General features: G+C 44.6%; 96 protein-coding genes and 1 pseudogene (2 of these 97 cut by a window edge). 17 read left to right on the forward strand and 80 right to left on the reverse strand.

Translation table 11 applies throughout. The features are described from left to right. Positions 1-3,232 carry the 5' portion of a helicase-exonuclease AddAB subunit AddB gene (gene addB / locus PAENI_RS28795; RefSeq protein ID WP_149647617.1) on the reverse strand. It extends 281 nt beyond the left edge of the window, so only the first 3,232 of its 3,513 coding nucleotides appear in the window; the start codon lies at positions 3,230-3,232; its stop codon lies off the left edge, out of view. A gap of 293 nt (positions 3,233-3,525) precedes the next feature. Further along, the gene (locus tag PAENI_RS28800; protein WP_188114731.1) at positions 3,526-4,326 is read right to left on the reverse strand and encodes a MerR family transcriptional regulator; all 801 of its coding nucleotides are present in this window, start codon (positions 4,324-4,326) and stop codon (positions 3,526-3,528) included. A 245-nt stretch (positions 4,327-4,571) separates the two neighbouring features. Between PAENI_RS28800 and PAENI_RS28805 the strand changes: the two genes are divergently transcribed. After that, positions 4,572-5,246 (forward strand): DUF4097 family beta strand repeat-containing protein, encoded by a 675-nt coding sequence (locus PAENI_RS28805; protein ID WP_149647619.1) that lies wholly within the window; start codon positions 4,572-4,574, stop codon positions 5,244-5,246. Between the two features lie 54 nt (positions 5,247-5,300). Here PAENI_RS28805 and PAENI_RS32810 read toward each other — a convergent pair. Together PAENI_RS32810 and PAENI_RS28815 are read right to left on the reverse strand one after the other, a co-directional pair. Beyond that, positions 5,301-5,428 (reverse strand): annotated as a pseudogene (locus PAENI_RS32810) (alcohol dehydrogenase catalytic domain-containing protein); the annotation flags it as partial. A gap of 289 nt (positions 5,429-5,717) precedes the next feature. Beyond that, entirely contained in the window at positions 5,718-7,142 is a 1,425-nt protein-coding gene (locus PAENI_RS28815) for a class I SAM-dependent rRNA methyltransferase (RefSeq protein WP_149647620.1), read from the reverse strand. Positions 7,143-7,241: 99 nt separating this feature from the next. On the opposite strand from PAENI_RS28815, the gene PAENI_RS28820 reads away from it, so the two are divergent. Then, complete coding sequence (locus tag PAENI_RS28820; RefSeq protein WP_149647621.1) at positions 7,242-8,228, forward strand: Na/Pi cotransporter family protein; 987 nt, start codon at positions 7,242-7,244, stop codon at positions 8,226-8,228. Between the two features lie 52 nt (positions 8,229-8,280). Here the strand turns inward: PAENI_RS28820 and PAENI_RS28825 are convergent, their stop codons facing one another. The 4 genes from PAENI_RS28825 to PAENI_RS28840 form a co-directional block, all read right to left on the reverse strand. Continuing rightward, complete coding sequence (locus PAENI_RS28825) at positions 8,281-9,111, reverse strand: energy-coupling factor transporter transmembrane component T family protein (RefSeq protein ID WP_188114732.1); 831 nt, start codon at positions 9,109-9,111, stop codon at positions 8,281-8,283. Continuing rightward, positions 9,108-10,814, reverse strand: a complete 1,707-nt coding sequence (locus PAENI_RS28830; RefSeq protein WP_149647622.1) for an ABC transporter ATP-binding protein — start codon at positions 10,812-10,814, stop codon at positions 9,108-9,110. Before PAENI_RS28830 ends, PAENI_RS28825 begins: the two co-directional genes overlap by 4 nt. 110 nt (positions 10,815-10,924) lie before the next feature. After that, positions 10,925-11,485 (reverse strand): ECF-type riboflavin transporter substrate-binding protein, encoded by a 561-nt coding sequence (locus PAENI_RS28835; RefSeq protein ID WP_042190972.1) that lies wholly within the window; start codon positions 11,483-11,485, stop codon positions 10,925-10,927. A gap of 158 nt (positions 11,486-11,643) precedes the next feature. Next, on the reverse strand, positions 11,644-13,854 hold the full coding sequence (locus tag PAENI_RS28840) for a hypothetical protein (RefSeq protein WP_262495770.1): 2,211 nt from the start codon (positions 13,852-13,854) through the stop codon (positions 11,644-11,646). A 229-nt stretch (positions 13,855-14,083) separates the two neighbouring features. On the opposite strand from PAENI_RS28840, the gene PAENI_RS28845 reads away from it, so the two are divergent. Both PAENI_RS28845 and PAENI_RS28850 read left to right on the forward strand, forming a co-directional pair. After that, on the forward strand, positions 14,084-14,818 hold the full coding sequence (locus PAENI_RS28845; protein WP_149647624.1) for an AzlC family ABC transporter permease: 735 nt from the start codon (positions 14,084-14,086) through the stop codon (positions 14,816-14,818). Further along, the gene (locus PAENI_RS28850; protein ID WP_149647625.1) at positions 14,809-15,135 is read left to right on the forward strand and encodes an AzlD domain-containing protein; all 327 of its coding nucleotides are present in this window, start codon (positions 14,809-14,811) and stop codon (positions 15,133-15,135) included. Before PAENI_RS28845 ends, PAENI_RS28850 begins: the two co-directional genes overlap by 10 nt. Before the next feature lie 539 nt (positions 15,136-15,674). Here PAENI_RS28850 and mtaB read toward each other — a convergent pair. The 11 genes from mtaB to PAENI_RS28905 all read right to left on the reverse strand — a co-directional run bounded on the left by mtaB (position 15,675) and on the right by PAENI_RS28905 (position 25,426). Beyond that, positions 15,675-17,018, reverse strand: coding sequence for a tRNA (N(6)-L-threonylcarbamoyladenosine(37)-C(2))-methylthiotransferase MtaB (gene mtaB / locus PAENI_RS28855; protein ID WP_149647626.1), 1,344 nt, complete (start codon positions 17,016-17,018; stop codon positions 15,675-15,677). A gap of 3 nt (positions 17,019-17,021) precedes the next feature. Continuing rightward, positions 17,022-17,786 (reverse strand): RsmE family RNA methyltransferase, encoded by a 765-nt coding sequence (locus PAENI_RS28860; protein WP_042190982.1) that lies wholly within the window; start codon positions 17,784-17,786, stop codon positions 17,022-17,024. A gap of 278 nt (positions 17,787-18,064) precedes the next feature. Beyond that, positions 18,065-18,748 (reverse strand): site-2 protease family protein, encoded by a 684-nt coding sequence (locus PAENI_RS28865; protein WP_076284800.1) that lies wholly within the window; start codon positions 18,746-18,748, stop codon positions 18,065-18,067. A gap of 2 nt (positions 18,749-18,750) precedes the next feature. Further along, the gene (gene prmA / locus PAENI_RS28870) at positions 18,751-19,806 is read right to left on the reverse strand and encodes a 50S ribosomal protein L11 methyltransferase (protein ID WP_076284801.1); all 1,056 of its coding nucleotides are present in this window, start codon (positions 19,804-19,806) and stop codon (positions 18,751-18,753) included. Between the two features lie 190 nt (positions 19,807-19,996). Further along, positions 19,997-20,575: a DNA-3-methyladenine glycosylase I gene (locus PAENI_RS28875; RefSeq protein ID WP_149647680.1), complete on the reverse strand. Its 579-nt coding sequence runs from the start codon at positions 20,573-20,575 to the stop codon at positions 19,997-19,999. Between the two features lie 134 nt (positions 20,576-20,709). Further along, positions 20,710-22,386, reverse strand: a complete 1,677-nt coding sequence (locus PAENI_RS28880; protein WP_149647627.1) for a DUF4179 domain-containing protein — start codon at positions 22,384-22,386, stop codon at positions 20,710-20,712. Next, positions 22,346-22,906: an RNA polymerase sigma factor gene (locus PAENI_RS28885; RefSeq protein WP_076299677.1), complete on the reverse strand. Its 561-nt coding sequence runs from the start codon at positions 22,904-22,906 to the stop codon at positions 22,346-22,348. The genes PAENI_RS28880 and PAENI_RS28885 overlap by 41 nt, the downstream gene beginning before the upstream one ends. A 197-nt stretch (positions 22,907-23,103) precedes the next feature. Continuing rightward, entirely contained in the window at positions 23,104-24,015 is a 912-nt protein-coding gene (locus PAENI_RS28890) for a methyl-accepting chemotaxis protein (RefSeq protein ID WP_149647628.1), read from the reverse strand. 364 nt (positions 24,016-24,379) lie between these two features. Next, positions 24,380-24,754, reverse strand: coding sequence for a hypothetical protein (locus tag PAENI_RS28895; RefSeq protein WP_149647629.1), 375 nt, complete (start codon positions 24,752-24,754; stop codon positions 24,380-24,382). A 93-nt stretch (positions 24,755-24,847) separates the two neighbouring features. Next, the gene (locus tag PAENI_RS28900; RefSeq protein ID WP_042130382.1) at positions 24,848-25,027 is read right to left on the reverse strand and encodes a YfhD family protein; all 180 of its coding nucleotides are present in this window, start codon (positions 25,025-25,027) and stop codon (positions 24,848-24,850) included. A 39-nt stretch (positions 25,028-25,066) separates the two neighbouring features. Then, on the reverse strand, positions 25,067-25,426 hold the full coding sequence (locus PAENI_RS28905; protein ID WP_149647630.1) for a hypothetical protein: 360 nt from the start codon (positions 25,424-25,426) through the stop codon (positions 25,067-25,069). 284 nt (positions 25,427-25,710) lie between these two features. Here PAENI_RS28905 and PAENI_RS28910 point away from each other — a divergent pair, with 284 nt between their 5' ends. Continuing rightward, positions 25,711-30,192, forward strand: a complete 4,482-nt coding sequence (locus PAENI_RS28910; RefSeq protein ID WP_149647631.1) for a S8 family serine peptidase — start codon at positions 25,711-25,713, stop codon at positions 30,190-30,192. A 316-nt stretch (positions 30,193-30,508) separates the two neighbouring features. Here the strand turns inward: PAENI_RS28910 and dnaJ are convergent, their stop codons facing one another. The 16 genes from dnaJ to gpr form a co-directional block, all read right to left on the reverse strand. Beyond that, a complete protein-coding gene (gene dnaJ, locus PAENI_RS28915; protein ID WP_042130386.1) occupies positions 30,509-31,630 on the reverse strand; it encodes a molecular chaperone DnaJ in 1,122 nt (373 codons plus the stop codon). 258 nt (positions 31,631-31,888) lie between these two features. Next, the gene (gene dnaK / locus PAENI_RS28920) at positions 31,889-33,736 is read right to left on the reverse strand and encodes a molecular chaperone DnaK (protein WP_042190999.1); all 1,848 of its coding nucleotides are present in this window, start codon (positions 33,734-33,736) and stop codon (positions 31,889-31,891) included. A 114-nt stretch (positions 33,737-33,850) separates the two neighbouring features. Beyond that, positions 33,851-34,432, reverse strand: a complete 582-nt coding sequence (grpE, locus tag PAENI_RS28925) for a nucleotide exchange factor GrpE (RefSeq protein ID WP_149647632.1) — start codon at positions 34,430-34,432, stop codon at positions 33,851-33,853. Positions 34,433-34,494: 62 nt separating this feature from the next. Next, the gene (gene hrcA / locus PAENI_RS28930; RefSeq protein WP_042191003.1) at positions 34,495-35,526 is read right to left on the reverse strand and encodes a heat-inducible transcriptional repressor HrcA; all 1,032 of its coding nucleotides are present in this window, start codon (positions 35,524-35,526) and stop codon (positions 34,495-34,497) included. 104 nt (positions 35,527-35,630) lie between these two features. Continuing rightward, positions 35,631-36,122 carry an N-acetyltransferase gene (locus tag PAENI_RS28935; protein WP_042194380.1) on the reverse strand — a complete coding sequence of 164 codons (492 nt, stop codon included), beginning with the start codon at positions 36,120-36,122 and terminating at the stop codon, positions 35,631-35,633. 93 nt (positions 36,123-36,215) lie between these two features. After that, the gene (hemW, locus tag PAENI_RS28940; RefSeq protein WP_076299681.1) at positions 36,216-37,388 is read right to left on the reverse strand and encodes a radical SAM family heme chaperone HemW; all 1,173 of its coding nucleotides are present in this window, start codon (positions 37,386-37,388) and stop codon (positions 36,216-36,218) included. A gap of 212 nt (positions 37,389-37,600) precedes the next feature. Next, entirely contained in the window at positions 37,601-39,850 is a 2,250-nt protein-coding gene (locus PAENI_RS28945; protein WP_149647633.1) for an FAD-dependent oxidoreductase, read from the reverse strand. Positions 39,851-39,869: 19 nt separating this feature from the next. Then, the gene (locus PAENI_RS28950) at positions 39,870-40,697 is read right to left on the reverse strand and encodes a carbohydrate ABC transporter permease (RefSeq protein WP_076284811.1); all 828 of its coding nucleotides are present in this window, start codon (positions 40,695-40,697) and stop codon (positions 39,870-39,872) included. Between the two features lie 63 nt (positions 40,698-40,760). Next, positions 40,761-41,645 carry a carbohydrate ABC transporter permease gene (locus PAENI_RS28955; RefSeq protein ID WP_231573337.1) on the reverse strand — a complete coding sequence of 295 codons (885 nt, stop codon included), beginning with the start codon at positions 41,643-41,645 and terminating at the stop codon, positions 40,761-40,763. Positions 41,646-41,736: 91 nt separating this feature from the next. After that, the gene (locus PAENI_RS28960) at positions 41,737-43,041 is read right to left on the reverse strand and encodes an ABC transporter substrate-binding protein (RefSeq protein WP_149647634.1); all 1,305 of its coding nucleotides are present in this window, start codon (positions 43,039-43,041) and stop codon (positions 41,737-41,739) included. 95 nt (positions 43,042-43,136) lie between these two features. Next, positions 43,137-43,904 (reverse strand): response regulator transcription factor, encoded by a 768-nt coding sequence (locus tag PAENI_RS28965; protein ID WP_149647635.1) that lies wholly within the window; start codon positions 43,902-43,904, stop codon positions 43,137-43,139. Further along, the gene (locus PAENI_RS28970; protein ID WP_262495771.1) at positions 43,889-45,694 is read right to left on the reverse strand and encodes a cache domain-containing sensor histidine kinase; all 1,806 of its coding nucleotides are present in this window, start codon (positions 45,692-45,694) and stop codon (positions 43,889-43,891) included. Before PAENI_RS28970 ends, PAENI_RS28965 begins: the two co-directional genes overlap by 16 nt. 108 nt (positions 45,695-45,802) lie before the next feature. Then, entirely contained in the window at positions 45,803-47,617 is a 1,815-nt protein-coding gene (gene lepA, locus PAENI_RS28975; RefSeq protein WP_036677511.1) for a translation elongation factor 4, read from the reverse strand. A 134-nt stretch (positions 47,618-47,751) separates the two neighbouring features. Further along, complete coding sequence (locus PAENI_RS28980) at positions 47,752-48,237, reverse strand: hypothetical protein (protein ID WP_149647636.1); 486 nt, start codon at positions 48,235-48,237, stop codon at positions 47,752-47,754. A 63-nt stretch (positions 48,238-48,300) separates the two neighbouring features. After that, positions 48,301-49,674 carry a stage II sporulation protein P gene (locus PAENI_RS28985; protein WP_149647637.1) on the reverse strand — a complete coding sequence of 458 codons (1,374 nt, stop codon included), beginning with the start codon at positions 49,672-49,674 and terminating at the stop codon, positions 48,301-48,303. A gap of 156 nt (positions 49,675-49,830) precedes the next feature. Further along, positions 49,831-50,832: a GPR endopeptidase gene (gpr, locus tag PAENI_RS28990; protein WP_042191024.1), complete on the reverse strand. Its 1,002-nt coding sequence runs from the start codon at positions 50,830-50,832 to the stop codon at positions 49,831-49,833. Positions 50,833-51,142: 310 nt separating this feature from the next. Here gpr and rpsT point away from each other — a divergent pair, with 310 nt between their 5' ends. Beyond that, a complete protein-coding gene (gene rpsT / locus PAENI_RS28995) occupies positions 51,143-51,415 on the forward strand; it encodes a 30S ribosomal protein S20 (protein ID WP_042130412.1) in 273 nt (90 codons plus the stop codon). Positions 51,416-51,664: 249 nt separating this feature from the next. On the opposite strand, the gene holA is transcribed toward rpsT, so the two are convergent. The 5 genes from holA to PAENI_RS29020 all read right to left on the reverse strand — a co-directional run bounded on the left by holA (position 51,665) and on the right by PAENI_RS29020 (position 56,249). Next, entirely contained in the window at positions 51,665-52,684 is a 1,020-nt protein-coding gene (gene holA, locus PAENI_RS29000) for a DNA polymerase III subunit delta (RefSeq protein WP_042191027.1), read from the reverse strand. A 278-nt stretch (positions 52,685-52,962) separates the two neighbouring features. Beyond that, the gene (locus PAENI_RS29005; protein WP_149647638.1) at positions 52,963-54,204 is read right to left on the reverse strand and encodes an anti-sigma factor family protein; all 1,242 of its coding nucleotides are present in this window, start codon (positions 54,202-54,204) and stop codon (positions 52,963-52,965) included. Further along, positions 54,201-54,749 carry an RNA polymerase sigma factor gene (locus PAENI_RS29010; protein ID WP_036677530.1) on the reverse strand — a complete coding sequence of 183 codons (549 nt, stop codon included), beginning with the start codon at positions 54,747-54,749 and terminating at the stop codon, positions 54,201-54,203. Before PAENI_RS29010 ends, PAENI_RS29005 begins: the two co-directional genes overlap by 4 nt. A gap of 385 nt (positions 54,750-55,134) precedes the next feature. Next, a complete protein-coding gene (locus PAENI_RS29015) occupies positions 55,135-55,371 on the reverse strand; it encodes a hypothetical protein (RefSeq protein WP_042191032.1) in 237 nt (78 codons plus the stop codon). 236 nt (positions 55,372-55,607) lie between these two features. Next, on the reverse strand, positions 55,608-56,249 hold the full coding sequence (locus PAENI_RS29020; RefSeq protein WP_042130419.1) for a bifunctional 2-keto-4-hydroxyglutarate aldolase/2-keto-3-deoxy-6-phosphogluconate aldolase: 642 nt from the start codon (positions 56,247-56,249) through the stop codon (positions 55,608-55,610). 345 nt (positions 56,250-56,594) lie between these two features. On the opposite strand from PAENI_RS29020, the gene PAENI_RS29025 reads away from it, so the two are divergent. Continuing rightward, entirely contained in the window at positions 56,595-57,545 is a 951-nt protein-coding gene (locus PAENI_RS29025; RefSeq protein ID WP_149647639.1) for a sugar kinase, read from the forward strand. A gap of 88 nt (positions 57,546-57,633) precedes the next feature. Here PAENI_RS29025 and PAENI_RS29030 read toward each other — a convergent pair whose 3' ends face one another. From PAENI_RS29030 to PAENI_RS29055, 6 genes are all read right to left on the reverse strand, one after another. Further along, a complete protein-coding gene (locus tag PAENI_RS29030) occupies positions 57,634-58,650 on the reverse strand; it encodes a LacI family DNA-binding transcriptional regulator (protein ID WP_149647640.1) in 1,017 nt (338 codons plus the stop codon). A 73-nt stretch (positions 58,651-58,723) separates the two neighbouring features. Then, the gene (locus tag PAENI_RS29035; RefSeq protein ID WP_149647641.1) at positions 58,724-59,842 is read right to left on the reverse strand and encodes a hypothetical protein; all 1,119 of its coding nucleotides are present in this window, start codon (positions 59,840-59,842) and stop codon (positions 58,724-58,726) included. Then, the gene (locus PAENI_RS29040) at positions 59,839-60,378 is read right to left on the reverse strand and encodes an RNA polymerase sigma factor (RefSeq protein ID WP_149647642.1); all 540 of its coding nucleotides are present in this window, start codon (positions 60,376-60,378) and stop codon (positions 59,839-59,841) included. Before PAENI_RS29040 ends, PAENI_RS29035 begins: the two co-directional genes overlap by 4 nt. Before the next feature lie 364 nt (positions 60,379-60,742). Beyond that, a complete protein-coding gene (locus tag PAENI_RS29045) occupies positions 60,743-63,421 on the reverse strand; it encodes a ComEC/Rec2 family competence protein (RefSeq protein WP_149647643.1) in 2,679 nt (892 codons plus the stop codon). Between the two features lie 117 nt (positions 63,422-63,538). Beyond that, positions 63,539-64,057 carry a deoxycytidylate deaminase gene (locus PAENI_RS29050; protein ID WP_042191041.1) on the reverse strand — a complete coding sequence of 173 codons (519 nt, stop codon included), beginning with the start codon at positions 64,055-64,057 and terminating at the stop codon, positions 63,539-63,541. Positions 64,058-64,172: 115 nt separating this feature from the next. Continuing rightward, positions 64,173-64,811: a ComEA family DNA-binding protein gene (locus PAENI_RS29055; RefSeq protein WP_149647644.1), complete on the reverse strand. Its 639-nt coding sequence runs from the start codon at positions 64,809-64,811 to the stop codon at positions 64,173-64,175. Positions 64,812-64,997: 186 nt separating this feature from the next. Here PAENI_RS29055 and comER point away from each other — a divergent pair, with 186 nt between their 5' ends. After that, entirely contained in the window at positions 64,998-65,849 is an 852-nt protein-coding gene (comER, locus tag PAENI_RS29060; protein WP_076284823.1) for a late competence protein ComER, read from the forward strand. Between the two features lie 59 nt (positions 65,850-65,908). On the opposite strand, the gene leuS is transcribed toward comER, so the two are convergent. The 6 genes from leuS to PAENI_RS29090 form a co-directional block, all read right to left on the reverse strand. Continuing rightward, on the reverse strand, positions 65,909-68,359 hold the full coding sequence (gene leuS / locus PAENI_RS29065) for a leucine--tRNA ligase (protein WP_149647645.1): 2,451 nt from the start codon (positions 68,357-68,359) through the stop codon (positions 65,909-65,911). A 517-nt stretch (positions 68,360-68,876) separates the two neighbouring features. Continuing rightward, on the reverse strand, positions 68,877-69,944 hold the full coding sequence (locus PAENI_RS29070; RefSeq protein ID WP_042191048.1) for an AI-2E family transporter: 1,068 nt from the start codon (positions 69,942-69,944) through the stop codon (positions 68,877-68,879). A 233-nt stretch (positions 69,945-70,177) separates the two neighbouring features. Beyond that, on the reverse strand, positions 70,178-70,387 hold the full coding sequence (locus tag PAENI_RS29075; protein ID WP_036677557.1) for a hypothetical protein: 210 nt from the start codon (positions 70,385-70,387) through the stop codon (positions 70,178-70,180). Between the two features lie 14 nt (positions 70,388-70,401). Further along, complete coding sequence (locus tag PAENI_RS29080; RefSeq protein WP_042191050.1) at positions 70,402-70,923, reverse strand: PRC-barrel domain-containing protein; 522 nt, start codon at positions 70,921-70,923, stop codon at positions 70,402-70,404. A gap of 99 nt (positions 70,924-71,022) precedes the next feature. Then, complete coding sequence (locus PAENI_RS29085) at positions 71,023-72,168, reverse strand: cysteine desulfurase family protein (RefSeq protein ID WP_149647646.1); 1,146 nt, start codon at positions 72,166-72,168, stop codon at positions 71,023-71,025. A 230-nt stretch (positions 72,169-72,398) separates the two neighbouring features. Then, positions 72,399-72,848 (reverse strand): 2-thiouracil desulfurase family protein, encoded by a 450-nt coding sequence (locus PAENI_RS29090; RefSeq protein ID WP_149647682.1) that lies wholly within the window; start codon positions 72,846-72,848, stop codon positions 72,399-72,401. A 125-nt stretch (positions 72,849-72,973) separates the two neighbouring features. On the opposite strand from PAENI_RS29090, the gene PAENI_RS29095 reads away from it, so the two are divergent. Continuing rightward, positions 72,974-73,648, forward strand: a complete 675-nt coding sequence (locus PAENI_RS29095) for an SOS response-associated peptidase (RefSeq protein WP_076299696.1) — start codon at positions 72,974-72,976, stop codon at positions 73,646-73,648. Between the two features lie 76 nt (positions 73,649-73,724). Here the strand turns inward: PAENI_RS29095 and PAENI_RS29100 are convergent, their stop codons facing one another. From PAENI_RS29100 to PAENI_RS29110, 3 genes are all read right to left on the reverse strand, one after another. After that, complete coding sequence (locus tag PAENI_RS29100; RefSeq protein ID WP_149647647.1) at positions 73,725-74,822, reverse strand: glycosyltransferase family 4 protein; 1,098 nt, start codon at positions 74,820-74,822, stop codon at positions 73,725-73,727. Positions 74,823-74,847: 25 nt separating this feature from the next. Continuing rightward, positions 74,848-76,056, reverse strand: a complete 1,209-nt coding sequence (locus PAENI_RS29105; protein WP_149647648.1) for a glycosyltransferase family 2 protein — start codon at positions 76,054-76,056, stop codon at positions 74,848-74,850. 157 nt (positions 76,057-76,213) lie between these two features. Next, the gene (locus PAENI_RS29110) at positions 76,214-76,588 is read right to left on the reverse strand and encodes a hypothetical protein (RefSeq protein WP_042191060.1); all 375 of its coding nucleotides are present in this window, start codon (positions 76,586-76,588) and stop codon (positions 76,214-76,216) included. Positions 76,589-76,787: 199 nt separating this feature from the next. Here PAENI_RS29110 and PAENI_RS29115 point away from each other — a divergent pair, with 199 nt between their 5' ends. Beyond that, complete coding sequence (locus PAENI_RS29115; protein ID WP_042191062.1) at positions 76,788-77,153, forward strand: hypothetical protein; 366 nt, start codon at positions 76,788-76,790, stop codon at positions 77,151-77,153. 33 nt (positions 77,154-77,186) lie between these two features. Continuing rightward, entirely contained in the window at positions 77,187-78,404 is a 1,218-nt protein-coding gene (locus PAENI_RS29120) for a sialidase family protein (protein ID WP_149647649.1), read from the forward strand. Between the two features lie 223 nt (positions 78,405-78,627). Here the strand turns inward: PAENI_RS29120 and cymR are convergent, their stop codons facing one another. Next, positions 78,628-79,047, reverse strand: a complete 420-nt coding sequence (cymR, locus tag PAENI_RS29125; protein WP_042191066.1) for a cysteine metabolism transcriptional regulator CymR — start codon at positions 79,045-79,047, stop codon at positions 78,628-78,630. 292 nt (positions 79,048-79,339) lie between these two features. On the opposite strand from cymR, the gene mnmA reads away from it, so the two are divergent. Beyond that, a complete protein-coding gene (mnmA, locus tag PAENI_RS29130) occupies positions 79,340-80,461 on the forward strand; it encodes a tRNA 2-thiouridine(34) synthase MnmA (protein WP_149647683.1) in 1,122 nt (373 codons plus the stop codon). Between the two features lie 410 nt (positions 80,462-80,871). On the opposite strand, the gene PAENI_RS29135 is transcribed toward mnmA, so the two are convergent. The 16 genes from PAENI_RS29135 to PAENI_RS32095 all read right to left on the reverse strand — a co-directional run bounded on the left by PAENI_RS29135 (position 80,872) and on the right by PAENI_RS32095 (position 98,961). Beyond that, complete coding sequence (locus PAENI_RS29135) at positions 80,872-82,719, reverse strand: oligopeptide ABC transporter substrate-binding protein (RefSeq protein ID WP_149647650.1); 1,848 nt, start codon at positions 82,717-82,719, stop codon at positions 80,872-80,874. Between the two features lie 19 nt (positions 82,720-82,738). Then, positions 82,739-83,644, reverse strand: coding sequence for an ABC transporter permease (locus PAENI_RS29140; RefSeq protein WP_149647651.1), 906 nt, complete (start codon positions 83,642-83,644; stop codon positions 82,739-82,741). Between the two features lie 27 nt (positions 83,645-83,671). Continuing rightward, positions 83,672-84,634 carry an oligopeptide ABC transporter permease gene (gene opp4B / locus PAENI_RS29145; protein ID WP_149647652.1) on the reverse strand — a complete coding sequence of 321 codons (963 nt, stop codon included), beginning with the start codon at positions 84,632-84,634 and terminating at the stop codon, positions 83,672-83,674. A 4-nt stretch (positions 84,635-84,638) separates the two neighbouring features. Beyond that, a complete protein-coding gene (locus PAENI_RS29150; protein ID WP_076284832.1) occupies positions 84,639-85,574 on the reverse strand; it encodes an ABC transporter ATP-binding protein in 936 nt (311 codons plus the stop codon). After that, positions 85,561-86,577: an ABC transporter ATP-binding protein gene (locus tag PAENI_RS29155; RefSeq protein WP_076284833.1), complete on the reverse strand. Its 1,017-nt coding sequence runs from the start codon at positions 86,575-86,577 to the stop codon at positions 85,561-85,563. The genes PAENI_RS29150 and PAENI_RS29155 overlap by 14 nt, the downstream gene beginning before the upstream one ends. Positions 86,578-86,952: 375 nt before the next feature. Continuing rightward, entirely contained in the window at positions 86,953-88,257 is a 1,305-nt protein-coding gene (locus tag PAENI_RS29160; RefSeq protein ID WP_149647653.1) for a replication-associated recombination protein A, read from the reverse strand. 244 nt (positions 88,258-88,501) lie between these two features. Beyond that, a complete protein-coding gene (locus tag PAENI_RS29165; protein WP_042191081.1) occupies positions 88,502-88,783 on the reverse strand; it encodes a CD3324 family protein in 282 nt (93 codons plus the stop codon). Positions 88,784-89,178: 395 nt separating this feature from the next. Beyond that, positions 89,179-91,362, reverse strand: coding sequence for a HelD family protein (locus tag PAENI_RS29170; protein ID WP_149647654.1), 2,184 nt, complete (start codon positions 91,360-91,362; stop codon positions 89,179-89,181). A gap of 130 nt (positions 91,363-91,492) precedes the next feature. Next, positions 91,493-92,791, reverse strand: a complete 1,299-nt coding sequence (locus PAENI_RS29175) for an NCS2 family permease (RefSeq protein WP_042191085.1) — start codon at positions 92,789-92,791, stop codon at positions 91,493-91,495. Between the two features lie 239 nt (positions 92,792-93,030). Further along, entirely contained in the window at positions 93,031-93,786 is a 756-nt protein-coding gene (locus PAENI_RS29180) for a tRNA threonylcarbamoyladenosine dehydratase (RefSeq protein ID WP_042191088.1), read from the reverse strand. Positions 93,787-93,850: 64 nt separating this feature from the next. Beyond that, positions 93,851-95,629 carry an aspartate--tRNA ligase gene (gene aspS, locus PAENI_RS29185; protein WP_149647655.1) on the reverse strand — a complete coding sequence of 593 codons (1,779 nt, stop codon included), beginning with the start codon at positions 95,627-95,629 and terminating at the stop codon, positions 93,851-93,853. An 81-nt stretch (positions 95,630-95,710) separates the two neighbouring features. Further along, positions 95,711-96,964: a histidine--tRNA ligase gene (gene hisS, locus PAENI_RS29190; RefSeq protein WP_149647656.1), complete on the reverse strand. Its 1,254-nt coding sequence runs from the start codon at positions 96,962-96,964 to the stop codon at positions 95,711-95,713. A gap of 197 nt (positions 96,965-97,161) precedes the next feature. Beyond that, entirely contained in the window at positions 97,162-97,287 is a 126-nt protein-coding gene (locus PAENI_RS32815; protein WP_256990000.1) for a hypothetical protein, read from the reverse strand. Between the two features lie 366 nt (positions 97,288-97,653). Further along, entirely contained in the window at positions 97,654-98,103 is a 450-nt protein-coding gene (locus tag PAENI_RS29195; protein ID WP_042191093.1) for a hypothetical protein, read from the reverse strand. 44 nt (positions 98,104-98,147) lie between these two features. Further along, positions 98,148-98,657: a type 1 glutamine amidotransferase domain-containing protein gene (locus tag PAENI_RS29200; RefSeq protein WP_149647657.1), complete on the reverse strand. Its 510-nt coding sequence runs from the start codon at positions 98,655-98,657 to the stop codon at positions 98,148-98,150. Between the two features lie 148 nt (positions 98,658-98,805). Continuing rightward, the gene (locus tag PAENI_RS32095) at positions 98,806-98,961 is read right to left on the reverse strand and encodes a hypothetical protein (RefSeq protein ID WP_179085778.1); all 156 of its coding nucleotides are present in this window, start codon (positions 98,959-98,961) and stop codon (positions 98,806-98,808) included. Positions 98,962-99,243: 282 nt separating this feature from the next. Here PAENI_RS32095 and PAENI_RS29205 point away from each other — a divergent pair, with 282 nt between their 5' ends. The 3 genes from PAENI_RS29205 (at position 99,244) to PAENI_RS29215 (ending at position 102,654) form a co-directional block, all read left to right on the forward strand. Further along, positions 99,244-99,936 (forward strand): response regulator transcription factor, encoded by a 693-nt coding sequence (locus PAENI_RS29205; protein ID WP_149647658.1) that lies wholly within the window; start codon positions 99,244-99,246, stop codon positions 99,934-99,936. 2 nt (positions 99,937-99,938) lie between these two features. Continuing rightward, the gene (locus PAENI_RS29210) at positions 99,939-101,402 is read left to right on the forward strand and encodes a sensor histidine kinase (RefSeq protein WP_188114733.1); all 1,464 of its coding nucleotides are present in this window, start codon (positions 99,939-99,941) and stop codon (positions 101,400-101,402) included. A 130-nt stretch (positions 101,403-101,532) separates the two neighbouring features. Further along, entirely contained in the window at positions 101,533-102,654 is a 1,122-nt protein-coding gene (locus PAENI_RS29215; RefSeq protein ID WP_149647660.1) for a TolB family protein, read from the forward strand. 164 nt (positions 102,655-102,818) lie between these two features. Here the strand turns inward: PAENI_RS29215 and dtd are convergent, their stop codons facing one another. After that, on the reverse strand, positions 102,819-103,262 hold the full coding sequence (gene dtd / locus PAENI_RS29220) for a D-aminoacyl-tRNA deacylase (RefSeq protein WP_149647661.1): 444 nt from the start codon (positions 103,260-103,262) through the stop codon (positions 102,819-102,821). A 21-nt stretch (positions 103,263-103,283) separates the two neighbouring features. After that, entirely contained in the window at positions 103,284-105,464 is a 2,181-nt protein-coding gene (locus tag PAENI_RS29225; RefSeq protein ID WP_149647662.1) for a RelA/SpoT family protein, read from the reverse strand. Between the two features lie 306 nt (positions 105,465-105,770). On the opposite strand from PAENI_RS29225, the gene uraA reads away from it, so the two are divergent. Then, complete coding sequence (uraA, locus tag PAENI_RS29230) at positions 105,771-107,084, forward strand: uracil permease (protein WP_042191101.1); 1,314 nt, start codon at positions 105,771-105,773, stop codon at positions 107,082-107,084. A gap of 208 nt (positions 107,085-107,292) precedes the next feature. Here uraA and PAENI_RS29235 read toward each other — a convergent pair whose 3' ends face one another. From PAENI_RS29235 to PAENI_RS29260, 6 genes are all read right to left on the reverse strand, one after another. Beyond that, positions 107,293-107,811 carry an adenine phosphoribosyltransferase gene (locus PAENI_RS29235; RefSeq protein ID WP_042191103.1) on the reverse strand — a complete coding sequence of 173 codons (519 nt, stop codon included), beginning with the start codon at positions 107,809-107,811 and terminating at the stop codon, positions 107,293-107,295. A gap of 224 nt (positions 107,812-108,035) precedes the next feature. Next, complete coding sequence (gene recJ / locus PAENI_RS29240; protein ID WP_188114734.1) at positions 108,036-110,438, reverse strand: single-stranded-DNA-specific exonuclease RecJ; 2,403 nt, start codon at positions 110,436-110,438, stop codon at positions 108,036-108,038. A 29-nt stretch (positions 110,439-110,467) separates the two neighbouring features. Beyond that, positions 110,468-111,418 (reverse strand): cation diffusion facilitator family transporter, encoded by a 951-nt coding sequence (locus tag PAENI_RS29245; RefSeq protein ID WP_149647663.1) that lies wholly within the window; start codon positions 111,416-111,418, stop codon positions 110,468-110,470. A 165-nt stretch (positions 111,419-111,583) separates the two neighbouring features. After that, the gene (secF, locus tag PAENI_RS29250; protein WP_076284843.1) at positions 111,584-112,483 is read right to left on the reverse strand and encodes a protein translocase subunit SecF; all 900 of its coding nucleotides are present in this window, start codon (positions 112,481-112,483) and stop codon (positions 111,584-111,586) included. Then, positions 112,473-113,723, reverse strand: coding sequence for a protein translocase subunit SecD (secD, locus tag PAENI_RS29255; protein ID WP_042191112.1), 1,251 nt, complete (start codon positions 113,721-113,723; stop codon positions 112,473-112,475). Before secD ends, secF begins: the two co-directional genes overlap by 11 nt. Before the next feature lie 227 nt (positions 113,724-113,950). Next, on the reverse strand, positions 113,951-114,202 hold the full coding sequence (locus PAENI_RS29260; RefSeq protein ID WP_042191115.1) for a post-transcriptional regulator: 252 nt from the start codon (positions 114,200-114,202) through the stop codon (positions 113,951-113,953). A 196-nt stretch (positions 114,203-114,398) separates the two neighbouring features. On the opposite strand from PAENI_RS29260, the gene spoVB reads away from it, so the two are divergent. Continuing rightward, a protein-coding gene (gene spoVB / locus PAENI_RS29265) for a stage V sporulation protein B (RefSeq protein ID WP_149647664.1) crosses the window boundary here: on the forward strand, positions 114,399-115,343 show its 5' portion. Its footprint extends 651 nt past the window's final position; 945 of the gene's 1,596 nt are visible here — the first part of the coding sequence; its start codon is at positions 114,399-114,401; its stop codon lies off the right edge, out of view.

Consider the following 115,343-nt stretch of genomic DNA (forward strand, 5'->3'; position numbering starts at 1 on the left):
TGCCATCAGCTTTTACTGCTACAGGCACGATAGAAGAATACCCTTTGTCTAAAGTCGTATCCATCAGGGATACTACCTCGCGGTCTGCTGTAAGTAGTCCTTTCATCTTGAAGCGTTTCAGCAATTCTTGTTCTGCCTGTTCCTTGTTCATCCCGTTAGATGAGGTTAACAGTGGGTCATGTACGTGGAAATACAGTGTCCCTGCTGGAAGCGCCGGTTGCCCGAGCCATTGCTCCGAATACGTAAGCAGCACATCCAGATAGGTCAGCATCTGTAGTGATAATCCATAGTACACTTCATGCAGTTTGAGATCTTTTTGAGACGATTTATAATCAATCACTCGCAGAAGAATTCCATTCTCTCCACGGGCCATGTCTACACGGTCAATCCGCCCAACAACCTCCATCACACAGCCATTCGGCAGCGTAATTCTTAAAGGAGGCAACTCCTTATCCGGACCAAAATCCAGCTCCAGCCCTACCGGCTCAAAGCTGCCTCGGCGGGCATGCTCGCCCAGAATTACAGAAGCACGTCCAACAATATTTTTTAGCTTGCGTGAGATGTATCCGTAACGTTTAGAGCTCATCAGAATTTCACCCTGCAGCATCGGCGATAAACGTTCTACCGTCTCACTTGCCTCACGCCGACATTCCTCTGGAGACAAGCTTCCCCAGCCGCGGCCCTCTTCTTTCAGTCTTACCGCCATATCACTTAATGCAGCATGGAACAGTTGTCCAATATCAGGTGCTTGCAGCTTATATAGCTGGCGTTCCTTCAGTCTAAGTCCGTAAGATGCAAAATGGGAGAAGGAGCAAGCAACAAACTTCTCCATCCGGGACACACTGCCTCGCAGTGTCGATCCACCGTACAATCTAAGGCTTGTTCCACGCTTTAGCTTCGTTCCCACGTTACGGTAGAACAATGAACTGAGCAGACGTTTCAATTCGAGACTACGATTATCATCAGCAGCGAACCAGTTATACACATCCCACCATAATTCAGGTATCTCCGTCCCCTGACGCCACTGGCGTAGCTGCATAATCAATGCACGAAGACTTTGTTCTGGATGACCAATGTAACCGAGGTGAATGGAATCTCTGACTTCTTCTGGTAGTCCTGCAGGGGGAAGTGCTGCCAAGCTGTGCTCATGAACCCTTGGGAACATTCTATGCAAATGACGGATTACCTCAGAGGGAAGGAGCGCCTTACCCTCATCATCAGCAGTGGCGTAGCTAATCCAGAGCTTTCGACTTCCTGTCGTTAGCGCATTATAGATCAAAAACCGCTCGTCCAGCAGTTTACGAGAAGCACCAGGAGCAAGCTCCATACCGGCGTTCTCAAGCATAGAACGTTCGCCTTCCGAGAGAATTCCATCTTCCTTAAACTGCGCAGGCACAACACCTTCATTAAATCCAAGCAAAAAAGCGTATTTAACTCCCGTTGGTCGAGTCCGATCCATGTTACCAACCAGTACTTGATCGAGCGCGGGAGGAACAAGTCCCATCTTAAGCTCAGCAAGTCCTGTCTCTAGGACTCCGGTGAACACATCAAATTCAAGTCTCTCGTTGCCCATCATCTCGACGATCTGATCTAGCAGATCAAGCACTGCACCCCACAGCTGACTATGTTCTCTAGCCTTCTCGGGTTGCCCCTTCTCCATAGCACCGACACTAAGTTTCTCCAGCTTTCGGGCAACATCCGTCTCATCAAGCAGCTTGTACACTGCGGTACATAGTTCAAGGCCGCTTCTACTCTTCTGTATCCGTTTCTCAAAAGCAAATAGAGGACCAGTTATACTAGCACGGCATCGCTCCATTGTAGCAAGCAGTTCTTCATCCATCTGTCTGCCGCCTTCCAGCGACAAGCTAGGGATCCCTTTCCATGAACGGCCATCCGTCCAGCGATACCCTTGAATCCCACAAGCCAGCACATAATTCTCTAAGGCGTCCATATCCTCACGCGTAATACTACCGTCCAGCGGTAGCAAAAGCTCTGTCTTTACACAGCGGAATACATCCTCGAAGCGCCAGCGTCGACGCACCACATCCAATGCGGAACGTACAAACTCTACCAATGGATGGTGCAGCTCATTTACCTTCTGATCCAGAAAAAAAGGTACTCCGTAATCTTGGAACAACGGTTTAATCAGTTGCTCGTAATCTCCAATATTACGCATCAATACGGCCATTTCACCATATTTTGCACCTTCATCTCGCGCCAGTCTGATCATTTCACGCAGTGCTCCCTCAACCTCTGCTCTGTGAGAAACTGCTGCGCCTATAGATATCGCTTCATTTGCCAGTTCATCTGCACCCATCCAGACCTTTCGGCGGTCATATCCCCTTTCGAGATGAGCAAGAACAGGACTTTCTTCAAAACGCGGAAGAACCGCTGGCTCCAGAAGCTCGTCCCACACATCAATGCCTAGCTCTTCAGCTATTCCACGCAGTTTAATGTAAGTAACCGCAGTTGGGTGAAACAATTCAAGCTCATTCAACTGATCTCCATAGGGATACGAACGATCAAGTGTAAGGGACACGGTCAGCTTCGATGCTTGCTGCATCAATTCACGAAGCACTACGAATTCCTGCGGGGTAAAGCCGTGGAACCCATCAACCCAAATCTCCGCCCCGCGAATGTAAGAGGAATCAGGAATATGCTCAGCTAATTCCGCTAAACGATCCTCTTCGTCGATATAGAGGCGTGACATTTCCTTCTCTAAATCGCTGAATACCAACTGTAAATCATCCAGCTTGCCTTCAAGAATAGGACTTCTTGCAATAGCGCCTCGCATTGCGGATAACTGCTCCTCTAAATCAGAGGAAGCCAAGCAGCAACGCTTCATCTCCGTATGCAGTTGATTCAACCGTTCCACAAAACCCGGTCTGTCAGCAGAGGCACCGAACAATTTCAATTCCTCTTTACGGCGACTGATGATTTTGTAAATCAACATCTTTTTACCTTCTTCACTGATAGGCAAACTAGCGCTGCCTCCAGTTTCCTGTTTCACTCGATAGGCAAGCCGAGAAAAGCTCAGTGTCTGCGCCCGAATACTCCCCTTCACATTCCCTACGGTCAGAAGCCCCCGTTCTGCTCCAAAGGAACCTTGTTCCGGTACAAGAATAATGATTGGCGCGCCAAGAGGCTCCTTCTCTAATGAAGATGAGATAGACTCCCATATTTTTGTTGTCTTGCCACTACCAGAGCGGCCTAGTAAAAAGGTTACCGACATAAATGATAGACTCCTTCCGTAGCGGAGAAAATGTATATGATACAAGGTGAAATACTCACCGTTTGATAATGTTCAAATGAAAAAGTTCAGCCGTTCCTCGTCCCCTCAGTATAGCATAGCTGCACATATCAGAACATGCGTTTGCTAGTATTTTCTAATGATTTACAATAAAAAAGCTACGAAGTAAACAGCAACTATCGTATTTTGGTGACTTGCTGTTTAGTATTTCTAGTTTGTTAAGCAAGAAACATGATTCCTTAATAAAAAAAAGCCGCTAAATTAGCGACTTTCAATCAAACATTTTTCTTTTCCTTCTTAATGAACAGTTGTATCTGATAATCCCACTGCAATATTCCAGTCACAATAATGTTATGAAGAACAAAATCTGGACACACATCGTATTCCGTCTTTGCCCTTTCAAGTAAATTTTGTAATACAGCATTCTTATTCTCTTCGGTACAAATTGCACACAGATAGTCCCCTTCTGGTAGCACAGTCAGCCCCTCTAAAGACGGATATTTCAAGCAAACAGCAAATAATCGTGTTATTCCTTCAGTCGTGAACATTCCTGCCATATCTTCAAACAGAAATTGTGAATGCAGAGACGTTTCAATTTGTTGATAGAAATGTCTGTGATAGTCCCATAAATTCTTAAGTGTGGGGCTTTCCATTTTATTCGAAAGCATAATTACCCTTTCCTCTATGTGTCTGACAAAGTAATTTTCACTTTGACTATAACCGTCTTGGAACTTATTTTCATAATGTAGATAGGCACGTTTAATTTTCGATTTTGCATACTGCAGACGAGCAATTTTATCGTCTGCTCTTTTTTCTGCTTGTTTTAGAAATGCAATTACTTTAGAGAGATCATTCTGCTGCAAAATATCTTTAATATCCATTAAAGTAAGATCCATTGCTTTGAGCAGTTCAATGGTTTGCAGCTTTACGAGCTCCTGCTCGGAATAGTATCGATATCCCGACAATTCATCTTTATGGCATGGCTTGACTAATCCAATACGATCATAGTGCCGCAAGGTCTCAGTGGTCATGTCTACGATCTCTGCTGCTTGCTTAATTGTAAAATAGTTGTTCATATCTACCCTCTTGACCTTTTTGTAACACAAAAGTTTATGATGATTAAAACATATGCGACTCATAAACGCAACGAAATACAAAATGAATTTATTACCAGAGAGAAAGGCAAACATGAAGAACTAAATCATGTATTACTCTAATGCTTTGTTGCATATCGGAATTTGTCTGTATAGCAGCTTAGGATTGGCATTCGTAGGACTGGCTATATTAAAAACAAAATGATTTAACGAAGGAGCATTTTACAATGAAAAGTACTGCAAAAAAATTACTAACTACTATAGGCATATTGGTGACACTATTGATATCATTAGCAGGATGTTCCTCCGACTCCACTTCCATGGAGGAAAAAAATTACATCATACCTGCCCAAAAGATTGATACCTTAACAATTGATGTAAAGGACAAAAAAATAAATATCCTCCAATCTAAAGATGAACAAATTCATATTGTTTACTATGAAAGTGAGAAAGATTTTTACAAGATTGATCTATCTGACGATAAAGAACTGTCAATGGTAAGTGACAGTAATAAGGAATGGAACGACTATATCGGAGGAAAAGGCTCGCAAGTAACCAGAACTATTCAGGTATCGATACCTGATGCAACTTTGAAAAATTTGACTTTAAAAACATCAAATGAAAGTATTGTATTACCGACAATCGTGTTTTTAGGGACAGTGGAAGTAAACATAAATAACGGAAATATCCAACTGGACAAATTGAATGTAGGGACGGCTATAACCCTTGAAACAAAAAACGGAAATATTAGCGGTTCAATTCTAGGGTCATATGATGATTTCGCGATCTTAAGCAAGGTAAAGAAAGGAGATAGCAATTTGCCTGCCAATAAAGAGAATGGTTCGAAAAAATTATCTGCTTATACAAATAACGGCGATATTACCTTACAATTTTCTGAGTAGCCAGTAGTTAAATATTGGATCGTATGAAGTCAGATACAATATTGAAAGGGATAACCCCTGTTTCACTTTTGAAACTTCTGGTCCTACCTCTTCGACTATTCCACCGGCCTATGACCGATAAAATATCCCTCTTGTAATGGAAAATCACCTTGATAAAGTTGTTGATCCGACCCGTAAATCGATTATCTTATGATGTACCCGAGGCCCAAAATTAAGCTTGATCGTGACTTCCATCAAAATAAAGTATAAGCCGCATTACAGCGGCTTATACTTTCTGGATTACATTCGGATTCAGGAGTCGCTATTCATGAATTTCGTGCTGTTTTGGCAACCTTTCGGACTAAGCGGACATACCTTGTTAATCCCGAATCCTACTCTTCTTAGAACATAGCAAAAAATCCGTAAAAAGAGGCCTCGATCGAAGACTCCTTTTACGGATTAAAATCCATTACCTATATATGAACAGCCAGCTTATTTCTTACTCCGCACTTCAAAAATCGCAAACTTCAGATAATGTCCTTCGTTAACGCCTAGAATCTGCGGATGGTCTTTGCCTGCGGCACGCCATTCCACAAGTCTCAATACTTTACCTGCATCTTTAGCTGCGTCGGCAATCGTCTCAAGGAATAGATCCGGCTGCATGTGGTAAGAACAACTTGCAGTAACCAAATATCCGCCTTCGTTCACCAGCTTCATGCCGTGTAGATTGATATCCTTGTAACCACGGCAAGCACCTGCTACTGCACTTTTAGTTTTCGCAAACGCTGGAGGGTCTAGGATAACTACATCCCAAGTTTTACCTCCACCTGCTGTCATCGGCTTGGAGGTATCCGTTTTGATTGTTTTGCCTCCGGATTTAGCATTTGTAGACGCTACTGTTGATTCCGTTCCGCTTGCAATCGTCGCCCGCTCCGAACGTTCCTCCAGACCTTTTACCTGATTGCGCAGGTAGGCAAACGCATCATCCACTACAAATTCCACACGATCACTAAAGCCATTCAGCTCCACATTGACCTTGGCACTCTCTATGGCATGAGCGGAAACGTCAAGGCAGGTTACTTTTTTCGCGCCATACTTGCAAGCATGCAGAGTGAAGCTGCCAGTGTGCGAGAAACATTCCAGCACAGTAGCACCATCCCAATAAGGGAAGGTTACGTGTTTACCACTCTTGTTTACCGGCAAAGTTTGTAATGAGCCATCTTCTGCTTCGATTTCTTGCAGCGTAATGCCACTTCGTCCTCCCCAGCCCTTCATGAGTGGGGCAATGGATGCTCTATTCTCACGCTGATCAAAGAAGTAGCCTGTCTTTTGGCCCTCTTCGATATCTACTACCAGCTTAAGGCCATTCTCACTTACGGTAACATGACGCGGGCATTCCCCGTACAGCACACCTGTAGTCTGCTCCATCCCTTCCAGTTCGCGCACGCTAACATCACTGCGTTCATAAATACCACGCGGTGCCATAACCTGTAAAAGTGCTTCAACAATCTCTGTACGGCGCTTGTCCATTCCGAGTGTAAGGAGTTGTACAACCAGAATATCCCCGAACCGATCCACAATAAGCCCTGGCAAAAAGTCCGCCTCACCATAAACCAAACGATATGCATCTGCCCCAGGGAGGAAACGTTCTCTATGTTGCAGACAATTCGTAAACCGTTCTACGAAAAAAGCTGTATCCATGATCGCCAGTGATCCCTGCGATACAATTCTTACCCGGATTTGCGATGCTGGGTTGTAATAGCCCACGGCCAAAAACCGACCTTGATGATTTAGGACATCTACTAATCCCCCTGCTTCTGGGTTTCCTTCAACTGATGCAACTTCACCTGCGTAGACCCATGGATGGCCCTGTTCTAATCTTTTTTTGCGATTGCGTTCTAAAATAACCGATGCCAATGACTTCAACTCCCTGTTTCTCTAAAGATGATTTTATACATGTCCTACACGTTACTTTCATATATTGGTGTACAACCCTCGTCCAAAGGAGTATGCCCAATGTTCCGTGATCTGCTTTTCCCTATTATATATGGTCTTGTCATTTTTCTGGCTGGCATGAAGCTAATGGAAACAGCGTTGTCCAAGCTCGCAGGCCCTCTGATGACTAGAAGCCTTAATAAGGCTACCTCTACACCAATCAAAGGAATGATTGCAAGTAGCTTGCTGTCGGCCCTGCTTCAGAGCAGCACGGCTGTAACTGTGCTCACGATCGGTATGGTGAATGCCGGCCTGCTCACCTATGCTCGTACACTAGGCATTATCTTAGGTAGCAACATCGGCACTACTTTGACCACAGAACTGATCGGACTTCAGATCAATTCCATGGCCTCCCCATTGCTGGCTGCCTCGCTGAGTCTGTGGGCAGCTGCGGTTATAGCAGGCGAGTTACCACATACGTCACGGGCGGTAGCACTGTGCCGGAAAATATCAGAGCCGCTGCAATTCATCAGCCTGGCTGTATCAGGATTCGCCCTAGTCTTATGGGGAATCGCAGTCATGCAATCCATCGGCGGAACTCTTCAAGAGAGTGGCCTATTCCTCTGGTTCCTGAATCATGCCGCCACAAGTGCCCTATGGGGACTCGCCGCAGGTGCCTGCTTAACTGCCCTGTTACATAGCAGCGCAGCAGTTATAGCCATGGCCATGGGTATTGCCGCCTCGGGTGCCATGCCGCCAGAGCTCGGCATAGCCATCGTGCTCGGTGCTAATGTCGGTACCTGCGTCACGGCAGTCATTGCTTCCATCGGCGGCTCATCTTCCGGCGTCTTCGTCGCTTGGTCGCATGTTGCGCTCAATGTAGGCGGTGCGCTACTGTTCCTACCTCTAATCGGTCCCCTACAAGCAACTGCTGCATGGATTGGCGGAGGAGCCGCCTCACAAATCGCCCATGCACAGACTATTTTTAATGTAGTATGCTCGCTAATCGCACTGCCATTATGTTACCTGCCTGTATGGTCAAGACTGGAGAAACGTCTTCAATCGTAACAATATACTGTAACGCCTGATCCCAAACTTTCCACAACTGTACTATTATACTTCAATCGAAAATATTATAAAACCGCGATCCATCGTAAAAAGTGATTACCGTCGAAGATATTGCGATCAGAGCGAATAAGATTAAAGCAATATAGTCATTTCTTGAGAACGGACGACTGCTGTACCAAGTCCGTTTTCTATTAGTTCCGAAGCCACGTAACTCCATAGCCGTACTAATATTCTCAATTCGCTCAATGCTAGTCAGAATCAAGGGCATTAGAATCGAAATGATATTTTTAAGCCGCTTAGGCAGCTTTTCTTTTCGAGAGATGTCTATTCCCCGTGCCTGAGCAAAGAACGATATATTCTCATAATCTCTTTGGATATCCGGAATGTACCGCAGCGCAAGCGATACAGAATATGCAATTTTATAATTCACACCAATCCGGTTTAAAGATGCTGCGAATTCACTAGGATTTGTCGTTAGAAGGAACAACAGTGCCATAGGAATGACTACTGCATACTTAAGGGCAATATTTAATTGATAGAATAGCTGCTCATATGTAACGGTATACCGACCTACAAGATGAACAATATCATGACGTGAACCGTAAACCTTTACACCTTCCAAAGGAGAAAAAATAAAGATAGCTATATGATTAAGCACAAAGAAGATCAGGATAAAATATAGCACGAAAGCATAATCCTGAAATTGAACTTTAGAGACTCTAAAGGCAATCAAACTAAATAATAGCATCACTATTAAACATCTTGTATCATATGTAATCATCCCTGTCACAGACCACACTATAAATAAAATCAGCTTAGTAGCGCCTGTAAGACGGTGAATAGGTGAATCTTGCTTCGTAAAAGTTAACATTGTGGCCTTCATCCGCCCCGGCTCCTCCTGTCGTATGCAATAAATCTTCTTACGAACTCTTCTGGCTGATCCAATTGGACCCTCATAGCCAATGTAAATAGTGAGGTCTCTTTCAAATTAGCATTCCTCACTACTTCTATATTGGTTAATACTCGCTCAGGACTATCATCAGCAAGCTTAACACCATCAGACAACACTACAGCTCTATCGGCATACTCCAGCATAAGATGCATATCATGTGTAATCATAATGACCGTCATTCCCTGTTCCCGAAGCGTCAAAAGAAATTCCATCATTTCGTTGTAGTGCCTATAATCCTGTGCTGCAGTCGGCTCATCTAATATGATCACTTCCGGCTCCAGGATCATAATAGAAGCAATAGTCACACGTTTCTTCTGTCCGTAGCTGAGCGCAGAGATAGGCCAGCTACGAAAAGCGTATAGACCGCATATTTTCAAAACATGATGCACTCGCTCACGAATAATCTCCTCAGACACCCCTCGTAATTTAAGGCCTAGCGCAACCTCATCATATAAAAGCGTCTTAGAAATCATATGATTAGGATTCTGCATCACGAAACCGATCCGCTCTGCCCGCTCCTTAATCGTATCCTTGGCAATATCCCTTCCGTTCATCAATATCGAACCGGAAGTGGGCTTATAAAAGCCACAGATAAGCTTAGATACCGTGGATTTCCCAGCACCATTTCTCCCAGCTATACAGACCATTTCTCCTTTATGAATAAGAAGGTTAAGTTTATGAAGTACTGGTCTGCTCTTCTCATAACCGAATGAAACATCATGTAACTCAAGGATAGGTAGACTCTCACGTTTATCCTGCTGCGAATTATTATTATCATACCAGTACTCAAGCTTGCTGGAGCAAGAGTCCAGCCGAATTTCATCTATATGCTGTGGATTCATATCTGATGCAATCGTACATCCTGCATACTTTAAAGCCGTTAAATAGAGAGGTTCCCGAATGCCTACTTCTGAAAGTAAGCGAGTGCTTAATAGCTCAGCGGCTGGCATATCCGCCGCAATGCGTCCGTCATGGATCACAATAATGCGATCCAACGTACGGTGAAGTACTTCCTCGAGCCTGTGCTCGATAATAATAACCGTTTTACCGGTCTCTTTTTGCACTCGGTCAATAAGCTCAATCGCTTTTGTGCCGGTATATGGATCTAAGTTTGCCAAAGGCTCATCAAACAACAGGATGTCCACATCACCAACCAGAACACCAGCTAAGGTCGTTTTTTGCTTCTGACCGCCTGACAATTCCTGAGGTGACGCTCCCAAATATTCGTGGATATCCACGGCTGTTGCCGCAGCCACTACCTTTTCTATCATTTCGGCCTGTTGAACCGCGTGATTCTCCAGACTGAAGGCGATGTCCTCTCCAACCGTTAATCCAACAAATTGTCCGTCCGGGTCCTGCAATACAGTCCCTACCTGATCCGACAATGCTGCAATACTAAGTTCTTTCAGCTCCAGACCCATAATTCTCAATGACCCAGACATTTCACCTTTATAGGCAAAAGGGATGAGTCCGTTTATACAATGAGCCAGTGTACTTTTTCCAGAACCAGAGGGTCCCACAATAAGTACCTTCTCCCCTTCGGCAATCGTTAAGTTGATATCTGTGAGTGTAGGCTCCTGCTGTGCTCGATATTGAAAACTAAAATCCTTAAATTCAATCACTGCTTTTTTCATCCTTGACCTTCCTCTTAGCTTCGTTTGAAGAATTTCACTTCCATTATATGTTTTACAGCCATAAAAAAGCCGGTGATCTCCACCGGCTTTTGGTTTGGATTATATGCTACTCAGGCTTCTCTGGTCAAGCTGCCTTGCTTCGTTCTTGTCTTTGCATATGCAATTGCGAGTAGTGAGCCAATCACTGCTACAGTGACTATATTGGATGCTCCGGCGATAAGTCCTTGTGTGAATACTTTATTCGCTGGTTCTGCATAGATTAGAATATCCAGTACAGGAGCTACTAAGAACCAGGCGATTGCGTTTGCTACAATCTGGGCCAGATTAAAACGGATCAGTTCCTTTCGTCCGAACTCCCCGTCATGAATCCCAATTCTAGCCACAAGCAGACCAACAACGAGCCCAACAATTCCAGAAGCGATCACCCAACTGAACCAAGGGGAACCATAAAAAATCGCATCCTTCAGTGTATGTCCGATCAGGCCAATGAGTAATCCGGCAAACGGACCGTACAACAGTGCGAACAATGCCAGTAAAGCGTATGTAGTCTCAATGTTAGTGTTTGGAATTCCGGATGGAATCGAACCGAACCTGCCCAAAATAACGAATAAAGCAGAACCGATACCAATCGCAACAATCGTCTTAATCGATAATACCTTTTGTTTTGCCATATTTTCATCTCCCCCAACGCTTCTTTTTTATTTTATGTAATTATACATCGGAATAGTCGGAATTAATATAGATTAAAATAAAAAAATCTGCAAAGCAACATTAATGTTGGCTTTGCAGACCCAGACCACTTATAGAGTTATTATATGATTTGCTTTATCTATTTCACAGTAACGGTTACCGTCACTGTCTTGGTGCCAATCTTTCCTTTAATGGATGCCGTTCCTTTGCTCACAGCTACAATCTGACCGCTAGCAGATACTCTAGCTACAGAAGGCTTAGAGCTAGTCCACGCCGCACTTCCAGTAACAATAGCGGTCTTCCCCGTATCATACTGCGCAATCACAACCGCATTCTGAACAGCTCCCGGAGCCATCTTCAGTCTATTTTCGTTGACAGTCAACTTCAATAGCTTAGGAACTACATTAATTTTGACACTAGCAGCGAGCCCTTGGTAAGAACCTGATAACGTCGCAGTTCCTTCTGTTATGGCTTTAACAGATGTACTTTTAACCGTGGCAACTGCTTCATTCGAGGACTCCCAATTCATGCTGCTAGAGATATTCCCCGTCTTACCATTAGAGTAGTAAGCCGTTACCTTTATGGATTTAGAACCTTTAATATTCAATTCAATCGCATTCGGTTCTACAACAATTTTAGTAACCTTTTGTTCAATAGTAACTGGGATACTAATAGTCTTATTAGCGTAGGTTCCCTTTAAAGTGGCAGAACCCTTCACCAGTCCTTTGATTACCTTGCCGGAAGAGGTTGTCTTGATAATTGCATTCGTACCGGTAATCTCCCATTCCATAGTACCTGTAGCATCGAGTTCATTCCCATTTTCCATCACAGCTTTGACTTCAGGAACAGCCTTCTCTTCACCAGTAACAATCACAACGTTTTCCTCTGGTCCGAGCAAAATATGAACCTTATCTTTAACTGTAACACTCACTACAACACTTTTTTCCCGGATAGCCGCTTTGGAGGAGGTAGGATTCTCCGATTTGATTTTGCCGACAATATTAACAGTACCAGCCTTTTCAGCAACGAGCTTGCCTTCTTTGATGGTGGCGATCTCATCGTTGGCAGAAGTCCACTCGATTTCTTGACTGAGATCCAGCTTCGTTCCATCTAGCTTGGTTCCGTTGACCTTTGGCAAACTAACGGAATCCTCTGTGTACATGTCCAGTTCCTTTTTATCAGCTTCCAACTCAGTAATCGTAGGATATACCGTCAACTTAAAGCTTTTACTAATCCCTCTGTACTCTGCTTTAATAACCGATGTTCCCACTGCTTTTGCGGTGATCGCTGCAGCATCAGTACCCGCAGCAACCGTCGCCGCGAGTTGGTTGTCCGAACTCCATACTGCACTACTGGATACATTCGGAGTGGAATTCGCAGCATCTCGAACTTCTGCTTTAACGTTCAAGCTCTCACCCATAAACAAGAATTGATCGCCTGATGGAGTAAGCAATAACGCCTCGTAAGGAGCACGTACATATACATCCACAGTTTGTGTAATCCCCAGATAAGATACTGTAATTACAGCTTTTCCTGCGGACAGTACTTTGATTTCTCCCTTGTCTACAGTAGCGACACTTGTATTAGAAGAAGACCATTCCGCTTTCTCTGAAATATCATTTGCGGTCGTCTTTGTAGTCTCTTTGGTAAACGCAGCTACTTTCACCGGATTATCGCCAACGAGCATTTCAATTTCCTTAATTACGATGCCCTTATCATTTTTAAGCTCAATTTCAGAATAAGGCAATTTGACTACAGCTTTAAAGGTTGCTGTTAGATCCTTGTATTTGGCAGTAATGGTTGAGGTACCTTCACCCGCCAGTGTGATTTTACCTTCTGCAATCGTCAATACGCTTGTATTGGAGCTGCTCCAAGTGGTATCAGCCGTTACATCCTTGGCAGAAATCGCTGTTTCGCCACCAATCGCATTGGCTTTGACCAACAGTTTATCCTCTTCGTCACCCAATTTATAGTTCCCTTCGGAGCTATATTCAAGCTTCAATTCTTTGATCGGATGTGACACCTCTACTTCTATAGTAGCGAGTGCATGATTATAAGTAGCTGTAATAATAGCCTTTCCGCTATCTATTGGAGTCAATAAGCCATTTACTACTTTTACAGCGTTAGTGTTAGAAGAATTCCATACCACTGCACCAGTCACATCTCTTTTGGAGGAGGACCCTTCCACATTCGCATATACCTTCAGTTGCTTTGGCGTTTGTCCAACCGTAAGCTGCACTTTTGCTGAGCTTTCAAACTCAATCGAGTTGATATCGCCGGCAGCTGCAAAGACACTTACCGGAAAAACCGCAGTAGCTAACAATATCATGATGAGGAGCATTTTCGTCATTTTCCTGTACACAGTCATTTGTTCTCTCCCTTAGGTTATAATGTCGTTTGGTGGTTTATCCCCACACTCTTTTACTTATATCGACAATTGTACACCAAGTGTTTACCCTATAACTCCATAAAGCCAAATTCAGGACTTTCAGACTAGATAATCAGGTGAAGGGTTGATCAATATATTAGGAAGTAATATGCTAGCTACTACATTCTTTTTTTGAACCAAGGGGGCTACGATGAGTATAGAGAACTTTCAACTAGAGACAATCCCTACTCCAAACGAGGAAGATAGCTTCCTTAAAGGGGTAAAAGATTGCATTCCCACACTACTCGGTTATTTGAGCATTGGACTTGCAGCAGGTGTTGTTCAAAAGACCGCCGGGCTGAGCATTGCTGAGATTGCCTTGATAAGTCTGATGCTTTATGCCGGTTCAGCACAGTTTATAGCTGCTGGAATGATAGCTGTAAGCAGCTCGCCTGTTGCTATTATCGTTACGATATTTATCGTGAATCTTCGTCATATTTTGCTTAGTGCAGCTCTTTCACCTTATTTCCGGCATCTTACCCCACTGAGAAACATGCTGGTTGGAACCCTGCTGACAGATGAGACCTTTGGAGTTGCTATTAATCAAACAGTGAATAAGCAACAAATCAGTGAAAAATGGATGCATGGCCTTAATCTCACTGCCTATTTAAATTGGTTTATTGCGAATATAGCAGGAGCTTTTTTGGCACAGTGGATTTCTGATCCAGATCAATTCGGTCTACAGTTTGCTTTACCTGCCATGTTCATTGGCATCCTTGTTATTTCCATGATTGATCGTAATAAAATAAAACTTGATTTAGTTGTCGCAATCCTAGCAGTAATCATCGCTGTAGCTAGCTCCTTCGTATTCTCCGGTAGTGTGGGTGTCATTATTGCAACGGTCATTGCGTCAACAGTAGGGATGGTGCTTGAAAAATGGAAGTGAGATGGGATGTATTTTTGATTATTCTAGGGGCGGCTTTGGTAACCTTCATTCCAAGGGTGGTTCCATTAATGATTCTAAGCCGATTCGAATTGCCTGAATGGGGAATGCGCTGGTTAAATTATGTTCCTATCTCTGTTATGGCGGCACTAATAGGTCAGGAGATCCTCTTAAATGATGGAAAATTCTCACCTATAGCTAATAACGTTGAGCTTTTTGCGGCAATCCCTACTTTTTGGATCGCTATAAAGACCCGGAGTTTGCTGGGAACTGTACTTACGGGTGTTATTTCCCTTATGATCCTGCGGATGTTTTTTTGATCATGCAGGGGACCCCAAAAGCAATGAGTTACTGTGGCTGCTGGTCCCCCCGTCTCTTATCTGACCACTTCTTGGCGCTACTCGTAAGAATTCGTTATCAGGAATAGCGGCATTATTTCTGCGTAACGATGAGGATTCATCATGCCTGTTTCGTCCACAAAAGAGTTAAATAGTGAATGTAAGCGAGAGCTTCTCTTTCAGGCGCTCCGCACCACCTTCTCAGCGATATCTGGGGTATTTATACCCCTTTTTTTCACTTTTCGCGCCTTTCGGACGATACGGGCGCAGTTTTGGGCTTCTTTACAAAATCACTGCTAATATATGTACCATTTTTCCAAGAATATTGTCCCTGGAGTCCGAAAGTATGCTGGTATCTCCATAGAAAACCGCAAGATTAGGAGAGAGCTATGCCTCTCCCATGTAGCAGCTATTTCTCTGCTATGCGGTTGCATTTCTCAGCTAACGCCAAACACACAAAGGAGCAATTCTCCATTAACGGAGAATTGCTCCTTTGCTGTCTTTTAACTAACGTCTATTCCTTAACGAACAGCCAGCTTAAGACCGCTCTGACTAACCCCGACCAATTCGCCTCGGCATTCGTTCACACCAGCTTCGGTGATCTTCACCTCACAAAGTTCTCCTTGAAGTGAATCCTCTCCATCAAAGAAGACCTGCAAATAGTTGTCGCTGAATCCATGCTGGATATTGCGGCCCGGAGCTCCTTTAGCGGATCTTTCCGGAATCACACTTAGCGTCTGTCCTACAAACTTACGGGCATATGCTAATTGCATTTCTTCGGATAGATCAATCAGCTCCTGCACGCGTACATTTTTGATCTCCTCATCGATCTGATTCTCCATCCGCGCTGCAGGAGTACCTGTCCGCTTGGAATACGGGAATACATGCATCTCCGAGTAATTTACAGCCTTCATGAAATCGTATCCGGCACGGAACATCTCATCGGACTCACCCGGGAATCCAACGATAACGTCAGTGGTAATCCCGACATCTGGCATCGCCTGGCGGATCAATTGCATTTTGGCGTAATACTCTTCTGTCGTATATTTACGGCGCATCGCTTTCAGCACATCATTATGACCGGCTTGTAACGGAATATGCAGATGACGGCACATTTTGGAGGAACGGTTCAGCACCTCAAGCAGCCTCTCATCAATCTGACTAGCTTCGATAGAACTGATACGCACCCGTTCCAGACCATCTACCTTATCTAGATCCCACAGTAAATCGGAAAGACGGTAATTATCAAGATCATCACCGTAACCTCCGGTATGAATACCCGTTAGTACAAACTCCTTATACCCTGCTTCTACCAATTGATGCGCTTGAGCTACGATGCTTTTTGGATCACGGCTGCGAGAAAGTCCACGCGACCATGGAATGATGCAGAAGGTGCAGAAGTTGTTACAACCATCCTGAATCTTCATAAAAGCACGCGTCCGATCCGCAAAGCCCGGCACATCCATCTCTTCGAACTCACGTGTCTTCATAATATTACGCACAGCATTGACCGGCTGACGTGAGGCTTCAATATTCTTCACATGTGTCATGATCTGTTCGCGGTCCTGGTTACCGATGACAAGGTCAACTCCAGGAATATCTAGAATCTCCCCAGGAGAGGTTTGTGCGTAGCAGCCTGTTACGGCTACGATGGCCTCTGGATTACGGCGCACGGCACGTCGGATCATTTGACGGCTTTTTTTGTCACCTGTGTTAGTTACTGTACAAGTATTAATCAGATATACATCGGCGGGACCCTCGAAATCAACCTGCTCGTAACCTTCATTTTTAAATAGCTGCCAAATGGCTTCGGTATCATAGAAATTCACTTTACAACCTAAAGTATAAAACGCTACGGATGGCATCTCTTAAGCTCCTCCCATTTCTCCAGATTCATATAATATACAAGCAGCGGCAACCATGCCCGCTGTCTCACAGCGCAGAATTCGCCGTCCTAGTCCTACGGATACTGCCCCGGCTTCTTCTGCCTTGAGGCATTCCTCCGGAGTAAAACCTCCTTCAGGACCTACCACAACCATAACTTTCCCGCCAGACTGCGGCGAAAGCGATGCTAACCATGGAGCGACGCTGCTTCGAAGCTGTAAGCCTTCCTCTTTTTCATAACAGAAATAAACAGCATCATACTCACTAAAAGTCTGCAAAAGCTGCTTCCAGGACAACGGTGACCCTACAGACGGAACGATGTTCCGATGAGCCTGTTCGGCAGCTTCCTTACAAATTTTACGCCAGCGATCCAGTCGTTTGCTTTCTTTACGCTCGTCGTATTGCACTATTGTGCGTTCTGACAGAAAAGGAACAAAGCCTACAGCACCAATCTCTGTACACTTCTGAATGACAGTTTCCATCTTATCGGCTTTAGGCAAGCTCTGAGCGACTGTAATTTTAATTCGAGGTTCATGCGTCATCTCCAAGGACTCCAGAATGTTCACAGTGACTTCCCCAATTTCAATCTGCGCAATCTCTACTAATGCCTCACGGGAAACACCATCGCTAACAATAAGCTTGTCCCCTGCCTTACCACGCATCACTTTAGCGATATGACGGGCGTCTTCCCCATCAATTCTCACGGTATCCGCACCAAACTGCTCCGGTGTAACGAAATATCGCTGCATCTCATCATCATCCTGTTCATAAATTCAGTAACAAATATAAACGCCTTCGGCGTCCTTATAAGGACGGTAAGCGTTTAGTCGAAAAATATAAGTCATAAAGTATAGAGTGATACTTATACTTTCTTATATTTGAAGAAACGGCTTAGTCGCCCTTATAAGGACGTCACCCGTTTCTTCAAGAAATATAAGGTTCGGTCAGACGAAAATTAACTATCAAATTTTGATCAAATTACATAATACAATGTTTGACAAAGGTTGAACAGACTTCATCCCTTGCCTTAGCTGCCAAAAATTCTTAGAGACAGCTGTACAAAGGTTATCGACATTTCACTAGCCCACGTGGCAAGTGGGTCAATCGTATACGTCCGTAGACCGGGAATAAACAATATCAATAAAAAGAGAAATACAGCCCATTGTTCAAATTGCTGTAATTTGCCGCGGATCGAACGTGGGGCGATATCTTCCACAATCCGATAACCATCCAGTGGCGGCAGCGGAATAAGGTTGAATAGAAACAAGAAGAAATTCCATTGAATGAAAGCGCCAAAGAACCGATTTACAGCCTCAAGCACGCGATCATTCGAGATCGTCTCCAAAACTCCAGTTGCCGCAAGTGCACCGTATATTATAGCACCAATAATTCCTAAGAGAAGGTTACTGATTGGTCCCGCAGCCGACACGATGACTCCCATGAGACGAGGACGACTAAAGTTATCGCGGTTTACCGGAACCGGACGTGCCCAACCGAAGCCAGCAACTAGCAGCAGCAAAATACCAAAGAAATCGAAATGAACAGCAGGATTAAGCGTCATGCGGCCAAGTAATCTTGCTGTTGGGTCACCGAACTTATTCGCGAAATAAGCATGACTGAATTCATGTACTGTAAAAGCAATTAAAATTGTAATGAGCAGGAAAGGAAGCTGATCTAAATCTACTCGAATTATATTTTGTAATATATCCATCTTTACCTCTTTCCGGCTGTAAACGCCACCCAATCTTCCTCACGGGATATTTCAATAATCTCAAAACCAGACGCTTTCAGCGCGTTCGCTACAAGTCCTTCTTTATCTTTATATATACCTGAGGTAATGTAGAGGCCTCCAGGCTGAAGCGCGCGGTACACATCATCCGTAAACAATACGATGATTTCCGCCAAAATATTCGCAACTACAATTTGTACAGGCAATGTTACGCCAAGGCTGCCTTCTTGCTCTTGCTGAGCAGGAACGGCTCCTTCTAGTGAGTGACCAGGTCTAGCGGATGGCCACATCTCTCCAGCCGCTGTATCAGCTACGCCTTCCCCGCCCAGTAGCGATAGAAGATCGCTCTCTTTTACCGTTATGGACGATTCAAGTTTGTTAAGGGCTACATTCTCCCGTGCACTTTCCACAGCCACCGGATCTAAATCTAAGGCCAATACGGATTTTGCACCTAGCAGCATCGCACCTACAGCCAGAATTCCTGAACCGGTGCCGACATCGATAACTTCTTCACCGCCGCTAATATTCTTTTCAAGTGCACGGAGGCACAGAGCTGTTGTAGGGTGAGTCCCAGTACCAAATGCCATGCCAGGGTCGATCTCAATGATGGCTTCATCCGGACTCTCAGGCGTATATTCCTCCCAGGTTGGTTTAATGGTAAGACGTTTGGATACGCGTAGCGGTTTGAAATATTGCTTCCAAGCATGCGCCCATTCGTCTTCATCCACAGTCTTCCAAGAAATCAACGCTTTGCCTGGATCAATCCCGTACTCATGCAATTCGGCTACCCGTGGAGTCAATTCTTCTATAACAGCATCCATATCTGTGGAATCGGCATAATACCCTTTTATGACCGCTTCCCCTTCAGGAATATCATTCAAAGGTTGGTCGTACAATTCACCGTAACGTGTATCCCGTTCTTTATTCAGTGTGCCGGATTCCTCGATAGAAACCCCACCCGCACCAGCTTCATATAAAAAATTCGAAATCATTTCCTGTGCTTCTTCTGTTGTATGTATCGTCACTTCATGCCATAACATCTTTATGTAATCCTCCTAAAAGTTTTGTGAGCATTTGCTTCATTGGTTTACTTCGTGCAAAACTCGCTTCGAAAGCATAGGCTTAGTTTTGTGAGCATTTGCTTCATTGATTTACTTCGTGCAAAACTCGCTTCGAAAGCATTCGCTTCATAGTATAACATTTCTTATTGGTGTAACGCCAAACTACAGCTCAACGACCTGCGACGTCCTCTTTACGCCTACAAAAGCAGTTGAGCGAATGATCATCCACCATCCCCGATGCCTGCATAAAAGCATAGCATATTGTAGTACCCACAAACTTCATGACTTTCTTCTTTAATGCCTTACTCATCTCATCAGACTGAGCCGTCGAAGCAGGTACATCTGCACGAGTCTTCCAATGATTAATAGTTGGCACACCTCCGACAAAGCTCCAGAGATACTCTGCAAAGCTGCCATATTCCTCGCAAATTTGCAAATACACACCCGCATTACGAATGATAGCATCAATTTTCAATCGATTTCTAATAATCCCTGGATCACACATTAGCTCTGCAATTTTGGCTTCATCATAATGGACAATCTTATTCGGATCAAATCCGTCAAATACCTCTCTGAAACGCGCCCGTTTTTTTAGTACCGTGTACCAGCTCAGCCCTGCCTGCATCCCTTCCAGCATAAGCAATTCAAACAGCTTTTGGTCACCATACAGAGGCTTTCCCCACTCTTCATCATGATAGGCAATATATAGAGGATCATCATTGACCCAAGCACAGCGAGTGACTTCCATCATTTCCCCCCTTTAATTATTCATAGCTAAACCTTTACAACGTCTACTCACTGTATACGAAAAAAAGGGAAGAACACAAGGTTCATCCCCTAAAAAAGTTATTCTATTTCCTTTAATTATGCTTCTTCTAACTCTTATAACTGGATCTGCACTCTCGTTTCTTTATCCGGATCATCAGTTGTATAGTAGAACATATAGATAGTAGCTTCTGTACCTTTAAAATTCTTATACACATCAATGGCCTTGTTGTTTCCATCCCCCGCGAAATTGACGGTTAGCGGTTTACCTAGGATGCGCTCCTTACCCAACCCGATATGTGTCTGGTTAATTCCACCGAAGCGAGCATCTTCACTTCCAGTTTCTACATAAAGATCGGATCCCTGCATATAGTATGTCCACTTCACCGGATACCCGTTGAGTTGCTGGATAATCGTCTGTTTCTTTTGAGAGATGTTCGTTAAAAGAAGCGGTATTTTGTCATCATTATTATTGGTAATTTTATAGCTGCCATGCTGAGTCACCTTATATTTAGCTACAAAGGTAATCGGAGTCTCTTTCGTAATTTCAAGGTCGACTGGCCGTTCGAAACGAAGCACTGTCAGCTCCGGCTCACCCTCTGGAGATCTCCATAAATTCCCTTCAAGCGTCTTGCCTGCTACTTCAAGAGCATACTTTTTATAAGGGAAGCCATTGTCTATATCCTTACTTCTAACTGTGACTCGAATTTGAGTAGGCGACACAAGCATATTCTCCAGCGTGTAATCAGTCTCACCTGCCTCGAGCGGCAGATTCAGACTGGTTTTTATCGTCCCGCTCTCCATCTGCTTTTTACTTAATTGAAGATCGAATGAAAGTGGTCCATTAACATCTTTTTCTTTCTTCATATATTGCAGCTGATAAGTCGTTTGACCACCGGAAACATCCTCCGCCTTAAAGTATTGCTGCGCTGTATACTCCCCTTTTTCTCCTGGTGTACCGAAAGTACCTCCAGGCAGCGAATTTATGAGCGTTCCATTTTTGTACCCGACAATATTTGGATAGGCCCATTCTTTTGCTTCTGGCTGATCAAAAATGATCGCTGAAGAGAATAACATTTTCTCTTGACCTTGGGTAAATGGCTTCACCTCTATGCTGCGCATCCCTTCCTGTCCAATAGGGAAGCTCTGTGTCTCCGTCGAGTGAATATCCAGCGGCAAATCTAACGATTGTTCACTAAAAGCCTGAATATCATTTGTAACTAGCTGAACATTCACGGTGTCCTGCTCTGGTGTCCATTCACTTTCGAAATAACCGTTATAAATTTGGTTCTTTTCGTCCCAGTTCAGATAATTGTACTCTCCAGAACTATTTCCCCCCTCAGTACCTTTCAGGGTCATCTCAGTCACACGCCAAGTTTCACTGTCCTGTCGTTGTCCAACATCCAATGTGAATAAGATGACCGTTCGATTCTCATCCACGATGGCGGTATGTAGCTTTAGCGTCACTCCGTCCTTTGTCACCGATTGATCCAGCTTTTGACCGAGGTTTTGTGCCAGTGCCGCCTGAATACCACCTTTTTCACGGAGCATTGTATCCCAATTATAATGAACTGCCGCATATACTGGCGCCGCCGCTAGAAGTACTGAAAACGATGAAACAAGTGCTATTTTGCTCCAGTTTCTCCCCTGTTTCTGGCTACCACTGCTCATCCGAGCGTGAAAAGATGTTGTATTTTTATGTTCAATTCTCTCCCACATGCTTTCAAAATCAGGATATGTTACACTTTGACCCTCATTTAACTGATGCTCCAGCATATTCTCCAACTTTTTCATAAGATTCGCCCTCTTTCCGTTCAATTTGAACCCCAGCCTCCAGCAAAATTCTCCGCAATACCTTTAGCCCTTTATGCAGCCTTGATTTGGTCGTCCCGAGCGGGATGGATAGCAGGTCTGATACTTCAGCCAAGCTGAAATCATGCATGTACCTAAGCGTAATCACCATCCGAAGTTTGACTGGGAGCTGGCTCAAATATTTCGCCCATTCCATTGTCGTCTCCCGCTGCTCAATCAATCGTTCTACAGGGATTTCAGGAGACTTCTTAAATAAATAAAGATTGTCTGAGATTTTTTGTTGTAAAGTACGCTTCCGTTTCAAATGATTCAGGCAATGGTTGACCGTTATTTTCATAATCCAAGCCTTCAAATGCTCTACGTTCTCACGATTCGTGTGAAATACGGTAATGAACACATCCTGCGTCAAGTCCTCCGCATCCGCGGCGTCATGCACCATATAGTAGCAGGTCCGATATACATCCTTGTTGTAGGCTTCGAATAATTCCCGATTAGTCTCCAAATCTTTCTCCCTCCTTTCTTATCCGTGATATCTATATGACAACCAATCTCTGGAAAAGGTTCGTTTTTCTGAGGATAAACTATAGATGCTAGTAATAACAGATGAAAGATAGCAATTATACTCGCAACACAAAAAGCCACTCCCCATAAATCTGAGAACTGGCTTTCCTTTATATTCACGCTAACAGCATACAGAAATTAAATGATATTCATAACCTCTCGTGCTTGTGTATCTAAATCCTGGGCTGAGGAAGAGATATTATTGAAATCATCTAAGGCTATTTGAATCTGCTGTTGACTAGCTTCTATATTTTCTTGCACCTGGTTTGTTCCTTTGGAGATCTTATTGATTTCCAGCGTAATGGCATCCACACTATCTTTCACTTGAATGATCGAATCCTGCACCATGGAAGATAGCTTCCTAACTTCTTTTGCAACCACGTCAAAACCACGCCCAAACTCCCCGGCATGTGCCGCTTCAATTGCTGCATTAAGCGCTAACAGTTGCGTTTGCGAAGCAATGTTACGAATAGTTTGTACAATTCCCTGAATCGATACCGCTTGTGTCTCCAGATTAGCTAGAGTCTGTGTATTTTCAATGGATACTTCGGCTATTTTATCGATACTCAGCAATAGTTCTTGACTACGTTCAATGCCTTTCTCGGCTCTATGATTTAAGCTGTCCGACATCTCTTGCATCCGCTGTACCACAACACTCATGTTATTTTGTCGATCCGTGATATTAGTCGCTATCTTAGATACGCCAATGACCTGTTCATTATTTTCATCAAAGACAGGCATATATGTAGCTTCCAGCCATACCGCATTTCCTTTTGCATCCATTCGTTCGATCTTATCCTGGACACTTTTCCCTGAAAAAAGATCCTGCCAGAACAGCTCATAGCCCGGGCTATTTACAAAGTGAGGAAAGCAAAACTCTTTATGATGCATCCCATACATCTCTTCTTTGTTATACCCCATCGAACTAGCAAAAACGTCATTCACATAAGCCACTCGTCGATCAAGATCAAACCTTATAATCGCTAAATTTTTTTCTAAAGATCGGACAACAAGCTCATCGGTAACTCCCTGAGAGTGTACCATTCCCATATAATAATTCCTCCTGGATATCTATAAGTTACTCGTCGCGTCATCATGAAGTATATCTAAACAATTATACGCTCTTATCACGCAGAGAGAAATACATGATTTTCATTAAAATGCATCTAATTCCTAATAAAAATAACCCCACCAACGTTCGGTAGAGTCCAGCTTTCATCCCGGATGTTTATACGCCGATTTCTGACGAGGGACAAGTAATATCGAGATACTTCTAAGTGATGATAAATTTGGAAAACCCCAGCCGTAATTCCAGCCAGGGTTCGAAGCAAGTTCCTATTAATACTAATTTGTCTCTTGCAAAATGCACATACCAAACGGTCCAGCAAACATAGTCTTTTATATGTACATTTCCTTATTTCTTGGATCCGTAATCTCCGATCTTAATTCCCCATACCGAATCCTTCTGATAGGACGCAGCCTCCTTTAAACTTGGAAGTCTTGCATCCAGAGGACTATGTCTTTCCAAATACATCACAAACGCCTGGCGAAGCCCAATCTCAGCATCCAGTTTATTAAGTTCGTTCGGGTGTTTCTCCATCTCGGCTAACTCTACTTCCCAACGGTATAAATCGCTTGCCTCAGATCGTTCCAGCCGAACTTTTTCAGTCAGCTCCCGCAGCTCACGGTAGGCCTGTTTTACTTTTGAAGAGTACAGTTGCTTCTGATTCATAAAAGTTAAGAAAGCGATAAGCAGTGCTAAACCTATCCATAAAATAACGTTGTCCATATTCTCCCCCCTGCTTGGGCTATTCTCCTAATTATACACATCAGAACGCAAAAATACCCCACATTGTGAGGTATCTGCCTTAGCTTTTAGCATCTATTCTTTTTTCATAATTTCATGCAGCTGACGTTTGTCTGCTTCTAGAGCCCGGGCCTGGGCTTCGATATCCTCCAGATCTGCCTCCGCTGCTGAAAACTCTACGTCCTCTGCCTTCGCCTCGTACAGCATTTTCATCTTCTCGGTCTTTGAGAATATTTGCGAGTTCTCTCTATCCATAGTATCGATCGTCTCCCTTCTTATTAAGAAAATTATTATTCAAATCATCCCGCCTGCTTCTTCAATTAAGCGTAATGCTTGATCATGGGCCTCCGAATTCAAGATCACCGTAAGTAAAATATCTCTACCCGTCGGTCCTCCATCTCCGCCATGACTCATCCCACTGGCGCTGGTATCAGCAGCAGCTAGTATGCCTGTGTGTGCACGCTCAGCAGTCATGGAGTCCATTCTGGCAACATTGCCTGTCACTGGGTTTACCCCTGAGCTAAAGCTCGTGCCTCCATATCTACTGAAGCGATCAACGGAAATTTCAATGGCCCGAAGTGCACGGAGCTTACGAGCAACACCCTCCGCTTCTTCAGGACTTTTAAAATAAGCCAAAATAGATCTTTCCGACATCTTATCCCCGCTCTCGCTTGAAATTCAGATATCTGTTGCATTCCTTTATATTGTCTTCATTTCACTTCTTTTATGCCCTTTTTTTCTCATACTCCACTTATTTACTGGGAATTCGACATTTTCCTCGACGCTTCCCTGCAATATAGTGCTAAAGTTGTATATTCGATTTGAAGTTATAGCTGTAGAATAAATTTAATTTTCATAATTTTTTACATTTTACGCTGAGGAGGAGAACTACAGATACACACTGCAATATAAAAATTCATTTGGGAGGATGAACTTATTTGAAACGTACCTTTAAACACTCTATTCAAAAATTTGGTATTGGGGCGGCGAGCTTCGGACTGGCTGTTTCTGTCCTTTTTCCATCCGCTGCATTTGCGAACTCATCCCTTAAAACATCAACTAACCTAGCTAATAATGTACAGTCTCAAAGTGTGACCCCTCATAACTACGCGGGTGTGCTCAAAGGTTCAGCACCAGTATCCGTAATTGTGGAATTAACTAATAAACCAGTCAGTGTGTATGAAAATGAGGCTAAAACTTCTTCTTTACGATCCTCAGTCTCCTTACAACGCAGTAAAATTATCTCAGAGCATAAAAGCTTTATTTCCTCAGCGCAGAAAATCGATGCCGACATCGGTTTTGAATACAGTGAAATTTTTAACGGGTATTCCATTACGTTGCCAGCCAATCAAGTAAACAAGCTGCTAGAGCTTCCGGGCGTTGCGGCTGTTTATCCAAATGATGAAGTACATGCGTTAGCAGACAGTGTTGAGGTAGCAACTTTGCCTGTTACACGTTCCTATTCAGACAGTGGCAATCTTATAGGCGCGGATAGACTACATGCATTAGGTTACACGGGAGAAGGAGTAAAGGTAGCCGTTGTCGATACCGGCATCGATAAAAATCACCCTTTATTAAAGGATAATTATAAGGGCGGTTACGATGCCTATGATCAGGATAATGATCCGTCAGAAACACCTCCTGATGCCAACTTCCCTCCAAAAAATGGTAGCCCATATGAAACCTCGCATGGCACTCATGTAGCAGGTACAATATTGGATGTTGCACCTGAGGTAGATTTGTACGCGTATCGCGTACTTGGCCCTTACGGTTCGGGTCCAACAGCGGTTGTAATCGCGGGTATTGAGAAAGCGGTCGCTGATGGAGCTGATATAATTAACCTCTCCCTGGGCTCTGATGTTAACCAAAGCTATTCCGCAAGTTCAATCGCAATAGACAACGCCATAAAGTCGGGCGTGAATGTTGTAGTTGCCGCCGGTAACGCTGGACCGGATGTAGGAACATTGGGCGAACCTGCTGGATCTCAACTCGCACTTAGTGTAGGTGCTTCTACTACCCCAGTGAATACCCCATTCTTTGATATTGGCGATGTTAAAAAAATTCCAGGGACCTTAGCAACTTACTCCCCAGACTTAGTTGATAATATTGCTGGCAGTAAGATCGTTTACGCTGGTCTTGGAGGTACTTCCGATTACACAAATTTGGACGTCAAAGATAAGGTAGTCCTTGTCGATCGAGGTGTGCTGAGTTTCGGAGATAAATCTCTAAATGCCAAAGCAGCTGGAGCCAAGCTTGTCCTAATTGCTAATAATGCTGCTGGTGAAATCAGTCCCACCCTTGGTGCGCCCGGGATTTACATTCCTACCTACGGAATTACTCAAGCAGATGGGAAAAAGATAAAAGCTCAATTGGATGCTGCTAAAGATATTATCAGTTACTATATAGGGCTTGAAGTAGATCAGTTAGCAAACTTCAGCTCTATGGGCCCGGGGATGCCGGATTATCTAATCAAACCTGATGTTGTAGCTCCTGGAGTAAATATCAACTCCACAATTCCTAGCTGGAGTGGGGATTACGAACATGCTTATGGCTTAAAAAGCGGTACAAGCATGGCAACCCCACATGCTGTAGGGGCTGTAGCTTTGCTACTGAGTGAAAACTCTGATCTTAAGCCAAATGATATTAAAGCGTTGCTGATGAACAATGCGGATCCTATTTTTAACCGTGATGGGGATGCTTACTCACTATATCAACAAGGTGCCGGATTAATTAATTTGGAGAAATCAGCAAAAGCTGAATCTATCGCTAAAGTTGGGGAGAGCTTAATTAGCGGCCTTCCTGGGACTGTAGAAATCCCTTATTACACAGGTTCCTTGTCCTTTGGCCTGCTCCCAAAAGGAGCTAGCGTAACGAAATCAGTCTATGTGGAAGACTTTAATGGGAATGAATCAACCTATACTCTTTCCACCGAATGGCTTACAGAAGCGCCTGGTGACATTAGTATTAATATTGCACCAAACAGCGTTACCTCAGGTGTAGATCAATATGCACAATTTACACTAAAGGTATCTGACACAGCAAAAGAGGGTGCATATGAAGGGATCCTGTTCCTAACCTCTGATACTGAAACTCTTCGTCTTCCCTTTAATGCACTTGTCGGCGATAAATTCAACTTAGAGCCTGTTAATCAGCTTTCTTTTGAAAGTCCACAGATTTCTCCTAATGGCGATGGACGCTCAGACGACACCACCTTTACCTTCTCTGTCAATAAAGAACTGGATGGCATAAGTTTCGTAGCCTCTCCAATAGATGCTCCTGCGACAGTTTTAGGTGAAGTTTATTCTATCGATGAAAAGGTCTATCGTGGCGTTTACGAGATTACAAATTGGGATGGAACGTTAACAGACCTGGAGACCTCCGCCAAGTCCACTTTAGCAGATGGTCATTACTACATCACTCCTGTGCTTCCTAATGGGCAACTGCTCGAGAATCAAAAGACCGAGTTCACAATTGATACCGAGAAGCCATTAGTTTCCGGCATCACACTTGAGGAGTATGAACGTGAAGCGCCAACCGATCCTGGTGCGGCTCAAATCAGCGGTTTTATTGATGATGACCTAATGGCCTATTATATTTCTAATACACAACCTATTGGAAACTGGTTTACCGTGTACGCCGAAGGTAAACATTATGATGGAAATACTTATAAATTCGGTGGAGTAATTGCAAGTAATGGTGCTTTTTCCATTGACGTTCCTGTTAACGAGGGGCTTAATGAGTACAAAATCTATGTGGTTGATAAAGTAGGTAACGGCGCAGACGACGATGATTATGTTCAGCGACTGCTTTATAGCACAGGAGATGGTATTTTCAATGTAACTCCGTCTCTATCTGCAGCCACCATTGATGTGGGACAACCGGTAACCGTTGATCTAGGGTATTCCGTGACTGATGAGGTTTATGGCGTCTATGGGGCTTCATTCGCTGTCATCTACGATGATTCTCTCGAAACACCAACGATCCAGCCAAGCGTACAACTGGCTACGTATCAAGAGGAGAATTTCTCAGGTATTCCACTTACAGAATTCTCACAAACCTATGATCTAGAAGACGGCCGCAAACTGACACAGTATAGCGTCAATCTGTCAGGTGGTGCTTATCACGGCTCAGGCTCACTAGGCAAAATAACCTTCAAACCTACAGTAGAAGGAGCCTATTCCCTCGAGCTGTATGATGTGCAGATCTGGAATGATGCTACAACATCAACAATCCCATCTGGTGTGAGAACGGTAAGCGTAAGTGTTAAGACACCTGAAACACCGAAGCCAACACCAACTCCATCACCTGATTCGTATGTACCAACAGCAACCAGTGCTCCCGCTTCTGGAATCGCATTGAAATCTGGGAAGCTAGTAGAGACTGCAGATCCAGCAGGTGGCAAGCCTTCAGCGGTGTTCAACATCTTAGACACTGCATTAGCCAATTCGATCCAGAATGCAAAAGATAAAACTTCTGTTCTTGATCTTAGCGATGTAAGCTTCAATAAATATAGCCAAGTTGTTATTTCTCTTACCCCGGCCCAAGCCGAGCAGTTAAAGAAATCAGAGTATGCACTCCGCCTAAACGGTAGTGGGTTCAATGTACTTATTCCAGCGGCGACTCTTCCGGATTTCATCAACAGCAACGGCTTGACCCTTACGATTAGCCTAACAGATGCAGGCAACACAGCAGTTTTAGCAGGTAGCTCAGCAGCAATAAATATCGGTTCTTCCATTCTCACTATCAAAAATGGTTGGACAACCGGAAAGCCGATCATCCTTCAGCTTAATCTAAAGGCCAGCAGTCTTCATGATGCACGAAAGACTGCCGCTTATGTAGAATCAAAGGATCATAAATGGTCCTATCTACTACCTGGTTCTATCTCTAAAGAAGGGATTCTACAGTTTAATGTTACTGGTGACGGTTCTTACAGTGCAGCATCCCGAAAAATAAGCTTTAAAGATATTGGCACACACTGGGCTCAAACCGATATCGAAATCCTTGCTTCACATGGTATCATTGCCGGCAAAGGAGCCGATGGCAGCTTTAAGCCTGCTGACACTTTAAATCAGGCAGAGCTTCTAACGCTCTTCGACCGTCTACTTGGAAAAGGTGACACTTGGAGTACTCGCATCAAAGAAAGTGGATCTCGTGATGTGCTGACTCGCGAGGAAGCAGCTCTTATCATCGCTAAGGCTCTTGGTGCTGATCTTACAGTAGCCAAGACACCTTTAAGCTTTAAGGATGCGGATAACATCGCTGCGGAGGCACGCAACGCTGTAGCCTATGCTGTAACCAAAGGTTATCTCAAAGGTGTTACTGCGGACAGCTTCAATCCACAAGGTACACTGACTCGTGCACAAGCAGCAACAATTCTGAGCCGTGTGCTTGAGGACCTACGTTCTTCGAACAACATCTAGTTGCACTTTAAAAGAAAGCCCCAGCAGCCAATGACTGCTGGGGCTTTTTCGTCTATAGGTCACATTTGCGTTTCCGAGTCAGTCATCGGACTCAGATGACCTTAAACGCTGGATTATGCGATATTTGGTATGCTAACGGACCCCATAGTCGCTATTGGCATGAAAAGCACCGTATGAGATTGGCTAGCTTGTCCCTACTAACAATCGACATGAGCAAACTGCCTTAATCAAAAAAGCAGAGCAGCGATCCCAAAATAACGGGAGGATCGCTGCTCTGCTGTATTATTTATTTACTCAATTAATGAAGTTAGAAATATCAGTCCCCGCGGAACGCACGCTTCACACGATCAAAGAAAGATTGCTCATGCTCATGTGTGTTTTCTCCATTTAGAGAGGCGAACTGTCGCAACAAATCTTTTTGCTCATCATTCAGCTTGCTAGGTGTCACAACAATGACTCTAACATGCTGGTCACCTTGGCCAGATCCACGTAGACGTGGAACACCTTTACCTTTAAGGCGGAAGAAAGTACCGGTCTGCGTTCCCGCAGGAATCTTCAGCTTCACTTTTTCCGTTAAGGTAGGAATCTCAATCTCATCGCCAAGTGCAGCCTGTGCAAATGTAAGTGGAACCTCGCACATAATATCATCGTTCTCACGTACGAAGAAATCATGCGATTTGACACGGATGACAATATACAAGTCTCCAGCAGGACCACCGCGTAAGCCGCCCTCGCCTTCGCCAGTCATGCGCAGCTGCGCACCGTCATCGACACCGGCAGGGATGCGTACATGAATCTTACGCTGCTTCTTAACTTTACCCTGTCCGCTACAAGTCGTACATTTTTCCTTAATAATCTTACCTGTACCACTGCAATGTGAACATGGACGACGATTACGCATCTGTCCTAGTGGTGTATTCTGTACGAATTCCTGTTGCCCACTACCATGACAAGTGGAACAAGTCTCTGGTTTAGTACCCGGTTTAGCCCCGGAGCCGTAGCAGGTATCGCAAGTTTCCGTACGTGGAATAGTGATATCAGTTTCTTTACCGAATACCGCTTCCTTGAATTCAATGGTCATCGTATACTGCAAATCCCCACCACGCTGTGGTGCGTTAGGATCACGACGTCCGCCGCCGCCAAAGAACATATCAAAGATATCGCCTAATCCTCCGAAGTCGCCACCGCCGCCTCCGAAGCCGCCCATACCTTGGTTAGGATCAATATGGCCATATTGGTCATATCTAGCTCGCTGTTGTCCGTCGCTAAGAACATCGTAAGCTTCTTTTACTTCTTTAAACTTAGCTTCAGCGTCATCTGCTTTATTCACGTCTGGGTGATATTGGCGCGCCAATTTCCGGTACGCTTTCTTCACCTCGTCGTCTGAAGCATCTCTACTGAGGCCAAGCACTTCATAATAATCGCGTTTATCTGCCACTGCTTTCACCTCCGTACATTACATACTCAAATTCCTAATTTACCTGCCAAAGAAACCATTATACGATAAAACCCCAGGATCTGACCATCCAGTTCCAGCAGATGTTTATTCTTACAATATCAGAAGGCGCATTCGCGAAGAGTGTGCAAACTGATATTACAAAAGGAAAGTCAAAACACGGGATGACCCGGTTTTGACCTTCCCTTCTTAACTATATAAGAATTTATCAGTTACGCCCTATACACTTATCGTTTAAGGTTACCCTTGATTCTTATCTTCGTCAACAACCTCATAATCAGCGTCAACTACATTGTCTTTCTTAGGAGCGCCTTCAGCAGCTCCAGCGCCACCTTCAGCACCTTGCTCTGCTTGAGCAGCTTGTTCGTACAGCTTCATGGACAACTGTTGTACAATCTCAGTCAATGCTTCTGTAGCTGCATTGATTTCTTCAAGATTGTCAGTTTCAAGTGCTGCTTTCACTTTATCTTTAGCTTCGTTTGCTTTTTCAACTTCGGAAGCATCAGCTTTATCACCAAGATCTTTGATCACTTTCTCAGTGGAATACACGAGTTGGTCAGCGCTGTTCTTCGCTTCTACCAATTCTTTACGCTTACGGTCTTCCTCAGCGTGAAGCTCGGCATCCTTCATCATTTGTTCTACTTCTGCGTCGCTCAGACCGCTGGAAGAAGTGATAGTGATCTTTTGGCTCTTGTTAGTGCCTTTATCAGTTGCAGACACATTCACGATACCGTTGGCATCAATATCGAAAGAAACTTCGATTTGTGGTACGCCACGTGGTGCTGGTGGAATCTCGTTCAGCATGAAGCGTCCCAATGTTTTGTTGCCATTCGCCATTTGGCGCTCACCTTGTAGCACGTGAATCTCAACGCTAGGTTGGTTGTCAGCAAAGGTCGAGAATACTTGGGATTTACTTGTAGGAATTGTAGTGTTACGCTCGATCATCTTCGTGAACACGCCGCCTGCAGTTTCGATACCGAGGGAAAGCGGAGTTACGTCGAGCAATACAACGTCCTTAACATCACCAGTCAATACACCCGCTTGAACAGCAGCACCAAGAGCTACAACTTCATCCGGATTCACACCTTTGTGTGGATCTTTACCTGTAAGCTTCTTAATTGCATCTTGTACAGCAGGAATACGTGTAGAACCACCAACCAGAACGATTCTGGTAAGGTCTGCAGGCGTCATACCAGCATCAGACAATGCTTGACGAGTTGGTCCCAAAGTACGTTCTACTAGACCAGCAGTAAGCTCATCAAACTTCGCACGAGTCAAGTTGATCTCCAAATGCTGAGGCACTCCGTCAACTACAGTGATGAACGGAAGAGAAATAGTGGTTGTCAGTACGCCCGACAATTCTTTCTTCGCTTTTTCAGCTGCATCTTTCAAACGTTGTACAGCAGATTTATCTTTGCTCAGATCAATACCTTGCTCTTTCTTAAATTCGGATACCAGATGATCCATAACCACTTGGTCAAAGTCATCGCCACCAAGTTTGTTGTCGCCGCTTGTAGCTTTTACTTCAAAGAATCCATCGCCCAGTTCAAGGATAGATACGTCGAACGTACCGCCACCAAGGTCATAGACAAGGATAGTTTGATCTTCGGATTTCTCCAGACCATATGCCAAAGCTGCAGCTGTTGGCTCATTCACAATACGCAAAACTTCCAAGCCTGCAATTTTACCTGCATCTTTAGTAGCTTGACGTTGGCTGTCATTGAAATAAGCAGGAACTGTGATAACTGCTTGAGTAACAGTTTGGCCAAGATATGCTTCTGCATCGGATTTCAGCTTTTGAAGAATCATTGCTGAAATTTCTTGTGGGGAATAGTCTTTACCATCGATGCTTTCTTTATGGTTAGTACCCATGTGACGTTTAACAGAGCTGATCGTACGATCAGGGTTAGTAATTGCTTGGCGTTTAGCTGTTTCACCGACGATACGCTCGCCGTCTTTCTTAAAACCTACCACCGAAGGGGTTGTACGTGCGCCCTCTGGGTTTGGAATTACAACGGCTTCGCCGCCTTCCATTACGGCAACGCAAGAGTTCGTGGTTCCTAAGTCAATACCGATAACTTTACTCACAATAATTTGCCTCCTCTAAAGGTATATGGAGCATTCGCTCATTAAAATAATAAAATATTTAAAAAATTCGATTGGTACATGGTGGACAGATACTGCCCGTCCTATATATACAGATTACATGCTGACTTTGACCATAGCAGGACGAAGGACTTTATCTTTCAGGAGGTATCCCTTTTGGACCTCTTCCGTTACGATACCCTCTTCGTACTCCTCGCTCTCCACCTGCATAATAGCCTGATGGTATTCAGGATTAAAAGGCTGTCCTACTGTTTCCATAGCCGTAAGTCCCTCGGACTTCAATACCCCATCTAGCTGACGGAAAATCATATTAACACCCTTCACGAAAGCTTCGGATTCTGGGCTGCTAGGAGTAGTCACTAAAGCACGCTCAAAATTGTCCAGTACTGAAAGCAATTCAGTCACGAGCTTGGAGGTGGCATATTGAGCCAACTCTTCTTTCTCCTTCTGAGTACGACGACGGAAGTTATCGAAATCAGCCTGCGCACGCAGCGCACGTCCTTGATATTCATCAGCGAGATCCTGCAGACGTTTTACCTCCGAACCTGTGTCTGAAGCACCTTCACTAATTTCTTCTGCCGTAAATGAGTCGGTTTCCGAAGCTACATCAGCCTCAGGTTCCTCATTTATCAAATCATCTTTGAATTCATTAGCATCTTGAACTTGTTCCTTTTTCAAGTTGTCTTCACCTCCTTAAAATCATTCATTAAAATCATTCACGTAATCAATGTTGACTCTGTTCACTTATACCAGTGTGCCAGCATCGCTGTCAAATCTCGGGATAAAATGCCCAAGATCCCCATCACTCTTGCATATTCCATTCGTGTCGGACCAAGGATACCAATGCTCCCCAGTGCCTGCCCATCAAGAGAATAAGTGGCGGTGATCAGACTGCAGTTAGCGAACGCTTCATGATTGTTCTCCGTCCCTATTCGGACCTGGATACCTGTGCCGCCTGTTGTAGGGGCCAGCATTTTAAGCAATGTAGGCGTCTCTTCCAGCAGATCAAGAATGCTTTTCACCTTGTCAACATCCTTGAACTCAGGCTGTGTAAGCATATTCGTCGCTCCACTAAGATAGATACGCTGCTCTTGATCACTTTCCAGCGCAATGTCTAGCACTTGCATTAATTCTTCATAATGTGAGATGTGACGCTGCATTTCCTCGCCAAGCTCGGAATACAGCCGAGTCTTCAGCTTATAGAGTGGTACATTGACCAGCTTACTATTCAGTAGGTTAACCACTTTCTCCATCTCGGAAACGGATATCTCCGGTGGAATGTTCACCGTACGGTTCTCAACTTGACCCGTACTTGTAACAATAATCGCTACAGCGGTTTTATCATCTAGTGGTAACAACTGAAAATGACGCAATGATGTATGAAAAACCTCCGGTCCCAGAAGGATGGAAGTGTAATTCGTCATATTGGAAAGAATCATCGCCGCATGTTGGATTACCTGCTCCATCGCATTCAGCTTCTCGGCAAAAAAAGCGCGGATCGTGCCCATCTCTGCCGTTTCGGCGGAATTCCACGGTACCAAATGATCCACATAATATCGGTATCCTTTATGGGAAGGTATTCTCCCCGCCGATGTATGAGGCTGCTCGAGATAACCCAAATCCTCTAGGTCAGCCATTTCATTTCGAATTGTTGCAGGGCTGTACCCTACATCACCCCGTTTAGAAATGCTGCGAGATCCTACTGGTTCTGCCGATGAAATATAATCATCTACAATTGCATTTAGTATCATTCTCTGGCGATCAGTTAACATGTTATCCCCTCCTATCGGCTGTTGGCTCCGATTCGTTAGCACTCGACTCAGATGAGTGCTAACCACTAATACAAAAATACCAAACTGACATTGACATTGTCAAGTCAGTTCAGCATCTTAAGTACTGCTATTTCATCGCAGGCATGCTGCTTTTTACAATTCACGCAATCTGTCCATACCTTTTCGGGAAAAATCTCTTTCTCAACGACTTCGAATCCGTTTCTAAGAAAGAAATCTACGGCGTAGGTTAGTGCCATAACCTTAGGGATTTTCTGGTTTCTGGCTTCCTCAACCAACTTCTCTAAAATCATTGAGCCGACACCTTTGCCCTTACCTTCGTCATTCAGACCGATCGAGCGAATCTCTACAAGATCATTCCCGAGTCTGAAGAGTGACCCACAGCCAACGAATCTGCCGCCAATTTCTGCAACAACGAATTGATCGATCTGGCGTGTCAGCGCCTGCCTGGAACGGGGCAACATGATCCCGCGCTGTGCGTATTCTTCTATCATCAGATACAACGGTTCAACATCTTCTATCACAGCATTTCTGCAAATCACCTGTGCGTCTCCTGCTGGAGACGAATGGCGGATCATTTCCGTCTTGGCAAGCACTTTAATTCACCCCTCTGTTGATAATATGAATAAATATACAACAGAGTGAATTACAATTCAAGGGGTGTTTTAAAATTAAACTTCTGTCAGTGCGCCTACAAATTCCGCGAAAACATCGTTCCCGAAAAGGATCCCTTGCTTGCTGAGTCGGTAAGTCCCCTCTTCGTGCTCAAGTAGACCCGCATGCAGCATCTTATGCAAGGATTTCGCAAATACATCCTCTATCGAACGCCCAAATTGCGCTTGAAAAGCCTCATTAGAGACGCCTTCATGCATACGTAAGCCAACCATCATAAAGTCCTCCATCGCTTCTGCTTCAGTGATTGGATATGCGTCTAATCGAGGCAGGCCTTTACGTGTTGCTTCAACATAAGGATTTACACCCTTAACATTAATATGACGCTGGCGACCCACATATCCATGTGCACCTGCTCCAAGACCATAATAATCTTCATTACGCCAGTAAGTGATATTGTGACGACTCTCCATACCTGGTTTTGCGAAGTTACTGATTTCGTATTGGTTATAGCCCGCTTCCTTCATAGATGACATCAACAAGAGGTACATTTGCAGTTCATCTTCTTCATTAGGAAGAGGAAGTTTGTTCTTATTAAATAGGGTGTGAAAAAGAGTGTTCTCCTCCACCTTCAAGCTGTAAATAGAATAGTGGGGTAAATCAAGCTCCAAGGCCTTACGAATACTTTCGCCCAGCATCTCTACAGTTTGGTTCGGCAAACCAAACATAAGGTCAACCGACAGGTTGTTAAGACCAACAGCACGAGCATTCTCCAAGCTGCGGTATACATCGTCAACATTATGAATCCGGCCAATACCCGTAAGGAGTTCGTTCTGAAACGCCTGAACACCAAAGCTCACCCGATTCACGCCGCCTTCTTTCATAACCGTCAACTTATCTATATCCGTAGTTCCCGGATTTGCTTCCATAGAGAACTCGATATCTTTATCCCAGTTTGGGAAATGTGTCCGAACTGATTTTAGAAAATAAGCCATCTCATCCGGCTTCAGTACTGTTGGGGTACCACCGCCGACAAAGATCGTTTTGATAACTCCCGGTGGAGTGTTCTTGACGGTCAGCTCCATTTCTCGATCCAAGGCTTGGAGATAATCCATAACCGGCTGATCCTTGAGAACGTAGGAATTAAAATCACAATAAAAGCACTTATTGGTACAAAAAGGAATATGAATGTATACGGCCTCAGGGGGACGGCCATTAGTATTCGTGGTCATTAGCTGTCTCCTTTATATAAAAATATCGTTTGACTAGTGTAATCTAAAAAACAAGAAAAGGGAAGCCTGACGGCTTCCCTCCAAGAGCGATCATCTATAAATGATCTCTATTTAAAAATACAAAAAAGTATAAGTTTTACGTTATCCTATATATTTTGTATTTCTCGCAGAAACGGATACTGTCCCTATAAGGACGGCTAAGCCGTTTCTTCTTAATATATCCGCATTTCCACGAGTTCTGCACGTTCTCCTCCGTTAGTTTCATGAATAACGATCCGAACAGCATCCGTAAGGACAGGCTTCTCTAAACGATGTACGTTCTTCCGGCGATGATTGTCTTTGACGCGGAACATGACTTGCCACACGCCATCAATGAGTAACTCTACATCGTAAGCCTTTACTAGTTCAGGAATCACTAGAAATGGCGTTTCATGGTGATGTAAGTTGATAAGATCCTCATTAACATCATCGTTAAAGGTAAAATGAATTTCAGAGACTGAAGCAGCATCCGGGAGACGCGCCTCTACCCACTCCGTTCTACCAGCAGTCATCGGCTCAGAAACCCAGCTATGTGGCCCTGCAAAAGGTCGAACATACCCGTCAGTGACTTTGGATGCAGCATATGCGGATGTTTCTACCGCAAAGCAGAAATGCCTGCGTACAAGCTGTTTCATGCTCCACTCCATCACCGGCTGATCTGGCTGATGATCCTCCAGCGCTGAATCGACTACAGGTTTAACGCCTCGCTCAAATGTAATAACACCTGTGATTGGGGTTTCTGAAATATGCAATTGAATATGCTCATTAGCTCGAATAATAGCGAAGATATTACATTCGCCGATTGAACTCCACTGCTCCTCTTGTACCGGAACATCAATCCATTGCTGCTCTCCAGCTTGTACTATTACAACATCAACCTGTCTACACTCTGCTGGAACGTAATTTTCCGCACGCCCAGTCGTCCATAGCTCAACGGTCAGCTCTGACTGAGTACTTGCTGACACAAGCAGCTTCAACCCAAGGATATTTCCTTCAACCGGAAACAAAATTCCTACGTCATGAGAAAGCTCATAAGCTTCGGCTGGACGATCCAGCAGTATACCATTCATCGTGCTGGATGCATGAATCTCGCTTTTTCTGGCGAGGTCCAGTGGATCTTCGTTGCGCAATCCAATAATCGAAGCATCTTGCTTTAACATCACCTGTTGCAATTCATGCATATACTGCTTGCGAATTTCACGAGGGGTTACACCTTTGATGACGGATAATGCTGCACCTGCTCCAGCCGCTTCACCCATGATCGCACAGGTTGCCATGACGCGTGTTGTTCCAAAAGCCACATGAGATGCGCTGATATTCCGACCCGCGAAGAGTAGATTTCGCACATTCTTCGAATAGAGCGAACTAAATGGAATATGATAAATCCCATCCGCATGCAGATGTTTCGAGCCGCTCTCTTCTGCGTACATCCCTTGCGGTGGATGCAGATCAATCGACCATCCTCCGAATCCAATCCGGTCTGCAAATTCACGCTGCGCAAGAATATCATTTTGCGTTAAGATCGTATCGCCAACAAACCGTCTGTATTCACGTTTACCCGGAATTGAGCCAACCCACTCCAGCGTCATATTTTCGGCATCAAAATGACCTGAGTTTTTAATGTAATCCCAAATCCCATAAATAACAGAGGATAGCTCATCACGTATACGTTCATTCTCATCCACCGTATCAAGCTCACCACCCCACTCAATCCACCAGTAGTGACAACCTGAATCTCCACTCCGAATGACCCGACGGATCGGAATCGACGTTGTTGTAATATCCTTCGCGAACGATGGAGCAACATAACGTACCGGTTTTCCTGTATCCTGTGTATAAAACAATAATGTACTGCCTAATGTAATGTTATCAGGCACTTCAGGTGCCCATTCCTCATTAAATTCATGGCGGGCTTCACGTCCTAATCGGAAATCAGCTCCTGCCAGGAAGCCAACCAAACCATCGCCCGTGCAATCGATGAACGCCTCACTCTTGAACGTAATCAACCGCTCAGATCCCATCATCCAACCAATCACACTGCGAATCGTCCGATCCTCTGCCTCACCTTCCGCTTCCACTTCGCGTACATCGGTATTTAGGAACAGGCTGATATTCGACTCTGCCTTCACGGCTTCGAGTAAGGTTAGATCCCATAAGTATGGATTTCCCTCCGGGTTCCGGTATTGATTCTCGATGAATAACTCACCCATAATGCCTGTCTCACGTGCATATCGATTTACACCATGTCCTGTTGCACCACATACCCATACCCGAACCTCTGAACTCGAGTTACCACCAAGTACAGGACGATTCTGCACTAGTGCTACCTTCAACCCTAGGCGCGCTGCAGCGATCGCCGCGTTCATTCCTGCAAGTCCACCACCGACCACTGTTACATCGGATTTAACCGTTTCTGTTCTCATGTTAGTACCCCTCCTATAGTTAGCCTTTCACAGCCGAACTTGAAATCCCTTGAATAATGTATTTCTGACCCACAAAGAAGATAATAATCATTGGAATAATCGCAGCCGATGAAGCAGCCATCATCCCGTTGTAGTCCACATTGTTCTCAAGAATAAAATTCTGCAATCCAAGCGGAATGGTATATAGTTTAGGGCTTTGCAAGAATACAAGCGCATTCTCATAATCATTCCATTGCCAGGAGAAATCGAGAATAGCAAACGTTGCTATTGCTGGCTTCGCTAATGGCAGAATTAAGCGGAAAAATATCTTATAATGCCCCGCCCCATCTAAAAAAGCAGATTCCGTAATTTCCTTGGGGATGCTCATAAAGAACTGCCGAAGCATAAATACACCGAAGATTGAGAACATGGCGGGTAGGATCAGCGCCCAATGCGTATTGTAAATCCCAACCCAGTTAAACATGATAAACTTTGGAACAAAAAGTACCTGAGGTGGAACCATCATCATAGATAGATATATGACAAATAGTCCATCTCGACCTTTGAACGAAGTACGTGAAAATCCGTAAGCGGCAAGGGCAGATAGAAACACCGCCCCCACAGTTCCAATAATCGAAATCTTAAGTGAATTTAAATAATACGGAACAAAATCATGACTTCCTGTCCACACCCGAATATGATTGCTCCAGTTGAGAGATGAAGGCAGCCATTTATTAAACACCTCGGCAGGTGTCTGAAAGGATGTACTGAGCATCCATAGGAAAGGCACAATCATAAATAGTCCTAGAACAAACATGATGATCGTTACTGGCAGTTTCACCTTCATGTTTCCTGCTTTTTCATTCATACCGCCTGCTCCTTTAAATTATGGTTTCGGGGCCCCCCGCAAAGCTTCACTTTGTGGGATCATTTAGTAATGAACCCAGCGCTTTTGGCCGATCCACTGAATGACTGTAATGACGAGAATGACGGCGAACAAGAACCATGAAATGGCTGAAGCGTATCCCATATCGTAATAACTGAATGCTGTTTTATAAACGAATAGTGATAAGACCGTCGTACTTCCGCTAGGACCTCCAGCCGTAATGGCTTGAATAATCGAGAACGATTTCATCGTCATAATTAATCCGGTAATCATTAATAAGAAAGTTGTGGGACTAACAAGAGGCCATACAATTTTCCATGTTGTTTTGAATGTGCTTGCACCATCGATCCGAGCAGCCTCCAGCTGTTCTGTCGAAATTTCCTGTAATGCAGCTAAATATATGATCATATTGTAGCCAAGCATCAGCCAGATTTGTACGATATCAATGGCATACATTGCGGTTTCCGTATCCGCAAACCATCCTGGCGGCGATGTTATGCCAATCCAGCGAAGCATTTCATTGATGGGTCCCTGTGAAGGCTGAAATAGCAGCATCCAAACAAATGCAACGGCTACTCCACTGGAGATATACGGTAGGAAGAACATTCCACGTAATACGCCTTTAAGATACACACTGCGGTTTAGAAATAGCGCTACAATAAATGCGAGCACCATCGATACTGGAACCGATATCAGGAATATCACCGTATATTTGATCGAGGCATAGAAATTATCGTCATGGAACAATCGTTTGAGATTATCCAGCCCAGTAAATTGCCAATTCGGATTTGAAAATTGATAATTCGTAAACATGAGGACAAAGGAATAGATTGCAGGAATAATAAAGAATAAGAGAATACCAATCATATTCGGAAGAATAAAGGTCATGCCGATCCAGCCTTGTCTGTCCATCCAGCTTCTCCGCTTCACGGTATCGCCGCCTTTCGTATGCTGAAAAATGGGTACACGAAAGAGAAGAACGAAGAAATCTTCCTCCTTCTCTTTTGTGCTAACTATTTCATTATTTCAATAACTCTTGCGAACGGGTTTGCATATTCTTCATCGTGGTTTCAATATCTTGCTTATTTAAGAAGTATTTTTCATACTCTTCTTTACGTGCATCAATGGCTTGTTGAGTTACATTTAGCTGGAAGGACGGGAATTTGCCGAATACAATTTTATTCATTGAATCTGTATCATATTTGTCTTCTACACCCTTCATGAGAAGGCTCATTGCTTCCTTACTATCTACACTCTTAGAGGCTGGAATACGACCACCGCTTGCCATTGGCAGCATACCGCCATCCGCATACCATTTTGCGAACTCCCAAGCTGCATCCAGGTTCTTGGATTTCGCATTAAGAGCAAGCATGTCACCCACACCGCCCGAATATTTATAATCCTTTTGATCTTTATTCACTTTTGGAATAGCGGCGAACGCGGTTTTGAAATCATGCGGATAGTCTTTCAAGTTGTTCGCATTTCGGAAAATAAACTCACCTGCTGCCAGCATTGCCGCTTTGCCTTGCAGGAACATGGTGTCAACCGGCATTTTACTGGTCAGTTGCTCGCCATATTCCGGTGTGGATTTGTCCACGAACATCATGTTATGCAATATTTCCAGGTGTTCTTTCCATAGATCATTCCCAAAGTTTGAAGTACCATCCGCCTGTTTCACACCCATTCCAGCAAGCGTACCGTCCATCGTTGTTGGGAAGGAGGAATCTGCCTGCAATAATCCGTACACACCAGGCTTCGTTAGCTTCTTCGCATACTCCTCAAGATCTGACCAGGTCCAGTCCACCGCAGGAATCGGTAATCCTGCTGCATCCAGCATATCTTTGTTCAACCATACAAACGCCATGTTTTTCTTTGTAGGAATCCCATAGTACTTATCATTGATTTTCCACATCGCTGCGTCCTCGCCGATCTGGCTGTCGATATCATAATCTGTCTTCGTGCTTAGATCCAAGGCAACACCTGCATCCATACGTTTTTGTAAATGAGCAAGATCGTAGTTCATGAAAAGGTCTATGTTTTGATTGGTCATCAAGGCAGTATCCAGCTTTAAGTTTCCAGCATCGTCATTTACATTACGGATATACTCGACTTGAATGTCTGGATTATCTTTATTCCAGTTATCAATTACAGCTTGAGGCCCGGCTTCTGCAGGAACTGCCCCCCACATCGTAAGCTTTATTTTCTCCTTTGCTTTTTGTCCATTTGCACTGCCCTGCGCATCATTACTTCCACTAGTACCACAACCAGCCAGCATCGTACCTGCTAATAAGACAGAAAGCACTGCAGGATACCACTTTTTCTTCATCGATATCTTCCCCCTTGGAAGGATTATGTGTTGTGCTCTACGTCTATAACTTTATCATCAGAGCGGATTCTGGGGGATGAACTACATTTGGGAAACTATAGAACGTTTTTTGGTTCTTTGCGAAATTCATTTGGCGTGACGCCACACCACTTTTTGAAAATTTTAATAAAATAATTATCGTTCTCAAAGCCCACCTGCTGCCCAATCTCACTAATCGTTAGCTTCGTCTCTGCAAGCAGCATTTTTCCAGCCTGAATACGCCGCTCTTGAATATAATTCGTCAACGTTTTCCCTGTCTTTTTCTTGAATAAGTCACTTATATAGCTGGCATCCATTCGTATCAACTCTGACATGGATTTGAGCGAGATGTCCTCAGAATAATGTTCTTCAATATAAGCTATAATTTTGTTCATCTCTACATGGTCTGTCGGTCCCGTTTGTTGCTTCTCAGGAAACCATTTATCGGCCTTCTTCATCTTCACCATTCGCTCCAACTCGGCATGAACCTTATCCATGGTCTGCTTCAAACCTTGGAGATCTAAAGATAGCTTCAGAATGTAGTCCGAAGCCCCAAATACGAGCGCTTGCCGGGCGTATTCAAATTCACTCAACGCGGTCAACATTACAAATCGGCAGTCGAAGCCTTCCTCTCGCGCAACTTGAAGGAGCTTCACCCCATCCATCACTGGCATATTGATATCCGTCACTACCACATCTGGATGAAGCTCACGAATCATTTGCAAGCCTACTTCTCCATTCTCCGCCTCACCTATAATTTCAAACGGGATTCCAGCCTTTAAGAATAACTTCCGTATACTTTTAACCGCGGGTTGTTCATCATCCACAATTAACGTTCTCCACATGTGAGCTTACCTCCATCGTAAGGTTTTGAAATAAGAAGTGGAAAATGGATAATCACTTCAGTTCCTGTGTCTGATGATACAATGTCCATGCCTGTCCGTTGATTCTTGAACAACAGCTCTAAGCTCTCCCTAATATTCTGAACACCGATTCCTTGTCGTTTCCGTGCAGCCTTATTCAGCTGTGCTCTATCTATCCCCATGCCGTTATCTTTAACCTGCAGATATAGTTGCTGTCCAGTCACCTTAGCGGAAATATCAATTCTCCCTTGTTTCACAGACTGACCGAAGCCGTGAATCAAGCTATTTTCAATTAAGGGCTGAAGACAGAATTTAGGGATTAATGCGTATTGTAGTTCCTCGTTGATATCATATTGAATCTCAATCCCATGTCCGAAGCGTTGCCGCTGAATCTCCATGTAAGATTCAATTAGTACAATCTCATCCTTTAACAGAATCAAATCCACTTCCGTATTTAAGGTTGTTTCCAATATTTTGCCTAGTGCAACACAAATTCCATAAATTTCATCATCATCTTTATCTAAGGCGATGCTCTTTATCGTATTCAATGTATTTAGTAGGAAATGTGGATTCATCTGCGAAAGTAACACCTGAAATCGAACGAATTGCTTCTGTTTTTCTTCAAGCTGAAGACGCTGCAACAGCTCATTTAAATCATGGATCATTATATTGAAACTCTGAGTCAGTGCAAGAATCTCTCCCCGCCCTTGCTCGGGTAATTTCATTTTGAGATTCGTTTTAGCGGTCATCTCCATCTTCTTCTGCAGCTTCTTTAGCGGCACTGTAATCGTCGATGATATAAAATAAGTTAATAGAACAAATAGCAGTAGTATGACTCCAAATACAGCAAAAAATCGTTGCTTCTGCTTATACACCTCAAGAAATAACTGTGCTAGCTGTACCTTTTTAACGACATAACCATTCAACTCTTCGATGTAGCTGTATGTGTATAAGCTTTTCTCCTTCGGATCGATGATGGATGTAGCACGCTCTGTCTGCCGCTGGTGGTCACTCTTCACAATACTCTGCGCAATATCTGGAGAAAAGGTCTCATCCTTATCCGGATTAAGCATCATTCTTCCTGAGGCATCGAGCAGAAAAAAAGCCCCTTCCTGCTTACTCCCTAACGTTGATCTAGTAAACCACTCCTCATAATCGATACTTAGTCTTGCATAGGCATAAATGTTAAAACCATTATCACGCATAACCTCATAGAGGCTAAGCATTTTCTTACTTGTTGTACTTTCCCGGACCACATTGTTCTTGTCATTCGGATTCCATATATATCGATTCGCTCCTTCTCGCTTCAATACTTGAACCCAATCTTCCGATTGGATTTCGTCGTAGCTCAAGGTTTCCCTCGGCATAAAGGAAGTGTATGCGTTTCCATGAAGGTCGATTAAAGTATAATACACCGTCGCTCCACTCATGAAGAATGTATTTTCAATCGCTCCAAACTTGTTTTCAACGAGCTTTTTTCTCGTGATTTCATCCGATTGCTCGGGATTCTTCATTATCGATAAAATCGTTGTATCTTGTTCAAGTAATGACCCTGTTTTCATAACGAGACTCATGAGATCAACAAAACCATTCTTAATCCCAATAAGCTGCTCTATGTTCTTCGTTTCCGCATTATCCTGCAGCATTTGTTCTGTCTCTTTGAAGTTATACAGAACGAGCATGGCAATGGGTGTTAGTACCAACAGTAAGAAAGCTAACAAAATCCGATTCTTAAAGGTACTTGGCGTAAGTTTCAAATATAATCGTTTCAAAAGAGGACTCCCCTTACAGTGTATGTGCTTACAATCCTTCCACTCTATTGTAATCTTCTCCTGCGCAAAAAAATAGAGCCGGGATATTCTCCCGGCTCTACCTAGTTTCTACTCGTCGATCTTCAGTACTGCCATGAATGCTTCTTGTGGTACCTCTACGCTACCTACTTGCTTCATGCGTTTCTTACCTTCTTTTTGTTTCTCTAGCAGCTTCCGCTTACGCGAAATATCACCGCCGTAACATTTTGCAAGTACGTTTTTGCGCATCGCCTTAACGGTTTCACGCGCAACCACCTTCGTACCCACAGAGGCTTGAATCGGCACTTCGAACATTTGACGAGGGATAATCCCACGTAGTTTCTCACAAATGATACGACCGCGGTTGTATGCACGGTCACGGTGAACGATAAAGGACAAAGCATCAACCTGCTCATTGTTAAGCAAGATATCCATCTTGACCAGATTCGAACGACGGTACCCACAAATTTCATAGTCGTAGGATGCGTAACCTTTTGTACCTGATTTCAACTGATCAAAGAAATCATAAACGATCTCTGACAGCGGAATCTCGTACGTAATCGTTACACGATTAGTATCTAGATATTCCATATTTACGAACTCGCCGCGTTTGTTCTGGCACAGCTCCATTACAGTACCCACGAAGTCGTTAGGCACAATGATCGCTGCTTTAACATATGGCTCTTCAATGTAGTCAATCGTTCCGATTTCCGGATAATGTGACGGGTTGTCGATTTGAATCATTTCGCCATTGGTCAGCATAATTCGATAAATAACACTCGGTGCTGTTGTAATTAGCGGCAAATTGAACTCGCGCTCAATCCGCTCTTGAATGATCTCCATATGCAAGAGTCCAAGGAATCCGCAACGGAAACCAAATCCAAGCGCGCTCGAGCTTTCCGGCTCAAAGCTTAGCGAAGCATCATTAAGCTGGAGCTTCTCGAGTGCCTCACGAAGATCGTTATAATCGGAGGTCTCAATCGGATACAACCCGCAATATACCATCGGGTTGATCTTACGGTAACCTGGAAGCGGCTCAGCAGTAGGATTCTTTGCGTCAGTGACAGTATCACCGACACGGGTATCTCCAACATGCTTGATCCCAGCTACGATAAATCCAACATCCCCGATGTTCAATTCATCGACAATGGTCATACGCGGCATAAATGCGCCAACTTCAATGACCTCGAAGGTCTTCTCAGTTGCCATCATCTTAATCTTCGATCCCGCACGGATCTTACCGTCCATTACGCGCACATAGACGATAACGCCTTTGTAAGGATCGTAATGAGAGTCAAAAATCAACGCTTTAAGCGGCTCTTCTGAATTACCGGATGGCGCAGGAACCTGCTTCACCACCTGCTCCAGAATTTCCTTGATCCCGATACCGGCTTTGGCAGATGCCATAACCGCTTCACTGGTATCCAGCCCGATAACATCCTCAATCTCCTGCTTTACCCGGTCAGGGTCAGCGTTTGGCAAATCAATTTTGTTGAGCACAGGTAGGATTTCAAGGTTATTATCCAGTGCTAAATACACATTGGCCAGTGTCTGCGCTTCAATTCCTTGAGCCGCATCCACAACCAGCAGTGCGCCTTCACATGCTGCAAGACTGCGGGAAACTTCATAGGTGAAATCGACGTGTCCCGGTGTATCAATCAAATTGAGATAATACTCTACACCATCGTCTGCACGATAGGTTAAACGCACGGCTTGCAGCTTTATTGTGATACCACGTTCGCGCTCCAGATCCATCTGATCGAGTACCTGTTCCTGCATTTCACGCGTGGTTAGTGCCCCCGTGTATTCCAAAATGCGGTCAGCTAGTGTCGATTTACCATGGTCTATATGTGCAATAATCGAGAAATTGCGAATTTGTTGTTGTCTTTTCTGAACGTCAGTCATTCCTTACCCCCACAGACAGCCTGATATTAATCCACTTATTATAACAGTACAAGCTTACTCCATCAATCCCGCCCTTACGTAAAACAGAAGAAACAGCTATTCACGTACCCGTGAAATAACTGTTTCGCCTGAAATCATTGTGATTCTTCCGCCGAATCGAACAATGAGACTACCCAGCGTATGCCCTTCTGAGAAGCTTGCTGCAGAAGACCTGCCGTTTTATCCGCTATCACATCGACTGTCGGCTTTTGTTCCTCAGGAATCAGAATCTGCTCTGGAGTTTTCGTATTATACCCATCTACCACCTTCTGAGGAAGATCTGTAGTTGGCGCAGGATTGCTATTCTGAGGCAATGGAGAAACAGGCGTATATGCACCTGTGAGAGGGTCGATCACCATCGGAACATACACATAAGTCTGCCCACCTTGTGTAACCCCATTCTTAATCGGCTGTGATTGCATGCCCGTCACTTGACTGGTTGGCGTAGTCGATAGGTCGGTCCAGCCTGGCAACAGCTTAGAGACGGTCGCCCCTCCGCTGCCGCTGAACTGCATACCTAACAGTATGCCGACCCCTGCCCAAATACCGACCATAACCAGTTTTTTACCGAAACGAGACATGTAAGCCACTCCTTTTTAAATACTTGGTAATAAGGCTGTTTATTCTAATTAAATGTCTATAGCTTAAGAAGCTCCGTTCGACTTTTGAGGTGCTGTAGCATTGGTTTGTCCCTTGCTCTCTTGGGTTGTGGGATTCGTCGCCTTGCCAGCTGCGTTTACCTTCTCCGAGTCATGACTGCTCCAATACACATCCGCAATAGCATCTGCCAAGATATCAGCCGTACGCTTTAATTCCTCTGCTGTATTATCAATACCGCCCACTTCAATCAAGACACTATTAGGTGAGAGGGTTTGGTTGTACTCCCCGTTGTTTCCTTTACCCGCAGCTTTTCCCCATATTCCGCGAGATATTCCTGGGTAACTCTTTTCAATCGTTTGATGAATCTTGTTCGCAAACTCTTCGTTCTTCTTCCAATCTTTATTCGCATGTCCAATAATAAAATACACCTGAGCGTAACTTTTCCCATCAATCACTGCAGTTGTTTTGCCATGACGCTGCGAGTCGCGGTGAATGTCGATAAGTTCACTCATTTCTTGATTTGAGCTCATCGCAGATTTAACCAGCATTCGAGAGTATTTGTAGGAAAAATTCCAGTTATAGTCGGCAATTTTTGTTAGAAAATCTTCTTTGGCATGAACTGTACCAATCCCGCGTTGTTCCAATCTTTTCGTAATATATGATCCTACCAGCATTACATTTTTAGAAGAAACCGCAGAGCTTGGATTTTCGTTCGCTACTCCTAGTAGAGGGTTGTAGGCCTCCCGAGGATGTGAATGATAGATAAGAATCCGTTTAACTGACGTGTCCTTGGTATTATCTGTCTCGCTTTGCGGATCACTCTTATCCGTACCTCCCGCAGCTCCTGATGGCTCAGGAGACGGAGCTATTGTCGCTTCAGGCTGCTGTGCTGGAGTATCTTCGGGCTTGTCCACTTCGTTTGGAACCGATGGATCAACCTCTTCCCTTCCACCCTCAGCCAGTTCATCCGTTCCCGGATGATAATCAACAGGAGCTCCTGTAGAGCCACCCGAGCCTTTTCGTAAAAGAAATGGATCATCCGCTGCCAAGCCTGGCACTTCACGAGAAACTAGACTCTTCGGATCACTTGGATTCACACTGGTCAGCAATTGAAATACAAAGGAAGTTACTTTTTCACCTGAAAAAGCGGAAGGCTCTTTCCCTTGCGGTAAATGGGGGACCTCCATCCCCAACAACTCCATGAAAAATCCACTCGATAGGGAGGCCGCAAGCCCCTTCATAGATGGAATGGGTGAAGAGTTCAACTTCTGTCCGGCCAATCCACCAGCGCCAAGCAGCATAAAAAATACTAGCGAACCTCCGGCCAACAGCAGCATCGTTCTTCCCAGCGATAAAGCATCCAGCACTCTTCCACGTAAACGGCCGATGTTCCAAAGCTGAAACCATTTTTTATTCATTATATTTATGTCCTCCTCCAGCCCTCTGTAATCTCTTATACTCCAAATCTATGAGCGAAAGAGAAATAGTAGAACCGTAAATGAGAGAATAGACATAGAGTCCGGCGAGATACTGTACATCAGCATCCCGCCGGACTTGTGCTAGCTATAATTCAATTAGTGGGTATAAGCGCCGACATTCTCAGGATCGACCGCATCATGCAGGGCCGCGTTCAGACCACTGGCTACAATATTGGCGATGCCTTCAATAAATTCATCGATTTCCTTAGGTGTAACGATCAAATCATGTCCTAGTGGCTCAAGTACTTCCTTCACTAATGACAATCGTTCCTGCTCAGAAATATCGTCTAGCATCCCCATAATTTCCTTGGTGTGACCAGCTCCTTGTCCGAAATGATTCTTCATCATCTCCAGTACATTATTTACAATGGTCGAAGCATAGCAAACTGTAGGAACACCGATAGCAATACAAGGAACACCCAGAATTTCCTGCGTCAATCCGCGCCGTTTATTGCCAATCCCCGAACCGGGGTGGATACCGATGTCGGCAATTTGAATCGTCGTATTGATCCGTTCAAGCGAACGGGATGCCAGCGCATCAATGGCAATAATAAGATCCGGCTTTGTACGATCCACGATCCCCTGTACAACCTCACTCGACTCGATACCGGTCAACCCTAACACCCCGGGAGCGATAGCACTTACCTTACGGTAGCCTGGAGAGACCTGATCCGGCACGAGCTCATAAAATTGCCGAGTAATGAGCGCATTCTCCACCACCAGCGGCCCCAATGAATCTGGAGTCACATTCCAGTTCCCCAGTCCAACGATCAGTACAGATGCATCCTTACCAATCCCAATCCTAGTCAGGAAGTCCTCGAATTCGCGAGCAAAGACTTCAGCTACTTTTTGCTGCAAGCCAGTATCTCCATTGCGCAATGCTGGTACCTCAAGTGTGACATAATTCCCAATCGCGCGACCTATCGCCTGTGATCCGGCAGCGTTAGCCACACCAAGCCGGGTAACTTTTATCCCATCAGACTCTTCCACTTCTTCGTTTACACCAGGGATTGGCGTCCTTTGTGGCCCTTGAGCCATTTCCTTTGCCTCTAACGCCAAGTCCGTGCGTACCGAATATAGCTGCAGATCCGGTTCCATTGTTCCAGCCTCCTAAAAGTTTTGTGAGCATCGCTCCAATGAATTACTTCGAGCAAAACTTGCTTCGTAAGCGATACTTAGTTTTGTGAGCAGACACTTCCTTGAGTTACTTCTAACAAAAACTCAAATTGCAAGCTTCTGCCTATGCTCTTTTGTCGATAGTGTGCGAGAGAAAGCCCTTGTTTATGCAGGTTAAAATGGTTTAATTTGAAAGCTTTAAGTATTGCTTTTTACTACCGGTCATGCTAAACTATTTTAAGTTGTGAATCATTTGATAATGATTTCGAATGTCTTACAGGAGGTGAATGCAATGCCAAATATTAAATCCGCGGTTAAACGCGTAAACACGAACGAAAAACGCCGTGCACTGAACGCTTCCCAAAAATCCGCGCTTCGTACAGCTGTGAAAACTGCTGATGTAGCACTGACAGGTACGGAAGTTGAAACTGCTCAAGCTGCTTTCCAAGCTGCTTCCAAAAAGCTGGACAAGGCCGTAACTAAAGGTCTGGTTCATAAAAATGCGGCTGCCCGCAAAAAATCCCGCTTGGCGAAGAAATTGAACGCTCTTAAGGCTCAAGCCTAGGACGACATTCATAATGAGCAATTGAAGAACCTGACCGCTATGTTTCATACGGTTGGGTTTTTTTGTGCCTACTATTCTATAAATATAAGTAATAGTTTCCTTTAGACGTTAGTTGAATGAAAAAAAAACCACCTTAGGAAGGTAGTTTTCTTAAACGATCAACTTTTCTCCTTTGAATAAGTTACTTTCATTCCGATTAGGCATTTTTCATAGATGGATCATCTCCATATACTTTTTCCACTGCTTAGTTCAAGTACCTAGCCGCAACATAAACAATTCCAGACCAAGCACTTTATCTATAGCTCCTGTCTTCATCTTATAATCCAGATCAGCTAGTGCACTTAAAATTTGCCGCAGACGTTCACTTGAGAACTTGTGGGCCTGCTCCCCTGCAAGCTTTACTGCATAAGGATGAAGTCCAATTTGAGACGCAATCTGACCTTGCGAATAACTATGTGCTGATAAATCCTTCACCTGTAAAATAATTCGGAACTGCCGCGCAACCAGCGCAGCAATCTTAATGGGTTCTTCCCGCTGCTTCAACAGCTCATACAGCGTATCAAGTGCCTTATCTAGACGCAGATTAGCGATGTCCTCTACAAGCGTAAACACATTTTGTTCCGTTCCGCGATGCACCAGACTTTCTACTGCTTCTGCATCTACGGTTCCGCCCTTACCAGCGAACAAACATAGCTTGTCCATTTCCGCGGATAAGCCCTGCAAACCTGTCCCGGCATTAGTGATAAGAATCTCTGCGGTGCCAGGTGCCATCGTACAACCCCGCTCACGAATCCCTTTCTCTACCCAGCGCAGCAGTTCTTCTGCCCCTAGCGGGTTGAAAGCTAATACCGTACCCGCCGTTTTAACAGTCTTCACAATTTTCTTACGCTCGTCCAGCTTGTCACTATTCACCATAAAGACGATCACACTGAAATCTACAGGATGCTGCAAATAATCACTTAAAATATCTATACGATGCTCAAGTTTGGCATTTTCTTTTCCCGCTGTAAATAACGATGCGTCCCGCACCAGCAATAATTTACGTTCTACCATAAAAGGTACAGTCTCAGCTTCTTCTACCACAGCCTGCACCGGCGTCTCAGAGAGATCAAAGGGAATAACCGCAAAATCGCGATCCTCTTTGGCAATCAGCTGGTCTTCCAGCAATGCGGCGAATTCATTCATTCGAAATTTTTCACTGCCGTACAAAAGGTACAGCGGTGAGATTTTCCCTTGTTTGATTTCTTTTATCGCCGTTTTGGCATCCATTCCGCCACTTCCTTTTCCATTCATCTAGCCCAATTTGCCCAGATTCCTATTGTAGCAAAAAAAACGACATAAATGCACATGCAAAAACGGAGAAACTCTGGCAGCCATGGCCAAAGCCCCTCCGTTTAAGCGGCGCATCTATATAAACGCCGGAGTGAGAAGCCCTAGAAACTTCCCATCCGACGGTCATACCGATGTTCTTCAAATCCTATACTTTCTAGTTCCTGTCCGGTTGCTATAGTATATTCTGAAACTTCGAAAAATGTTCCAGCCTCAATTTAATTTGTTGACGTTGAAGATGGAGTCTTCGATGGTGTCGCCCCAGGTGATGTAACCGGCGTTGAAGAAGCTGTTGCTTCCTGTACAGTGTACACCTTAGTGGTATTCACACCATCCTTCTCCGTCACATACGTGAACTGGGAGCTATCCGCCGACCATTCTCCAGAAATCCAATTTCCTTCTAATGGATAAGAAGTCACTGCTATCCTATCTTCCACTGAACCTTCGGGTGAATTCTTATAAATAACAAGCTGTAATCCAGCAAACTCAACGGCATAATGCCCATCAGGGGAAGTCCAAGTCTGTACATTAGAATCATTAGAAATGTTAAAACCCATAACGCCCATTCCGAAGTCATCAGAAGTCTTTAATGATTCCTCCGTAGATGGCACTGAATCAGCTGCGATCCCTTTATCTATAGAAGCAGGTTGATCCTTCTTATCAGCTTTGGACTGATTATTACCGCCAGCACTAGTATCCGGAGTTTGAACTTTCGTTACAGTATCCGGCTTCGGCGTCATAATCTTCTCCGTAGGATTGGGCTTCACATTATTTGTTGGTTCTGGTATCGACCGTCCTCCAGATCCAGCATTAGTTTCTGTTGGAGAAGTCGGCATCGACGCAGGGTCTACCGGCCCCATCGCTCTATCTAATGCAGCGTTATCTTCATTCACATCAGGAGCAGCTGGTAGAGCCCCCGAATCCGTTCCGCTATTAGCAGGCGCAGCTTCATATGATTCAGCAGAAGTAGAGGCTTGCGATTCAATAGCCATATTATTAGCACTATCACTGGTCGCTTTACTACTATCCTGCATCATTTGTTCTACCTCTGCCCCAGGCATTTTATCCGGCATATTAAAAATAGCGATCCCTAATATTACGGCAGCTGCGATAGCTCCAATGCCTGTCCGTGCTGCTATAGAGGTTCCCTTGGAAGGTTTACCGCGGGAGCTTTCTCGTGAAAATGGAACTACAACTGGTTCCTCGGTTCTCACAGCGCTTTGTTCACGACTGCTTCGATCCAATTCTGCAAGCTGAGGTAAAATAGAGTCAACCAGACTAAACGGGGGTTTCACGTCTGGCAACTGCTCCAATTCTTTGGAGAGAAGTGTCAGCCGCTCAAAGACTTCCGCGCAGGAAGGACAATTATCGATATGACGGAACATCTCAACAATCTCATCTTGGCTCAAGTCTTGGTCTATATAGCGGTGCATCCATTCCATCACCTCCGCGCATTTCATCCCGATACACCACCTTTCTGGTACTCCTGAAGTCTATTCTGCAGCTGCTGTCTGGCCCTAAACAGATATGATTTCACTGTATTCAAAGGCAAATCCAGGCAGTCTGCAATCTCGTTGTAAGAAAAATCTTGTAAATAGCGCAGGACGATGACTGTCCGATGATGCTCGGGCAATTGATCAATCGCTTCACGTATATCCTCAGCTAAATAAGAGGATAGAACCTCACGTTCCACATTGTGTTTATCCTGAAACACCATTTCATGCTCATCAATAGAAACTGTAGGTTTAGTTCTTCTGAATTTATCAATGCAAATATTGGTAACGATTCGCTGAACCCACGTTTTGAACTGGGCCTTTTCCTCATATGAACCGATTTTGGTATAAACCCGGATCAAGGCCTCCTGAGATGCATCCAGCGCATCTTGTTCATTATGCAAAATGTAGAAGGCGGTTTTATATACATGCCCTTCAATTTCTCGCAATAGGGTGATTAGAGCGTCGCGATCGCCCGCTTGAGCGGCTCTGATGAGTCCCTGCTCCACCACGAAGGTTCCCCCTCTCTATGCAATCTTACTGACGCGCAAGACTGCGAATTTGTTGCAACCCTGTAATTAATATTTTTAGAATACCAAACTTTTCTTAGAACGTCATGTTAAGCCATCTTTTATAAAGCGCTATCGCACATTTCATAGCATTTCGCAGCCAATAATTCCTACTAAGCATACAGGGGAAACTTCAATCATTCAAATACTCTTTTTGAATAACTTTATAACAAAAATGGCACAAGTATAAACGCCTTCGGCATCCCAATAAGGCCGGCAAGCGTTTAGGTAAGAAATATCTCCCATTTCCAAAAGAAACGGCTTATCCTCCTGTCGGAAAAGAAGCCGTCAGTAAACAAGAAATAACCTTAGAATCGAGCACATAACTCTATTTATATAACACAATCTTGCAGAGCATGAACACTGCGTAGTTGTCCCTAGTTTCATCATCCACAACATACGCCTCTCCATTCTCAAAAATATGAGGGTTATTGTAATTCCTCTCTAATCTATAGATCTGGCCTTCCGTCACCTTACAACCATGGAATGCCGACGCAATTTCTACGTATTCCGCATCCTCTTCATCAGCTGCAAGATACAGCTTTTTATCATGATAAGCAGGCATATACTCACTCCCGGTCCGATAATAAACCATTCCAATTCGTAGACGTCAGTCAAACATCATAACTCTTCTACTTTATAGTTTATTGCCTTTGTCCTCATTCTATACTTTATGAAAACATATAATGTAAGAAAATCTGAATGTCGGAAAATATGTATATAAAAAAGGTTGTACGGCTGACATGCGTCAGCTATACAACCTTCAATAAATCTATCTATTCGAATTAAGAAAAAACAGAATTAAATACCTTTTACCTCTTTAAATTTTGCCACATACTGAGCCGCAAGATCGGTAATCTGATCGTATCGACCATCCTTCGCAGGTGCAGTCAAATTACCCCCGATACCTACTGCTATACAGCCGTTGGCAATCCACTTTTCCATATTATTCAGATCCACGCCACCTGTTGGCATAATGTTCACATGCGGCATAGGGCCTTTAACCGCTTTCACATAATCCGGACCAAACGCACTGCCAGGGAACAACTTAAGTACATCCACACCAAACTTCAATGCTTCCTTCATTTCATTTAATGTCATGCAGCCAGGCATGTACGGAATACCATAAAGATTACACATTTTAGCTGTCTCTGCTTCAAAAGAGGGACTGACCACAAATTCCGAGCCTGCAAGAATGGCTATTCTCGCCGTTAATGGATCAAGTACAGTTCCTGCTCCAATCACTGCGCGATCTCCGTACTCCGCTACCAATCGTTTAATCGCCACATCCGCATCCGGAGTAGTAAAAGTTACCTCAATATTATTCAAACCGCCTTCGATACAAGCAACGGACATTTTAAAAGCTTCCTCAGCACTATCAGCACGAATAACGGCTACAACTCCAACCGACGCCACATTCTGCAATACTTTCATTTTCTTCATCAGTAGACTCCCTTTCTCTTGGTACGATCATAGATGAATATGAAATACTAATTTAGATAAACTTTTTTATTAAATTTACTAATTAAAACGATATAATCTATAATCAGATAGTAATAACAATACAGTTAACAGTCAATACATTTTTATGAATATAGAGATATAAATTTATATAAATGACCAACAAACCCTTGTTTTATAAGGATTAATTGGTCATTTGTTTTCTTTTATCCAAAACACCTTTTGGATTAAAAATCATTCTTTTATTGTACAAAACCGATTTATGTGATAATTTCAAATTATACATCATTATACTGGGATAAATTCATTACCCTAGGAGGAACTCAAATGAGTAAACAGTTGGATGCCGTCACTTTCGGGGAGCCGATGGCGATGTTTTATGCGAATGAAACGGGTCCCCTGCATGAAGTATTTTCGTTCTCCAAAGCGTTGGCAGGTGCCGAGAGCAATGTAGCTACAGGCTTATCGCGCTTAAATCATCCTACAGGTTATGTTACGAAGCTTGGCGAAGATAACTTTGGTCATTTCATTGCTCAAGCAATGAAGAAAGAGAACATTGATACCACCAACATTACTTTTACTAAAGAAAATTCAACGGGTATGTTAATCAAATCAAAGGTTGTTACTGGCGATCCTAAAGTCGAATACTTCCGCAAAAATTCCGCAGCCTCCAAGCTTAGTCTGGTTGATTTTGACGAGGCATACTTTAATGCTGCAGGACATTTACACGTAACAAGTATCTCCGCCGCCTTATCCAAGAGCTGTCATGAATTCTCTGTTCATGCTATGGAGTTTATGAAGCGACAAGGAAAGACGGTCTCCCTCGATCCAAATCTGCGGCCTAGCTTATGGCCGGATACAGAAACGATGGTGAAGACGATCAATGATCTGGCTACACGCTGTGATTGGTTCCTTCCAGGACTCGGTGAAGGCAAGATTCTTACAGGTCTAAGTACACCAGAAGAGATTGCGGACTATTATCTGGCGCGTGGCGTCAGCTTAGTCGTCATCAAGCTCGGACCTGAAGGCGCTTACTATAAATCCGCTGAAGGAGAAGGTTATGTAGACGGGTTTAAGGTAGAGCAGGTCGTTGATACCGTAGGTGCAGGTGATGGTTTTGCCGTTGGTGTAATCAGTGCGATGCTGGAAAAGCTTCCGATTGCTGAGGCCGTCAAACGTGGCAATGCGATCGGTGCGTTAGCCGTCATGTCGCCTGGCGATATGGATGGACTTCCAACCCGTGAGGAGCTTGCGAAGTTTATGCAGCAGGAGGTTTAGGCACATAGATTTGAGTATATTCATTAAAAAATGCCGTCTCACAGTTGAACTGTGGAACGGCATTTCTTTGTATTTTTATAGCCTGTACTTATTTATAAGACTTCACAGACTGCCCTTGTTGCAAGGTCGGCGGAAAACGATAAGTGATAGGAACAGAAGCACCTTTATCCTCAATACAAGAGAGTATAATCTTAGCAGCTTGCATGCCCATTTCGTAAGCAGGCTGACGAATTGTTGTAATGACCGGATTATAAATTTGCGCGAACTCCGCATCATCTATACCGATGACAGACAATTGTTCCGGAATAGCGATGGCATTTCGATTCGCATATTTCAAAATCTCTGCTAGCGTGATATCATTCGTAGCCAATAGCGCTGTCGGAGGGTGCGGCAACGCTAAAAGGCGCTTCAGTCCTGCAGCTAATTCTTCTTTTGGCACACTACAAATATACTCCTCACTCAGCGTTAGGCCCGCTTCTTCCATCGCTTTTTTATAACCACTGATCCGCTCTTTACGAGGGGTAATAGCGTGTTCCCCTAGCGGCAGGGTGACCAGAGCAATTCGCTCATGGCCTTGCTGTGTAAGCTGTCCCACACCTATCTTGGCCGCCATTTCATTGTCGAGCAGCAAACTCTGTGTAGTGATTCCATCTACCAGACGATCCATAAACACTAACGGAAAATCCGCCTCTATTAGTCGGCTGTATGCAGATGGATTGTTCCCCGTCGGAAAAATAATCAAACCGTCCACCTGGCGGGCAACTAAGGTTTCGACGTATTTGCTTTCTTTTTCCGCATTCTCATCGGCATTGCATATGATTACTTGGATTCCGTGTTGCTGCAGCTCGTTCTCGATCGCCCGGATACATTGAATAGACAGCGAATAATCGATATTAGCAACGATGATTCCGACCATATGCGTCCGATTCTGTTTCAGACTGCGCGCAAGTCCATTCGGTTGATAATTGAGCTCCTCAATCACAGCCTCGATCCGGTTTTTCGTCGCTTCACTCATATATTTAAAACGTTTGTTCAAAAATTGAGAGACCGTACTCTTCGACACTCCCGCTTTTTGAGCCACATCATCAATTGTTAACTTCTTCATCACTTCGGCTCCACTCTTCTCAAAAGAAAATTACTTTATCAAAAAGTATAGCTTTTATTGGGTGAATTATCTACTAAGGAGTATTGTTCATAAAATCCATATAAAGCTTATTTTGTTGCTCTTCCGATAAAAAAGCCCAATTCTCATCCAGCCACCCCAATCCAGCTTTCATAAGAATATCCGCTTTACGTTGTTCCCCGCCCACTTTATAATCCATGATTAGTGTTTCTCCCTTAATCTCTTTAAACCCAATTGCTATAGCAGGTGTTGGAATGCTCATGGTTTCCATATCATAAAGTACGGTTTTCTCTTTGTACTTTTTATCCCCTGCATATTCTAAGTAACTAAGTACGAGCTGCTCATGCTCCTTATCAACAGCTATGATTGACTTGTAATCTAATAGTGTATCATCGAAGGATTCAAGCGCTATGGGAACCACAGATTCTCCCGCCGCTGCTTTTTTAACATTAATCATCGAAAACTGGCCATCCTCATATATACCTACACCAAGAGTCTTTTTGTAAGAAGTTAACAGGACATAATCTCCCGCTCCAAAAACCCCACTCAAATATTGATAGGTACTTGCCCCTCCCGCATAAAGAGGAAAAGTATATATCCTAGTAGCCGAAGAAGCCGATAGCTCCGTCTGGTCCTTCGAGCTCAGGTAAAGGGTGAACGGTTCTGTAGGATGTGTGTACTTTGGCTTCTTGTAGTCAACCATCGGGGGTGGCGGCGACCAAAGGATTCCCGCTGTTGTCTCAACGGCATATGCTTTAGTCTTATCTCTGCTCATTGGCAAAGGCATGTAGTATTTCTTACCGCTAATCTCAAACTCTGCTGGGCTTGTCGGAGGCTCTGACGCTTTGTCATTAGTAATAGGAGTAGAAGAAGGTAGTATCGCTGCGGCTTGTGACTGCACCGATGAAGATTGGACTGGACCCTGACTCTTCCATGCGCCTATAGGCAAGTTAAGTGCACCTATCAACAAAATCATAGCCACACTGGTCAGTAGCACACTTTTGTTTATTCGATAACGTCTGTGATTTTTATTTTTAAGCGTAGCAGCCTGTTCGATCTGAATCATCAGCTCAGGTGTAAAGCCATCTTCAATAAAAGGCCTTTTGCCTGCTTGTGCATACCAATCAGTCTGTCCGATCATCACTGGATTACTATTATCAGCTTTGCCTTTCATTCTCTCTCCTCCTTCTGGATGGCTTGCTTAACCTTCTCCCTCGCCCGCGCGAGACGAGATTTCACAGTTCCTTGTGGTACATTCAGTAAATCGGACATTTCGCTGATCGATAGTCCATGCTGAATATCCAGTACTAGCACCTCTCTGTTCTTATCTGGTAGGGTCATAATAATTTCCCAGATTCGGTTCGCATACTGATTGCCTAGCGCTTCCCTTTCTGCAGACAGAACAGTTACAGTGGCAGGTTGATCTCCAAATGGTATAAATCTGCGCCAAAAGCTATTTTTGCTCCAGCTGAAGGCTGTATTTCTAGTAATCGTAAGCAGCCAGGTCTTCATCGACGATTGTCCTCGGTACTTCCCCACATTCTTATATGCCTTCAAAAACACTTCTTGGCTAATATCATTCGCTTGCTCACGGCTTCTAGTTAAGAAAAAAGCATAATTCCACACATCCGATCCATACTCCTCCATCATTTCCCGCAAGGTCATTTCGGACGCATACGCTTCTGCATATGGCATATCTTCGCTTAGCATGTTTCGTCTCACCCCTTGCCTAATAAGACTTTCCAAACTTGAAAAAGTTCCCTTTAAAATAAATAATTAGGTTATATATTACTTAACAGCATAATCTCTATATCTGTCTATTAAAAAGCACCACCGATGAACGCTTAAACGTCATCAGTGGTGCTCGCGTGTCCGATTGGGGAGAGCTGAATATATCTGTAAATAGCTTTCTATTGCATTTCGTGCAATAGAACTTGATTTTCCAACTCCATAGAAAGATTCTGTTGCACTTTATGCAATAGATACTATTAAAATTCAGAGAATTAGGCGTTTTCCTTCATTTTGAGTGTACAAAGTACAGTAGAATGAAGATCCAGCTATCTTGGATTGCGTTCTATTGCACAAAATGCAATGCCTCCACCAACTTATATCGCACTTCAACCCTCTCCGCCCGCACCCGCATCTGTATCTCCCCCTGCTGATCCGTCCGGAATATAGATGCTTGGTTATCTTGAAATCGCTCCAACACCTCAGCTTTCGGGTGACCATACAGATTATTGACACCCGCAGAAATCACCGCTGCTGCAGGCTGCCAGAATTTTAACCAAGCTTCGCCAGAAGATGTCTTGCTCCCATGGTGAGCCACCTTCAGCACATCAATGACAGGTCCAGCGCTGATCCCCTTTTGCTTAGCCTCCTCTACAATCTCCTCCTCGGCTTCCAGATCCATATCTCCTGTGAATAGAAAGTTCCTACCATTCATCTCTAAGCGAAAAGCTACCGAATCGTGGTTCTGATCTTCAAGTAAAGGAATGCCATTCTGATAAGGAGTACCCGACGCTTCTCCATCCCTACCCTCCGGCCATAAAAAGGACAGCTCCGTCTGATCATCCGGGGAAAGAGTCATTCCTTGATGCACAGCATACAACTGAACATCCCTCTCTAGTGCAGTCCTCATCATTCCCATATAAAACTCGCGATCAACAAACGTTCCATTAAAAAGCAACGCCGAAACTGGAATTTCTTCCAACACGGCTTGGAGTCCTCCGGCATGATCCTGATCTCCATGTGTCAAAATAATCGCATCTAAACGGTGGATACCACGTTTTTTCAGCAGAGGCACCAGCACTTTAGCGCCAACCTCGAACGGACTTCGGCGAACGCGCCACTCTTCTTTTTGACCAAAGTTTAAGGTTCCACCACCGTCCACTAGAATATGTGCTCCGATCGGTGTAGTGATGAGAATACTGTCGCCTTGTCCGATATCCAGATAACTAATTGTACCTCTACCTGCTTGACCATCCGACTGATAACCCCTATACAGCAACATCCCCAGTCCAACTGCCAATAGTAGAACAATCGCTCCGCTCCAGCGTCCAACCTTAGAAGCACCAACAGCAATCTGTGCATTCCCCTCTCTCCCAAACCCACCGTGACTGTTCATAGATAAACCAGCCTCCGCTAAAGGTCTCGTCTCATCCTCCATATATTGCGGTGCAGAACGAGCTTCCTTTCCTAGCTTGGCAACATACAGCAGACCATACAACAAAACATAGTACACCCCGATCCACAGCAGTGAAGGCGAGCCCCAAATCAGTACTCCACCAGTAAATTTATTGATCCACTCCACAGCGTAAAAAGTAAAGTTATTCAGCAGCTCCGTAACATGTGCCAGTACTTTTGCTGCATCTTCCCACAGTCGTCCAAGCAGTAGCGCAAGTGTCCCAAGCGGCAATACTACAAAGGTAATAAAAGGCACAAAGACCAAATTGGCCACAAAGGACAGTAGCGAAAACTGATTAAAATAATAAACCGTCAGCGGAAACGAAACCAACTGAGCTACTAGAGTCACAGAGACGGCACCTTTTATCCAGCGTGGCAGTGTACTCAGAAGAGGATTCATTAGCGGAACGTAGACCATCAAACCCAGGGTCACCAGAAAAGACAGCTGGAAGCTGACACTAAGCAGCATATAAGGATTCCAGATCAACATAACCAGTGCCGATGCCGCCAAAATATTCAGTCCATCCTTCAACATTCCAACTCTTGCAGCGAGCAAGGCAATCATACTCATCAGCCCCGCTCGCACAATGGACGGACCCGCACCAGACAAGAGGACGTATACCGGAACGAGTAAGAAAGTGAGCGTTAGTGCGGTCTCTTTTGTCAGGCGTAAGCGTCTGAACAGAAATAAAAGAACACCTACATACACCGCTACATGCATACCTGAAATAGCGAGAATATGCGTCAAACCGAGCTGAGAGAACTGCTTAAAGGTATCCGGATCGAGATCATCCTGCATCCCAATGATTAAGCCCTTCATATACCCAGAGTGGCGTCCTTGAAAAAGTTGGTCCAGCTCTGCCCCAAGGGCCGTTCGCGCGCTGTCATTTAAGCGAAAAATCGTTAACGGACTCCATGAATCTGGCACGGTTACCCTTACATTTTCCACTCCCTGCCCCTTCAATAGCCAATGAATCTTCTTCGTATGTAAATAAGCACGATAATCGAAGCCTCCAAAATTACGCGCTACTGCCGGCTCTTCCAGCACGCCATTAAGCAGCACCTCTTCCCCTCTTCGCCACTCCGCAGCGACAGCAATTTCTTGCTCAGCCAGAAGTTTGATCTGCACCGATATTAACTCAACCTCCACCTTTTCACCCTGCTCTTCCACAAGATCAGATGCTTTTTCATCCCCTTCTGCAAGCAGGTTCATATGTGAGAGCTTCATTGTAAAATCAACCCGGTCCCCATCCCGTTCCACGACGGAAATGATCGTGCCTCTAGCTTCCACGGGGCTCCCATTCAGCTCTGCAATCGTGCTACCCAGCGCTTTAGGAATTCCGCTAATATTGCGAGCTTCGTTCCACTCCCAATATCCAGCCGCTAAAGAAATGGATAAACACAACACGGCTATGTATTTCCAGCTCACTGTTCCCCACACCCTCAGACTCACCAGTAAAAGTATTAATCCAGCCCACGCTAACAGCAGTCCGTTCCCTGAGCTTAAGCAAGCCGCTGCGCTTCCAGCCACCCAACATACTGTAAAGCTTAACAAGGGTCTTTCCTTCACGTGCCCATCCCCCTTTCACAATACTGGATACAAAAAAAGAACCTCTGCATACGCCATAAAAGCGCACGAGAGGTTCTTCCTCAAGCCATCTTATTAAATTGGTGTTATACAGATCAGCTATTCCGATACTTTGATCATCGTTTCACTTGGCGGCTCATAGTTCTCCAATTGACGAAATATGATACCCTTGGCAGCCATCATCGCTTCAACCTTTTCCATATCCTTACGGTAAGGTCGGTAATACACGATTTCCACGATACCACTGTTCGCCAGCATATTGGCGCAGGTCCAGCAAGGCTCATCTGTCACATAGACGGTACTGCCTTCCCGATCGATTCGGTCTGTAAATAGCAATAGATTCTGTTCAGCATGAATAGTCCGAATACAGCGCTGTTTCTTCACCATTGTCTCTACGCCATCCACGATTTCCATTTCATATTGCTCTGAGAGCATACAGCCTGCCTCTGAACAATCAGGTACGCCCATTGGCGCCCCGTTGTACGCTGTTCCTAGCAACTTCTTGCCTTGTACCAGCACAGCACCCACATGTCGGCGATTACAGCGTGAACGAGTTGAGACCATGCAGGCAATGTCCATGAAGTAAGTATCCCAGTCTTTACGATAAGCAGCAGTCATAATCAATCTCCATATCCTTCTAAATAGTTGTTAACTATTGTAGCACATCCCCGCAAGTATTCACTAGGACAACGGTTGTAGCACATTCAACAGTACCTTCAATACCCTTATATCTTCAAAATATTACTAAAGACTTTAGCTTTTCAAGCATTTTGGGCCCGATCCCCTTCACCTTCCCCAAATCTGACAGACTACGAAAAGCCCCTTCACGGTTGCGGTAATCGATTATAGTCTGGGCCTTCTTCTCTCCGATGCCCGGAAGATCCATCAGCTCCTTAGCACCCGCAGTGTTCACATTTATTTTTCCTTCCTGTGAAGCGACTGACGTGGTAACCTCAAGCGCCTCCAAAGCATTCTCTCCAGTAACTGTTGTCCCCTTTTCATCTACTGGAGTCGGGACAGTATGATCTACTTGTGCAGTATCCTTCACCTTCTGAGCAGCATCAGACTTATCACTAACTTCAGCCTTTCCAGCACTTTCAGTTTTCCCAGAAGCATCAGTCTTCCCAATAGCTTCGGCTCCCACTGTAACTTTCCCAGCACTTTGCTTATCTACCTTCGTCTGCTGGCCTCCCACTTTGCCCTCTGTAGCCGAAGCTTCATCTGGCTCAGCGACTCCAATCGCTTGCTCCATGCGTCCATTCAAGGTTTCCCATCCGGCAATGCCGGAATCCCCCTTGCTCCCTGCAGACCATAGCAACCCACCACCCAGTAGAGCTACAACAACTCCGAGCACTATATTCCCTTTATTCAAAATGCGCTCCCCCTCACGAAAATTCGTCCTATACTTTTTTGTGAATCTTCATACATTCCTTTAATTGGAATTCCCTTTAATAATTCATACAAAACCTGTCATTTGTCCAAGGCTATCCTGCATACATATAACGAAGAGAATTCATGTCAGTTAGTAAAAAGCAATGCTAGAAAGGAGGAACCACAGGTGAAAGTAGGATTTATCGGAACAGGCAGCATGGGCAGCCTGCTGATCGACGCCTTTCTTTCTTCCGGAGCGCTAGAACCATGTGATGTGCTTGCCAGCAACCGCAGCCTGAACAAGCTGCTGGAGCTTGAGAAGCGTCACCCCGGCATTTCCATTTGCGGAAGCAATAGGGAGACAGCGTTAGGAAGTGATATCGTTTTTTTATGCGTAAAGCCACTTGAATTTAAAACATTAACAGATGAGATCGGCTCATGTCTCCGGAGTGAGCAAATTGTCGTATCCATTACAAGTCCAGTTCAATTGCATCATCTGGAATCCGCTTTGCCGTCCAAAATTGCCAAGATCATCCCAAGCATTACGCACTGCGTCAAGAGTGGGACTTCACTGTGCATATTTGGCAGCAGGCTTAATAAAGAAGACAGGCTTGTACTGCTACAGCTATTGTCTTTCATAGGTGTTCCCTTAGAAATCCAAGAAGCACATACCCGAATCGCTTCTGATTTCTCCAGCTGTGGACCTGCGTTCTTAAGCTATTTCATTGAGCGCTGGATAGAAGCAGCCGTTGAGGCCACTGGAATTGAAGAGACATTAATCAGCCGACTCGCTGGTGAAATGCTCCTTGGAACAGGCAAATTGCTGACAGAAGGGGAGTTTACCCCACAAGAGCTTCAAGAACGGGTCGCTGTTCGCGGTGGCATTACCGCAGAAGCGTTAAACCACTTACGTACCAGTCTAGATGGTGTATTTGAACGCCTCATCACGACAACGCATGATAAATATGATGAGGATGTTATTAAGCTTGATGAGCTATTCGGACACGACACTATTAATCAGGGTCCTAAAGAACGTTAGAACAACAAAGCCCGCAGCACGGATTTCTCCGATGCTGCGGGCAGAATTGCGTTCTTCGCTTAACCCACTACAATATTTACAAGCTTGCCAGGAACCGCAATAATCTTGCGTACGGTTTTACCTTCTACAGCTGCACTCACACTAGGAAGTGACAGCGCATGAGCTTGCATTTCTTCCTGACCCATATCCAACGGAATCAGGTCGCGTTGTACGATTTTACCATTAACTTGAATAACGATTTCAACCTCAGCATCGACTGTCCATGCTTCATCATAAGTTGGCCAAGCCACATAGCTGATGCTTCCTTCATGACCAAGCAGTTGCCACAGCTCTTCAGCAATATGCGGCGCCAGTGGTGACAACATTTGCACAAAGTGTTCGGCAGCTTCATGGGACAAGGTTTCTTGCTTGTAGGCATCGTTAATGAAAATCATCAACTGGCTAATCGCCGTATTGAAACGCAGATGTTCGAAATCCTCAGTGACTTTCTTAATCGTTTTGTGCCAAGTACGTTTGAACTCTTCCGTACCGCCATCTGCTGTGATTTTGGAATTGAGCTTACCTTCCTCATTCACGAACAGGCGCCATACACGGGACAAGAACCGGTGAACCCCTTCAACACCCTTTTCATTCCAAGGTTTGGTTGCTTCCAGAGGGCCCATAAACATTTCATAGACACGCAGTGTATCCGCACCGAAAGCTTCAACAATTTCATCTGGGTTGATGACATTTCCGCGTGATTTACTCATTTTTTCATTATTATTTCCAAGAATCATGCCTTGGTTAACCAGCTTATGGAACGGTTCTTTCGTTTCCACGACGCCGATATCATAAAGCACCTTGTGCCAGAAACGTGCATAGAGCAAGTGAAGTACGGCATGCTCCGCTCCGCCAATGTACAGATCCACTGGAAGCCATGCTTTTTGCTTCTCAGGGGAGCACAGCTCTTGATCGTTTTTCGGATCAATATAACGCAGGTAGTACCAGCAGCTGCCCGCCCATTGCGGCATGGTGTTGGTCTCACGGCGAGCCTTCATACCAGTCTCAGGATCGATCGTTTCCACCCACTCTGTTACATTGGCAAGTGGAGACTCCCCAGTACCCGATGGTTTGATCGCATCTACATCAGGCAGTACCAGTGGCAGCTGATCAACCGGAACAGTCTTCATTGTACCGTCTTCCAGATGCAGAATTGGAATCGGCTCTCCCCAGTAGCGTTGACGGCTGAACAGCCAATCACGCAGACGATAGGTTACTTTACCTTTACCTACGCCCTTCTCTTCCAGCCAAGCAATCATCTTCGCAATCGCTTCTTCATTCTTAAGCCCATTCAAGAAATCAGAATTGACATGCGGTCCGTCTCCGGAATACGCCTCTTCTTCAACGTTGCCACCTTGTACGACTTCTACGATATTCAGGCCGAATTGTTTAGCGAATTCCCAGTCGCGCGTATCGTGACCTGGAACCGCCATGATCGCACCCGTTCCATATCCTGCAAGTACATAATCTGCAATCCAGATCGGTGCCTTGGCGCCATTCACAGGATTGATTGCATACGCTCCCGTGAATACACCGCTCTTCTCTTTAGCCAAATCTGTACGTTCCAGATCGCTCTTATGAGAAGCTTTCACACGATATTCTGCAATCGCTGCACGTTGTGCTTCTGTTGTAATGGCATCAACCAGTTCATGCTCTGGTGCTAATACGCAGTAGCTAGCTCCGAACAATGTATCTGGACGTGTTGTAAACACGGTCAGGCTAGCATCGTGACCTTCAATTTCGAAGTTCACTTCTGCACCTGTGGATTTGCCGATCCAGTTGCGCTGCATATCCTTGATGCTTTCAGACCAATCCAGCTCTTCCAGATCTTCAAGCAGACGCTCAGCATATTCAGTAATTCTCAGAATCCACTGACGCATCGGTTTGCGGACAACCGGATGTCCTCCGCGCTCACTTTTACCATCAATAACTTCTTCGTTGGCAAGTACTGTACCCAGTGCCTCGCACCAGTTAACAGGTACTTCTGCTACATAAGCCAAGCCTTTGTTGTACAACTGGATGAAAATCCACTGCGTCCATTTGTAATAATCTGGATCTGTAGTGCTGATCTCGCGATCCCAGTCGTAGGAGAAACCCAGCGATTTGATCTGACGACGGAAATTATCGATGTTCTTATCTGTAAAATCACGTGGATGCTGACCTGTGTCCATTGCATACTGCTCTGCAGGAAGTCCAAAAGCATCCCAGCCCATTGGGTGCAGCACGTTAAAACCACGCATCCGTTTGTAACGGGATACGATATCCGTTGCTGTGTAGCCTTCTGGATGACCTACGTGCAGTCCTGCACCTGAAGGGTACGGGAACATATCCAGTGCATAGAAATTCGGTTTGGTTGGATCTTCACCTGTCTTAAAACTTTTGTTCTCATCCCAGAACTTTTGCCACTTGGGTTCAATAGCCTGCGCCCGGTAACCGCCGGCAGGTATACTGTTTGTTTGATTGTCGCTCATTGTCTGCTCCTCCTTGGAGTGTTACTACTTAGATTTCTTAACCAAGCATAAACTGCCATCGGCATCCTTATAAGGACGGTAAGCGTTTATGCGAGAAATATAAGACATGAAGTATTTCGTGAAACCTATACCCTCTTATATTTACAAAAAAACCTCCCATCCCTAGCGTATTATCGCTAGGGACGAGAGGTTATAATTCCCGTGGTACCACCCTAGTTAGCGGCTGAATATACTTTATTCTGCCACTCACTTTGCACCCTTTAGCGGGGGTGAGGCGACGGCGGTTCACCTAGGACATCCATTATGTCTAGTGGATATCCTGAAACTTGCGCCGTTACTCCGAGGTGAGTTCACTCCGTTCCGTTAACCGGCTCGCACCTTAGTGCCGGCTCTCTGCAATAACGGTATAGAATTAATACTCCTCATCATCGATCAACTATATATACCGACTGTTCATCAGTAATATTCCCCAACATTATATACAAAACTGTTGACTATAGTCAATGTTTTACCCTATTTACACGGGCTTTCGTTTGATTAAATACGTCATAAAGTGTTGAATAACGACTTTTGCAGCCGCGAAGAACGGTACAGCAAGGATAAGTCCGATCATTCCCGCCAATTCACCGCCAACCAGAAGCGCAAAAATAATTAGCAGTGGATGCAAATGCAGTTTCTTTCCCACCACCTGTGGTGAAATAATGTTACTTTCCACGATTTGGCACACTGTGTTAACCACTGCAACCAACAGCACTAAACGAAAAGAAACAGTCGAAGCCATTACAATGGCTGGTGCAGCCCCCAAAAAGGGACCCATATACGGAACAATATTGAACACTGCCACCACACTCGCAAACAGTAAAGCATACGGCATTCCGATGATGGCATAACCGATATAAGCAAGCACACCTATAATAATGCAGACCAGAAACTGTCCACGAATGTAGTTGCCGAGTGCATCATCGATATCTTTTAACAAAGTTACAATAGACTTGCGGCGTGCGCGTGGCAGACAAGACACCACCGTCCGCTCAAACACATCAAAATCCTTCAGAATATAGAACACTAGAAACGGTACGATGAAAGCATTGAACAGCACATTAATCGTTGTCCCTATATTATCGAGAAAATTAGAAATCCCTTCGGCGAGACGACTTTCCAATTGAAAAAACCAGTTGTTCATCCCCATCTCGACCCCGGGCGGGATTAGTCTAGAATTCATATGTCGCATCAGCCCTTGGGCTTGCAGCGTCATCTCTGGCAAATGTTCATTCAACTCTTCAAGCTGCTCGATAAACATCGGGATAAGGTTAATTGCAATCACTGCAATCGCCGTTAGGAATACTGCATATATAAGTAGAACAGCTACACTACGCGGCATCTTCCGTCCGGCCAGCATACTAACGACGGGATTCAGCACGTAGGAAATAATCATAGCTGCCAGAAATGGAGCGAGGATTGCCTTCAAAAATACAAATATCCCCTGCAGCATCGGACGAAGCAACCAAACAAAATACAAAATGATCAGGGAGAGCAGCACTCCGATCATCCAGCGGAACCACTTACTTTGGGACCATTGCTCCATGAGTGTACCCTCCTGCGACTGTAGCCTGGACTAGCTTCGTAAATAAGTATATGTATGGTCGCAGCAAAATAACCATCAAGCACACAAAATAACCCCACAAAGTGAAGCCTTTGCTTCGATGCTTTGCGGGGAACCAAAAAAAAGCGCCAATAACCCTGCAGCTGATTTCAACTGAAAGGAGATTGACGCTTTAAGTACATAGATCATTCTTGCTTACAAAGCAAGATTCATAGTTAAGACGACGCATGAATTTGCGGGAAATCCTGAGTCATATCATCCCCGGAGAAGAGGTCGTCCAGCGAGCTGAGTGTGCCATCTTCTTCAACTTGATACACCGACATTTTCTCGCCGTTTACCGTCAATTCAATGAAACAGCCCCAGCAATAGAACTGGTGGGAACCAATCTTTCCGATATCTTTGGAGTTACAGTTTGGACACTTCATATAATACATTCCACCTATCCGTTAACAATATTAATGGCTTTTTGTAGCCGTTCTTCGCTCATTGCAGGAACCATTAGAGCATTCTCACCAATGGACATCTCATCAGAACAAGGCAGCCATTTGCGGCCTTCGATCAAATCAGTCACAAGCCCGTCACTGATTTCCAGCGCTCCTATTGTGTTTCCCAACTTTTGGTCAAAATAAACATCCGATATTCGTCCAAGTATAGTTCCAGTTGTAGTCAGTACTTTCAAATCCTTAAGTTTGTTCTTTCCTAGTAGAAAAGTACAAGGTATATGATCGGCATCTGTCTTATCAATCGACTCTTTACTACGAATCATGACAGCATCCTCGCCGTAGGCCACAATATCTTTCCATGCCACAAATTTCACATGGCCACCAAAAAAAGATTTGCTTTCCAGTTCAATACCCGTAATATTCCAGTTTGAATCGAGTAGAATATCGACAATCTTGCCGATTTCATTCCCCTCTTCAACTTCAAATACAGCCAAGCCGATCAGATCTTGTAGTCTCATGGCTGCCTCGGTCCCCTCACTTTGAGTGTACTTACGAGTTCTCAGAAAGCCAAAAGCCCGAATCGCCCCGATACAGATCGAAACCTAGAGTAACTAGTCTCATTTACGTAGGCGATTCAAAATGGTTTCAACTTTTCGAGCAACGTACTCGATTTCTTCAGTAGTATTACCCAAACCGATACTAAATCGAATCGCAGACTCTAAAATATTTTGGGGAAGTCCCATTGCTTTCAGAACATGAGATATTTCCAGGGATCCTGAGGTGCAAGCCGAACCACTTGCTGCCGCAATCCCCTCCATATCCAGGTTCATCAGCATAACATCTGTCCCAGCCCCTGGGAAGCTCAAATTCAGAATACTAGGCAAAAACTCCTCGGTATTACCGTTAAGCGAGTAACGCTCCCGTCCAATCAGAGTATCCAGCTCCTCGAGTAGTCTACTGCGTAGGAGCTTCATATTCTGTTGACGTTCTGACAGACCCTTAACCGCTATTTCAACGGCTTTGGCAAACCCAGCTGCTCCGGCTAGATTCTCTGTTCCGGCACGTCTGCCGCGCTCCTGAAGGCCGCCATGAAGTCTTGGATGCAGTGGCGCTCCGCTTCGAACGTATAAACCACCGATCCCTTGAGGCCCATTGATCTTATGAGCAGTAAAGCTCATGTAATCTACTGGAAGCTCTCGGAGTGTAATAGGGAGTGCACCTAGAGCTTGTACAGCATCTACATGGAACAGAATTCCCCGTTCTCTAGCAAGCTGACCAATCTCCTGGATAGGCTGAACGGTGCCGACTTCATTATTGGCATACATTACGCTGATCAACACCGTGTCTTCCTGCAATGCAGCCTCTACGTCTGTAACAGATACCCTGCCCGTCCAATCCACAGGGAGATAGGTAACTTTGAAGCCTTCCTTCTCTAGCTCTTCGCAGGTATGTAACACTGCATGATGCTCGATCTGGGTGGTGATAATATGTTTTCCTTTATGGGAAACTGCAGCTGCTGCTCCATAGAGCGCTAAATTGTCGCTCTCGGTGCCGCCTCCAGTGAACACCCACTCGTCAGGTGAACAGCCCAAAAAGGCGGCGATATTATCGCGCGCCCCGTTCAATATTCTTTTAGCTGAACGCCCGAACTGATGTACACTCGATGCATTTCCGTATTGTTCTGTCATTATATTCAGCATGACCTTAGCCACCTCGGGATGAACCGGGGTTGATGCGGCGTGGTCCAAATAGATGGATTTCATATTCATTTCTCCGCTTCTAGAGTATAGGAAACTAGTTCTTCTAAAAATATAAGAAGGTATAAGTTTCACATTATACATTATCCTTATATTTCTCGCTTAAACGCTAACCGTCCTAAAAAGGACGCCGAAGACGTTTATACTTGGAACTATTAAATTATACCGCGCGAGAAGTGAGTTTTCCACAAGCGAAAGAACACAATATTGTAATCATTTCCCTATGAAAGCTAGGATTATAGTAGCCAGTTCTCTTCAGAGGTTACCTCAATGCCATTTTTTCTAAGTAAAGCTGTAGTAACGCCATTTCCGGCTATTTTCTTCCCTTTGAATTCCCCATTATAAATCATACTGCTGCCGCAAGAAGGACTGTTTTCTTTAAGCACTACCATCGTAGCTGATACCTCTTGGGCTTTTGCAAGCGTGATATAAGCACCCTTTAAATACATATCTGTAACATCTGTACCTGATCGATCCACTACTTTAGCCGTCCCTGCCAGCACATCCTCGCCATTCCCACCAATGATTTCGGCTGGTTCTCTAGGCGTTGAGAAACCTCCCAGCAACTCTGGACACACAGCAATAGCTTGATTCTCATTCAAAAGCTTCTGAATTTTCTCATCCAAACAATCCGTACCATTATATCTCACCTTCATGCCAGCTAGACAAGAGCTTACCAAAATCACCAATGAGCACCTCTTTCTTCATTCATTCCGCTTCGTTTATAATAAGAAATATTCCGAGCATAACATGATGAAATTAAGCTGTAAACGGAGTGAACTTCTAATCTACTGACTGGGGAGTGTAAATAATGTGCGGACGCTATACAATAACCGTCACTATGGAAGAGTTGATGGTCAGATATTTTGCGAATGATTCAACCATTATCCACTATGCCCCTAAATATAACGCCGCGCCCATGCAGCAAATTCCGGCAGTCATTCATACAGGTTCCAGCAATAAGCTCGGGGAACTGCGTTGGGGCCTGGTTCCTTCATGGGCAAAGGATGACAAAATCGGCAATAAAATGATCAATGCCCGGGCAGAATCGCTGCTGGAGAAACCTTCTTTCAAGCGCTTAGTAAGCTCACGCCGCTGCATCATCCCATCTGACGGCTTCTACGAATGGAAGGTGCAGGGCAGCAGCAAACAACCCATGCGGATCGTGATGCGCGATGGAGGTATTTTCTCTATGGCCGGATTATATGATATTTGGATGGACCCTGAGGGTAATAAACTAAGTACCTGCACGATTATAACGACTACTCCGAACGAGCTTATGGCTGAAATCCATAATCGCATGCCGGTTATTTTGAAGCCTGAGGATGAGACAGAATGGCTGGATCGGGGCAATCAGGACACTACCTCTCTAATAAAGCTCCTGAAACCGTATGATCAACAACTAATGCGAGCCTATCCAGTTTCCATGGCTGTCGGAAATGTTAGGAATGATGCAAAGGAATTAATTGAAGAGGCGCAGAAATAGAAGGATAATTTATAACGTAAGCATATAAATTCTTATATTTAAAAAAACATCTTAACCCTGCGGCATAACCGCAGAGTTAAGACCATCGACGCTCGATCTTAGACCGGCGTCTCATCAATTGATGAGACATCTGGAGAAATCTATCCGCATACAGCCCGGAGGAAAGATTGTTTCGGATATGCCATTCGCCATTCATCCTAATTCTGTCCCGCAGTGCTGGATCATGCATTAAAGATAAAGCAGCATTCACAGCTTCATCCAGCTGCCCTCTTGTGTATATTTTTCCAGTATGATTATTAATGACAAGTCTCCGAATGCCATCCGAATCCGTAGTAAGAACAGGACAACGACACAACATTGCCTCGGCTACGGCGTACCCAAATCCCTCGAGAATAGAGGTGGAACAGAGTAGACCACCCGAATCACCAATAATGCTCATATAATCTGCCATTTGCCCGTGAGGAACATTGGAATGCGAAATCAAACGTGAGGAAATCCCTGTCTCGGCTACAAATTGTTCGAAGCTCTCTTTTTGCTCCGGCTCAAACAAAGTATCGTCCTGAAAAATCCATAAATAAAGCTCGGGATGGATCGCCAGCAGCCGTTGTCCGATTTGTAGAAATTCTCTCCAGTTCTTATTCGTTTGAATTCGTCCCACCCAGCCGAGGATGGGAAAGCTTTTTGCGGGATAATTGGTATATCCAAACTGATCGCAATCGATCGGATTGTCAAAGCAATATTGAGGAATAGATGGAAATCCACCTTTAAAAAGCGTCTGCAAATGAGTGGTTTCTGGATAGAGCAGTGCATCGGTTAGCTTGTGAATCCGCTCATTAAAATTACTAATAACTTGCTCCGCTTCATCTAAGGTCCCCAATCCCTGCACCTCAAAAACAAGCGGCCCCTTGTAACCAAACCTTCTAAACCTCTCCGCTAAGTAAATATCCGTACACACTACAATCAAGTCAAAAACTTCCCGAGTGAGCAGTCCCCTGATCTCGTCATCATTATTGGTAATATAGGTTTGAATATTAGGGATATTTTGCTGCCCTTTTCCAGGGTGTGTGTACAACAAATGACACTCTACACCGTGATCATGTAATGCTTGGCAGCGCACTCGGTTCAGGGTCTGCATACCGCCGCTCGGGTTGAAGAAGGTGAACAAAATCTTCATTACGATCACTCATTCACATATTATTTTAGGAAAAATAGATCTTCAACAAATCATACAAATCTGTGCTTCGAAACAGCTCATTATAGTAGTGATTTTTAGTCGATGGGACATGTCTATGCCGGAATCCAATCAAGCTATGATCATCCGTATAATAATTGGAGATCGTGTCTCCACCGGTAGTAATCAAAGCCTCCAGCATGTATTCAATATCGAGTGCTCCGATGAAAATCTTAGGACCTAAAACTATCGTGTAGGGAGTGGACAAGTGCTCTAGCGCTCCACAAATCGCGTGCGACTCCACAACTCCTGGCATGTAAACAAACTCTGTTGCAGGATGAGGGATTGAACCTATTAGAACAGATGGTTGACCCGTAAGTGATAAATCCAGCACCCGACACTCATAATTGCTATACGTCTGTTCATACAAATTCTCTATCCTCGCTATTTCCTCCGCACCAGCATTTACTACAGGAAATAAAACGGTAATCATAGGACGAATCCCTCTACGGAATCGCGCCTGATGGCGGGTCAAGTGGTACGTATATCTCCATCTCCGATGATTTTCAGTGGAATGTAACTGTGCAGATACACTAAAGGTAGAGTCCACGCGATAATTCACCAGCTCCACGGGGATAAAGCGAATATCACAATGTTCAGCAAGTCTCAGCCAGTAATCATAATCCTCCACCGGCTCCATTCCGTACCCCCCAACAAGCTTCGCAACCTGCGATTTGTACATGAAAGAAACACCAATAAGCGAGTAATCCAGCAATCTCTCTTTGGGCTGTGACTGGTAATTTCGCTGAGTAGCTAGCTGATGCTCGTTATGAAGTAGGTTTCCCTCGTTATCTATACTTTGAAAAGAACTGTACACGATTCCTAGCTCCTGCGGCCCCTTCACTAGTGCCTCTCGAAGGATTTCGAGAAAACGGGGTTCATAAACATTATCGCTGGAGACCCAGCTCAAATACTGAATACTGGGTTCGCTAAATAAAAGATCAAAGCCCGTATTCAGCGCATGTGCAATACCCCTGTTCTGTACATAAGAGATAATAGTTACCCTTGGATCCTCAGCAATTATTGATCTCACAAGAGGTTCCATATCTGGTGCACCATCAATTACAATGATCAGTCGAAATTCGGTGAAGGTTTGGCGCAGAACAGACTCCAGAGCTTGCCGGAGGAATTCCGGCTTTTGGGTATACAAAGGCATAACTACTCCTACATCCACCATGATTTTTACCTCTCTCTACATTGGAGTATAAAATTAGTATATTTAAATTCCACCTTTGTGCCTGTGTGAATGCCTCTAAGAGGATTTATTGCGCCTAAAAAAGAAGCAACCACCCAATTCTCATCGGTGGTTGCTTCTTGATTTCCCCAAAATACTGTTATACAGGTAAAGAAAGAGCGGTAATCTCCGTTAATTCAGATTGAAGCACTCTCTGTTCTGTAACAAGATTTCCGAACTCATCCAATCCGTACATGGAGCACACCACATTAGCCAATGGATAAGGACTACTTACCTGAACCTCGTAAGCGACATTCCCTGCAATGAAGAACTCTCTGACATCAGAACTCATTGCTGGAACATAATAACCTGTGACATACAGTGGTGTTAGTGCAAGCGTTGAATATGGAACGCCGAAAACTTCGACGATCATCATTGCACTCGCGTTACTTGTGTTGCGAACGCTGACCACTACATTACTTGCTGCAGTACCAGTAGCTCTCGTATTAGTAATAAGACCTGTTGTAAAAGCCATTTCCATCACTCCTCCCCTCATTTTCTATCAATTTATTCAGGAATAATTTGTAAGTTGCGAGGCAAGAGGAAGGGGAGATTCATGGAATAATAGCATACCTCTCATATTTTCAATTTCCGCGATTTTTCTGATTCCCTTGTCCAAACACAATGAATCTCAATTCATATATATATAGCAAACTAATAAAGAGGTGAAGCTCATGGCAACAACAACAGGCATCATTACGAACACAGGTACTACCCCAGCATCCAACGTGGTCATTAATATCGATAATGACAACCTTAGTTTTTCATCTAACGTAGTCTATCACGTTTACGTATGGAATACCTTGGTTAGTAAAGGTTTAGTCTACTCCAACTCATTAAATGTTAATGCGAACACCAGCCAGTTTCTCAGTTTTAATATCGCAGGCAATTCAGCTTATGAAGTCCAATTTCTCGTAACTGGAAACGCACCGGCAGACACGATTATCACGGTGTTCGGAACGGATTCGTCAGGAAACGTCATCCCCCATCAAAGAGTGCTGCAATCCGAACTTACTTTCATAGCTCAGCTGAACCCGTAAGTAACGAAAACTCTATGACGAAAGGAGCTTAGCATGGCTAATATTCAAATTTCGCCGAGCGCAAGTGCTCAATTTGAGCCCACCATCGCGGTAAATTGGCTTAATCCTTCGGTTATGGTCGCCGTAGCTGTAGATCTTCGAACAGGCCCTCCCAATATAGGTTTGTACAAATCTATTGACGCAGGTACCACTTGGACAACAACATTATTACCGTTACCGACAGGATTTGCAGGCATCGAAGCACCACATATTGATTATATTTTTCCGACCACGTTCGTAGTATTGGCTCACGCCTTCGATTCAGACGGTCTCAGCGGGTCGATCGTATCCTATACATCTGCCGACAACGCATCTTCATTCGGACCGCCAGTCATCGTGAATCAAGGGTTTGGGCAGTTTGTAAATGATGATCAGGTAGTCGTTGTCACCGACAAAGCTGGATCAAGTCCCTTTTTTGGAAATGTATATACTGGTTATACGCATGATTACAACACACAATTCATACCGGGAAATACGATATTCTTCAATCGTTCCCTAGATAACGGTAATACCTATTCCAGTCCCTCCCTGCTGTCTTCGGTCGAAGAATTCGAAGAATTCCCCGGTATAGCAATTACATTAAATGGGATTGTTATCGTGGGATGGATCAATCAGCCTCCCGGTAATACTGATCTAAAAATTCGCACATCCCCAGACGGCGGGGTCACTTTCACCCCTGAAACCATGGTCGCCAGCGTTGTAGTCCCACCAGATCCATTGCCGGGATATACATTTAGATGTCTAACATACCCTTCCCTCGCAGCGGATATTTCTAATGCACCGACGACACGAGGGAATGTATATGCTGTATGGCAAGATTTTCGAGAAGGTTATTCCGATATTTTTCTTGCTACTTCCACCAATTTCGGTGTGGATTGGGGTACACCAATCTCCATTACGGGCAGTCCAGCGGGCTCCCAAAACTTTTTCCCAGCCATCACCGTGTCCCCTGCGGATGGTGCAATATTCGTTACCTATTACACTAATCGAGTCAATCCCCTCAACCTTGATGTTTATCTAGCTACATCTAGAGATGGGGGGATGACGTTTACAAACACCCGTATAACGACAACTTCCTTTGACGTCACCGGTATTCCCCTAATTGGGGACTACATCGGCAATGCCATTGTCCCCCAAACAGGCCGTCTAGTGAGCGTATGGACGGACACGCGGACCGGTACAGAGAACATCTGGTTTGGTGATAATCAATAAGCTATTAATAAACTTCTGATGATTAATTAAAAGGATGCCGAGCGAATATAGGGCATCCTTTTTTTTGCGTAACGAGTGTAACCTGGACCTTTCTCCCGGTAATCGAGAAGACAAGCTTCATTGATTACTCTGAATGTGATTTCCCCATTAAAAAAGCCCCCAAAAAGGGGGCTTAAACATCGATAATGCTATAACTTTAAGTTTTTTATTCCAAATACATTAACTATATGTAGAACATATAGTTGTCAGCCAAGCTCTCTTCTTTATAATTAATCAAGTCATGAAGAGTCGTGGAATCTAGTACGTCGGCGATGCTATCGCGAATACGCAGCCATAAATCGCGTTTTGCTGCATCGTCTTCTTCAGTAAAATCTACTGGAGAGATTGGGCCCTCTAGCACACGAATGATGTCACCCGCTGTGATAGCACTAGCCTCACGTGATAAAATGTATCCACCGTATGCACCACGAATACTTTTTACCAGTCCTGCGTTACGCAGAGGAGCAATTAGCTGCTCCAGATAGTGTTCAGAAAGTCCATTTTTCTCAGCGATACTCTTAAGTGAGGTCGGTCCTTCACCAAATTTCAGTGCAAGCTCCATCATAATTGTTAGTCCGTAACGTCCTTTGGTTGATATTTTCAAAGGGGCACCTCTTTCGGTTTAGTGTCTAGTTATTGTATACTATTGATTCGGTAAGTCATGCGTTTGTAATATCAAGGTATTCCGATGATTACTCTTAGTTTATGTTATCATATTCGAAGTCACAAATGAAATGGCAAACGAAACATTTTGCAAGAATGTTCACCCCTGGTGGACATTTTTCTATTCTCAGCCTCTTATTTTAGGCTTTACAGTAGACAGGTATGTTATAATACATTTTGAGCCGGGTGTTCCATGAATGACCGGTATTTTAGGTACAGAAATGGTGATTACGATGACAAAAGCAAAACAAGACACCCGTGTCGTCGTCGGCATGTCCGGAGGGGTCGATTCCTCCGTCACGGCGCTTCTGCTCAAGCAGCAGGGCTATGACGTCATCGGCATCTTCATGAAAAATTGGGACGATACCGACGAATTCGGAGTATGTACGGCCGAAAGCGATGCAGAGGATGTTCGCCGTGTATGCGAGCAGATTGATATTCCTTACTATACCGTTAATTTCGAGAAGGAATACTTCGACAAAGTATTTTCTTATTTCCTCGATGAATATAAGGCCGGCCGGACGCCGAATCCAGACGTCATGTGCAACCGAGAGATCAAGTTCGGAGAGTTCCTGAACAAAGCCCTTCAGCTTGGCGCCGATTATGTAGCGACTGGACATTATGCACGTGTTATAGAAGAAGATGGTGTGTACAAGCTACTCCGCGGTGTAGACAACAATAAAGACCAGACCTATTTCTTGAATGCGCTGGGACAGTATCAACTCTCTAAAGCAATGTTCCCAATTGGTCATCTTCCGAAACCGGAAGTTCGGAGAATTGCCGAAGAAGCCGGACTCTATACTGCCAAGAAAAAAGATAGCACAGGCGTTTGCTTCATCGGTGAGCGTAACTTCCGCGAATTCCTCAGCCAGTATCTTCCAGCACAATCGGGTGATATGGTAGATATAACAACTGGAGAAATCAAAGGCCGCCACGATGGACTTATGTACTATACATTGGGTCAACGCCAAGGCCTTGGCATTGGTGGCTCCGGTAACGGTGAACCTTGGTTTGTAGCCGAAAAAGACCTTAGCCGCAACATTCTTTATGTAGTTCAAGGAGACAAGCACCACAGCCTGTACTCCACTAGTCTGATTGCCTCCAGTGTAAACTGGATTAACGGGCAAGAGCTAGGTCTTGAGCCGCTAAAATGCACCGCCAAATTCCGCTATCGCCAGCCTGATCAGGGCGTGACCCTTACAGCACGGGAAGACGGAACGATAAACGTAGACTTTGATGTTCAACAAAAAGCGATAACACCTGGCCAAGCCGTTGTCTTCTATCTCGGTGAGCAATGTCTCGGTGGCGGAACGATAGAATATGCCGAGAAGGTTGTTCCTTCAGCGCAAGCTTAAGTGTATTCTATAACTTACAACATTAACTCTAATATACGAAAACACAAGAAATAGCTGTATTTTATACAGCTATTTCTTGTGTTCAGAATCCCTTTTCGATTTAGTTGTAGTATGTACAGTTAAAATCACCCGATAACCCTTATTAGTCTATATATCTGGAAAATAGATGTATGAAATGCAGTTATATTACCTTTGCAGCTCTAGAGTGAGTTTTTAGTTGTACAAAGTACAATTAGCCAGCTTCAAAGCGTAGAAATAGCCAAGAGAGCTACTCAAAAGGAAAGATAAAAAATGAAACAAGAAACGAAACACCAAACACAGTACACAAAAAACAGCAGCTCAGGAATCTCTTCATGAACTGCTGTTCTATATCCTACCATTTGCTTTAAACTAATTCCTGCTATTCCTACTTACTGAGCTACTGCAGCTTTATCTGCAGATACTGCGATGTCGTTATAGTAGAGCCCAGTGCCATCACCAATCGCATAATTCAGGACACGGTTGTTAACTGGAACTACTACTGCACGATAAAGTGTTGGGAATACTGGAATTTCGTTTACCATGAGCTGTTGCCACTCTTTATAGATCTCTTTACGTTTGTCTACATCAAACGCTGCCTCGGAAACCCCTTCGGCGAGCAAACGATCATTCTCTGCACTTGCATAACGAGGGAAGTTATAGATTGCATCTTTACCGTATAGACCTGATGGGTCGACGTCAATCCCTACACCCCAAGCGCCTTGATACACATCAACGGTAGGATCATCCTCACCATTTTGACCAATACGATCATAGAAGGTATTAAACTCTACCATTTCCAAAGTTACATTCAAGCCAATTGCTTTCCAGGATTGTACATAATATTGAGCCAGCGGTTCAGCAATGTCTCCACCAGTCATCGAAATAAAATTAATCTTCAGCTCGCTGCCATCTGGATTCGTTCTAAATTCACCATTAAGCTTATAACCTGCATCATCCAAAATTTTCTTGGCGGCTTCTTGATCGTAAGCTACGCCAGGATTAGTAGCATCATGGAATTCCGGATGGGAAGGTGGAATTAAAGTTGTCGCATTCCAGCGAAGACCATTATAGAATTTCTTACCCACTGTATCATTGTCTACAGCAGCCCACATGGCTTTACGCAGGTTCACATCCGCCATTTTAGCTTTAGGATCGGTAGCAACGACTTTTTTCTCTGCATCCCATTTCCCCAGCTTAAATCCAATATACGTATAAGCACGGTCAATCGCACCCAGGAATTCAACGTTTGACATCTTTGCATTATCCGGGAATTGATCAACAGGGAAGGAATCCACTAAATCAACTCCACCAGATTTCAACTCCTGCACAATCGTTGTAGGGTTGATAACCTTCAGAATTACCTTATCCAGTTTAGGAGCTCCACGCCAGTAATCTTCATTCTTAACAAATACTACAGACTCACCAGGAACGATGCTTTCCACTTTAAAAGCACCGAAGCCAATTGGCTTTTGACGAACTTCAGGGGAAGAGGAGATTTTGGCAACATCCATGCTACCAAAAATATGTTTGGCTAATGGATAAATCCATACGCTACCCGTTAGCAGGGAAGGTGTAGATTTCTTATAAGTAACTTGCAGCTTCTTATCACCCAGTACCTTAATTCCAGAAATGGTCTTGGCCTTACCGGAGTGGTACTCATCCATACCTTCAATATTCGTAAAGTCGGAACCGTAACGAGGACCATCATATTTCGGATTACCAATGACTTCATGTGCGAACAACCAGTCTTCGGCTGTTACTGGCTTGCCGTCCTGCCAGTTCACATTGTCGCGAATTGTAAAGGTAAAGGTACGTCCATCTTCTGCAACTTCATAAGTAGCCGCACCATCATTCGTATACACATAGTTTTTGTCCCATGTTAACAAGCCTTCATCAAACCAGTTCAACACTTGTGCATCCGGATCTCCGGAATAGAAGTTCCAGTTCAAAGTACCTTCAAAAGGACTATCGGAAACGAGTCCAAAAGTAATCGAGCCTCCATCAATAGCTTCACCTTGATTGGTCTTAACATTACTGAAATCTTTAATGTTATAAAGTCCGTCTTCTGCTTCTGGTGCTGCAGTTGCCTCTGCGGTTTCCGCAGGTGCGCTGGCACTAGGGGCTGCTGTTGACTCAGCCGCTCCGTTGTTATTCTTGGAGCCACAGGCTGCAAGAACAAACAACATTACAAACATTAATGAAACTAGTAGTGCCTTAGAACGGATGGGTTTTCTCATTTAATCATTTCCTCCCTTATTATCCTTTTCTTTGTCTTGCGTCGGTCGCACGTTTAAGCGCTTGACCCACATTATTTATACTCAACATCAATACCAGGATCAGCAGTGATGCGGGTAACCAGATCCACCATCTGAACTCAAGCGTTTGCGGATTTCTCGCATAGCTTACTAGAGTACCCAGACTGGGTGTACTTTCTGGGAAACCAAAACCTAGAAAGGATAGGCCGGATTCCAATCCAATATTAGCTGCCATATTCAAAGTCATCGTTACGATAATGATTGAGCTTAGGTTCGGCAGCACTTGCGAGAACATAATTTTAAGATTGGAGGAGCCTAGAGTCTTAGATGCCTGAACGTAATCCAGTTCCTTCTCTTGCAACGTCTTGGAACGAATTAACCTGGCAATCCCCATCCAAAGAAATGCAGTCATGATAAAGGAGAAGGTCAACGTATTGTATTTAGGAACTGCGCTTACGAATGCTATAACAATCATTAGAAAGGGTAGGATCATGAAGAAATCTACAACACGCATCGAAATATTATCTATCGTTCCCCCAAAGTATCCAGAGAACAAACCTACTAGAATACCGATGATTCCCGTAAAAAAAGTAACCATAAAAGCAATCGACATGGAATTTCGTGTGCCTATAATTAATTGACCAAATACATCCCGTCCTCCATAATCGGTCCCCAGCCAGTGTACAGCTGAAGGCTTCTCATACAGTGCGAACAAGTCAACCTTAACAATCTCTTTTTGATCTAAAAATAAGGAAATTCCATAAACGGCGGCAATAATCACAAATAGGAAAATCAGTGAGACCAAAGCCAGTTTATCCCGCATAATCTCTCGCCAAACAATTCTGAAGCCTGATGGACTTTTATCTGTTTCCTGCAGCAGAGCTAGCTCTGCGCTTGTCTTTGCCATTTCATTCACCTCAAAGTGTTCATCTTCTTATTTAATCCGGATACGCGGATCTACGATACTTAAGATAATGTCTGATAACAACGCACCCACGATGGCAGCAACCCCATACAGAAGAACTAGAGCCGTTACTACGCTGAAATCCCGGATCGTTATCGAACTGAGAAACAGCATACCCATACCCGGATAGCTAAAAATACTTTCAACGAACACCGTACCACCGATGAGCCCAGTAATCTCATATCCGAAAAATGCAGCAATCGGGAGTAAGGAATTTCTCAATATATGTCGATTGTAGACCCGTGACTCTGAAGCTCCTTTGGCTCTTGCCGTAAGGATAAAGTCCTTTTGTTTCGTATCAATAATCTCGTTCCGCAGGTATTGTACTGTCCCCACCGTTGCAATCAGCGCCATAGATAACGCGGGCAGTAGTAGATGGTAAAATTTACTCCAGAAGTGGCTGAGTGTACCCGGAACTTCTCCAGGACTAACACTACCGCTAGTAGGAAACCAATGAAGATGAAACCCGAAGATCCATACCATTAAGAGTGCGAAAATAAACAATGGAGCGGCAAAGCCAATATAGGTGTATCCAGTAATCAAGCGATCCAGCCATGAATCGTTATAACGACCACTAGTAATGCCAAGTGGAATAGCAATGAGGTATGTAAGAATCAGTGTGACAATCGCCAGCCATAGGGTATTCATGAGGCGTTGACCGATAAGCTCTGATACAGGCATTTTGAAACGGAAGGATTGACCAAAATCCCCTTGTATCGCTTTAGTGATCCAATCCCAGTACTGGATGTACCATGGATCATTTAAGCCTAGCTTTTCTCTCATCGCATCAATGGCCGCAGGATCAATATTTGGATCAAGCATCCCTGATAATGCATCTCCCGGCATCGCCTTCGCCATTAGAAAAACAAGAATACTTAATAGAAATATTTGAGGAATCATAATAAGAATTCTACGAACGATAATCTTCCACATATTCTCAACCTTTCTCAGGCAAGGCTACCAGATGAGTCTCGGAAATAGATTTCAATGGATAAGGCATGCCTTGTTCATCAAAATAATTCCGGTGCGCTTGTTCATATTCCAAACTTACTGATTTTCTAAACTCCGTCTGCTTCTCTCTTTGCTTAGGATCAATATCAGGAATGGCAGCAATTAGACGTTTGGTATAAATATGGCGAGGATTGTCAAAAATATCTTTAGCAGTCCCTTGCTCCACATGACGTCCTTTATACATAATCCCAATGTGATCACACATATGCCTAATGATTCCGAGATCATGACTGATGAACAGAAACGTAAGATTCAGTTCTTTTTGAATATCCTGCATAAAATTGAGCACCTGTGCCTGTACGGAAACATCCAGCGCAGAGACAGGTTCATCCGCAATAATCAACTTCGGTTTGAGCGCAATAGCTCTTGCAATACCAATCCGCTGCCGCTGACCGCCTGAGAATTCATGCGGATATTTAAGAATATTTTCAGGACTTAATCCAACCTGCAAAAGCAATTCCTGTACACGTCTTTTTTCTTCGCCCGGAGACATCTTTTCGAAATTACGTAAGGGTTCAGCAATAATATCCAGCACACGTTTCTTAGGATTCAAGGAAGAGTACGGATCCTGAAAGATCATCTGAATGTCCTTGCGAATATTTTTTTGCTTACGTACACCCTTTGAAGCCAAATCCTGTCCTTCAAAAATCACACTGCCGCTAGTGATAGAATTGAGTCCAATGATTCCACGACCAGTAGTCGTCTTACCTGATCCGGATTCACCAACCAAACCGTAAGTTTTGCCTGCTTCAATAGTAAAACTAACATTATCAACTGCCTTGACTACGCCAATTTCCCTTCGAAAAACGCCGCCGTGGATTGGAAAATGAACTGCTAAATTTTTAACCTCAAGAAGTCCCATTGTAGATTGCCTCCTCGTTAGTATCCGGGAAATGAAAGTTATTATGGCAGGTGCAGCGAACAAAATGCCCTGGGGCTACTTCATGCAGCTGCGGATTTTCCTCATGCTCCCATTCCGGAATCCAAGGTGTTCGGGCCGCGAAACGGCATCCTTTACGCGGAAGATTCTGTAATGGTGGGACAATTCCCTGAATCACATGAAGTCTAGACTTCTCTTCTTTAACGGTTGGAATGGAGTTCAACAAGGATCTTGTATACGGATGCTTTGGATTAGACGTTAACGTATAAATATCTGCGATTTCTACGATTTGCCCGGCGTACATTACCGCAACCCGGTCAGCCATTTCACTGACAACCCCTAGATCATGGGTAATTAAGATAATGCCTGCTTGCATATCGTTTTTTAATTTTTTTATAAGTTCAAGAATTTGCAATTGGATGGTTACATCTAGTGCCGTAGTCGGCTCATCGGCGATCAAAAGCTTGGGGCCGTTGGCAATCGCAATAGCAATCACAACCCTCTGCCTCATTCCACCAGATAATTCGTGGGGATACTGCTGATATGTATGTTCGGGACGGGAGATTCCAACCTTGGTCAAAAGATCAATGACCTTCTCTTTTCTTTGCTTCTTCGAAAGCTTGGAATCATGTAGGATGAGTACTTCTTCAATCTGTGAACCGATAATCATGAGTGGATTTAAAGCGGATAAAGGATCTTGAAAAATCATAGACATTTCTTGACCGCGCAGCTTGTTGAGTGCAGCAGGAGACATAGTAACGATATCCTGACCTTTGTATTTGATTTCTCCGTCTATTTTGGCCCTTGTGTGCAATCCCATAATTGAAAAGGCGAGCGCACTTTTTCCTGAGCCGGATTCTCCAACAATGGCAAGAATCTCATTTTTGCGAACGGACAGGGTAACATCGTCTACTGCAGCATAATAGTCATCTACGATTCTGAACGATGTGGACAAATTCTTAATTTCTAGTAATTCTTCGCTCAAATTAATCCCCCTAACGGCAAAAGTTTCAAAATTCACCCAATGAAATATAATGTAAATTTTGATATAACAGCATTCTTTTCATGAAACATTTCAAAACATTGACTGTTATGATTATTAACACCATTAAGAATAGTACAAGTACTTCCATCGGAATTAAAACTTGTTTCTCCGTAACTTTGTAGTTCATTTTAATTAACTTATGGTAAATTATCAATCTTTTCCTATAAAAAAAATTCGTTCATGTGATTAAAAGTAACGCAGACAACAAAAAAACGGCTCTAGGCCGCCTTTTTTTGGAATAAATATTTTTTCGTGTTACATTAAATTTATTTGCTTATTAGCATTAAAATGGAAGATACCACAGTCTCTAGGGGACTATTGTTCTCGTCGGAGTCGTTGGTTGTGACGGATTTTAATTTCATTTCCTTGCTCGGTCGCTTGATAAAAGACACGCTGAGAAATCTCCTTAGGCAGATACTCCTGTTTCACATAATGCCCCGGAAAATTATGCGGATATTGATACCCTTCATGCCCTAGTGCAGTAGCACCTTTATAGTGTGTATCACGTAAATGTAGCGGTACCTCAGCGGATTTAATCTCATCCATACTCGCCATTGCATTTGAAATAGCAGTATAGACGGCATTAGACTTCGGACTCTCCACCGCGAAAAGAATGGCTTGCGCAATGTTCAGCTTCGCTTCTGGCCAACCGTTATTTCTATAGGCTTCAAGCGCACTCACTGCTTGGACCATAGCCTGGGGATTAGCTAAGCCAATATCCTCACTGCTCGCTGCAATTAGTCGACGAATAAAAGTCATCGGGTCCATCCCCAATTTCTCTACCGCATATAGAAACCAGAACAAGGCGGCATCACTAGAACCTCGAATGCTTTTGTGAAAAGCAGATAAAACATCATACTGCGTCGATTCATCTGCCTTCACAATGGGGCGCCGAATCGACTCTTCCGCCACCTCCAGCGTGATATGCACACTCCCGTCTACCTCTGGAGCAGTAGTTAACGCTGCTAGTTCCAGAGCATTTAAAGCCCGCCTGATATCTCCATTAGCCATGGTAGCAATATGCAGTAATGCTTCTTCATCGACCTGAAGCTCCATGAATCCAAGCCCTCTATCCTTGTCTGCTAAAGCTCTGCGCATCGCGACCAGACTGTGTTCACTCGTTAGCGCCTCTAGCTGAAACAAGGTAGAACGGCTCATAAGTGCTCCGTTAACGTAATGGAACGGGTTCTCCGTAGTTGCGCCAATAAATGTAATGGTACCTTTTTCTACTGCTGGCAATAGCGCATCCTGACGTGAACTGTTAAACCGATGCACCTCGTCCAGAAAAAGAATCGTCTTAGAACCATAAAGTGTTTTATTATTTTGAGCTCGTTCAATGACCTCCCGCACATCCTTCACAGAAGCCTCGACCGCATTCAGGCGTACGAATTCACCTTGTGTGTGATGAGAAATGATATGAGCTAATGTTGTTTTGCCACATCCAGGAGGTCCATAGAGCAAAATTGAAGAGACCTGGTCTGCCTCGATCGCTCTTCTCAACAGCTTTCCCCGGCCTATGATATGTTCTTGACCAATATATTCATCCAGATTCTCCGGTCTCATTCGGTCCGCAAGCAACCGTCCGCCCCCGTTATCCTCTCCCATAGAAAATAAATCCATAACTCCACTTCCTTGCTATATTCTTATAAAAGCCAATGTACATCTCCCATTATCATACCATAGACTTATTTTTCACAAAAAAATAAAAAGAGCATGATCTCGTCTTAGAAAGGCGGGAGCCATGCTCTTTTTTCAAAATATACGAAAGTATAGGTTCCACGCTATACTTTATCCTTATTATTTCTCGCATAAACGCTTACCGTCCTTATAGGGACGCCAAAGGCGTTTATGCTTGAATTGTACGCTAGCAATTTATTGCCAGCCGCATTTTTGATATGATTTTCCGAATGCTCTCTTCCGACAGATGATACTTCTTCTGAAGCTCTGCTACGGAATCGCCTTTTCGATGACAACTGAAAATTTCCTCATTGCGGTTTGCTATCTCTTTCCTCGAGCCGCTGTTCTCGCCCCATCTAACCCGTTCTTCCGTTTTCTTCGGGATGTAGAGCAGTTCACCTTGGATGTATCCCTGAAGCTCTTTGAGCAAGCCAGGGGGGAGCACATCCTTCCCATTTACATAACTCAACTTGCATTTCCTCCTTCAACAGGTGTGTTCCTATGCGTCCGTCAACTACTGATAAAGTAATTTCCACGTCACCTGCCTCCTTTCTTCTCCTCATATTTGGAAAAATCCGTAATTTCATTATATAAAAACCTCTTGGTAGCGTCTACATTCTAATTCACATTTCGTAATCCTAATGGATAATCGGTACATATATCTCATGTTTTGAAATAAGGAGGCCTTACGGCCTCCTCGCTTTAAGCGGGTTTCCGTCTTAGACGGAAACCACCTCGTATACTGAAATCATCTCACTCAGCCTCCTTCCAGAAGTGTTCTTGCCCGGCCGGACACTTATTATTAAGCCATACCCGTAGGGGAGTTACAAGTTCAAAAACAGTTATAACTGTTCTCCACCAGTCTTAGTTCCCCTCAGAATCGCTTTCAGCCGCCGTTTGCACATAGGAAGGCATTTCCCCATTATGGAGTAACCACAGCTCGTGAAGCGCTCGTGTACAGCCTACATACATCAGCTTCGCATCCCATGCTGTTGCTCCGTAATGGTCTTGATCGGCATCTGCTAAGATGACCGCATCAAATTCCAAACCTTTAGATAAATACACAGGTAGTACCGATAATCCACCCTGATATTGCGTCATGCTACCGTCGATCAGATGAATATCTTCAAAATGCTGCTCCAGTTCAGCGTACAGCTCTGTGGCTTCACGTAGACTACGTGTCAGCACAGCCACCGTACGATATTCACTTCCAGACAGGGACTTCAGTGCCGATTGTATAGTGCTCAAACGAGCATTTCCTTCAGCTTCCCGTTCTCCCACTATTTCTCCGTAGGCGATCATCCGAACAGGGTCCCCACTACGAAAGACAGGAACAGCCAACAACGAACTTTCTACTCCAGAGGATAGAATTCCATTAGCGAAGTCTATAATTTCCATGGTTGAACGATAGCTGCGTGTCAGCGCATGGTAAGCCGTGTTCTCAGGGGCAAATAAGGTCTGCATCTCTTCCCATGCGTGTACGCCTTTATAAGCGTGTATACCCTGCGACAGATCGCCTAGAATGGTAAAGGAATGTCCACGCACGTATAAATCCAGCACAGCAATTTGGAAGGGGGAGAAATCCTGGGCTTCATCGATCACCACATGATCAAAACGAGCGCCGCCTTCGTTCCCATTCAAAAGATAATAAATATACAACAGCGGTGGTAAATCCTCTTCACGTATAATCCCTTTTTTCAGCTCTTTTGCCGTTTCCTTCAGCACAGCTGCTGGAATATTCTCAGGTGGATCCACCGGCCAATCTTCCGGGACTTTAGCCGCACGAAAGATTTGCTTGTAGATCGTCAGCGGATCATACTTAGGCCATTTTGCACTGTATGCTTTTTCTCGCGCAGCACCTTTTTTCTTGCGATCCTTCATAGCTGCAGCTGACGGACTCTTTTTCAGCTCCATCTCAATCCAGCGATGTATCCGTGCCATTACACGTTCCTTACGCTTCGCTGGCGGATAAGGAGCGTACTCCTCATTATGCCAGCGCAAGATCATGGAGCGGCGCAGTACAGCACCTTCCCATGGGATAAAATCACCCTCAGGTACCGAGCTGCTTTCCAATAGCTTGATGCTGGACTCTATTATTCCCATCAACACCGTAGAACCCTTGAAGCGTCCAGGTGTCTCTTCTGTAATCACAGGCATGCCGCCCGGAGTTTCGAACCAACGGTTCATCGTCTCCGTAGCATCTTGCTCTGGAAGCTCCAGACCTAGTACATTTGCAGCCCAATCCGGGAAAGTGCTCTGGGCAATATTTCCTACACCAAGTTCAGGCAGTACATCCGAAATATAATCCAGAAACATTCGGTTCGGTGCAAAAATAATCATTTTTTCTGCAGAGACCTGATCTTTGTATTGATACAGCAGAAAGGCTAACCGGTGTAGTGCAACTGTAGTTTTACCACTTCCCGCTACGCCCTGAATGATCAATGCTGTATTTTTGGCAGCACGGATAATCTTGTCCTGCTCCTCCTGAATGGTCGATACGATATCACGGAGACGATTATCTTTGTTCTCACCCAGGCGATAGACGAGAAACTCATCTGACACCACAGGTGCGTCACTCTCCCGGTTGTACGTATCTGCGACCCGCTCCAGAATCTGCTTCCGGATCACCACGTTGCGCTTGAGGTATACCAGTCCTTCTATCAGCCCCTCAGGAGCTTCATAGGAGGCAGGCTCCGTACCACCGGTAAACGAATAGAACAGGCTTGCTACCGGTGCGCGCCAGTCGATGACTAGCGGACGGTCGCTTACCTGCTCGCGGTCTACGCCGATTTTGCCTATATAGAGTGCCTTCCGCTGCTTCTCATCATTGCCCTGAAAATCAAGCCGTCCGAAATAAGGCTCCTGCCGAAGCTTGGCAAGATCTTTGCGCTTCTGATCACGGTTCGCTTCTAACACCTGTTCCGTATAATCATGTCCCGTGTACACCGGAGTCTGGTTAAGTTTCTCCAGTAAGGTGTCAATCTCAGTAAGCGCTTGATTCAGCCTGTCTTCTTCCTCTTGATAGGCACTTTGAAAGTTGTCTTCCAATTTCAGTTACCTCCTAAAAGTTTATCGAGCTTAAATTTTCATTCTCCTCATTCCCTCTTCTCACGCAAAAAGGATACCCATTGTAGCATAATCAGCACTAAAATACCAAATCTTTCAAGCGATCATACGACTACAGCACAGCTTGCAAAATAAAGTTAGCTACAAATAAGCCCGCAATCCCATACAGCGCAGGAGGTACTTCCTTGCCCTTGCCCACCGCAAGCTTCACGATCGGATAAGTAATAAATCCAAAAGCCATACCATCTACGATGCTATAGGTGAATGGAATCATGACCATGATTAGGAAAGAAGGAAAGAGCTCTGTTAAATCTCCCAAGTCCATTTCACGCACATTCTGTACCATAAGCCCACCGATTACAATCAAGATCGGAGCGATAGCACTATCTGGAATGTAGGAGAGCAGAGGGAGGAACAGGAATGTCGCCCCGAACAGCAGCCCTGCCACGAGTGAGGTCAGTCCCGAACGTCCACCTGCAGCAATACCTGCATTAGATTCCGCAGCGGCTACTACAGGACTGCTTCCGAAGAGACCTGCAGCGATATTGGCAATAGAGAGTGCTCGTAAGCTACTCTTGAAGCGCTCAGGACGCCCTGCCATCATAGTCTGTGAGGCAACTAGCCCAATATTTTCAAATACAACAATTAAGAGCAGTAAGAAAACAGCAATCCAGAACACAAGGCTCACTATGCCGCTCCAGTCCATTCCCAGAAATAAGCTTTCATAACCCGTAAATACATGACCGGATGCCTGCTTCTCAGGCGCGTGAGCCGCTCCCAGCAAGTAGGCTAGACCTGTACCAACCAGCATACTTATAAGCAAACCACCGTTGGTCCCGCGGATAAACAGTACTAAAGCGAGTAACAAGGTTACACAGGAAGTGATAACTGCTGGATCGCTAAAATGTCCTATAGCAACAAACGTGGTCTGATGTGCAATCACAATCCCGCTTTTTTGCAGTCCTATAAAGGTCAGAAAAAGCCCTATCCCGACTGTAATGGCATGCTGTAGGTTTTGAGGAATCGCCTCACTTAGAATACGATAGAGCGATGTGAAGGCCACGATAGCGAATAACACACCGGTTATTACGACTACAGTAAGCGCCTCTCTCCAACCTAAATTCATAGAATGTACAAGTGTGTATGTGAAAAATGCGTTTATCCCCATCCCTGGTACCACGATGATCGGTGTCTTCCCACCGAAGGCCATCAGTAGACAGCCTGTAATGGCAGTCAATAGTGTAGCCACCATTGCTGGTCTAAGCGGCATACCCGCGTCATGAAGAATGGTCGCATTCACCATCACAATGTATACCGAAGCAAAATACGAGAGGATCCCTGCAGCCCACTCCCGTTTCCAGTCATTCTCAGGTGCAAGCCCTACACTATTTCGCCAAAAATTTGATTTCATGTACAAAAACCTCCACTGATATTAAGTTCCGCAGGCAGATATTTAACCGGATTATAAGGCTTATAATCAGCGGCTCATCCCGGTTTAGCTATTATGCCTATTTGTGGCCTACATCTTGCAGACCCGCCTGTTAACCACAACAAAAGGGCGTACGCAACTGGATTTCAGCTGGTCGCCCTTTTGGTCCATTTTACTACTACTATCGCTATAATTGAAACAGCTTCAGCTCAGCGATTTACTTACACGCTGACGCCTCCAGCCTCAAGCAAATCACGCACGGCAACACTGACCATGATCAGGCCTGCTACCGGCGGAACGAAAGCGTTACTAGCTGGTGGTTGTTTCGCTTTACGTCGATCCGGCGCATTCTCCGGAACGATCTTATCTGTAACATCCTGACGTGGCTTCATTGGCGGCTCTGTAGAGAAAACCACCTTCACGCCTTTCTTAATCCCTTCCTTACGCAGCTTCTGACGAATGACACGAGCAATAGGATCATAAGTTGTCTTGGAAATGTCCGCTACCTGGAATCGTGTAGGATCCATTTTGTTGGCAGCGCCCATACTTGAGATCATCGGAATTCCACGGGACAGACATTCTTTGATTATGTGAACCTTATAAATAATCGTATCCGAAGCATCAAGTACATAATCAGGTTTTAATTTGAACAATTCCTCATAGGTTTCTTCCGTATAGAACATATTAAGCGCAATCGCTTCGCATTCCGGATTGATCAGCTTCACACGGTCTACCATGAGTTCAGCCTTCTTCTGCCCAACCGTAGTTGTGAGTGCATGAATCTGGCGGTTTACATTGGTGATGTCTACGGTATCCTTATCTATCAGAATAAGTCTGCCGATGCCGGTACGTGCCAAAGCCTCAACTGCTATACCGCCAACACCGCCGATGCCAAGCACCGCTACCGTGCTGTTCTTCATAATTTCCAGACCTTCCGGCCCGATCGCCAGTTCCGTGCGTGAGAACTGATGTAGCATGAGGTACACCCTCCTTCAAAAGCTTTGGCGAAGCAGAAATCCGCCTCGCCCGCTTTGTTATAGTTTATTCTTTTTCTTTCTTCGGTTTAAGAGCCAGCTTAATGTGCAGCTGCTCCAATTGTGAACCGTCTACTGGTGAAGGTGCATCCATGAGTAGGTCTGTTGCACTTGCTGTTTTCGGGAATGCGATAGTTTCACGCAGATTTGTACGACCGGACAGCAACATTATTAGACGGTCTAAACCGAAAGCAATACCGCCGTGTGGAGGTGTACCATATTCGAACGCATCCATCAGGTAGCCGAACTTCTCGTAAGCAACCTCTTTCGTAAATCCAAGGGCTTCGAACATTTTCTCCTGTACTTCGCGTTTGTAAATCCGCATGGAGCCCCCGCCTACTTCATAACCGTTCAGAACGATGTCATAAGCTTGTGCACGGATCGCACCTGGATCTGTGTCAAATAGATGCAGATCCTCTTCACGTGGACGAGTGAACGGATGGTGTTCTGCTACATAACGTTTCTGATCTTCGTCATAGCCAAGGAGTGGGAAGTCTGTAACCCAAGCGAACTTGAACACGTTATCGTCAATCAGACCGAGCTGACGTCCAATTTTAACACGAAGGGCGCCTAGAACGTCTGCTACAACCTTTTTATTATCAGCGGAGAAGAGGAGAAGGTCGCCTTCTTCAGCGCCTGTACGTTCCTTCACAGCCGCAATTTCTTCTTCGGAGAAGAATTTCACAATCGGCCCTTTGAATTCGCCGTCTTTCACTTGAATCCATGCCAAGCCTTTCGCGCCATAGCGAGCAGCATAAGGTCCGAGATCATCGATTTCTTTACGAGTCCAAGTGCCACAGCCTTTAGCATTTAGACATTTCACTTCGCCGCCTTTTTCGATTACAGAAGCGAATACCTTAACTCCACTAGTAGCAACAATATCGTTCATTTCTACAAGCTCTAATCCAAAACGCAGATCAGGTTTGTCAGAACCGTATTTGCCCATAGCATCAGCATAAGTCAACCGTTGGAACGGAAGCTCAATATCTGCTCCTACAGTTTCCTTGAACAGACGCTGCATCAGCTTCTCCATCATACCAAGCAATTCATCTTGTGACAGGAATGAAGTCTCAATGTCGACTTGAGTGAATTCAGGCTGACGGTCAGCACGCAAATCTTCATCACGGAAACAACGAGCAATTTGGTAATAACGCTCAACGCCGCCGACCATCAACAATTGCTTGTAGATTTGTGGAGATTGCGGCAATGCGAAGAATTCGCCTTCATGCACACGGCTTGGTACCAGATAATCACGCGCGCCTTCCGGTGAGCTCTTAGTTAGGATCGGTGTTTCTACGTCGATGAATCCTTCACTGTCAAGGAAATCACGGAAAATCTTAGAAGCTTTCGAGCGAAGCAGCAAGGTTCTTTGCATCTCCGGACGACGAAGGTCCAAATAGCGATATTTGAGACGCAGAGACTCGTCTACTTCCACACCATCCTCGATGAAGAACGGAGGTGTCTTAGCTGCGTTCAGCACTTCAATATCCGTAATTTGCACTTCAATTTCACCTGTTGGCAGGTTGCGGTTAATGGTTTCCTCATCACGTTTAACGACTTTACCTTTAACAGCCAGGACGTATTCACTACGAACCTTATCAGCAATTTGTAAGGCTTCGCCAGAGTAGTCTGGGTTAAATACAACTTGCACAATACCGCTTCTGTCACGCAGATCAATAAATAGTACGCCCCCAAGGTCACGGCGAGTCTGCACCCATCCGTTCAAGGTTACCGTCTGTCCAATATGTTCTGGTGTTAATTGTCCACACTGATGACTTCTTTGCATAATTTATCATTCCCCTTCATGGTTAAAAATACATTTTTAATCTTTCTCTATACAGTCACCATAAGACGTTAGTCAGATGGTCTAAACCAGTGCCTGACCCAGCTCATCCAGCTTCACGGTGCGCTGCTCCCCTGTATTCATCGACTTCACGGTAATTACACCATTCTTCAGCTCATCTTCGCCAAGAATCGCAGTATAACGTGCCGACATACGGTCTGCGGATTTCATCTGTGCCTTCATTTTCCGGCCCAGGTAGTCACGTTCTGCTGAGAACCCTTGGCTGCGCAGAATATATAGCTGCTTAGAGATTTCGATATCAGCTGCTTCACCGAGAGCTACGAAGTACACATCCAGTGGCTTCGCCGTCTCCAGCTCTACCTTCTGATCCTCCAAAATGAGGAGAATTCGTTCAAGTCCAATCCCAAAGCCAATACCCGGTTGATCCGGTCCACCAATTTCTTCAACCAAACCGTTGTAACGGCCTCCGCCGCCCACGGTATCAATCGTACCAATACCTGCTGCTTTATATTCAAACGCTGTATGCGTGTAATAATCCAGTCCTCTTACAAGGCGAGGGTTAATGGTGAATTCCACACCCATGATATCAAGGTGCATCTTCACCTTTTCAAAATGAGTCGTGCACTCTTCGTCCAGACTATCCAAAATGGAAGGCGCATCTGTAAATTTATCTTGATCTACCTTACAATCCAGCACGCGAAGCGGATTACGCTCAATACGACGCTGACAGTCACTGCAAAGGGTATCCTTCATTGGTCTTAAGAAGCCCAATAGCTTCTCCCGATAAGCTGCACGGCTAGGTGCGTTACCGACAGAATTGATTTCCACTCTTACATCCTTAAGGCCAAGATCCTTATAGAATTGATAGCCTAAGGAGACTACTTCCGCATCAATAGCCGGATCCACAGCTCCAAAAGCCTCAATACCAAACTGATGGAATTGACGATATCTACCTGCCTGTGGACGCTCATAACGGAACATAGGTCCGATATAATACAGCTTACTTACATCAGGTTCACCGTAAAGCTTGTTCTGAACATAAGCTCTAACGACACCAGCCGTTCCTTCTGGACGCAGCGCCAGATCACGATCGCCTTTATCCTTGAACGTGTACATCTCGCCTTCTACAATATCCGTTGTTTCGCCTACTCCACGCTCGAATAACCCCGTATGCTCGAACATCGGTGTACGGATTTCACGGTAATTGAAACGACGGCATAAATCTCTAGCCTTCCCCTCAATATACTGCCATTTCTCCACAGCTCCCGGAAGCACATCCTGCGTTCCTGTAGGTTTCTCGAATCTTTCTTTAGCCACAGTCTATCCCTCCTAAAAAATACCCCTCTAAATCTGCTCTCTTCATCACTTCATCATGCTAAACAAAACAAAAAATCCCCCGCCCTGTTTATAAAAAACAGGGACGAGGGATTATCATAACCAATAATACACCCGTGGTACCACCCACATTCCGGATCAGAACCATTCTGAATCCGCTCAAAGCGGTTAACGCCCGCCTACGCATAACGGCTACTGATAGCGGCAATATGCATTGCCCACTTTCGCCGTACGTTCTCGGGGAGGTCATTCATTCGCTCATCAACAGAATCCTTGCAGCCAAGCAGAAACGATAGATCATCCATTGTACTGGATATCATCTGAATCTACAGGGGATTCCTCTCTGGAGTTGTGGGTCCTCGAATTACTTGTTCCCGTCATCAAAACCATATGATAAAATCGTATATTTTTAAATTCTACTGAACTACTGCGCTAAAGTCAAGGCAGGAAATGCGAAGATGAATAAAAAATTCGACAACTTTCAACTTTTGACCTTTAACTTCAACCGTTACAAAAAAAATGACCTGCAGCCAAATGCTGCAGGTCCATCATCATATATTATTAAAAAGGGGGTCATGCCTTTATTATAAACACGCTATATTAAGGAAACATGTATGTAATATTACGATTATATTACATTCATGAAAGCGGTTTATTTTAATAGATTGTTGTTAATCGAATTGCTCTACAAATGCTCCTTTGCCCCGAAGGGTTTCCACAACCTCATTATAATTCTCTTCTGCGACACTTAGGTCCATCACATAACGAAGTTCACTTAAATCCCCATCCTCGAGCTCTCCATCTGCTACATCCGCACTAACCTGGTCTTCATCCACGCTATAATGGGTCTCAGGCTCATCACGCGTTTCGGAGGCGGCAACACCAGGGGCCAACATAGCTCCAGCTGCCGGAGTGCTACCCGTTCCAAGTGTCCCTACTGTACCTGCGGCTAACGTCGTATTACTAAACGGGGCTATCGGAAACAGAATTCTGCGATCTTCCCCAATGGGGTCCGTGAGTGGCCATACCTCCAAGCCATCTACCTTGTAACTAATCAATGCTATTTTAGCACCTTCTGCTTCATTTTCCGTTCTAAAATATGCTTGGATTTTTCTGGTCATTACCATTACCTCCTTTAGATTATAAGACTCAGTGTTATAAATTGCTATTGCAGGACCTTCAATATTTCACGAACGAAGGCAGGCTCATCTTTCGGGGTACGCGAAGTAATGTAATTACGATCAACTACCACTTCTTCATCTTTAAACTCCGCACCAGCGTTCACAACATCATCTTTCAACGGAGGATAACAGGTGATGGTACGTCCTTTAAGCAAGTCTGCACTGATCAGAATTTGGGGTCCGTGGCAAATAGAAGCGATAGGCTTACCAGCTTCGTTTGCTTCTTTCACAAACTTCAAAATATCTGCATTTTGCCGTAAATTTTCTGGGGAAGAACCTCCAGGAATTACTATCGCGTCATAATTACCTGCTTGAACGTCAGCTATGGCTTTATCGACTGCGTAGGAGACTTCCTTCTTTTTGCCTAGTAAGGTCTCACCCTTCTTTAAACCAATAATGTCAGCTTGATGTCCTGCCTTTATAACTTCATCATAAGGGACCTTCATCTCAGAATCTTCAAAATCATTAGCTAGTAAAAATGCAACATTACTCATGTGATAAGTTCTCCTCTCTGCTTGTGCAAATGAATAGGTACTTATTGATCTTTCTTGTCGTCTATTACCCTTATCACAATGATTTCTAACCTCTAATCAGAAAATATCCCCGGTTAACCGCATCAAAAAGCCGCCTCCACCACCCATTTCAGGTACGCGGTAAGAGATTACGGCTTCTTCCTTTGATCACTTGAGATTCAATTTCATCTTCCGTCTTTTTGGCTAATGCATAGGCTTCTACAGGACTCCCTGTCGCTAGTGCCGGGATACTTCTCCATACCCATGCCTTCTGTGAATGTCTCATTGCTAAGCTCCTTGCATCGTGCGGGATAACTGTCTACCTTTAGTTTATCCAGCTCAAAGAGGCTCTATCCGCACAAGATTCTACTTACAACACAACAGAAACAAGCAGACTTTACGCGCAGGAAGCTTGTAGCCAACAGAAGCAGGAGGCTTACTGGAATTTCGGCAAATACGTTTGAGCTGGTGTTTGCTTTCAAATCCCCAATTGGTTCGCTTTTGCTGAGCGCAATATGTAGAATAGGCGTATCAATACAACAATAGCGAGGTGGAAAGGATTAACAGCATGGATAAAAGAGTGCTTGTCGTAGACGATGAATGCTCTATCGTGAAAGCGATCGCCTATGCACTGCGGCGGGAAGGCTTTCAGGTCGAAACGGCCGCTGACGGCGAAGCCGCGCTTAGACTCGTCGAATCGTTCCAGCCGCAAGTGTTCGTACTGGACGTTATGATGCCAGGGCTGTCTGGTTATGATGTGTGCCGTCGGCTGGAGAACCGGAGAGGGATTGGCATCCTATTGCTCACGGTCAAGAACGACATTGTAGACAAAGTACTAGGCCTAGAGCTGGGTGCAGATGATTATATGACCAAGCCGTTCGATATTCGGGAGCTCGTCGCCCGAGTTAGAGCGCTGCACCGTCGAGTCGAGAAAAGTGCGGAACACGCTCCCTCCGACAGTCCAATTATGATTGGTGCGGTGACAGTAAACCCGTCACATCGTGACGTACAGGTGGCCGGTGAGAAGGTGGGGCTGACGCCCAAAGAATTCGAGCTGCTACACCTGCTCGTCCTCCATTCGGAACGGGTATACACGCGCGAGGAACTACTAGATCTTGTCTGGGGGCTCGACTATGACGGGGGCACGCGCACTGTCGACATTCATATACAGCGAATCCGCAGTAAGCTGGGCGACGAAGGTCAACGTCTGCTCCAGACCGTATACGGAGTAGGTTACAAGGCCACCCGGGAGTCCTTATGAGGGTGAGCTTACGATGGAAGTTCTCCCTGCTGCTCGCCGGCCTGTTGTTGTTCACGGTGAGCGTGCTTAGTGTGCTAGTACTACGCAGTATCCGTCACAACCAACGTACTGGACTGGAGCGTGAAATGGCGGAGATGACGAACCGCGCCGAATTGACGGTGAAGATGAGCTACTTGTCCGGGGAACAGGTCAGCTTGAAGGCATTCATGAAGTATCGTGGCATGGATCTCTCCAATCGATTGGGGCAATCCAACGGACTGCACGTCCGACTGTACGATGAGACCGGTGTCGAGATCGGGAATTCGCTGCCTCTCGTTCCTTCCCCCACTATGCCGGATGCGCTGCAGTATGCACTCCAGGGCAAGGTTGCTTATTCGGACGTCCAGGACGTGCTATATTATTTCACACCCATCATGTTCGAGGAACAACTGATCGCTGTAGCCGAATTCCAGAGACCTGTGGGCGAGCTGCACGCCTTTTACCGGCAGACAAGAACAATGTTCCTCCTATCCGGCTCAACCGTTCTGCTCGCCAGCTTCCTGCTCGGCTTCCTTTATGTCTACCGACAATCCAAAGCTATAACTCTGCTCAAACAGACAGCGAACAACATCGAAGCAGGAGCGTATATTGATCATGCACCACTAGTCCGTAAGGATGAACTTGGCGAATTAAGCGAGGGCATTTATAGCATGAGCCGTGAGATCGAATCGAGTATGAAGAAGTTAGAAACGGAGAAAGCGAAGCTATCGCTTGTCGTAGACAAGCTGCAAGTATTGGAGCAGCAACAGAAGCAATTCATTAACAATATTAGTCATGAACTTAAGACACCTCTCACTTCTATCACTGCATATGCCGATCTACTGGAACTATACCCAGATGATCCTTTACTGTTTCAGCAAGCGATGGAAAGCATTCGCAAGGAATCGTCTAGACTGCACAAGCTAGTGGAAAACGCGCTGCGCCTTGCCTCACTGGAGAAGTACGAATTCGAATACCAGGCTGAAGCCGTGTCACTTGATATCGTGCTGGACGAGCTCGTCTCTCTTATGAAAGGCAAGGCTGACAAATTCGGTCTAACCTTTCAGCTTCACACAGTACCTGCCACCATATGGGCGGAACGCGAGAGTTTAATACACATCTTCGTTAATTTACTGGACAACGCGATCAAATACAACCTCCCCGGTGGAAGCGTCAATATTCGATTGTATACCGAACAGAATCACGCAAAGGTAGAAATTATTGATACGGGAATTGGCATTCCTTTCGAATCCCAGGAGCGAATCTTTGAACCCTTCTACACCGCGAACAAGGCGCGTTCAAAAGAAACGAAAGGAAGCGGCTTGGGACTTGCTCTCGTTCAGCAATGGGTGGAGAAGCAAAGAGGAATCATACAATTGAAACGGTCAGACTCCACTGGGAGCGTGTTTGAAGTACAGTTTCCCCTCTATCATCATGATTCTGTATAAGTCCCAACTTCTCTCTTCTCCAAGTCTCAATCCGTTTACAACTTGGAAACAATTAGAAATACTGTGGAGACATCCTGTTGGTACACTCTTATCAGATTTATAACACAGCTTAGAAGGAGATACATCATTCATGAAGATGAAACAAGTTGGGATCGTATTACTAGCGGTTGGGATCGCAGGCTGCAGCAGCACAACACAGAATAACGGCGGTGGAGCAACTAATAGCCCACCAGTTACCGTCATCGACAAGAACAAGCCAGAGAAGCCTGATTCGCAAACCGATAAACCAATCACCATGGATCAACTCGAGCGACTTGACGGCCTGTATGCGCAAGATTGGCTGAACGAGAACGAATTGTTAATTGCCCAGACGAATCCGGACGCGAAGAAGATTGATTCCGACTCTGGTCCAATGAAGCCTGCCCAGCTGTACATTTACAATTTGAAAACGAAGCAGGTCAAAGCGCTGAAACCGAGCGAAGACCGCGTGCATGAGAGTCCGATTGTCTCGCCGGACGGCCAATATGTCTTTTTCCATGAAAACACCTCGTTCATGATGGACGGGGGCCGCGGTGTCCTTGTGCATTTGCCAACCGGAACTAGCCGAATAATCACGGATAAGGATAAGGGCGGACAGGAATGGGGTCAGTGGACAGACTCCAGCCATCTGATCGTCGGCAACGGTAAAGGTGCTATTTTGCAGGTTGGGACAGTTAGTAAAGACGAGGTATTGCTTGGCAAAGATGAAAACGTCATATTCGATTATGCAGCGAAGACCGGGAATACGCTCTTCTACGTCAACCCTAATCCCGATAACACACTGTCGGCCTACAATCTGGAGACGAAGAAAGAGACGATCGTGGACAAATCCGTCTGGAGAATGTCACTGTCCCCTGACGGCAATCAGTTAGCCATGCTGAAGAGTACGGGGGATACGGAACGCACGCTGTTCCTCATGAACTCGAACGACACCTCGAAGCGGACTAAGCTCGCCGTGACGACTCAGATGTACGCTTTCGATTGGTCCCCAGATAGCTCGTACTTGGCGTTCGCCGTGTATAACAAGGACAGGGACGGCATGAACGGTGTCTACGTTGCGAATGCGAAGACAGGCAAGATCGAGCAACTCGGCGATTTCCAGGATGTCGCAACCGTCGCCTGGAGCCCTTCTGGCAAGCAACTAATGGTCTCGACGAGCACATTTGCGGATAATAAGCCCAAACTCACGACTTATCGGCTAGTGTTGAAGTGATTAACAAGATTAATATGTTGATTACACCAACGAGAACGAATATTACAATAACAAAAAAGCGTCCAACATATTAGTCACGACTAATATGTTGGACGCTTTTTAAATTTGAAATTTTTGATGTTAAGGTCTTGATAAATAGGAAGCAATCTTCGACATTTTTTTCATTAACTGTGGCTATCTAAAATGAGAGTAACCGGGCCCCAATTGGTCAGCGACACATCCATCATCGCTCCAAAAACACCCGTCTCCACTTGAAGGCCTCCAGCTCTAAGCTCTTGGTTAAAGTAATCATAAAGTCGCTCGGCCTCCGCAGGAGCTGCTGCTCCCATGAAATTCGGCCGTCTCCCCTTACGACAATCCCCGTATAAAGTAAACTGGGATACTGAAAGAATCGCTCCCTCAGTCTCTGTGACACTGTAGTTCATTTTACCAGCATCATCTTCAAAAATTCGCAGTCCTGCTATTTTATCCGCCAAATATTTGGCATCCTTTTCTGTATCCTCATGCGTAACGCCAACTAGCAGCATTAAGCCTTTGCCAATTTCTCCGGTCACTGCCTTATCCACGGTTACTTTGGCGTCCTTACAACGCTGTACTACAACTCTCATCGTACTACTCCGCTCCTTGCCCTATTGCATGATCCGATTCACTGTATATACATCCTTGACTCGTTTCACTTTATCTACAACGGATTGCAGATGTTCCGTGTTACGAATGAGAATGGTCATATGAATCATTGCCATTTTATTCTTGTCAGAGCGCCCAGTGACCGCAGAAATGTTCGTTTTACTCTCGGAAACTGCCTGCAGCACTTCATTGAGCAGTCCATTACGATCATGACCTGTAATCTCAATATCCACACTGTAGTTTGCTTCCATCGTACCTTCCCATTCCACTTCAATCACCCTTGCTGCTTCTTCTCCGTCACCTTCACCCGGAATATTAGGACAATCCTGGCGATGTACAGATACTCCCCGGCCCCGTGTAACATACCCTACAATGTCGTCACCCGGTACCGGATTACAACATCGTGCAAAACGGACAAGTAAATTTTCAATTCCCTTTACACTAACACCATTGGTCGGTTGATTACGTTTTTCGCCGGAAGACTTGATCTCCTTCATCTCTGAAGTAAGCTCTAAATGATTAGCAGCTTCTTCCTGCTCTTTGCGCAGCTTTTCCGTCAAACGGGAAGCAATCTGCGAAGCGGTAATCCCACCAAATCCAACGGCAGACAGCATATCCTCAACATCGTTAAAAGCAAATTTCTTCGCTGCTTCTAAAAGCTTATCATCAGAAATCCACTCAGAAACCTCGACATTCAGACGCTTCAGCTCACGTTCAATCGCTTCGCGACCTTTTTCGACATTTTCCTCACGTTTTTCTTTTTTGAACCATTGTTTAATTTTGCTTCGCGCATGTGAGGATTGAGCAATCTTGAGCCAGTCGCGGCTTGGTCCGTACGAATGCTTCGATGTCAGTATCTCTACAATATCGCCCGTCTTCAACTTGTGATCCAACGGTACGATCCGCCCGTTCACCTTAGAACCAATCGTACGATTACCCACTTCCGTATGAATACGGAATGCGAAATCAAGTGGTACAGAACCCGCAGGAAGCTCAATAACCTCGCCTTTAGGCGTAAACACGAACACAAGATCCGAGAAAAAGTCCATTTTGAGTGATTTTACGAACTCTTCTGCATCCTTGGCCTCATGCTGAAGCTCCAATATTTCGCGAAAAAAAGGCATCCGATTCTCAGGATTCACATTATTGCTGGTTCCTTCTTTGTATGCCCAGTGTGCTGCTATCCCGAATTCAGCCGTGCGATGCATTTCCCAAGTGCGAATTTGCACTTCGGTTGGCTCTCCGCCAGGACCTACCACTGTAGTATGCAAAGATTGATACATATTGGCTTTGGGCATAGCTATATAATCTTTAAATCGACCTGGCATTGGCTTCCAAAGGGTATGAATAATTCCGAGGGTTGCATAACAATCCTTGATATTATCCACAATGATACGGATGGCCAGCAGGTCATAGATCTCATTAAACTGTTTGTTTTTCGTACTCATTTTGTTATAGACACTGTAGATATGCTTCGGACGACCTGAAAGATCACCTTCAATGCCCATTTCATCCAGCTTGGCACGAATACGGCCAATTACGCTGTCGATAAATTGCTCACGTTCAGCCCGCTTCTTATGCACTAGATTAGCAATGCGATAATACTGCTGCGGATTCAAGTAACGAAGCGCAATATCCTCCATCTCCCACTTAATCGCGGAAATCCCCAAACGATCAGCCACAGGACAGAAAATCTCCAGCGTTTCGTATGAAATACGTCGCTGGCTCTCTTCAGATTGGTACTTTAACGTACGCATATTATGCAGACGATCCGCTAGTTTGATAACGATGACCCGGATATCCTGCGCCATCGCAATAAACATCTTACGGTAATTCTCGTTCTGCTGCTCTTCCTTTGAGCGAAAACGGATGCGTTCCAGCTTAGTTAAGCCATCGACAAGCATCGCGCAGGTATCGCCAAATTTCGCGCGGATTTGTTCCAATGAGACCGTCGTATCTTCCACAACATCATGCAAAAGCGCCGCAACAATAGATATAACATCCATTTGCATATTGACGACAATATCTGCCACCGCCAGCGGATGCAGAATGTATGGCTCCCCCGACTTGCGGATCTGCCCGTGATGAGCCTGATCGGCAAATTCATAAGCTTCCCGGATGCGGAGAAGATCTTTATCTTTTATATAGGCGCCAGCCTTATCAATTAATCGCTCTATGCCCATTCTCGTCGTATCCGTTTCCTTTCTATAATAAAATGAACCCGCAATCATTCTGAAATCTGCAGGTTCCAATCATTTCGCAAGCAACTTACGCTCTTGTTCAAAGTTGTCTATAATTATGACGCTTACGAGGGATTACGTCAACACTTGCCATCTCATGGTACTCAAGAAGTAAAAGTTATGAAAATCGGACAAATTAATAACACTTGTGAAAATGTTGTTGTAAAAATGTCCAGTTCTATTTAATCTAGTAAAGGCGGATTTTCGCTGGACAACATCATATCCATTAAGAAAGAGGAGTGAACTCCATTGCAACGCGAAATTCAAGTTAATGAAAAACTTCCATGGGGCCCCGGTTTTCTATTAAGCCTACAGCATTTGTTCGCCATGTTTGGCAGTACAGTGCTAGTGCCTAACTTGTTCGGGGTTGACCCTGGCATGATTTTGCTGATGAACGGTATCGGCACACTGCTATACATTTGGATTTGCCGTGGTAAAATACCTGCTTACCTTGGCTCCAGCTTTGCATTTATCGCACCCGTATTATCAGTGCTTGCTGATCATAAAGATGATCATATGAAAGGGTACTCGCTTGCTTTGGGCGCTTTCATCATCACAGGTGTTATCTTTGTGCTCGTTGCTTTGATCATCCGTTATGCAGGAACAAAATGGATCGATGTTGTCTTCCCTCCAGCAGTAATGGGAGCTATCGTAGCAACGATCGGACTTGAACTTGTGCCTGTTGCCGCGCGAATGGCAGGACTTATTGCCCCAGAAGGTGTTGCAGTTGCAGACTGGACTCCAGATGGCAAAGCAATCACACTTTCTATGGTGACACTGGGTGTAACCGTAATTGGAGCTGTACTCTTCCGCGGTTTCCCAAAAATCATTCACATCCTCATCGGTATCGTAACTGGTTATGGTTTAGCTTATATTATGAAAATGGTGGATACGGCTGCAATATCTAATGCGAATTTTTTAGCGCACCCTACCATTGTTACTCCATCCTTCGATTGGAATGTAATCCTAACTATCATCCCAGTATCGCTAGTAGTAATCGTTGAACATATTGGACACTTACTTGTAACCAGCAATATTGTTGGCAGAGATCTGGCTAAAGACCCTGGACTTGACCGCTCCCTGATGGGTAACGGGATATCTACAATTATCTCCGGTTTTATCGGTTCTACTCCAAATACAACCTACGGTGAGAATATCGGGGTTATGGCATTAACTAAAGTTTATTCTGTATATGTGATCGGTGGCGCAGCAGTGATTGCGATTCTGCTATCGTTCTCTGGAACTTTCTCCTCCGTTATCGCTAACATCCCAACACCTGTAATGGGTGGTGTATCACTACTTTTGTTCGGTGTAATTGCCGCATCCGGTCTACGAATCTTCGTAGAGCAAAAAGTTGATTTTTCCAAAGCTACTAACATGATTATGGCTACGTTGGTGCTTGTTGTCGGAATTAGTGGTACAACCCTTACTATGGGTAGTGTAAAACTTAGTGGTATGGCTCTAGCTACGATTGTTGGTATCGTTCTAGCCCTATTCTTCAAACTCATTGAAGTTCTTGGACTGTCTAATGAAGGTGGAGAAAGCGATAAAGCTGCTCATTAATTTATTTATGAATTAATAACTCAAAAAGACTGCTCCAGATCCATTTTATGGATTGGGCAGTCTTTTTTCGTATCTCTTTTGACCAAAAAAATCGAAAAACAGCAACCCTCCGCTAGTAGTAACAGAGAATTGCTGTTGTTTGCACTTTTCCACATTATTCGATACATAAATCCCGATTTATTTCCCGGGAAAAGACAAGTTTATCGTATTAATCTTCGTAATCAACTAATGTAATAACTTCAATTCCAGAAAGCTTATTACGTCCAGCAAGCTCAACCAATTCAATCAAAAACGCTGCGCCTACCACTTTACCACCAAGCTGCTCCACAAGGTTAACCGAAGTAGCTATAGTACCTCCTGTTGCTAACAAATCATCAGCAATCAATACATTTTGTCCAGGCTTAATAGCATCCGTGTGAACAGCAAGTGTGTCTTTACCATATTCAAGATCATATCCAACCTCGATAGTCTCATACGGCAGTTTACCACTCTTACGAATCGGCACAAAGCCTACGCCCAATGCGTAAGCAAGAGGTGCACCAACTACAAAACCACGTGCTTCCGGTCCAGCGATCACATCGATTTCTAAGTGGGATACAAGAGCTTTCAAGGCATCAATTGCCTGGCGATATGCATCACCGTCTTTTAACAAGGTGGTGATATCTTTAAAACTAATACCTTCTTTTGGGAAATCAGGAATCACGCGAATACTATCTTTAAAATCCAAATTTTTCATCTCCTAAAAGTTTTGTTAGCATATGCTACATTGTGTTCGGTTCGACAAAACTTACTTCGTAAGCGTCTGCTTTGTTTTGTTAGCATATGCTACTTTGAGTCCGGTTCGACAAAACTTACTTCGTAAGCGTCTGCTTTGTTTTGTTAGCATATGCTACTTTGAGTCCGTTTCGGCAAAACTTGCTTCGTAAGCGCCTGCTTTGTTTTGTTTAGTCTTTATGATACGCCTAAACGGCGTGATAACATCCAATCCTGCAGTTCAGACAAGCTACCTTCCATGAAGTACTGCTCCATTTCCGCCATCTGCCCCAGTCTAACAAAATGTCTTGATGCTGTCAGGCTTTTAGCTGCAGGTTGCGTAATAAAGGTTACACTTCCCTGACTTCTTTCAATAAACTCAAGCTCCTCGAACACATCTAGCATATTACTAAGCATTCGAATACTTAATGAGGATTGTCGACTTAGCCGCAGCAGCACTTCATGTTCAGGCGTTGCAACAGCAGTGATCGAAGCCAGCAGTTTATAAAGTATTTTAAAATGATCCCTTGTCGGAATGATAAGTCGTTCTCGGCCATCCTTTATAGAATGCAATAGTGCGATATTATCAGCATTAGGAAAAGCCTTCAGTAACGCGTCTAGTTGTTCAGGAGTCTCCGGCATATCCAGTAGACATAACAGTGAGACATGCCCTGATTCCTGAATCGAATCATCCTTAATAGCGGCGCTAATGCCAGCTTCTTTATCATATACCCAGAAGGACATTCCTATCAATTCAGTCTGTGAAGACATACGTCCACTCTGGAATACTGCTGCAGCACGATATGGGCCAGCACCACTATAGGGAAGCAGCACCTCTCTAATATGCGCAGCCTGCCGTACAGCGTCAGCAGCACCACGAAGATCAAATAATTGAGCATCCTGAACTGATAAATCCTGTAGCATCAGCTGTGGTTTCCTCGAGCCATTCCATTCGTTGATCGACAGTTCAGCCAGCACATTGATCGGGGTGCCCACAGGGAGCAGCTTAGCCAAATCCCCTTTACCAAAAGCCAAGGCTTCGATCGTACTCTTACCCTGTTGCAAGACGATCTTCAAGTGTTTTCCTTCTTGCCCCATGGTGCGTGTCTCTTTCACTGTAGCCCCGCGAATGATGAACTTTGGCAATGGATTCGACATCCCGAAAGGTGCAAGCCTTTCCAATTCAAGCGCGGTCTGTAGGGACAAATCGGAAATCGACACTTCTGCATCAGCAGAAGTAACAGGAACGAAATGCTCCGGTGTTAACACAGTAGCAGCGTATTCATTTAATGCCCCAGCGAAGGCTTCTAAGCCGTCCCGATGCAGACTCATTCCCGCGGCTGCTGGATGACCACCGAAATGATCCATTAAGGTAGAACAAGAGGATAACGCCGCATATATATCAAGTCCAGGAATAGAGCGGGCAGAACCTTTGCACATGCCGGTCTCCGGATGAATATCCAGAATAATTACAGGTCGATAGTAACGCTCCAGCAGTTTGGAAGCCACTATGCCTACCACACCCACATTCCAGCCTTGTTCAGCAAGGACTATGATGTCTGGTATTTCTCCACCCTGAGTCATCTGCTCCAGTTTTGCAGTGGCCTCCACTACAATTCTTTCTACGACCAATTGGCGTTCTTTATTAAGCAGATCAAGCTCCCCAGCCAGTTGCTCTGCCTCATCAGTATGCTCGGTTGTAAGCAACGCCACTGCCCGTCCAGCATGATCCAGACGACCACTCGCATTGATACGAGGCGCCATTCCAAAAGCGATATTAACCGCACTCACAGTACTCATGGTCACGCCGCTAACACCGAGTAAGGCACGAATACCTGGGAATCGAGAATTTCGCATACTCACCAAACCGTTTCGAACAATCTCACGATTCTCACCCAGCAGCGGCATTAAATCTGCTACAGTACCGATAGCAGCTATCTCTGCCCATTCTTCGGGAGTTTCCTCCCCTAGCATAGCCTGGGCGAGCTTATAAGCTACACCTACACCTGCCAATCCTTTGAACGGGTAGGGGCAGTCGGGCAGCTTCGGATTAATCAACGTATAAGCCTCTGGGAGAAGCTCTGGTGGCTCATGGTGATCCGTAACAATCACATCAATCCCGAGTTCATTAGCGTAAGCAATCTGATGATAGGCGCTAATGCCAGTATCTACAGTAATGATCAAGGATACACCCTGCTGTAAAGCCCAATCCAAAGCATGATTATGCAGCCCATAGCCCTCATTAGAACGGTGCGGGATATAAATATCAAAGGAAGCGCCTAAGTAACGCAGCAAATGAATCATTAATGCTGTACTGGACACACCATCAGCGTCGTAATCGCCGTAAATCAGAATATGTTCTTCTTCTTTTAAAGCCTTTCTAATTCTGGGAACCGCTTCGGCCATTCCTTTTAGAAGGAACGGATCATGCGGAGCTTCCACACCGCCATCCATGAACGATAGAGCCTCATGTGGCGTATCAATTCCTCTAGTCACTAAGAGTGAGGATAAGAGCGGAGAAATAGAAAGGCTCCGGGCCATATCCCTTACGACGTCGGGATCGGCTGCCGGAGATTGCCATCTTGTTTTTGAATAAAGCAATAGCGCTCACCTTTCTCTCACCTTGCGAACTACTGAAGCAGCGTCGGAATATCATTATCCACCAATTCATAATTACTTTTGTATGGATAACCAGGATCATAAGGAACTACGTCCATATGTACCTCACCAACATGAACAAACCTGTGCTGCAGCAACTTTCTTGCACATTCTGAAATATCCTGTGCTTCCATCACCGTAATACGCGGATTTACACTGATCTTCACTTGCAGATTCACATAATTCCCTTGCTCAAGTGCCTTCAAATGTTCTACACGAATAACACCATGAACACGTTGTACGGTTTCAATAAAATTAGCTGCCTCCTCAGAAGGTAGCTCCTGCGCATTCTTAACACTAACAGTATTAACAATGAGCAAATAACCTTTACGTAGAATTAAGCATCCTGTTAAAAGTGCAGCAATAGGGTCCATATAGAGTAGAGGATGCCAATAGGTACCCCCCATTGATAACGATATCCCAACTAATACTGTGATAGAAGTATACAAACTGAAACGATGACTATTGGCATAAGCAGCATGACTGCCATCACCTATTTTTTTAAAGTACCGATATTGATATTGAAATACAGCTTCTTTAAGTACAATAGATAGTAAGACCGTTACAAGTGCAAGTTCTCCGCGAGTGGATGACTGTCCCTCGGTTAAGTCACGGATTGCAGAGAAGGCGATTTGCAGCCCCCCCATAAGAATTAATACCGAAAAAAGTATAGCTAAAAGCGGCTCCTTATTCCCTCGTCGCTCTTCTATCCGATGCTTGCTCTTTCTGCTTTGTTCAGAGCGCCATGGGAGAATATCCGCCAATTTAGCTGCAGCATCTGCTCCAGAATATAATGCATCGCCCATTAAAGCCTTGCTACCTGAAATATAGCCAAAACTCCCCTTAGCTACTGCCAAAGTAACATCGCTGATGATCCCTGTCCAAGCAACCGTCTTGCTTTGCGGTGATCGTTCTTTATTCATACGAGGCCCCCCTTACCACTAGCAAGTAATCTCATGATGATACAATACACATGACATACTACCCCAAAGATTTCGAAAGCCGCGTCGCATTTGACGCGGCTTTCTTAAATTATAAAGTTGATGTTTTTTTCATTCAAGTGTAGCCATGTTATTTCTCTTGAGACATTACCCTTTAGCCGGGCTCTTTACCTTTATCTTCTCACGCTTCTTAAGCAGTAGCCAGACCGGACTTGCAATAAAGATAGAGGAGTACGCTCCGAATAGCAATCCGATAACCATCGCAAGCGAGAACATCTTGATGGACTCGCCTCCAAGAATCAACAGGAAGAACGCCGCAATAAATACGGTAAATGCTGTGTAAAGAGAACGCATAAGCGTTTGAGCCACACTCTTATTCACAAGCTCTTTTAAATCCTCATAGGTTTTTTGTTTACCAAAACGCAAATTCTCACGGATACGGTCAAAGATAACGATCGTATCATTGATGGAATAACCGATAATCGTAAGCACCGCAATAATAAACGTCAAATCCACTTCCAAGCGGAAGATGGAGAAGATTGCAACGACCATAAAGGCATCATGGATCAATGAAACAATAGCTGCCAATGCAAATCGCCATTCAAAACGAATACTTACATAAATGATAATCCCTAGACAAGAAATGAGAACCGCATAGATCGCATTGCGTGCAAGTTCTTTAGACATTTCAGTATCCACGGTGTTAATCTCAAACGATGCTTTTTCGTCCAGCTTCAAGATCTCTGCTTTAAGAGCTTCATCTTGTTGCTCATCGAGCACTTGATCATAACGAACGTTAACCCGTTCACTTCCTATCGTAATGCTTGGCTCACTTGAAATCCCAGTTTTTTCAACTGCTGAATTAACCTCTTCCAATGTCAAATTCTTAGACAGAGAGATATCAACATTAGATCCCGCTTTGAAATCAACGCTGTAATTCAATCCAAAGGTTGCTAGGAAAATCAAACCTGCCACTGTAAGGGCGATAGAAAAAACATAGAAAAATTTACTCAAATGTACGAAATCAAGCTCTTTCTTAAAGCGCACGAATATCACTCTCCTTAACACCGAAACTCTTCGGTTTGTTCAGCTTACCGGCTTTAACAAGCTGGCTAAGCAACCAGTGGGAGAAATAAAGATTCGTAGCGATACTCAGAACGATTTCCACGATCAGTACCAATGCGAAACCTTTGACTGCACCTGTACCGAAGGCGAACATGACACCTGCCACAATAACAGTTGTGACATTGGAGTCCATTACTGTCCGGAAAGAGGATTTATTACCTGCTTTAACAGAGGAAAGTACACTTTTACCACTGCGCATTTCTTCTCTTATCCGTTCATTTGTAATGATATTGGCATCGACGGCCATCCCTATACCCAGAATAAATGCGGCTATACCAGGCAACGTCAATGTGAAGTCTGCTAAGACAAAGACTACAATTAGCAGCCATGTATGCAAGATCAGCGCAAAACTAGCCAAGAGACCTGGCAAGCGATACATACCGATCATGAAAATAAGAATAATCAAAGAACCCAAAAGACCGGCTTTGATCGTTTGATCAAGCGATTGTTTACCAAGTGTTGCACCCACACTTTGGGAGTATTTCTCAGTAAGTTTCAGTGGCAACGCACCAAGATTAATAGTGTCAGCCAGTTCACGTGCTTCTTTAATTGTATACTGACCAGAAATAGACGCACTACCATCGGTAAGTACTGCTTGTACCGTAGGGTCAGATAGTTTGTTCTCATCCAAATAAATTGCGAGATTCTTTCCTAAGAGGCGTTTTGTAATCTCTGCGAATTTATCCTTGTCCTTTATTTTGATACTGATGATTGGCTGATTCAGGTTATCCCGTCCAACCTCTGCCGCACCTTCAACAAAATCACTACCTACCAGTTCGATCTTGCTGTAAGTACCTTCAGCGTCACCTTCAGCAGCACTACGGAAAGTCAGAACTGCAGGCTCCTTCATCTTCTTACGAACCTCGGCTTCATCAGTAACGCCTGCAATTTTCAGACGAATACGGTCAGTACCTTCAGTTGTAACCTCTGGTTCACTGGTTCCGAGCGCATTGGCCCGTTTTTCCAAACTTTCTGCTGTTTTCAACAGTGAAGCTCGGGACAACGCTGCTCCCGCTTCCATAGGCTCTGCATGGTACAAAATCTCAAATCCGCCTTTCAGGTCAAGACCAAGTCTAACCTTGTCCAGCAGTCCAGGAGTAGTAAATGCCATGACGCCTGTCAAAACGAGCACGGTAATAATAAAGCCCATTAGTCTCTTCATGCTCTAGCTAGTTCCCCTTTCATTCACTCAATATTCCTATTATAGCTACACGTGAAATGACCGTCAATTCACAGCATAGTCATAGCTATACTCACACAAAGAAACGGCCGCCCCTGCACATATCAGCAAGACATCCGTTTATATAGGAGATGTGAAGTTATTATTATTCTCTTACTTTACTGCTTTATAAGGCTTTTCGCAAAGAAAAGAAGCGAGATGTGTATTGTTCAGTTCAACCCCCGATAAGCTGCAAGAGTCAAATAAGTCATGTAACTATTGGCTTTTAAGGAATAAATATCATTTACCAGCTTATGTAAGGGAGGCATTCCGTCCTTATCATAATTACGACTGATACAATCCCAAATATCCTTGCTGGTTACATACTCATAGCCGAGGAGCCGGAATTCTTCAGCTTTGCTGCGGCACATGGCTTCGATTTCTTCACTATGTTGATCATGATTCCACTGTTCCGATTCCACGTGATGACACCTCCAAAGATCGCTCGTGTTCGTATGCTTACCATAGGTATTCGACCCAAGTTCTCTGCTTTCCTCCTTCCGTCATAAAAAGTTACAACTACTAAAACAAGGCATGCCGGGATAGGGGTATAGCATATCCATAAGAATAGACAAGTTGGCCAGCGTTTCATTTCATTTGGGGAAGAAGGCGTGACCTTTGAGGAAACAGAGCTTTATACAAGGAACTTTAATCTTGCTTGCCGCCGGCATCATTAATCGAATGCTTGGATTTATACCCCGAATTGCTTTGCCACGCATCATTGGAGCAGAAGGTGTGGGTCTATACCAGCTCGCGTACCCATTCTTTATCGTGCTGGCTACTGTTATTACAGGCGGACTTCCCCTAGCAATTGCAAAGATGGTAGCGGAAGCAGAGGGAGAGAACCGCCCTGAGAAATCGCGGCAAATTTTACGGACTGGCCTTACTCTTAGTGTCGGACTAGGAATCTTCTTTACCATTGTTGCGCTGGTCAGTGCTTCATGGGTCTCCAATGTGATCTTAACAGACCACAGAGTTTATTATACTTTTATTGCCATGATCCCAATGATTGCAATTGTTGCTGTATCTGCAATATACCGCGGTTATTTTCAAGGTAGGCAGAACATGATTCCTTCCGCACTTTCTTCCGTTTTTGAGTCTATCGTGCGAATATTTTTTATGCTGTGGTTCTCTTGGCTGCTGTTACCTAAAGGTATCGCTTTTGCAGCTGCAGGGGCGATGCTAGGCGTAACGGTGGGAGAGATTGGCGGAATGTTAGCCATTCTGTGGCAATATTATGTCATCACGAAAAAGGATAAAAAAACAACCCCCATCTTAGAACAGCAAACGCTTGAGAAGGAAGTTATACCTCCTGATCCAGATGCCGTACGATCAACTTCCCCCATACTACGGCGTTTACTAGGTGTATCAATTCCTGTTACGGCAAGCCGGCTTGTCGGTTCTTTTTCCTATCTACTGGAATCTATAATTACCGTACGTAGTCTTGCACTAGCCGGAATCGCAACAGCCGCCGCGACTGCTCAATATGGGTCTTTACAGGGAATGGTTATCCCCTTACTGTTGCTTCCCGGTGCGTTAACTTCCTCTCTCGCAGTGTCTTTG

Origin of the sequence: Paenibacillus sp. B2(2019) (genome assembly GCF_008370385.1) — a bacterium.
Lineage (GTDB): Bacteria > Bacillota > Bacilli > Paenibacillales > Paenibacillaceae > Paenibacillus_AQ.

Bases quoted from the DNA above. Each gene is read 5' to 3' on its own strand.
- aspS (WP_149647655.1), bottom strand. From the start codon at position 95,629: ATGCAAAGAAGTCATCAGTGTGGACAATTAACACCAGAACATATTGGA.
- PAENI_RS28985 (WP_149647637.1), bottom strand. From the start codon at position 49,674: ATGAATAAAAAATGGTTTCAGCTTTGGAACATCGGCCGTTTACGTGGA.
- dtd (WP_149647661.1), bottom strand. From the start codon at position 103,262: ATGAGAGTTGTAGTACAGCGTTGTAAGGACGCCAAAGTAACCGTGGAT.
- PAENI_RS29050 (WP_042191041.1), bottom strand. From the start codon at position 64,057: ATGACTGCTGCTTATCGTAAAGACTGGGATACTTACTTCATGGACATT.
- PAENI_RS28890 (WP_149647628.1), bottom strand. From the start codon at position 24,015: ATGGGAATGGTACACTCTCAGGGAGTTACCGATGAGCTTGTTGTCCGA.
- PAENI_RS29175 (WP_042191085.1), bottom strand. From the start codon at position 92,791: ATGAAATCAAATTTTTGGCGAAATAGTGTAGGGCTTGCACCTGAGAAT.
- PAENI_RS29110 (WP_042191060.1), bottom strand. From the start codon at position 76,588: ATGGCTTTTACAACAGGTCTTATTACTAATACGAGAGCTACTGGTACT.
- PAENI_RS29075 (WP_036677557.1), bottom strand. From the start codon at position 70,387: ATGAAGTGTCCAAACTGTAACTCCAAAGATATCGGAAAGATTGGTTCC.
- PAENI_RS28945 (WP_149647633.1), bottom strand. From the start codon at position 39,850: ATGAGAACAGAAACGGTTAAATCCGATGTAACAGTGGTCGGTGGTGGA.
- PAENI_RS32815 (WP_256990000.1), bottom strand. From the start codon at position 97,287: ATGGATGATCTATCGTTTCTGCTTGGCTGCAAGGATTCTGTTGATGAG.
- PAENI_RS29140 (WP_149647651.1), bottom strand. From the start codon at position 83,644: ATGGCAAAGACAAGCGCAGAGCTAGCTCTGCTGCAGGAAACAGATAAA.
- leuS (WP_149647645.1), bottom strand. From the start codon at position 68,359: ATGAGCGACAATCAAACAAACAGTATACCTGCCGGCGGTTACCGGGCG.
- mnmA (WP_149647683.1), top strand. From the start codon at position 79,340: ATGACAAAAGCAAAACAAGACACCCGTGTCGTCGTCGGCATGTCCGGA.
- PAENI_RS28845 (WP_149647624.1), top strand. From the start codon at position 14,084: ATGAGTATAGAGAACTTTCAACTAGAGACAATCCCTACTCCAAACGAG.
- PAENI_RS28900 (WP_042130382.1), bottom strand. From the start codon at position 25,027: ATGGATAGAGAGAACTCGCAAATATTCTCAAAGACCGAGAAGATGAAA.
- PAENI_RS28960 (WP_149647634.1), bottom strand. From the start codon at position 43,041: ATGAAGAAAAAGTGGTATCCTGCAGTGCTTTCTGTCTTATTAGCAGGT.
- PAENI_RS29200 (WP_149647657.1), bottom strand. From the start codon at position 98,657: ATGAGTAATGTTGCATTTTTACTAGCTAATGATTTTGAAGATTCTGAG.
- PAENI_RS29195 (WP_042191093.1), bottom strand. From the start codon at position 98,103: ATGACCAGAAAAATCCAAGCATATTTTAGAACGGAAAATGAAGCAGAA.
- PAENI_RS28895 (WP_149647629.1), bottom strand. From the start codon at position 24,754: ATGGACAACGTTATTTTATGGATAGGTTTAGCACTGCTTATCGCTTTC.
- PAENI_RS28935 (WP_042194380.1), bottom strand. From the start codon at position 36,122: ATGATCCGCCATTCGTCTCCAGCAGGAGACGCACAGGTGATTTGCAGA.
- PAENI_RS29030 (WP_149647640.1), bottom strand. From the start codon at position 58,650: ATGAAGAAGTTAACAATTGATGATGTGGCTCAAAAAGCGGGAGTGTCG.
- PAENI_RS28880 (WP_149647627.1), bottom strand. From the start codon at position 22,386: ATGAAAAAGTTGGAGAATATGCTGGAGCATCAGTTAAATGAGGGTCAA.
- PAENI_RS29035 (WP_149647641.1), bottom strand. From the start codon at position 59,842: ATGAAAGGCAAAGCTGATAATAGTAATCCAGTGATGATCGGACAGACT.
- PAENI_RS28830 (WP_149647622.1), bottom strand. From the start codon at position 10,814: ATGAAAAAAGCAGTGATTGAATTTAAGGATTTTAGTTTTCAATATCGA.
- PAENI_RS29015 (WP_042191032.1), bottom strand. From the start codon at position 55,371: ATGCCTGCTTATCATGATAAAAAGCTGTATCTTGCAGCTGATGAAGAG.
- PAENI_RS29085 (WP_149647646.1), bottom strand. From the start codon at position 72,168: ATGAAATCCATCTATTTGGACCACGCCGCATCAACCCCGGTTCATCCC.
- hrcA (WP_042191003.1), bottom strand. From the start codon at position 35,526: ATGTTAACTGATCGCCAGAGAATGATACTAAATGCAATTGTAGATGAT.
- PAENI_RS29225 (WP_149647662.1), bottom strand. From the start codon at position 105,464: ATGGGCATAGAGCGATTAATTGATAAGGCTGGCGCCTATATAAAAGAT.
- PAENI_RS29070 (WP_042191048.1), bottom strand. From the start codon at position 69,944: ATGGAGCAATGGTCCCAAAGTAAGTGGTTCCGCTGGATGATCGGAGTG.
- PAENI_RS29205 (WP_149647658.1), top strand. From the start codon at position 99,244: ATGGATAAAAGAGTGCTTGTCGTAGACGATGAATGCTCTATCGTGAAA.
- PAENI_RS28965 (WP_149647635.1), bottom strand. From the start codon at position 43,904: ATGTGGAGAACGTTAATTGTGGATGATGAACAACCCGCGGTTAAAAGT.
- PAENI_RS29245 (WP_149647663.1), bottom strand. From the start codon at position 111,418: ATGAATAAAGAACGATCACCGCAAAGCAAGACGGTTGCTTGGACAGGG.
- lepA (WP_036677511.1), bottom strand. From the start codon at position 47,617: ATGACTGACGTTCAGAAAAGACAACAACAAATTCGCAATTTCTCGATT.
- PAENI_RS29150 (WP_076284832.1), bottom strand. From the start codon at position 85,574: ATGGGACTTCTTGAGGTTAAAAATTTAGCAGTTCATTTTCCAATCCAC.
- PAENI_RS28850 (WP_149647625.1), top strand. From the start codon at position 14,809: ATGGAAGTGAGATGGGATGTATTTTTGATTATTCTAGGGGCGGCTTTG.
- holA (WP_042191027.1), bottom strand. From the start codon at position 52,684: ATGGATGCCAAAACGGCGATAAAAGAAATCAAACAAGGGAAAATCTCA.
- PAENI_RS29095 (WP_076299696.1), top strand. From the start codon at position 72,974: ATGTGCGGACGCTATACAATAACCGTCACTATGGAAGAGTTGATGGTC.
- PAENI_RS28905 (WP_149647630.1), bottom strand. From the start codon at position 25,426: ATGTCGGAAAGATCTATTTTGGCTTATTTTAAAAGTCCTGAAGAAGCG.
- opp4B (WP_149647652.1), bottom strand. From the start codon at position 84,634: ATGTGGAAGATTATCGTTCGTAGAATTCTTATTATGATTCCTCAAATA.
- gpr (WP_042191024.1), bottom strand. From the start codon at position 50,832: ATGGAACCGGATCTGCAGCTATATTCGGTACGCACGGACTTGGCGTTA.
- PAENI_RS28865 (WP_076284800.1), bottom strand. From the start codon at position 18,748: ATGGATATATTACAAAATATAATTCGAGTAGATTTAGATCAGCTTCCT.
- PAENI_RS28825 (WP_188114732.1), bottom strand. From the start codon at position 9,111: ATGAAGGCCACAATGTTAACTTTTACGAAGCAAGATTCACCTATTCAC.
- PAENI_RS29160 (WP_149647653.1), bottom strand. From the start codon at position 88,257: ATGGATTTATTTTCTATGGGAGAGGATAACGGGGGCGGACGGTTGCTT.
- PAENI_RS32095 (WP_179085778.1), bottom strand. From the start codon at position 98,961: ATGAGACATTCACAGAAGGCATGGGTATGGAGAAGTATCCCGGCACTA.
- PAENI_RS29215 (WP_149647660.1), top strand. From the start codon at position 101,533: ATGAAGATGAAACAAGTTGGGATCGTATTACTAGCGGTTGGGATCGCA.
- prmA (WP_076284801.1), bottom strand. From the start codon at position 19,806: ATGTTATGGCATGAAGTGACGATACATACAACAGAAGAAGCACAGGAA.
- PAENI_RS29135 (WP_149647650.1), bottom strand. From the start codon at position 82,719: ATGAGAAAACCCATCCGTTCTAAGGCACTACTAGTTTCATTAATGTTT.
- PAENI_RS29080 (WP_042191050.1), bottom strand. From the start codon at position 70,923: ATGAGACTACAAGATCTGATCGGCTTGGCTGTATTTGAAGTTGAAGAG.
- PAENI_RS28860 (WP_042190982.1), bottom strand. From the start codon at position 17,786: ATGCAGCGATATTTCGTTACACCGGAGCAGTTTGGTGCGGATACCGTG.
- mtaB (WP_149647626.1), bottom strand. From the start codon at position 17,018: ATGCCATCCGTAGCGTTTTATACTTTAGGTTGTAAAGTGAATTTCTAT.
- PAENI_RS28840 (WP_262495770.1), bottom strand. From the start codon at position 13,854: ATGACGAAAATGCTCCTCATCATGATATTGTTAGCTACTGCGGTTTTT.
- PAENI_RS29005 (WP_149647638.1), bottom strand. From the start codon at position 54,204: ATGAAATGCGCGGAGGTGATGGAATGGATGCACCGCTATATAGACCAA.
- PAENI_RS29040 (WP_149647642.1), bottom strand. From the start codon at position 60,378: ATGCTAAGCGAAGATATGCCATATGCAGAAGCGTATGCGTCCGAAATG.
- hemW (WP_076299681.1), bottom strand. From the start codon at position 37,388: ATGACCACGAATACTAATGGCCGTCCCCCTGAGGCCGTATACATTCAT.
- secD (WP_042191112.1), bottom strand. From the start codon at position 113,723: ATGAAGAGACTAATGGGCTTTATTATTACCGTGCTCGTTTTGACAGGC.
- rpsT (WP_042130412.1), top strand. From the start codon at position 51,143: ATGCCAAATATTAAATCCGCGGTTAAACGCGTAAACACGAACGAAAAA.
- PAENI_RS28875 (WP_149647680.1), bottom strand. From the start codon at position 20,575: ATGGAAGTCACTCGCTGTGCTTGGGTCAATGATGATCCTCTATATATT.
- PAENI_RS29105 (WP_149647648.1), bottom strand. From the start codon at position 76,056: ATGGTGGATGTAGGAGTAGTTATGCCTTTGTATACCCAAAAGCCGGAA.
- PAENI_RS28835 (WP_042190972.1), bottom strand. From the start codon at position 11,485: ATGGCAAAACAAAAGGTATTATCGATTAAGACGATTGTTGCGATTGGT.
- PAENI_RS28980 (WP_149647636.1), bottom strand. From the start codon at position 48,237: ATGTCTCGTTTCGGTAAAAAACTGGTTATGGTCGGTATTTGGGCAGGG.
- PAENI_RS28820 (WP_149647621.1), top strand. From the start codon at position 7,242: ATGTTCCGTGATCTGCTTTTCCCTATTATATATGGTCTTGTCATTTTT.
- PAENI_RS29020 (WP_042130419.1), bottom strand. From the start codon at position 56,249: ATGAAGAAAATGAAAGTATTGCAGAATGTGGCGTCGGTTGGAGTTGTA.
- PAENI_RS29100 (WP_149647647.1), bottom strand. From the start codon at position 74,822: ATGAAGATTTTGTTCACCTTCTTCAACCCGAGCGGCGGTATGCAGACC.
- PAENI_RS28950 (WP_076284811.1), bottom strand. From the start codon at position 40,697: ATGAATGAAAAAGCAGGAAACATGAAGGTGAAACTGCCAGTAACGATC.
- PAENI_RS29115 (WP_042191062.1), top strand. From the start codon at position 76,788: ATGGCAACAACAACAGGCATCATTACGAACACAGGTACTACCCCAGCA.
- PAENI_RS28805 (WP_149647619.1), top strand. From the start codon at position 4,572: ATGAAAAGTACTGCAAAAAAATTACTAACTACTATAGGCATATTGGTG.
- PAENI_RS29180 (WP_042191088.1), bottom strand. From the start codon at position 93,786: ATGCTACATCAGTTCTCACGCACGGAACTGGCGATCGGGCCGGAAGGT.
- PAENI_RS29025 (WP_149647639.1), top strand. From the start codon at position 56,595: ATGAGTAAACAGTTGGATGCCGTCACTTTCGGGGAGCCGATGGCGATG.
- PAENI_RS28800 (WP_188114731.1), bottom strand. From the start codon at position 4,326: ATGAACAACTATTTTACAATTAAGCAAGCAGCAGAGATCGTAGACATG.
- PAENI_RS29120 (WP_149647649.1), top strand. From the start codon at position 77,187: ATGGCTAATATTCAAATTTCGCCGAGCGCAAGTGCTCAATTTGAGCCC.